Annotated in this window: 105 protein-coding genes, 2 tRNA genes and 1 pseudogene (2 of these 108 running past the window's edge); 44 read left to right on the forward strand and 64 right to left on the reverse strand. The window is 65.4% G+C overall.

What is annotated here, in order from left to right; genetic code table 11:
- Together AB0P23_RS12370 and AB0P23_RS12375 are read right to left on the reverse strand one after the other, a co-directional pair.
- Window positions 1–2,026, reverse strand: the 5' portion of a protein-coding gene (locus AB0P23_RS12370; protein WP_363797736.1) for an EAL domain-containing protein. 227 nt of this gene lie to the left of the window's left edge; only the first 2,026 of its 2,253 coding nucleotides appear in the window; its start codon is at window positions 2,024–2,026; its stop codon lies beyond the left edge, outside the window.
- Window positions 1,975–2,259 (reverse strand): hypothetical protein, encoded by a 285-nt coding sequence (locus tag AB0P23_RS12375; protein ID WP_155288593.1) that lies wholly within the window; start codon window positions 2,257–2,259, stop codon window positions 1,975–1,977. The genes AB0P23_RS12370 and AB0P23_RS12375 overlap by 52 nt, the downstream gene beginning before the upstream one ends.
- 303 nt (window positions 2,260–2,562) lie before the next feature.
- Here AB0P23_RS12375 and AB0P23_RS12380 point away from each other — a divergent pair, with 303 nt between their 5' ends.
- The 4 genes from AB0P23_RS12380 to AB0P23_RS12395 are packed head-to-tail and all read left to right on the forward strand — an operon-like array spanning window position 2,563 to window position 6,578.
- Window positions 2,563–3,660, forward strand: coding sequence for a DNA alkylation repair protein (locus AB0P23_RS12380; RefSeq protein WP_032399629.1), 1,098 nt, complete (start codon window positions 2,563–2,565; stop codon window positions 3,658–3,660).
- 58 nt (window positions 3,661–3,718) lie between these two features.
- A complete protein-coding gene (locus AB0P23_RS12385) occupies window positions 3,719–4,810 on the forward strand; it encodes a hypothetical protein (protein ID WP_283550647.1) in 1,092 nt (363 codons plus the stop codon).
- Window positions 4,807–5,769 (forward strand): ATP-binding cassette domain-containing protein, encoded by a 963-nt coding sequence (locus tag AB0P23_RS12390; RefSeq protein ID WP_032399631.1) that lies wholly within the window; start codon window positions 4,807–4,809, stop codon window positions 5,767–5,769. The genes AB0P23_RS12385 and AB0P23_RS12390 overlap by 4 nt, the downstream gene beginning before the upstream one ends.
- Window positions 5,766–6,578 (forward strand): ABC transporter permease, encoded by an 813-nt coding sequence (locus AB0P23_RS12395; RefSeq protein ID WP_032399632.1) that lies wholly within the window; start codon window positions 5,766–5,768, stop codon window positions 6,576–6,578. Before AB0P23_RS12390 ends, AB0P23_RS12395 begins: the two co-directional genes overlap by 4 nt.
- On the opposite strand, the gene AB0P23_RS12400 is transcribed toward AB0P23_RS12395, so the two are convergent.
- From AB0P23_RS12400 to AB0P23_RS12410, 3 genes are all read right to left on the reverse strand, one after another.
- Window positions 6,568–7,377: an alpha/beta fold hydrolase gene (locus AB0P23_RS12400; RefSeq protein WP_032399633.1), complete on the reverse strand. Its 810-nt coding sequence runs from the start codon at window positions 7,375–7,377 to the stop codon at window positions 6,568–6,570. The two genes, AB0P23_RS12395 and AB0P23_RS12400, sit on opposite strands and share 11 nt — an antisense overlap.
- A 396-nt stretch (window positions 7,378–7,773) precedes the next feature.
- Window positions 7,774–7,846: transfer RNA gene (locus AB0P23_RS12405), tRNA-Thr, on the reverse strand.
- Window positions 7,847–7,912: 66 nt separating this feature from the next.
- Window positions 7,913–8,608 (reverse strand): SDR family oxidoreductase, encoded by a 696-nt coding sequence (locus AB0P23_RS12410; protein WP_032399634.1) that lies wholly within the window; start codon window positions 8,606–8,608, stop codon window positions 7,913–7,915.
- Between the two features lie 87 nt (window positions 8,609–8,695).
- On the opposite strand from AB0P23_RS12410, the gene AB0P23_RS12415 reads away from it, so the two are divergent.
- A complete protein-coding gene (locus tag AB0P23_RS12415) occupies window positions 8,696–9,214 on the forward strand; it encodes a CGNR zinc finger domain-containing protein (RefSeq protein ID WP_032399635.1) in 519 nt (172 codons plus the stop codon).
- Here AB0P23_RS12415 and AB0P23_RS12420 read toward each other — a convergent pair.
- The 4 genes from AB0P23_RS12420 to AB0P23_RS12435 form a co-directional block, all read right to left on the reverse strand.
- Window positions 9,211–10,398 (reverse strand): DNA polymerase III subunit delta', encoded by a 1,188-nt coding sequence (locus AB0P23_RS12420; protein ID WP_032386020.1) that lies wholly within the window; start codon window positions 10,396–10,398, stop codon window positions 9,211–9,213. The two genes, AB0P23_RS12415 and AB0P23_RS12420, sit on opposite strands and share 4 nt — an antisense overlap.
- A 118-nt stretch (window positions 10,399–10,516) precedes the next feature.
- A complete protein-coding gene (gene topA, locus AB0P23_RS12425) occupies window positions 10,517–13,582 on the reverse strand; it encodes a type I DNA topoisomerase (protein ID WP_363797740.1) in 3,066 nt (1,021 codons plus the stop codon).
- A gap of 109 nt (window positions 13,583–13,691) precedes the next feature.
- On the reverse strand, window positions 13,692–14,279 hold the full coding sequence (locus AB0P23_RS12430) for a hypothetical protein (RefSeq protein WP_363797742.1): 588 nt from the start codon (window positions 14,277–14,279) through the stop codon (window positions 13,692–13,694).
- 151 nt (window positions 14,280–14,430) lie between these two features.
- The gene (locus AB0P23_RS12435; RefSeq protein ID WP_005248460.1) at window positions 14,431–14,634 is read right to left on the reverse strand and encodes a cold-shock protein; all 204 of its coding nucleotides are present in this window, start codon (window positions 14,632–14,634) and stop codon (window positions 14,431–14,433) included.
- A 402-nt stretch (window positions 14,635–15,036) separates the two neighbouring features.
- Here AB0P23_RS12435 and AB0P23_RS12440 point away from each other — a divergent pair, with 402 nt between their 5' ends.
- Window positions 15,037–17,406, forward strand: a complete 2,370-nt coding sequence (locus AB0P23_RS12440) for a DEAD/DEAH box helicase (protein ID WP_363797744.1) — start codon at window positions 15,037–15,039, stop codon at window positions 17,404–17,406.
- A gap of 158 nt (window positions 17,407–17,564) precedes the next feature.
- On the opposite strand, the gene AB0P23_RS12445 is transcribed toward AB0P23_RS12440, so the two are convergent.
- Window positions 17,565–18,341, reverse strand: a complete 777-nt coding sequence (locus AB0P23_RS12445; RefSeq protein ID WP_230593389.1) for an FCD domain-containing protein — start codon at window positions 18,339–18,341, stop codon at window positions 17,565–17,567.
- A gap of 88 nt (window positions 18,342–18,429) precedes the next feature.
- Here AB0P23_RS12445 and AB0P23_RS12450 point away from each other — a divergent pair, with 88 nt between their 5' ends.
- Window positions 18,430–20,154 (forward strand): L-lactate permease, encoded by a 1,725-nt coding sequence (locus AB0P23_RS12450; RefSeq protein ID WP_230593390.1) that lies wholly within the window; start codon window positions 18,430–18,432, stop codon window positions 20,152–20,154.
- Window positions 20,155–20,205: 51 nt separating this feature from the next.
- A complete protein-coding gene (locus AB0P23_RS12455; RefSeq protein WP_032373808.1) occupies window positions 20,206–21,468 on the forward strand; it encodes an alpha-hydroxy acid oxidase in 1,263 nt (420 codons plus the stop codon).
- A 167-nt stretch (window positions 21,469–21,635) separates the two neighbouring features.
- Here AB0P23_RS12455 and AB0P23_RS12460 read toward each other — a convergent pair whose 3' ends face one another.
- The 7 genes from AB0P23_RS12460 to ssd all read right to left on the reverse strand — a co-directional run bounded on the left by AB0P23_RS12460 (window position 21,636) and on the right by ssd (window position 26,229).
- Window positions 21,636–21,989 (reverse strand): Rv3654c family TadE-like protein, encoded by a 354-nt coding sequence (locus AB0P23_RS12460; RefSeq protein WP_032373807.1) that lies wholly within the window; start codon window positions 21,987–21,989, stop codon window positions 21,636–21,638.
- Window positions 21,986–22,297 carry a TadE family type IV pilus minor pilin gene (locus AB0P23_RS12465; RefSeq protein WP_032373806.1) on the reverse strand — a complete coding sequence of 104 codons (312 nt, stop codon included), beginning with the start codon at window positions 22,295–22,297 and terminating at the stop codon, window positions 21,986–21,988. The genes AB0P23_RS12460 and AB0P23_RS12465 overlap by 4 nt, the downstream gene beginning before the upstream one ends.
- Before the next feature lie 23 nt (window positions 22,298–22,320).
- Window positions 22,321–22,521, reverse strand: coding sequence for a DUF4244 domain-containing protein (locus AB0P23_RS12470; protein WP_032373805.1), 201 nt, complete (start codon window positions 22,519–22,521; stop codon window positions 22,321–22,323).
- Between the two features lie 66 nt (window positions 22,522–22,587).
- Window positions 22,588–23,160, reverse strand: coding sequence for a type II secretion system F family protein (locus tag AB0P23_RS12475; RefSeq protein WP_287454520.1), 573 nt, complete (start codon window positions 23,158–23,160; stop codon window positions 22,588–22,590).
- A complete protein-coding gene (locus AB0P23_RS12480) occupies window positions 23,157–23,936 on the reverse strand; it encodes a type II secretion system F family protein (RefSeq protein WP_032373803.1) in 780 nt (259 codons plus the stop codon). Before AB0P23_RS12480 ends, AB0P23_RS12475 begins: the two co-directional genes overlap by 4 nt.
- Entirely contained in the window at window positions 23,933–25,126 is a 1,194-nt protein-coding gene (locus tag AB0P23_RS12485; protein WP_032373802.1) for a TadA family conjugal transfer-associated ATPase, read from the reverse strand. The genes AB0P23_RS12480 and AB0P23_RS12485 overlap by 4 nt, the downstream gene beginning before the upstream one ends.
- The gene (ssd, locus tag AB0P23_RS12490; protein ID WP_080733267.1) at window positions 25,114–26,229 is read right to left on the reverse strand and encodes a septum site-determining protein Ssd; all 1,116 of its coding nucleotides are present in this window, start codon (window positions 26,227–26,229) and stop codon (window positions 25,114–25,116) included. The genes AB0P23_RS12485 and ssd overlap by 13 nt, the downstream gene beginning before the upstream one ends.
- 347 nt (window positions 26,230–26,576) lie before the next feature.
- Between ssd and AB0P23_RS12495 the strand changes: the two genes are divergently transcribed.
- A complete protein-coding gene (locus AB0P23_RS12495) occupies window positions 26,577–27,410 on the forward strand; it encodes an HAD-IB family hydrolase (RefSeq protein WP_032364739.1) in 834 nt (277 codons plus the stop codon).
- A 365-nt stretch (window positions 27,411–27,775) separates the two neighbouring features.
- On the opposite strand, the gene AB0P23_RS12500 is transcribed toward AB0P23_RS12495, so the two are convergent.
- The 5 genes from AB0P23_RS12500 to AB0P23_RS12520 all read right to left on the reverse strand — a co-directional run bounded on the left by AB0P23_RS12500 (window position 27,776) and on the right by AB0P23_RS12520 (window position 33,956).
- Window positions 27,776–28,522, reverse strand: coding sequence for a hypothetical protein (locus tag AB0P23_RS12500; RefSeq protein WP_032364740.1), 747 nt, complete (start codon window positions 28,520–28,522; stop codon window positions 27,776–27,778).
- Between the two features lie 32 nt (window positions 28,523–28,554).
- Window positions 28,555–30,276 carry an ABC transporter ATP-binding protein gene (locus AB0P23_RS12505; RefSeq protein ID WP_027494481.1) on the reverse strand — a complete coding sequence of 574 codons (1,722 nt, stop codon included), beginning with the start codon at window positions 30,274–30,276 and terminating at the stop codon, window positions 28,555–28,557.
- Window positions 30,273–31,244 (reverse strand): ABC transporter permease, encoded by a 972-nt coding sequence (locus tag AB0P23_RS12510; RefSeq protein WP_032386012.1) that lies wholly within the window; start codon window positions 31,242–31,244, stop codon window positions 30,273–30,275. The genes AB0P23_RS12505 and AB0P23_RS12510 overlap by 4 nt, the downstream gene beginning before the upstream one ends.
- Entirely contained in the window at window positions 31,237–32,163 is a 927-nt protein-coding gene (locus AB0P23_RS12515) for an ABC transporter permease (protein WP_027494483.1), read from the reverse strand. The genes AB0P23_RS12510 and AB0P23_RS12515 overlap by 8 nt, the downstream gene beginning before the upstream one ends.
- 164 nt (window positions 32,164–32,327) lie before the next feature.
- Window positions 32,328–33,956, reverse strand: coding sequence for an ABC transporter substrate-binding protein (locus AB0P23_RS12520; RefSeq protein WP_027494484.1), 1,629 nt, complete (start codon window positions 33,954–33,956; stop codon window positions 32,328–32,330).
- Between the two features lie 444 nt (window positions 33,957–34,400).
- On the opposite strand from AB0P23_RS12520, the gene acs reads away from it, so the two are divergent.
- Window positions 34,401–36,344, forward strand: coding sequence for an acetate--CoA ligase (gene acs / locus AB0P23_RS12525; protein WP_204847035.1), 1,944 nt, complete (start codon window positions 34,401–34,403; stop codon window positions 36,342–36,344).
- Window positions 36,345–36,408: 64 nt separating this feature from the next.
- Here the strand turns inward: acs and AB0P23_RS12530 are convergent, their stop codons facing one another.
- The gene (locus AB0P23_RS12530) at window positions 36,409–37,779 is read right to left on the reverse strand and encodes an MFS transporter (RefSeq protein WP_048316729.1); all 1,371 of its coding nucleotides are present in this window, start codon (window positions 37,777–37,779) and stop codon (window positions 36,409–36,411) included.
- Between the two features lie 267 nt (window positions 37,780–38,046).
- Here AB0P23_RS12530 and AB0P23_RS12535 point away from each other — a divergent pair, with 267 nt between their 5' ends.
- Together AB0P23_RS12535 and AB0P23_RS12540 are read left to right on the forward strand one after the other, a co-directional pair.
- Complete coding sequence (locus AB0P23_RS12535; RefSeq protein WP_032373800.1) at window positions 38,047–38,541, forward strand: phage holin family protein; 495 nt, start codon at window positions 38,047–38,049, stop codon at window positions 38,539–38,541.
- A 24-nt stretch (window positions 38,542–38,565) separates the two neighbouring features.
- Entirely contained in the window at window positions 38,566–39,498 is a 933-nt protein-coding gene (locus AB0P23_RS12540; RefSeq protein ID WP_032392775.1) for an alpha/beta hydrolase, read from the forward strand.
- 10 nt (window positions 39,499–39,508) lie between these two features.
- Here the strand turns inward: AB0P23_RS12540 and marP are convergent, their stop codons facing one another.
- The 4 genes from marP to nth are packed head-to-tail and all read right to left on the reverse strand — an operon-like array spanning window position 39,509 to window position 42,751.
- A complete protein-coding gene (gene marP / locus AB0P23_RS12545; RefSeq protein WP_032386009.1) occupies window positions 39,509–40,699 on the reverse strand; it encodes an acid resistance serine protease MarP in 1,191 nt (396 codons plus the stop codon).
- Window positions 40,696–41,382 carry a CoA pyrophosphatase gene (locus AB0P23_RS12550; RefSeq protein WP_032364742.1) on the reverse strand — a complete coding sequence of 229 codons (687 nt, stop codon included), beginning with the start codon at window positions 41,380–41,382 and terminating at the stop codon, window positions 40,696–40,698. Before AB0P23_RS12550 ends, marP begins: the two co-directional genes overlap by 4 nt.
- A gap of 23 nt (window positions 41,383–41,405) precedes the next feature.
- Window positions 41,406–42,014 (reverse strand): TlpA disulfide reductase family protein, encoded by a 609-nt coding sequence (locus AB0P23_RS12555; RefSeq protein WP_048317318.1) that lies wholly within the window; start codon window positions 42,012–42,014, stop codon window positions 41,406–41,408.
- A 50-nt stretch (window positions 42,015–42,064) separates the two neighbouring features.
- On the reverse strand, window positions 42,065–42,751 hold the full coding sequence (gene nth / locus AB0P23_RS12560) for an endonuclease III (protein WP_363797787.1): 687 nt from the start codon (window positions 42,749–42,751) through the stop codon (window positions 42,065–42,067).
- Between the two features lie 173 nt (window positions 42,752–42,924).
- On the opposite strand from nth, the gene AB0P23_RS12565 reads away from it, so the two are divergent.
- Together AB0P23_RS12565 and AB0P23_RS12570 are read left to right on the forward strand one after the other, a co-directional pair.
- Window positions 42,925–43,194 (forward strand): hypothetical protein, encoded by a 270-nt coding sequence (locus AB0P23_RS12565; protein ID WP_363797750.1) that lies wholly within the window; start codon window positions 42,925–42,927, stop codon window positions 43,192–43,194.
- A gap of 255 nt (window positions 43,195–43,449) precedes the next feature.
- Entirely contained in the window at window positions 43,450–44,124 is a 675-nt protein-coding gene (locus AB0P23_RS12570) for a Crp/Fnr family transcriptional regulator (protein WP_027494494.1), read from the forward strand.
- Window positions 44,125–44,151: 27 nt separating this feature from the next.
- Here the strand turns inward: AB0P23_RS12570 and AB0P23_RS12575 are convergent, their stop codons facing one another.
- Entirely contained in the window at window positions 44,152–44,943 is a 792-nt protein-coding gene (locus tag AB0P23_RS12575; protein ID WP_057472573.1) for an MBL fold metallo-hydrolase, read from the reverse strand.
- A 71-nt stretch (window positions 44,944–45,014) separates the two neighbouring features.
- On the opposite strand from AB0P23_RS12575, the gene AB0P23_RS12580 reads away from it, so the two are divergent.
- Together AB0P23_RS12580 and AB0P23_RS12585 are read left to right on the forward strand one after the other, a co-directional pair.
- The gene (locus AB0P23_RS12580) at window positions 45,015–45,875 is read left to right on the forward strand and encodes a Gfo/Idh/MocA family oxidoreductase (protein ID WP_363797752.1); all 861 of its coding nucleotides are present in this window, start codon (window positions 45,015–45,017) and stop codon (window positions 45,873–45,875) included.
- A gap of 13 nt (window positions 45,876–45,888) precedes the next feature.
- Window positions 45,889–47,277 carry a wax ester/triacylglycerol synthase domain-containing protein gene (locus AB0P23_RS12585; protein ID WP_230595225.1) on the forward strand — a complete coding sequence of 463 codons (1,389 nt, stop codon included), beginning with the start codon at window positions 45,889–45,891 and terminating at the stop codon, window positions 47,275–47,277.
- On the opposite strand, the gene AB0P23_RS12590 is transcribed toward AB0P23_RS12585, so the two are convergent.
- Window positions 47,258–47,716 carry a RidA family protein gene (locus AB0P23_RS12590; protein WP_027494498.1) on the reverse strand — a complete coding sequence of 153 codons (459 nt, stop codon included), beginning with the start codon at window positions 47,714–47,716 and terminating at the stop codon, window positions 47,258–47,260. The genes AB0P23_RS12585 and AB0P23_RS12590 overlap by 20 nt on opposite strands.
- 4 nt (window positions 47,717–47,720) lie before the next feature.
- On the reverse strand, window positions 47,721–47,888 hold the full coding sequence (locus AB0P23_RS12595) for a DUF4177 domain-containing protein (protein ID WP_072691993.1): 168 nt from the start codon (window positions 47,886–47,888) through the stop codon (window positions 47,721–47,723).
- Window positions 47,889–47,993: 105 nt separating this feature from the next.
- On the opposite strand from AB0P23_RS12595, the gene AB0P23_RS12600 reads away from it, so the two are divergent.
- Both AB0P23_RS12600 and AB0P23_RS12605 read left to right on the forward strand, forming a co-directional pair.
- Complete coding sequence (locus AB0P23_RS12600) at window positions 47,994–49,001, forward strand: ArsA-related P-loop ATPase (protein WP_027494499.1); 1,008 nt, start codon at window positions 47,994–47,996, stop codon at window positions 48,999–49,001.
- On the forward strand, window positions 48,998–50,128 hold the full coding sequence (locus tag AB0P23_RS12605) for an ArsA family ATPase (protein WP_027494500.1): 1,131 nt from the start codon (window positions 48,998–49,000) through the stop codon (window positions 50,126–50,128). Before AB0P23_RS12600 ends, AB0P23_RS12605 begins: the two co-directional genes overlap by 4 nt.
- 20 nt (window positions 50,129–50,148) lie before the next feature.
- On the opposite strand, the gene AB0P23_RS12610 is transcribed toward AB0P23_RS12605, so the two are convergent.
- Window positions 50,149–50,472 carry a WhiB family transcriptional regulator gene (locus AB0P23_RS12610; RefSeq protein ID WP_008712729.1) on the reverse strand — a complete coding sequence of 108 codons (324 nt, stop codon included), beginning with the start codon at window positions 50,470–50,472 and terminating at the stop codon, window positions 50,149–50,151.
- A gap of 293 nt (window positions 50,473–50,765) precedes the next feature.
- Here AB0P23_RS12610 and AB0P23_RS12615 point away from each other — a divergent pair, with 293 nt between their 5' ends.
- On the forward strand, window positions 50,766–53,117 hold the full coding sequence (locus tag AB0P23_RS12615) for a penicillin-binding protein (protein ID WP_283550695.1): 2,352 nt from the start codon (window positions 50,766–50,768) through the stop codon (window positions 53,115–53,117).
- Between the two features lie 63 nt (window positions 53,118–53,180).
- On the opposite strand, the gene AB0P23_RS12620 is transcribed toward AB0P23_RS12615, so the two are convergent.
- Window positions 53,181–53,645: a GatB/YqeY domain-containing protein gene (locus tag AB0P23_RS12620; RefSeq protein WP_027494503.1), complete on the reverse strand. Its 465-nt coding sequence runs from the start codon at window positions 53,643–53,645 to the stop codon at window positions 53,181–53,183.
- A 197-nt stretch (window positions 53,646–53,842) separates the two neighbouring features.
- On the opposite strand from AB0P23_RS12620, the gene AB0P23_RS12625 reads away from it, so the two are divergent.
- From AB0P23_RS12625 to AB0P23_RS12635, 3 genes are all read left to right on the forward strand, one after another.
- Window positions 53,843–54,769 (forward strand): metallophosphoesterase, encoded by a 927-nt coding sequence (locus tag AB0P23_RS12625; RefSeq protein WP_228139376.1) that lies wholly within the window; start codon window positions 53,843–53,845, stop codon window positions 54,767–54,769.
- 17 nt (window positions 54,770–54,786) lie between these two features.
- Window positions 54,787–54,860 (forward strand) — tRNA-Pro (locus AB0P23_RS12630).
- An 80-nt stretch (window positions 54,861–54,940) separates the two neighbouring features.
- Complete coding sequence (locus AB0P23_RS12635) at window positions 54,941–55,366, forward strand: SRPBCC family protein (protein WP_032400317.1); 426 nt, start codon at window positions 54,941–54,943, stop codon at window positions 55,364–55,366.
- A 61-nt stretch (window positions 55,367–55,427) separates the two neighbouring features.
- On the opposite strand, the gene AB0P23_RS12640 is transcribed toward AB0P23_RS12635, so the two are convergent.
- The 10 genes from AB0P23_RS12640 to AB0P23_RS12685 form a co-directional block, all read right to left on the reverse strand.
- Complete coding sequence (locus tag AB0P23_RS12640; protein WP_363797756.1) at window positions 55,428–56,399, reverse strand: LLM class F420-dependent oxidoreductase; 972 nt, start codon at window positions 56,397–56,399, stop codon at window positions 55,428–55,430.
- A gap of 9 nt (window positions 56,400–56,408) precedes the next feature.
- Window positions 56,409–57,209: an SDR family oxidoreductase gene (locus AB0P23_RS12645; RefSeq protein WP_032400318.1), complete on the reverse strand. Its 801-nt coding sequence runs from the start codon at window positions 57,207–57,209 to the stop codon at window positions 56,409–56,411.
- Between the two features lie 30 nt (window positions 57,210–57,239).
- Window positions 57,240–59,039, reverse strand: a complete 1,800-nt coding sequence (locus AB0P23_RS12650; protein WP_032400319.1) for a glycoside hydrolase family 15 protein — start codon at window positions 59,037–59,039, stop codon at window positions 57,240–57,242.
- Window positions 59,036–59,725: an HAD family hydrolase gene (locus AB0P23_RS12655; RefSeq protein ID WP_363797758.1), complete on the reverse strand. Its 690-nt coding sequence runs from the start codon at window positions 59,723–59,725 to the stop codon at window positions 59,036–59,038. The genes AB0P23_RS12650 and AB0P23_RS12655 overlap by 4 nt, the downstream gene beginning before the upstream one ends.
- An 83-nt stretch (window positions 59,726–59,808) precedes the next feature.
- Window positions 59,809–60,282 (reverse strand): DNA starvation/stationary phase protection protein, encoded by a 474-nt coding sequence (locus AB0P23_RS12660; RefSeq protein ID WP_027494510.1) that lies wholly within the window; start codon window positions 60,280–60,282, stop codon window positions 59,809–59,811.
- Between the two features lie 139 nt (window positions 60,283–60,421).
- On the reverse strand, window positions 60,422–61,954 hold the full coding sequence (locus AB0P23_RS12665) for a catalase (protein ID WP_027494511.1): 1,533 nt from the start codon (window positions 61,952–61,954) through the stop codon (window positions 60,422–60,424).
- 174 nt (window positions 61,955–62,128) lie between these two features.
- A complete protein-coding gene (locus AB0P23_RS12670; protein WP_032400321.1) occupies window positions 62,129–62,764 on the reverse strand; it encodes a hypothetical protein in 636 nt (211 codons plus the stop codon).
- Window positions 62,764–64,455 (reverse strand): GMC family oxidoreductase, encoded by a 1,692-nt coding sequence (locus AB0P23_RS12675; protein WP_032373786.1) that lies wholly within the window; start codon window positions 64,453–64,455, stop codon window positions 62,764–62,766. The genes AB0P23_RS12670 and AB0P23_RS12675 overlap by 1 nt, the downstream gene beginning before the upstream one ends.
- A complete protein-coding gene (locus AB0P23_RS12680) occupies window positions 64,452–65,960 on the reverse strand; it encodes an NAD(P)/FAD-dependent oxidoreductase (RefSeq protein ID WP_363797760.1) in 1,509 nt (502 codons plus the stop codon). The genes AB0P23_RS12675 and AB0P23_RS12680 overlap by 4 nt, the downstream gene beginning before the upstream one ends.
- A complete protein-coding gene (locus AB0P23_RS12685; protein WP_363797762.1) occupies window positions 65,957–66,553 on the reverse strand; it encodes a TetR/AcrR family transcriptional regulator in 597 nt (198 codons plus the stop codon). The genes AB0P23_RS12680 and AB0P23_RS12685 overlap by 4 nt, the downstream gene beginning before the upstream one ends.
- 198 nt (window positions 66,554–66,751) lie before the next feature.
- Between AB0P23_RS12685 and AB0P23_RS12690 the strand changes: the two genes are divergently transcribed.
- Both AB0P23_RS12690 and AB0P23_RS12695 read left to right on the forward strand, forming a co-directional pair.
- Window positions 66,752–67,030 carry a hypothetical protein gene (locus tag AB0P23_RS12690; protein ID WP_363797764.1) on the forward strand — a complete coding sequence of 93 codons (279 nt, stop codon included), beginning with the start codon at window positions 66,752–66,754 and terminating at the stop codon, window positions 67,028–67,030.
- Complete coding sequence (locus AB0P23_RS12695) at window positions 67,027–67,959, forward strand: polysaccharide deacetylase family protein (RefSeq protein WP_363797766.1); 933 nt, start codon at window positions 67,027–67,029, stop codon at window positions 67,957–67,959. Before AB0P23_RS12690 ends, AB0P23_RS12695 begins: the two co-directional genes overlap by 4 nt.
- 27 nt (window positions 67,960–67,986) lie before the next feature.
- Here the strand turns inward: AB0P23_RS12695 and AB0P23_RS12700 are convergent, their stop codons facing one another.
- The 3 genes and pseudogenes from AB0P23_RS12700 to AB0P23_RS12710 form a co-directional block, all read right to left on the reverse strand.
- Entirely contained in the window at window positions 67,987–69,798 is a 1,812-nt protein-coding gene (locus AB0P23_RS12700) for an HNH endonuclease signature motif containing protein (protein WP_230593451.1), read from the reverse strand.
- A 48-nt stretch (window positions 69,799–69,846) separates the two neighbouring features.
- Window positions 69,847–70,206, reverse strand: a pseudogene (locus AB0P23_RS12705) (DUF6855 family protein); the annotation flags it as partial.
- A 191-nt stretch (window positions 70,207–70,397) separates the two neighbouring features.
- On the reverse strand, window positions 70,398–72,230 hold the full coding sequence (locus tag AB0P23_RS12710) for a multicopper oxidase domain-containing protein (RefSeq protein WP_032373783.1): 1,833 nt from the start codon (window positions 72,228–72,230) through the stop codon (window positions 70,398–70,400).
- 117 nt (window positions 72,231–72,347) lie between these two features.
- Here AB0P23_RS12710 and ugpC point away from each other — a divergent pair, with 117 nt between their 5' ends.
- Window positions 72,348–73,418, forward strand: coding sequence for a sn-glycerol-3-phosphate ABC transporter ATP-binding protein UgpC (gene ugpC, locus AB0P23_RS12715; RefSeq protein WP_287453944.1), 1,071 nt, complete (start codon window positions 72,348–72,350; stop codon window positions 73,416–73,418).
- A 49-nt stretch (window positions 73,419–73,467) separates the two neighbouring features.
- On the opposite strand, the gene AB0P23_RS12720 is transcribed toward ugpC, so the two are convergent.
- Window positions 73,468–74,490, reverse strand: a complete 1,023-nt coding sequence (locus tag AB0P23_RS12720) for an aspartate-semialdehyde dehydrogenase (protein WP_027494522.1) — start codon at window positions 74,488–74,490, stop codon at window positions 73,468–73,470.
- A 2-nt stretch (window positions 74,491–74,492) separates the two neighbouring features.
- Window positions 74,493–75,758: an aspartate kinase gene (locus AB0P23_RS12725; RefSeq protein ID WP_027494523.1), complete on the reverse strand. Its 1,266-nt coding sequence runs from the start codon at window positions 75,756–75,758 to the stop codon at window positions 74,493–74,495.
- Window positions 75,759–75,894: 136 nt separating this feature from the next.
- Between AB0P23_RS12725 and AB0P23_RS12730 the strand changes: the two genes are divergently transcribed.
- The 3 genes from AB0P23_RS12730 (at window position 75,895) to AB0P23_RS12740 (ending at window position 80,133) form a co-directional block, all read left to right on the forward strand.
- Window positions 75,895–77,583 (forward strand): FUSC family protein, encoded by a 1,689-nt coding sequence (locus tag AB0P23_RS12730; protein ID WP_032400329.1) that lies wholly within the window; start codon window positions 75,895–75,897, stop codon window positions 77,581–77,583.
- A gap of 152 nt (window positions 77,584–77,735) precedes the next feature.
- Window positions 77,736–79,547: a 2-isopropylmalate synthase gene (leuA, locus tag AB0P23_RS12735; RefSeq protein WP_032400330.1), complete on the forward strand. Its 1,812-nt coding sequence runs from the start codon at window positions 77,736–77,738 to the stop codon at window positions 79,545–79,547.
- A gap of 208 nt (window positions 79,548–79,755) precedes the next feature.
- Complete coding sequence (locus AB0P23_RS12740) at window positions 79,756–80,133, forward strand: SHOCT domain-containing protein (RefSeq protein ID WP_057472559.1); 378 nt, start codon at window positions 79,756–79,758, stop codon at window positions 80,131–80,133.
- Here the strand turns inward: AB0P23_RS12740 and AB0P23_RS12745 are convergent.
- Window positions 80,102–81,013 carry a LysR family transcriptional regulator gene (locus AB0P23_RS12745; RefSeq protein WP_032384094.1) on the reverse strand — a complete coding sequence of 304 codons (912 nt, stop codon included), beginning with the start codon at window positions 81,011–81,013 and terminating at the stop codon, window positions 80,102–80,104. The genes AB0P23_RS12740 and AB0P23_RS12745 overlap by 32 nt on opposite strands.
- A 72-nt stretch (window positions 81,014–81,085) precedes the next feature.
- Here AB0P23_RS12745 and AB0P23_RS12750 point away from each other — a divergent pair, with 72 nt between their 5' ends.
- The 3 genes from AB0P23_RS12750 to AB0P23_RS12760 all read left to right on the forward strand — a co-directional run bounded on the left by AB0P23_RS12750 (window position 81,086) and on the right by AB0P23_RS12760 (window position 84,032).
- Window positions 81,086–81,982, forward strand: a complete 897-nt coding sequence (locus tag AB0P23_RS12750) for an EamA family transporter (protein WP_363797771.1) — start codon at window positions 81,086–81,088, stop codon at window positions 81,980–81,982.
- Window positions 81,983–82,066: 84 nt separating this feature from the next.
- Window positions 82,067–83,329, forward strand: coding sequence for a Mur ligase family protein (locus tag AB0P23_RS12755; RefSeq protein ID WP_287453939.1), 1,263 nt, complete (start codon window positions 82,067–82,069; stop codon window positions 83,327–83,329).
- Window positions 83,322–84,032 carry a glutamine amidotransferase gene (locus AB0P23_RS12760; RefSeq protein WP_287453937.1) on the forward strand — a complete coding sequence of 237 codons (711 nt, stop codon included), beginning with the start codon at window positions 83,322–83,324 and terminating at the stop codon, window positions 84,030–84,032. Before AB0P23_RS12755 ends, AB0P23_RS12760 begins: the two co-directional genes overlap by 8 nt.
- 32 nt (window positions 84,033–84,064) lie before the next feature.
- Here AB0P23_RS12760 and AB0P23_RS12765 read toward each other — a convergent pair whose 3' ends face one another.
- The 3 genes from AB0P23_RS12765 to AB0P23_RS12775 all read right to left on the reverse strand — a co-directional run bounded on the left by AB0P23_RS12765 (window position 84,065) and on the right by AB0P23_RS12775 (window position 86,155).
- Complete coding sequence (locus AB0P23_RS12765; protein WP_222058216.1) at window positions 84,065–85,072, reverse strand: type IV toxin-antitoxin system AbiEi family antitoxin domain-containing protein; 1,008 nt, start codon at window positions 85,070–85,072, stop codon at window positions 84,065–84,067.
- Window positions 85,073–85,198: 126 nt separating this feature from the next.
- Window positions 85,199–85,807 (reverse strand): recombination mediator RecR, encoded by a 609-nt coding sequence (gene recR, locus AB0P23_RS12770; RefSeq protein ID WP_027494532.1) that lies wholly within the window; start codon window positions 85,805–85,807, stop codon window positions 85,199–85,201.
- A gap of 9 nt (window positions 85,808–85,816) precedes the next feature.
- The gene (locus AB0P23_RS12775; RefSeq protein ID WP_027494533.1) at window positions 85,817–86,155 is read right to left on the reverse strand and encodes a YbaB/EbfC family nucleoid-associated protein; all 339 of its coding nucleotides are present in this window, start codon (window positions 86,153–86,155) and stop codon (window positions 85,817–85,819) included.
- 132 nt (window positions 86,156–86,287) lie between these two features.
- Between AB0P23_RS12775 and AB0P23_RS12780 the strand changes: the two genes are divergently transcribed.
- Window positions 86,288–86,938, forward strand: a complete 651-nt coding sequence (locus tag AB0P23_RS12780) for a hypothetical protein (protein WP_287453934.1) — start codon at window positions 86,288–86,290, stop codon at window positions 86,936–86,938.
- Here the strand turns inward: AB0P23_RS12780 and AB0P23_RS12785 are convergent.
- Window positions 86,935–87,369, reverse strand: coding sequence for an SRPBCC family protein (locus tag AB0P23_RS12785; RefSeq protein ID WP_287453932.1), 435 nt, complete (start codon window positions 87,367–87,369; stop codon window positions 86,935–86,937). The two genes, AB0P23_RS12780 and AB0P23_RS12785, sit on opposite strands and share 4 nt — an antisense overlap.
- A gap of 258 nt (window positions 87,370–87,627) precedes the next feature.
- Here AB0P23_RS12785 and AB0P23_RS12790 point away from each other — a divergent pair, with 258 nt between their 5' ends.
- Together AB0P23_RS12790 and AB0P23_RS12795 are read left to right on the forward strand one after the other, a co-directional pair.
- Entirely contained in the window at window positions 87,628–89,073 is a 1,446-nt protein-coding gene (locus tag AB0P23_RS12790; protein WP_052073580.1) for an FAD-binding oxidoreductase, read from the forward strand.
- Window positions 89,070–90,386 carry a class I SAM-dependent methyltransferase gene (locus AB0P23_RS12795; RefSeq protein ID WP_363797773.1) on the forward strand — a complete coding sequence of 439 codons (1,317 nt, stop codon included), beginning with the start codon at window positions 89,070–89,072 and terminating at the stop codon, window positions 90,384–90,386. Before AB0P23_RS12790 ends, AB0P23_RS12795 begins: the two co-directional genes overlap by 4 nt.
- A gap of 52 nt (window positions 90,387–90,438) precedes the next feature.
- Here the strand turns inward: AB0P23_RS12795 and AB0P23_RS12800 are convergent, their stop codons facing one another.
- Together AB0P23_RS12800 and AB0P23_RS12805 are read right to left on the reverse strand one after the other, a co-directional pair.
- Window positions 90,439–91,221, reverse strand: coding sequence for an alpha/beta fold hydrolase (locus AB0P23_RS12800; RefSeq protein ID WP_283541822.1), 783 nt, complete (start codon window positions 91,219–91,221; stop codon window positions 90,439–90,441).
- Between the two features lie 28 nt (window positions 91,222–91,249).
- Window positions 91,250–92,182, reverse strand: a complete 933-nt coding sequence (locus tag AB0P23_RS12805; protein WP_283541821.1) for an oxygenase MpaB family protein — start codon at window positions 92,180–92,182, stop codon at window positions 91,250–91,252.
- 23 nt (window positions 92,183–92,205) lie between these two features.
- On the opposite strand from AB0P23_RS12805, the gene AB0P23_RS12810 reads away from it, so the two are divergent.
- Genes AB0P23_RS12810 through AB0P23_RS12820 form a run of 3 tightly spaced genes read left to right on the forward strand, consistent with a single transcriptional unit; the run spans window position 92,206 to window position 95,479 of the window.
- Window positions 92,206–92,775 (forward strand): TetR family transcriptional regulator, encoded by a 570-nt coding sequence (locus AB0P23_RS12810; RefSeq protein WP_283541820.1) that lies wholly within the window; start codon window positions 92,206–92,208, stop codon window positions 92,773–92,775.
- 28 nt (window positions 92,776–92,803) lie between these two features.
- Window positions 92,804–93,064 (forward strand): acyl-CoA-binding protein, encoded by a 261-nt coding sequence (locus AB0P23_RS12815; RefSeq protein ID WP_032364582.1) that lies wholly within the window; start codon window positions 92,804–92,806, stop codon window positions 93,062–93,064.
- Between the two features lie 48 nt (window positions 93,065–93,112).
- Window positions 93,113–95,479 (forward strand): FdhF/YdeP family oxidoreductase, encoded by a 2,367-nt coding sequence (locus tag AB0P23_RS12820; protein ID WP_027494542.1) that lies wholly within the window; start codon window positions 93,113–93,115, stop codon window positions 95,477–95,479.
- Between the two features lie 6 nt (window positions 95,480–95,485).
- On the opposite strand, the gene AB0P23_RS12825 is transcribed toward AB0P23_RS12820, so the two are convergent.
- Window positions 95,486–96,160 (reverse strand): GntR family transcriptional regulator, encoded by a 675-nt coding sequence (locus AB0P23_RS12825; RefSeq protein ID WP_204859157.1) that lies wholly within the window; start codon window positions 96,158–96,160, stop codon window positions 95,486–95,488.
- A 123-nt stretch (window positions 96,161–96,283) separates the two neighbouring features.
- Between AB0P23_RS12825 and AB0P23_RS12830 the strand changes: the two genes are divergently transcribed.
- A complete protein-coding gene (locus tag AB0P23_RS12830) occupies window positions 96,284–97,780 on the forward strand; it encodes an aldehyde dehydrogenase family protein (protein WP_206498920.1) in 1,497 nt (498 codons plus the stop codon).
- A 2-nt stretch (window positions 97,781–97,782) separates the two neighbouring features.
- Entirely contained in the window at window positions 97,783–98,685 is a 903-nt protein-coding gene (locus tag AB0P23_RS12835) for an oxygenase MpaB family protein (protein ID WP_057472549.1), read from the forward strand.
- Window positions 98,686–98,701: 16 nt separating this feature from the next.
- Here AB0P23_RS12835 and AB0P23_RS12840 read toward each other — a convergent pair whose 3' ends face one another.
- Window positions 98,702–99,754: an alpha/beta hydrolase gene (locus AB0P23_RS12840; protein WP_094651671.1), complete on the reverse strand. Its 1,053-nt coding sequence runs from the start codon at window positions 99,752–99,754 to the stop codon at window positions 98,702–98,704.
- 344 nt (window positions 99,755–100,098) lie between these two features.
- Here AB0P23_RS12840 and mihF point away from each other — a divergent pair, with 344 nt between their 5' ends.
- From mihF to AB0P23_RS12860, 4 genes are all read left to right on the forward strand, one after another.
- Window positions 100,099–100,413, forward strand: a complete 315-nt coding sequence (gene mihF, locus AB0P23_RS12845) for an integration host factor, actinobacterial type (RefSeq protein ID WP_008712632.1) — start codon at window positions 100,099–100,101, stop codon at window positions 100,411–100,413.
- Between the two features lie 82 nt (window positions 100,414–100,495).
- Window positions 100,496–100,978 (forward strand): cation:proton antiporter regulatory subunit, encoded by a 483-nt coding sequence (locus AB0P23_RS12850; RefSeq protein WP_027494547.1) that lies wholly within the window; start codon window positions 100,496–100,498, stop codon window positions 100,976–100,978.
- A gap of 19 nt (window positions 100,979–100,997) precedes the next feature.
- The gene (locus AB0P23_RS12855) at window positions 100,998–102,170 is read left to right on the forward strand and encodes a cation:proton antiporter (RefSeq protein ID WP_027494548.1); all 1,173 of its coding nucleotides are present in this window, start codon (window positions 100,998–101,000) and stop codon (window positions 102,168–102,170) included.
- 13 nt (window positions 102,171–102,183) lie between these two features.
- Window positions 102,184–102,840: a GntR family transcriptional regulator gene (locus tag AB0P23_RS12860; protein WP_287454223.1), complete on the forward strand. Its 657-nt coding sequence runs from the start codon at window positions 102,184–102,186 to the stop codon at window positions 102,838–102,840.
- A gap of 61 nt (window positions 102,841–102,901) precedes the next feature.
- Here the strand turns inward: AB0P23_RS12860 and AB0P23_RS12865 are convergent, their stop codons facing one another.
- A complete protein-coding gene (locus tag AB0P23_RS12865; RefSeq protein WP_032399301.1) occupies window positions 102,902–105,037 on the reverse strand; it encodes a 3-hydroxyacyl-CoA dehydrogenase NAD-binding domain-containing protein in 2,136 nt (711 codons plus the stop codon).
- Window positions 105,038–105,046: 9 nt separating this feature from the next.
- Window positions 105,047–106,258: an acetyl-CoA C-acetyltransferase gene (locus tag AB0P23_RS12870; protein ID WP_027494551.1), complete on the reverse strand. Its 1,212-nt coding sequence runs from the start codon at window positions 106,256–106,258 to the stop codon at window positions 105,047–105,049.
- Window positions 106,259–106,492: 234 nt separating this feature from the next.
- On the opposite strand from AB0P23_RS12870, the gene AB0P23_RS12875 reads away from it, so the two are divergent.
- On the forward strand, window positions 106,493–106,735 hold the full coding sequence (locus AB0P23_RS12875) for a hypothetical protein (RefSeq protein ID WP_032384107.1): 243 nt from the start codon (window positions 106,493–106,495) through the stop codon (window positions 106,733–106,735).
- 3 nt (window positions 106,736–106,738) lie between these two features.
- Here AB0P23_RS12875 and AB0P23_RS12880 read toward each other — a convergent pair whose 3' ends face one another.
- The 6 genes from AB0P23_RS12880 to AB0P23_RS12905 form a co-directional block, all read right to left on the reverse strand.
- Window positions 106,739–109,120, reverse strand: a complete 2,382-nt coding sequence (locus AB0P23_RS12880; protein ID WP_032399349.1) for a DNA polymerase III subunit gamma and tau — start codon at window positions 109,118–109,120, stop codon at window positions 106,739–106,741.
- A 44-nt stretch (window positions 109,121–109,164) separates the two neighbouring features.
- Window positions 109,165–111,558 (reverse strand): helicase-associated domain-containing protein, encoded by a 2,394-nt coding sequence (locus AB0P23_RS12885; RefSeq protein ID WP_363797779.1) that lies wholly within the window; start codon window positions 111,556–111,558, stop codon window positions 109,165–109,167.
- Between the two features lie 54 nt (window positions 111,559–111,612).
- Window positions 111,613–112,188, reverse strand: coding sequence for an HhH-GPD-type base excision DNA repair protein (locus tag AB0P23_RS12890; RefSeq protein ID WP_287454726.1), 576 nt, complete (start codon window positions 112,186–112,188; stop codon window positions 111,613–111,615).
- Window positions 112,189–112,225: 37 nt separating this feature from the next.
- Window positions 112,226–113,029, reverse strand: a complete 804-nt coding sequence (locus AB0P23_RS12895; protein WP_045841454.1) for a transglutaminase family protein — start codon at window positions 113,027–113,029, stop codon at window positions 112,226–112,228.
- Window positions 113,030–113,066: 37 nt separating this feature from the next.
- Window positions 113,067–113,720, reverse strand: coding sequence for a phosphate signaling complex protein PhoU (phoU, locus tag AB0P23_RS12900; protein WP_027494559.1), 654 nt, complete (start codon window positions 113,718–113,720; stop codon window positions 113,067–113,069).
- Between the two features lie 220 nt (window positions 113,721–113,940).
- Window positions 113,941–114,738 carry the 3' portion of a lipase family protein gene (locus AB0P23_RS12905; RefSeq protein ID WP_045841657.1) on the reverse strand. The gene runs 459 nt beyond the window's last position, so only the last 798 of its 1,257 coding nucleotides appear in the window; its start codon lies off the right edge, out of view; the stop codon is at window positions 113,941–113,943.

The raw sequence follows: 114,738 nt of genomic DNA on the forward strand, positions 1-114,738 counted from the left end.
TCACCGGCAGCGTAGCGAGGTATCGCAGGCTCGCGAAGCCCGTTCCGAAGTCGTCGATGGCGATTCCCACACCCAGCGTGCGTAATTCGCCGAGCTGACGCAGGACCGACGAGCCGGAATCGAGCAACACGGACTCGGTGAGTTCGAGAACGAGGTCCCCCGGAGCCATTCGATGCCGCTCGAGGGCTGTTTCCACTGCCGCACAAATGTCTACGTGTTGCGCCTGTCGGGCACTGAGGTTCACGGCCATCGTGACGGGCTCGTCGGACGCGGAGGTAGGCGGGTTCTCGGATCTCCACCGCGCGAGGGTGCCGAGAGCGTCGTCGAGCACGCGCTCACCCAGATCGGAAATGAGCCCCGTATCCTCGGCCACCGGGATGAATCTGTCGGGTGAAATCGCTGTGCCCGTGCTGTCCCGCAGGCGAGCGAGCGCCTCGAAACTGACGAGTCGCCGACTGCCGAGATCGTAGACCGGTTGGTAGGCCACACCGAACGTCGCGGAACCGCCGCGATCAGGATCGAGCGCGTCCCTCAGGGTCTGTTCGATGTACGCACGCTCGATCGCGTGCACCCGCAGCGCGTCGTCGAACAGTTCGATTCGGTCCTTGCCCAATTGCTTCGCCCGGTACATCGCGGAGTCCGCATCGCGCAGCGCTTCCTGGGCACTGACGCCCCGGCGGACCAACACCATCCCGACGCTTGCCGACACCACGTACTCACGGCCTCCGTACGCGATGGGCGCTGCGAGTACCGTCCGGATTCGTTCGGCGACCTGTGCGGCAAGCGCGCCGCCCGCAGGCTTGCCTGTCCCGTTCTCCGCAGGCAACGCATCGAGGACCAGAACGAACTCGTCGCCGCCGACGCGGGCGATCGAGTCCTCGGCTCGCAGCACCGAGCGCAAGCGGCGAGCGACCTCGACCAGCACGGCGTCTCCGGCCGCATGGCCACCGGTGTCGTTGATTCGTTTGAACCCGTCCAGATCGCAGAACAGCACCGCCGCGGCAGCGCCGGTGCGCGCACCCCGCTCGATCGCCGATCCGATTCGCTCCAGCAGCTTCATACGGTTGGGCAGGCCCGTCAACGGATCTTGCAGGGCTGCACGCTCGAGAGCGCGCTCGGCTTCGACGACATCGGTCACCTCCCGCACCACCGAGAGCACCTCCGCCGCTGAACCCGCCGGTCCATGTCGGAACGGGGTCGTGCGCCGCGAAAGCCACCTCAGCGAGCCGTCCGCCGCACGCATCCGGTACCGGATGCTGACGCTCTCCCCATCCGGCAGGGAGGCAGCGTCCCGGTCCGCTGCCCGGACGACGTCGATGTCCTGGGACACCACCGACTCCAACCCGTCCTCGGGGGCTGCGGTGTCGCCGGGTGAGCCGTCCTGGTTCGGCCCGGTCAACAATGACCTGACGTTGCGCGAGGCCCACTTCACGGTCCCGGTCTCGACATCGGTGACGATGGTGACGTCAGGCGATGCCGTCAGCACCGCATCACGGAACGCGCGCGCCTGCTCGAGCTCGGCGCGCGCCTCACGCTCGGCAGTGACGTCCTCGGACAGCACCATCGCGCCGACGATTCGACCTGTGTCATCGCGCAGAGGTCTGGTCTTCACGGCGAAGATCGCACCCGTCCGGGAACCCACGGAGTCGAAGGACGATTCCTCCCCATCGATGGCCGCTGTGTAGAACGGCTTCAGCCGGGCATAGACCTCCGGCGGCACAGTGTCTTGCAGCAGCTGCCCCTCCATCCGCCGCGGGTCGTATCCTTCGGCCAGCAGTCCGGCACCTTCGACGAGAATGAATCGCAGGTCGCGATCGACGACCAGCACCGACGTGTGCGGGAGGTTCGCCGCCAGCTGCCGATACCGGGCCTCGCTCGCGTCGTCGAACATCGCAGGTGAGCGGAGCAACGGTCCGTAGAAGCGGCGCATCCCCAGGTAGACGACGCCGGCGAGTGCCGTCGAGGCCGTCACCATCACATCGACGGTCCCGCCCATCGACTCCCGCATCGCGTCCAGGGTTCCCATGCCGGAATCGGTACCGAGATGCGATGCGTGAGTCCGAGCCCGGCCGTCAGATGCCACGCATGGATCAGATGGTGGGCGGCACACGTCGTGAAGATCGCGGCGGTGGCGACCGCGAGCCGGTTGTTACGAAACTGCCCGGTTCGCAACAGCCCTCGGACGATGAACAGCACGATCCCCGAGTACGCAGCAGCGGTGATCCCGTTGAGGATCACCACCCAGTGCCACCCACTCACCGCGATCGCTCATCGGCTCGGTAGACCGGACTCACGAGTCGGTTCGAGTCGACGACCAGCACGATGCGACCCCCCAGGTTCGTAGCGCGTTGCACAGAATGATCGGACCGAGACCGGAATTCGATACTTCACCACCGGATACCCGCATTGACCAGCGTTTCAGCACATTGTGTTTCGCGAAGGTTATCGCAGTTCTTTTTACACTGCTGCCGTTCGGGCAGCCGAAGATCGGGCTTTGCGTCGGCTGATTCGGACTTACGGTCCGCCGTCGAACGAGCATGAAGCGTCGGGTATGAAGCTCTCATGCCCTTCGCCGATGAACTACTCGGTCCGGACGCAGCCCACACGCTGTTTCGGACCATTCGTACGGCTGCTCCGAACGCGGATCTGTCGTTGCTTCGAGAGTCGTCGGACGGGTTGGGTCCACTCGCACTCCGAGCCCGCGCCGACCTGCTGCGTGACGCGCTACTGACAGGGCTGCCGGGCGACTACGCCCAGTTCGCTCGGACCATCCGACTGGCCGCTGCGGATCCCGACTTTCGAGGCTGGTCGGTCTGGCCCGTGACGAGTGCTGTCGCATCGAAGGCCGTCGACGAGCGCACTGCGACCGCGTTCGACGACGGGATGTCCTTGCTCGCCGAGCTCACCGGCCGACTGACCTCCGAATTCGCCCTCCGGACCTTCCTCCGAACCGATCTGGATCGGGCTCTCGCCATCGCGGCCGAGTGGACGCAATCACCGGACGAACACGTACGCCGCCTCGCGTCGGAAGGCACCCGACCGTACTTGCCGTGGTCGGTGAGAGTGCCCGAAATACTTGCGCGCCCCGGCGTCACCGTGCCGATTCTGGACAGGCTGTACCGAGACGACAGCGACTACGTTCGGCGATCGGTTGCCAACCATCTCAACGACTTCAGCCGAGACATCCCGGATGTCGTCGTCGCGACCGCGGCGCGGTGGCTGGGCGAGCCGGACGCCAACACAGACCGGCTTGCGCGCCATGCGCTTCGGACGGTGATCAAGAAGGGGAACACCGACACGCTCGCGTTACTGGGTTTCGCCCCGGCCGACCTCGAGGTGACGGGCCCTGCCGTGGACGTGACCGAGTTGCAGATCGGCGAGAGCCTGGGATTCACCGCGAAAATTCGCAACGTCGGCGTCGAGCCCGCAAAGATCGCGATCGACTACGTCGTCCACCACACCAAAGCGAACGGCGGGGTGACAGGGAAAACGTTCAAGCTAACGACCAAATTGGTCGCGCCCGGAGAGAGCATCGAGGTAGCGCGCCGACACTCGTTCAGAACGTTGACCACACGCACGTACTACCCCGGCCCGCACTCGATCGAGCTCCAGATCAACGGTGTGAGTTACGGTCTCGCGGAGTTCGTGCTCGTCCGCTAGCCGCGAGTTCTGTACCACGCACATGCGGCACATCGGCTACGTCCGTACGGTCGATGAGGTGCGTGGACAGTGGCGGTGGCTGGCGGTGGTGCTCGGCATCGCCGTGCTCGTCGCCACGCCCTCGGTGATCGAGCGCCTGCCCGTCGCCGCGTCGGACATCGGTGCGGCGGAACTGCTGTCTCGGGTCCAGTCCTCCACCGCAACAACGTATTCGGGCTACGCCCAGGCCGTTGGCGGCGTCACCCTGCCGGTCACCGACGGACTCGGCGGCCTACCGGATCTGCTGGGCGACACCACGACCCTGCGCGCCTGGTACCGCGCCCCGGACAGCTTTCGAGTCGACACCGTCCGCCTGGCCGGTGAACGCGGTCTCTACCGGTCCCCGGCTCTGCTGTGGAGATGGGACTACGAACAGAACACGGCCGTGGAAACCCCGGTCCCCGAACCGAGCCTGCGTCTGCCGCGCGAGGCCGACCTGCTGCCGCCGGAGCTCGGGCAGCGGTTGCTCAGTGAGGCGACCACCGACGAGGTCACCCGGCTGCCGACCCGCCGAATCGCCGGCCGGGACGCCCCTGGCCTGCGGCTCGTCCCCGCCGAGCCGCAGAGCACCATCACCGAGGTCGACGTGTGGGCCGACCCCGACAGCGGGCTGCCACTGCAGGTCGACGTGCTCGCCGGCGGGGCCGCTCGGCCTGTTGTCAGCACTGCATTCCTGGACTTCTCATCCGAGATGCCCGATGCCGACACCGTCCGTTTCGTCCCGCCCCCGGGAACCGATGTGCAGCAGCAGGACGGCCTCGACATCGCCTCGTTCGCCGACGGGATCGACTCTCCCCGTCTTCCGTCGACTCTGTCCGGACTGGATCTGCGGGCCCGCGACGAACCGGGATCCGTCGGGATATACGGCCGCGGAGTGACCGAGCTGATCGCCGCTCCGCTGCCGCGTCGCGCCGCGCGCGGGCTCGTCGACCAGTTGCGGGCCGCTCCCGGCGCAGTCGTGACCGGCGACAGCGTCGCACTGTCGATCGGACCGCTGAACGTCCTGATCACCGAGCCCGCCGGAGACCGCCGCCGATATCTGCTCTCCGGCACCGTCACCGCAGAAACCTTGGCCACCGCCGCCCAGCAGCTCGAAGGAGCAGCCACATGATCCGCACGACCGGCCTCACCAAGCGTTACGGATCGGTGCGGGCCGTCGACGGCGTCGACCTCGACGTACGCGCCGGCGACATCTACGGCTTCGTGGGCGCGAACGGCTCCGGCAAGACGACGACCGTGCGGATGCTGCTCGGGCTGGTCCTGGCCACCTCCGGGCAGATGCAGGTGCTCGGCGAGGAGATGCCGCGACGACGCAGGAGCGTGCTGCCGCGGGTGGGTGCGCTGATCGAGAACCCCGCCGCCTACCCCAACCTCTCCGGACGCCGGAACCTCACGCTGCTCGACGCGGCCGGCCCCGGTGGTTCCCGACGTACCAGGACCGCCCGCGTCGGCGAGGCCCTCGAGCAGGTGGGCCTCGCCGGGGTCGGACGCAGGCCGGTCAAGCAGTACTCGCTCGGCATGCGGCAACGCCTCGGCTTGGCCGCGGCGCTCATGCGCACCCCCGAGCTGCTGATACTCGACGAGCCGACCAATGGCCTCGATCCACAGGGGATCCTTGAGATTCGAGAGTTGTTGCTGGACTTGCATTCCCGGGGCACAACCGTGTTCCTCTCGAGCCACCTGCTGGCCGAAGTGGAGCAATTGTGCGACCGCGTGGGAGTACTCGATCGAGGTCGCCTCGTTCTGCAGGATCAGCTCTCTGCATTCCAACAACCCACCGGCCGAGTGCTCGTGCGTACCCCCGACCCCGCCGACGCGGTGACGGTCCTGTCCGATGTGGAGGACGCCACCGTGCTCGAGCGCGACGGGCAACAGCTCGTGATCGAACACCCTGATCCGGCCCTGCTCAATCGACTGCTCGTCGAAGGCGGGGTCCGGGTGAGCGAGTTGAGCCCGCAGCAGATGAGCCTCGAGCAGTCGGTGCTGGCGGTCACCGGTGCCAGCTCGGACCGAGTCGACGGTCCCGCTGGCCCTCGCGACGGTTCCGTCCGATCGGAGGTGACCGCATGATCGGCGTCGAACTGCGCGCGATGCTTCGCCGACCCCGCACCTGGGTCGTCATTCTCCTGCTGAACCTGCTGCCCACCATCGTCGCGGGCCTGCTGGCCCTCACCGACGTCGGTCCGCGTCCCGGCGACGGCCCTGCCTTCCTGTCCGCGGTGACCACGAACGGCCAGCTCTTCCCACTCGCCGCTCTCGCCATCGTGCTCCCGCTGTTCCTGCCCGTCGCGGTGTCGGTCATCGCCGGCGATTCCGTCGCCGGGGAGGCCCAGGCCGGCACCCTGCGCTACCTGCTGGCCCGCCCGGTGGGACGAACGAAGCTGTTGGTCGCGAAGCTGATATCGGTGGCTGCGTTCGTGCTGCTGGCAGTGGTCATCGTGGCAGCCGTTGCATACTTCGTCGGCACGACGCTGTTCGACACCACGTCGTTGGCCGGAGTGTCGAGCGTGTCCGGCACGGTACTGACCGACGAACAGGTCGCCGTGCGGACAGTCATCGCCGTGCTCTACGTGACGCTGTCGATGCTCGGAGTTGCCGCCATGGGGCTGTTCCTGTCGACCCTGACCGACTCGCCACTCGCGGCGACGCTGGGCGCGTTGGCCTTCCTCATCGCCAGCTCGCTACTGCTGACGCTGGACGCCGCCGACGCCATCGCGCCGTACCTTCCGACGCGGTACTGGCTGGCCTTCGTCGATCTCTTCCGCGACCCGGTGCCGACGCGGGACCTGGTGCGCGGCGTCGGTCTGCAGGGCGTCTACGTCGTCGTGCTCCTGGGGGCCTCGTGGGCGAATTTCACGACCAAGGACATCACGAGCTGAGACGGCTGCAGTCGGCTGCGCCGAGCTCGACGGTAGAGCTGCCGTCCAACTGGGCCGAGACCATCGCGCCGACGAGAGGATCACGGGGCAGGTTTCCGTGGTCGACGGCCGAGTCCGCGCACACGCTCTGGACGGGGATGTCGATCGCGCCGTCGAGTTGGGCCGAGTTCGGCGGGGTCACCACCTGATCCAGTTCGGTCCAGATCGACACCCACTGCGGCCCGTCCGGCGTCTCGTCGCCCGAGTTCAAGCCGGCCAGCACGGAGCTGTTCGGGGCCAGCTGTTGGCAGGCGATCGGGCACCGGTCGGGCAGGACCTGGGCAGCCAGACCCGCCACCTGGGTGCCGTGGTGCGGGGAGCCGAGGGTCACGATGCGTCGAGCCTGCTCGGCACCGCCCAGATCGGCAGCCCAGATCCGGGCCACCACCCCGCCGGCGGAATAGCCGACGACGTCGACCGAGGTCGCTCCCGTCCGAGTCAGAGCCGCGTCGACGGCGTCGCGCAGCGTCTGCGCCTGTGCGGTCAGGTCGCCGACGCCACCATCGGGCAGGGCCACGACGGTGGCGTCGCGGCCGTTCTCCCGTAGTTCCGCCGCGAGCACCTCGAGAGCATCGGTGGATCCGCCGAACCCGGGGACCAGTAATACCGGGCCGGGAACCGACTGGTCGACGCTCGCGACGGGGTCGTTCGTGGACCGCGATTCGACGAAGGCCGCCACGGCCACGACGAGCCCGATCAGGACGAGAGCGAGTACGACGTACGCGAGGCGACGACGGGCCGGGGCGAGGGAGGCGAACACCTCGTCCAGTGTGCCCGTCGACGGTGGTGCGGAAGGTCAGGGTGTCTGCGGTTCAGCTTTCGATGGCGGTGATCGCGTCGACAGCGATGACGACGGTGACGTAGGGGAACCCTGTGGGGACTTCGGTGAGGGCGACGGTGATGAAGCCACCGTCCTCATCGTTGTTGTCCACGGCCCCGATCTTGCCGACATGCTGGTGTCCGTCGATGGTGCTGATTCGGACGGGGGTTTCGGTGTCGGACTAGTTGGTGAAGATGACGGCGTCGATCATGTGGGTGTTCCTGTTCGTTCGGTGATGGATGTCGCGGGGTCCGCGACGCTGACGAGTCCGACGCTCACCGGAGCGGAATACGAAAAAGCCCCTCACAGATTTGTATCGGTGAGGGGCTGAGTCTGAGCCGCCTAAGAGAATCGAACTCTTGACCTTTTCATTACGAGTGAAATGCTCTACCGACTGAGCTAAGGCGGCGTGCCTTTCGGCGTTGGTGAGTCTAACGGAGCATCGGGTCGAAACGAAAATCGCCCTCCCTGACGGTCAGCCCGCGAGGCCGAGTCCTTCCGCAGGCCCGCCGAGGATCGTCTTGACGTGCCTGGTCAGGTCGTCGGCGAGCACTTCGGTCTCCCCCGCCTCCAGGGCGTCGAGCACCTGGCGCACCACGTCGCGTGGATCGTTCTTCGGGACGTCGAGTTCGGCGATCATGTCGGTGTCGGTGTACCCGAAATGCACCCCGACAACGAGGGTTCCCTGCGGTGCGAGCTCGAGCCGGAGCGAGTTGGTGGCCGACCAGATCGCCGCCTTCGATGCCCCGTAGGCACCTGCACCGCCGAGCCACGACAGCACCGAGTGAATGTCGACCAACGCCCCGCCGCCGTTTGCCTTCAGTATCGGAGCGAACTCTTGCGCGATTCGCAGCGCGCCGAAGACATTGGTCTCGAACACCGCGCGAATGTCGTCGATCGACGTCGTCAGCAACGGTGTCGTTCCGGGAGCGCCGGCGTTGTTGAAGACGATCGACACATCGGACGCGATATCGGCAAGTGCGGCAACGGAATCCGCGTCGGTGACATCGAGAGCAACGGGAACCACCCGAGGATCCGAGTCCTCTCGCGGGCTCCTCGCAGTCGCGTACACCTTCGTTGCCCCACGCTCGAGCAATGCGTCGACTGTCGCCTTGCCCAGACCGCGCTGACCGCCGGTCACCAATACCGTTGCTCCCGAAACAGACACCATCGAACTCACCCTTACGACAGAGGTTAAATGCTTTTGACTCTGTCAGTAGTAATTGACCAGTTCGACATAGTCAAATACTGTTCACTTATGTCACAGTCGCCGACGGAGCGCTTTCACCTCGCACCGGCACCCGCCGGACTGCAGGTGGTTCAGAATCTGCTCAACACGCGAGCCATCGACGCGTACGGCCTCCCCGACCTCCTAGCGGACGGGAAGGCAGCATCGCTCGTGTGGGAGACCGCGCTGTCGGACGACGATGCGGCCACGCTGCGGGCTCTGCGCTCGGATGTCGAAGCGGCCATTGCCGGCGACCTGCCCACGCGTCCGGCCGTCCGAGCGGAACTTCTACCGGGCGGCGACGGCACCGTACGACTGATGCCGACCGGCACCGGGACCGACTACATCGCGTCGAGAATGTGGTCCGAAGTGCTTCTCGCCCAACAAGCGGACACGTGGCGTCGACTCAAGCGATGCAAGAACGAGGCATGTGGATCTGCCTTCTACGACCGCTCCCGCAACAACAGCGGCGTCTGGCACGACGTGAAGACGTGCGGCAATGTCGCCAATCTTCGCGCTTCGCGGGCGCGGAAAAAAGCGATGGACTAACGCAGGACATCCCCGAGCGTCGCGACCATCGCATAGATCGCAAATTTGGGTTTTGCGTTGACAGCCAACGACTCTCGGCATTCGAGGATCGCCTCGATACTTTTCAGCAGAGCCTCGGGCGGTACGGCCTTTGCCATTCGCTCGACCTGCTCGGCCATGTCGGGGTGCGTAGCCGTCGCGGTCGAGCCGTACGAACGCGCGAGCGCGTCGCGGTACAGGCCCACCAGGTCCATCAACGCCCGGTCCAGCGAGTCGCGGCCGGTTCTGGTGGCGCGAGACTTCTGCCGCTTCTCGAGGTCCTTGAGCACTCCGGCCGAGCCACGCAATGCTCCGGCAGCGCCCTTACCTGTACCTCCAGCTCCGAGGGCCGTGCGCAATTCCTCGGTCTCGGCCTCGTCACGAGTGGCACTCATTTCCTTGGCCTCGTCCTCGGCGGCCTTCACCAGTTCCTCGGCTGCGAGGTATGCCTGATTGGGACGGGCCGCGGCCGACGCCAGGGCAAGTGCCCGCTTGCGTCGCGCCCGCGCGTCCTCGTCGGTGGCGAGTCGGCGTGCTCTGCCCACGTGGCCGCCGCTGATCGACGCGGCCCACTCCGCGGTCTCGGCGTCGAGCTTGTCGCGGGTCTGCAGCACCTGCGCGATGGCAGGCACCGTGGGCGTCACCAACGAGACGTGCCGGCAGCGTGAGCGCAGCGTCACCGAGATGTCCTGCGGATCGACCGACGGAGCGCACAACAGGAACACCGTCCGAGCGGGCGGCTCCTCGACGACCTTGAGCAGTACGTTTCCGGCACCCTCGGTGAGTCGATCGGCATCCTCGACGACGACCACCTGCCACAGACCGGTGCTCGGCCGACGCGACGCGACCGAGACGATGTCTCGCATCTCCTTGGTACTGATGCTCAGACCCTCCGGGATGACGCGTCGCACATCGCCGTGAGTGCCTGCCATCGTCGTCGAACACGCCTGACAATGCCCACACCCCGGAATGCCCTCGGTGGTGCACTGCAACGCCGCAGCGAAGCACAGGGCGGCGATGGAACGCCCGGACCCGGGAGGGCCGGTGAAGAGCCACGAATGCGTCATCGCCGACGAGTCGACGCCCGTACGAGCAGCCACTGCTGCAGCCGTCAGATCGGCCTCGACATCTTCCTGACCGACCAAACGATCGAACACACCCGCCATGCTGGCAACCCTAACGGTTGGGACCGACTACTCCCGGCGCACTGTTCCCGGACACTGCCGAACTCGAAGCTGTGGACGTGATCGCTGCCGATTCCATCCACAACTTCGAGTTCGCGAGCTACTCGCCGTCGGTCTTCTTCGCCGGTGCCTTCTTGGCAGCAGCCTTCTTCGTCGTCGTCTTGGCCGCCGTCGTCTTCGTGGCGGTCTTCTTGGCTGCAGCCTTCTTGGCCGGAGCCTTCTTCGCAGCAGCCTTCTTGGCCGGAGCCTTCTTCGCAGCGGCCTTCTTCGCCGGAGCCTTCTTCGCAGCAGCCTTCTTGGCCGGAGCCTTCTTCGCAGCGGCCTTCTTCGCCGGAGCCTTCTTCTTCACCGGGCCACGAGCACGCCTGTCCGCCAACAACTCCGACGCGCGATCGTCGGTGATCGTCTCGACCTCGTCGTCCTTGCGCAGACTTGCGTTGGTCTCGCCATCGGTGACGTACGGCCCGAATCGACCGTCCTTGATCACCATCGGCTTCTCACTGATCGGGTCGACGCCCAGTTCCCGCAGCGGCGGCTTGGCCTCGCCCTGACGGCCCCGACGCTTGGGCTCGGCGTAGATCTTCAGAGCCTCTTCGAGACTGACCGTGAACATCTGATCCTCGTCGGCGAGCGAGCGAGAGTCGGTGCCCTTCTTCAGATACGGGCCGTAGCGGCCGTTCTGCGCGGTGATCTCTTCCTTGGACTCGGGATCGACACCGACGACGCGTGGCAACGACAGCAGCTTGAGCGCATCCTCGAGCGTGATCGTCGCCAGATCCATCGACTTGAGCAACGAACCGGTCCGCGGCTTGGGGCCGGTGGCCTTCTTCGCTGCAGCCTTCTTGGCCGGTGCCTTCTTGGCCGCGGCCTTCTTCACCGCAGTCTTGACGCCACCGCCGCCATCACCGTCGTTGCCGGACGGCACCGGGACGATGTCGGGCTCGGGGGGCGTGGGTTCAGGTTCCGGCTCGGGCAGGATCTCGGTGACGTAGGGCCCGAAACGGCCTTCCTTCGCCACGATGTCGTGGCCGGTCAGCGGATCCACACCGAGCTTGCGGCCCTCTTGTGGTGTGGCGAAGAGCTTTTCGGCGAAATCGATCGTCAGCTCGTCCGGCGGCAGATCGTCGGGCAGGTTGGCGCGCTGGCTGATCGGATCGCCGTCCGGATCGTCGTCGTTCTTGACCATGCGCTCGAGGTACGGACCGTAACGGCCCACGCGCACATGGATTTCGCGCCCCTCGGAGTCGTCGAACAGACGAATCGAGTTGATGGTGCGCGCATCGATGTCTTCGAGGTTCTGGCCCACCATCTTCTTCAGGCCACCCGAGCGCGCCACCGAACCTTCGGCACCGGTCTCGCCGCCGAAGTAGAAGCTCTGCAGCCAATCTCCGCGCCGCTCACGGCCTCCCGCGATCGCGTCGAGATCGTCTTCCATACCTGCGGTGAAGTCGAAGTCCACCAGACGCCCGAAGTGCGCTTCCAGCAACGCAATCACCGAGAACGCCACCCACGACGGCACGAGAGCGCTGCCACGCTTGTAGACGTAACCGCGGTCGAGGATCGTCTTGATGATCGACGAATACGTCGACGGCCGACCGATTCCCAACTCTTCGAGCGTCTTGATCAGCGACGCCTCGGTGAATCGAGCAGGCGGGTTGGTGGTGTGACCGTCGGGATCGAGCTTGGTGGCCGTCACCGCCTGGCCGGCCTTCAACGCGGGCAGACGCGACTCGGCGTCGTCGGTCTGACCGCCTGCCTCGTCGTCGACGCTCTCGACGTAGGCCTTGAGGAAGCCCGCGAACGTGATGGTGCGACCCGACGCGGAGAACGTGCACTCCTCGCCGGTACCGGCGGTTCCGGTGATGCGCAGCGTAAGCGTGGTGCCGCGTAGATCGGCCATCTGCGACGCGACCGTGCGCTGCCAGATCAGCTCGTAGAGCCGGAACTCGTCGGTCTGCAGCGCCGAATGCAGCTGCCCGGGAGTCTGGAACACGTCACCCGAGGGGCGGATGGCCTCGTGCGCCTCCTGCGCGTTCTTGACCTTGCGGGTGTACTGCCGCGGAGTGGGGTGCACGTACTCCGGGCCGTACAGCTCGGTCGCCTGCGCCCGTGCCGCGGAGACCGCAGACGCGGACAGCGACGTCGAGTCGGTACGCATGTAGGTGATGTAGCCGTTCTCGTACAGACGCTGCGCGACACGCATGGTCCGCTCGGAACTGAACCGCAGCTTGCGGCCGGCCTCCTGCTGCAGCGTCGACGTCATGAACGGCGGGTACGGCTTACGCGTGTACGGCTTGTCCTCGGCGGACGCGACGGTGAGGTCGACGCCTTCCAGCGCGTCGGCGAGGCGTCGGGCATGCGGTTCGTCGAGAACGGTGACCGACTCGGTCTTGAGCTTGCCGTCGGGACCGAAGTCGCGGCCGGCGGCGACGCGGTTGCCGTCGACGTTGACCAGCCGAGCTCCGAAACTGCGCGGGCTCGCCTCGGCCCCGGCGTCGAGGGTGGCAGAAATATCCCAGTACTCGGCGCTACGGAACGCCATCCGCTCGCGCTCACGCTGGACGATGATGCGGGTGGCCACGGACTGCACACGGCCTGCCGACAGCCTCGGCATGACCTTCTTCCACAGCACCGGGCTGACCTCGTAGCCGTAAAGACGGTCGAGGATGCGGCGGGTTTCCTGTGCGTCGACGAGGTCTTGGTCGAGGTCGCGAGTATCGGCGGCGGCCGCGAGGATCGCCGGCTTGGTGATCTCGTGGAAGACCATGCGCCGAACGGGGACTTTGGGGTTCAGGGTCTCGAGGAGATGCCAGGCGATGGCCTCACCCTCGCGGTCGGGGTCAGTGGCGAGATACAGCTCGTCGGCGTCCTTGAGCAGGCTCTTGAGCTCTGCGACCTTGCCCTTCTTCTCGGGCGAGACGACGTACAGGGCCTCGAAGTCGTGGTCGACGTCCACGCCCAGACGTGCCCACGGCTCGCCCTTGTACTTGGCGGGCACGTCGGCAGCACCACGCGGAAGGTCGCGAATATGGCCGACCGAGGCCTCGACGACATAGTTGCTCCCGAGGTAGGGAGCGATCTTTTTGGCCTTGGTCGGAGACTCGACGATGACCAGACGACGCGGCTCGGCGGAGCTGTCCCCCGAGCCGTTGTTACGTGCTGCCACCTTGCTGCCGAACCTTCCCTAGTGCGTTTTCACAAGCAGATTTGCCTGCCCCACTCCTAACAGACTGACATACGTCGAGCAAATACTCGCAGATCAGTCATTCATCCTCCTACTCAGCGTGGGGCCAATTGGTACGTGCGTCCACATTCGCAGGAGCCTCGCCGACGTTCTCGGTGAGGCGCAACAGCCGACGTCGGCCGGTGATTCGAAGGCCGGGATTGGACCCGCGGGTGCCGATCAGAGTCGGCGCGATGCCCGCGCGCATCAACGATTGAGCGAGGACCGCATGAGTCTCCGGCGCGTGCGGATCGAGGCCGAGTACGTAGCGTTCCCCCTGCGCCTCGGGACGCCCCGACGCGAGCACCCATGCCCGCAACTCCCGAGAACCGGGCACCCACCCGGGAGGCACGGCCTTCACCGCGCCCTTGGTCCACAACGACGCCAGCGCGGACAGTTCCGGAACCGACGCGGTGCGGACGAGAGGACGGTCTTCTTCGGACCGTCCCAGCTCTGCCGACAGACCACATTGTTCGATCAACTCAGCAATGGCATCGGCCCGCCACTGCGCGTCGACGACGACAGAGATGCGTGCCGATCCCGAGGACGTGACGACATGGCCGGTGGCAGCCAGCAGTCCGCTGAGATCGGTCACCGCGGGCGGCAACGACTCGGCAGAGAAGAAGGACAGCTGGTTCACAGCATGGACATTAGGACATCGACACCGGCAGAGACTGCTTTCGACTCTTCCTGGTGGTTCGCCACGAACGAAACATCCCCCTTTCTCGAACGGCTTTTGACGGCCGATCGAGAAAGGGGGATGAAGGTTCTCGTCTCCGAGGAGAAAAGAATCAGACTGCGCGAACGCCCGTTGCCTGAGGACCCTTGGTGCCCTGGCCGACCTCGAACTCGACGCGCTGGTTCTCCTCGAGGGTGCGGAAGCCGCTGCCCTGGATCTCGGAGTAGTGAACGAAAACGTCAGCGGAGCCGTCTTCTGGTGCGATGAATCCAAAGCCTTTTTCGGCGTTGAACCACTTCACAGTTCCCTGTGCCATGCTTTTCCTTCTCTTTCTAACACCGGATTCGATGGAGCGCACTTTCGATCCATCGGGCCGGTTCCGACCGCTGCACTTGTACGAATCCCCCTCAGGATTCCCCCTGATGGACGAGCTCTCCCAGTACCGCGCCCGCAACATAAGATCCTGCGAAGCGTAGAACGAACACAGAAGCTGCGACCGCGTCAAGTGAACCATGAACTCCGCGTTCGCAACAGTCGAAAACCGACCCTTTTCGAACAAATTGCCCGTCTTGTAACAACACACAACGCCGGACGGGTGGAATGCGGCTCTCACCAGGGGTCGAGCCGCTCGTTTCGGGTCCGCGATAGCATGAGGACTCCAGGTCGCGTGAGCCCGAAGGGCTGGCCAGTAGATCGAACGAATGCATGGAGAGCGGCAGTGAGCGAGAAGCATCCGCACGACGGTGCGGATGTCCGGAGTTACGGGCAGCGGCTGCTGGATCGAGTGTTGGCCGGTACCCCCGCCGACGACGGCCCCGTCACGCACGTCGCCGAGATGCCGGCTCGATCGTCCAGTTTTGCACCATGGCCGTCGTGGGTCGGCCCGGAAGTGGTGCAGGTGATCACCTCTCGGGGCATCGCACAACCGTGGACGCATCAGGCCCGGGCCGCGACGCTCGCCGCCGAGGGCAGCCATGTGGTGCTCTCGACGAGTACCGCGTCGGGCAAATCGTTGGCCTATCAGCTGCCCATTCTGACGACACTGGCCGCCGACGCCCGGGCGACGGCTCTGTATCTCGCACCGACCAAGGCCCTCGGAGCCGATCAGCTACGCACCACCATCTCGATCACCGACGAGTTACGTTCGCTGTCAGACGATCTCGCCGAGGTGTTTCCCAGCTCCTACGACGGCGATACCCCGATCGAGATTCGGCAGTGGGCCAGAACCAATGCGCGCTGGATCTTCACCAATCCCGACATGTTGCACCTGGGCATCCTCGGCGCGCACGAGCGATGGTCGCGTTTCCTGCGCAACCTGCGCTACGTCGTGGTCGACGAATGCCATTACTACCGAGGCGTTTTCGGCTCCAACGTCGCCCTGGTACTCCGTCGGTTGCGACGCCTCTGCGCGCGCTACGGAGCGTCTCCGGTGTTCGTTCTCGCCAGTGCCACCACCTCGGAGCCGGGACGCGCAGCCAGTCGACTCATCGGAGCGCCCTGCGAGGAGATCACCGAGGACGGCTCGCCCCACGGAGCGCGTACCGTCGCACTCTGGGAACCGCCGCTGCTCAAGGAGATCACCGGCGAGAACGGTGCGCCGGTACGCAAATCGGCGGGGGCCGAGGCGTCGCGCATCATGGCGGATCTGTTGATCGAGGGTGCGCGGACACTCGCGTTCGTACGGTCCAGGCGCGGAGCCGAGGTCACTGCGTTGGGGACCCAGAGAATTCTCGCCGACGTCGATCCGCAACTGGTCCGACGCGTCGCCGCTTATCGCGCAGGCTATTTGGCCGAGGATCGTCGCAAACTCGAACGCGACCTGTCCGACGGCACCCTGCTGGGAGTGGCCACCACCAACGCACTCGAACTCGGCGTCGACATCGCCGGTTTGGACGCCGTCATCGTCGCCGGCTTCCCGGGGACCGTCGCGTCGTTCTGGCAGCAGGGCGGGCGCGCCGGACGTCGCGGAGAGGGCTCACTGCTGGTGCTCGTCGCGCGCGACGATCCGTTGGATACCTACCTGGTGCATCACCCGGCTGCCCTGCTGGACAAGCCGGTCGAGGCAACCGTCACCGACCCGACCAATCCGTACATCCTCGCTCCCCAATTGCTCTGCGCTGCAGTCGAACTACCGATCACCCTGGCCGAGGCCGAGGCGTTGAGCGCGGAATCTGTGCTCGAAGAGCTCGAGCTGAAGGGCTACGTGCGTAAGCGTCCTCACGGGTGGTTCATCACCCCCGAGGGGCAGCAGCTGTCTCCGCACGGTGCGGTCAACATTCGCGGCGGCACGGGCGTGCAGGTCGCCATCGTCGACGGCGAGTCCGGCCGCATGCTCGGCACCGTCGACGGCGGACGTGCCCCTGCCACAGCACATCCCGGTGCGGTGCACATACATCAGGGCGAATCCTTCGTGGTCGACGAGCTCGATCTCGAGGCCGGCCTCGCGCTGGTGCATGCCGAACAACCCGAGTGGAACACCTCGGCGCGCGAGATCACCGACATCGCGATCACCGCGGTGCACGAATCCGTCGACTACGGCGAGGTCCGCGTCGCGCTGGTGCAGGTGAACGTCACCCATCAGGTGGTGGGATATCTCCGACGCCTCCCCTCGGGCGAGGTCCTCGATTCCATCGAACTCGACATGCCGGCCCAGACCCTCGACACCCGCGCCGTCATGTACACCATCACCCCGGAGTTGTTGGAGCACAGCGGTGTTCCGTTCGAGCGATTCCCCGGATCGCTGCACGCGGCCGAGCACGCCGCCATCGGGTTGCTGCCGTTGGTCGCGACCTGCGATCGATGGGACATCGGTGGAGTGTCGACGGCATTACACCCCGACACCGGGCTCCCGACAGTCTTCGTTTACGACGGTTACGACGGCGGAGCAGGCTTCGCAGACCGCGGACACGTGGCCATCGCCGACTGGCTCGCCGCCACCAAGGACGCCATCGTCTCCTGCGAGTGTCAGACCGGTTGCCCGTCCTGCGTGCAATCCCCGAAATGCGGAAACGGTAACGACCCCCTGGACAAAGAGGGTGCCGTTCGAGTGCTGACCGCAGTGTTGGCGGCGATTACTCGGGAGCCGTGAGCCTCGGGTTCGGCGCAAACGCGCGCGCATTTGTCATACGCGCGCAAATTGCCGGGGTTTGGCGGCGAATACGACCCATTTTCAGCAAAGGCGCGCGCGTTTGCGGTATGGGGACACACCACCGCCCTGGACACCCTGCCGCGTAGCCACATTCGGCGCTACGACGGCTCAGTCTTGTTGCGGATGGACAGTGCCGCGGCAGACGATCGGATGTGTTCTTCGGCCGACTGCATTGCACGCTCCGCATCACCGGCTTCGACTGCGGCCAGGATCTGTCGATGTTCGGCTTTCAGCGTGTCGGCCAACGAGTCCCAATCGTCGATCTCCAGCAACGCGGCGAGGATGGGCGCACGCATCGATTCCCGGATCGCTGCGGTGAGCGACGCAACGAAGTCGTTACCCGAGGCCTCGGCCAAGGCGATGTGAAAATTCGTGTCGGCGTCGTTGAATACCTCTCGGGTGACTCCCTGCGTTTCCATGATCTCGACGGCGTCTCGGGCCTGTGCGAGTTTGTCCTGATCGGGGGCCACCGCGGCGAGGTGAACACTTGCCCGCTCCAGAGCGACTCGTGTGCTGATCAAGTCGTCGATCCGAAAATTGGTCAGTGCAACGTGTAGGCGAAGCAGTCGCGTGAGCGCTTGACGCGGCAAGGCCGCGACGAATGTGCCGGCCCCCGGTCCTGATCCCGGTGACGACCGCAGAATTCCGCTGCTCTCGAGGACGCGAACCGCTTCACGAACCCCTGCGCGGCTGACGTCCAGTTGAGCCGCGAACTCGCGCTCGGGCGGTAGTGGATCTCCGACGCGGAGGTCACCGGCCATGATCCGTTCTTCGATCGCATCGATGACCAGTTCGTGTGCGCGGGCCCGCCTGACCGGCTTCCACTGCAGCGGTTCCTCCCGCCCCTGTCCTGCATCGATAGACATACTCGCCATCCAACCAGAATCTTCGCTGTGTGCTGAGCCTCTTGACCGCATCGAGTGTGATCCATACCATTCGTCGTAAGGTCAGACCTCACAAACAATGAGGGTCTACGAAGGAGCAGCTGTGTACACACCCGAACTCCAACCGCTCGCGGGCAGCATCGGATTGTCCGCAGCGGTGGCGTGCCTGCCGCTGCTGACGGTCTTCGTCGCGTTGGGCGTCCTGCGATGGAAAGCGCACTTCGCCGGATTGGCCGGACTCGCCGTCGCACTGGCGGTGGCGATCTTCGCGTACGACATGCCGGTGAACCTCGCCGGCCTGTCGGCCACACAGGGCTTCGTGTTCGGGTTGTTCCCGATCGTGTGGATCGTGATCTGCGCAATCTGGCTGTACGAGCTGACCGTGGCGAGCGGGCGATTCGACGACCTGCGGCGCATCATCGACGCCATTTCCGACGATCCGCGCATCCAGGCCATCATCATCGCGTTCGGCTTCGGCGGACTCCTGGAAGCCCTCGCGGGATTCGGTGCTCCCGTCGCCATCACCGGTGTCATGCTTCTGGCCATCGGCTTCGCGCCGATGCGCGCAGCCGTAGTCGTACTGCTGGCCAACACCGCGCCGGTTGCCTTCGGTGCCATCGGCATTCCGATCCTTACTGCCGGAAACCTGACGGGCATCGACTACCACGAGATCGGCGCCTACGTGGGCCACCAAACTCCGTTCATCGCCTTGTTCGTACCGCTGTTCATCGCGTTCCTCACCGATGGTCGACGCGGTGTCGCACAGACGTGGCCGGTCGCCGTGGCCGTCGGTGTCGTGTTCGCCATTGCCCAGTGGGTCAGCGCAACCTGGATCTCGGTCGAGTTGACCGACATCATCGCCTCGCTGGCGGGCATCGCGGCCGCAGTCGTCGTTCTGCGGTTCTGGAAGCCGACCGGATCCGACGAAGCCCGTGAGCGCATCCTCCTGGCCCGAGATGCCGACCTCGAACCTGGAAGCTCGGGCACTGCTCCGATCACGCCGGCCCCGATCACACCTGCACCCGTCGCCACCCGCACCCTCGAAGCCGCTCCCCTGACGGCGCAGCGCGTGTGGCTCGCACTGTTCCCCTATCTGCTGATCATTGCGGTGTTCTCCGTGGCCAAACTGTGGTCCCCGGTCACTCGATTCCTGGCATCGACCGACATCGCCGTACCGTGGCCCGGTCTCGACGGCAAGATCCTCACCGCCGCCGGTTCCCCGGCCACCACCACGATCTACAAGTTCACCTGGCTGTCCACTCCGGGGACGCTGCTCCTGATCTGCGGTGTCATCGTTGCCGCCGTCTATCGCGTCAGCGCTCCCGATGCCGCCCGTTTGTTCGGGACCACCCTGATCAAACTCCGATTCTCCGCACTCACCGTCGGCGCGGTCCTTGCCCTCGCCTACGTGATGAACCAGTCCGGCCAGACCATCACCATCGGGACGTGGATTGCCGGCACCGGGGCATTCTTCGCCTACCTCTCCCCGATACTGGGGTGGCTGGGAACCGCCGTCACCGGCTCGGACACCAGCGCCAACGCGTTGTTCGCGACGCTGCAGCAGACCGCGGCAATCAATGCCGGCATCGATCCCACCCTGCTGGTTGCCGCCAACACTTCGGGTGGTGTGGTGGGAAAGATGATCAGTCCTCAAAACCTCGCCATCGCCGCGACGGCGGTGGGTCTGGTGGGACGAGAGTCCGAGATATTCCGAAAAGTCATCTGGTGGAGTCTCGGCCTTTTGCTGGCCATCTGCCTACTGGTCGGACTGCAGAGTTCGGTACTGGCCTGGATGCTCCCCTGACCCGACATTGCCCACACTCACCGACACACTGCACAGAATCGAGACCATGACATGCCCATCACCCGGCAGATGCCCAAAGCCACCGACCTGCGCGAGGTCCTCTCGTTCAAGAAGCCCGATCTGAACCTGCGTCGGCGACGTCTGAACGCCGCGCTCACCATCGACGATCTCCGCACCATCGCCCGTCGACGCACCCCACGCGCGGCATTCGACTACACCGATGGTGCCGCCGACGCCGAGATCTCGCTCTCGCGGGCTCGTCAGGCCTTCCGCGACGTCGAATTCCATCCCTCGATCCTGCGGGACGTCTCCCACGTCGACACCTCGACGACGGTGTTCGGCGGGCCGTCCGCGCTCCCGTTCGGCATTGCACCGACGGGCTTCACTCGCCTGATGCAGACCGAGGGTGAATACGCCGGTTCTGCTGCCGCCGGCGCTGCGGGAATCCCGTTCTGCCTCTCGACTCTGGGCACCACGTCTATCGAGGACGTCAAGGCCACCAATCCGAACGGTCGAAACTGGTTCCAGCTCTACGTCATGCGAGACCGCGACATCTCGTTCGGTTTGGTCGAACGCGCCGCGAAGGCAGGCTTCGACACCCTCCTGTTCACGGTCGACACACCGGTTGCAGGCTCACGTCTGCGCGACAAGCGCAACGGATTTTCCATCCCGCCGCAGTTGACCGCGTCGACGATCGCCAACGCCATCCCGCGGCCCTGGTGGTGGTGGGACTTCCTCACCACGGCCAAGCTCGAGTTCGCATCGCTGTCCTCCACCGGTGGCACGGTCGGGGAGCTGCTCAATTCGGCGATGGATCCGTCGATCTCGTTCGAAGATCTCGACGTCATCCGTAGCATCTGGCCCGGCAAACTGGTCGTCAAAGGTGTTCAATCGGTGGCAGATTCGGCTCGCCTCGCCGAACTGGGAGTCGACGGAATCATCCTGTCGAACCACGGAGGCCGACAACTCGATCGCGCTCCTGTCCCCTTCCATCTGCTGCCGCAGGTCGTGAGCGAAGTGGGATCCGACTTCGAGGTAGCCGTCGACACGGGCATCATGCACGGTGCCGACATCGTCGCGTCCATCGCAATGGGAGCATCGTTCACGCTCGTCGGCCGGGCGTATCTCTACGGCCTGATGGCAGGCGGCCGCGAGGGCGTCGACCGGATGATCGAGATTCTGAGGGAGGAGATCATCCGCACCATGCAACTGCTGCAGGTCAATTCACTCGCGGAACTGACCCCGGAACACGTCACGCAACTCACTCGGTTGGCCCCTCTGCAGTCCGGTGCCGCCGCATTCACGCCGCGCTGACCGCTGCGGACGGACCGTCGAGGCCGGGTTTCACCGCAAACGCGCGCGCATTCGCTGAACGCGCGCGAATTCGCCGGCTCGAACGGGGCGATTCCGCTCGCACCTGACAAACGCGCGCGCGTTTGCGGATTCGGGCGGGCGGGCGGCCGGCGGGCGGGGGCCCGGACTCACTCCGGCCCCGCCCGCGCCGTCGCGGTGGCGTCGGACATTCCGAAGCGTCCGAGGAACACCGGCTGACCCACCGTCACGATCACATCCCACTCGTCGATCGTGCACTCTCGCAACTCCGTTCCCATTCGCATCGCCAACCCCCTCGCCGTCTCACACGCATCGGACACCCCACGATCGAGAGCCCCCGCCCCGCCCAATGCAGCGAGATCGGCAGCCGACTGCGCCTGATGACGAGCACCCACTGCCGAGCCGACGTGCATCACCATCACCACGACGGCGATCAACGCCGACATCGCCAGCGCAGCCAACACCGTCGCCCCGCCCTCGTCATCGCGCACACCTGATTTCATTCCGCTGCAACCGGTTCCGCAGCAGCAACGGCCTCCGCCGACAACGTCAGTCCAGGCAGCGGACTCTCCACCTCCACCCGCGCGACGAAGAATTCACCGTCTTCGCGCACCGTGATCCGAGCACCCTCCGGCGCAACCCGCTCCCCTACCGACACAGCCCGGGCCCCATCACCTCTGGCCGCCAATCGAACCGCCTCCCTCGCAGCATCGACACACCCGATGTGCATCGTCACCGACACGATCGCCCCGATACACACCACGATCACTGCGACGATGGACGCGACGGCAATCGCCGCCTCCACCGTCACAGCCCCGTCCTCACCGCCCGGAATCAGACGGTTGTGTTGAGCGCTCGATCGATGATCCCCGTCAGCGCGGTCACGATGCTGTCTCCGGTCACCACCGTGTAGAGGACCGCGCCGAATGCCGCGGCGGCGATGGTGCCGATCGCGTACTCCGCGGTCGACATACCGTCGTCCTCCACACCGAACAATGCGATTCGAGTCTTGATCTCCTGCAGTGCATTCCCCATAATGACGCTTCCCCTCCCAGTACTCCGGCGCGGAGTGTCCGCACCGGACGATTCGTTGTGCGGCGGTCACAGCACGCCGCCGCCCAGCACATTGCCCGCCAGTCCGATCACCACGGGGACGATGCCCAGGCAGATGAAGGCGGGCAGAAAGCACAGGCCCAGTGGTCCGCTGATCAGCACACCGGCCCGTTCGGCCGCTGCCGCCGACGCGTCCTCGGCCCGAGTTCGTTGGGTGACAGCCAGTTCCGTCATCGCCGACGCCATGGACGACCCGGCCCGGGCGGATCGTCTCGCCATCCGTGCCAGCGCCTCGGTCTCCGGATCCTTCGCCACTGCGTCCCACGCCGTCGCTGCATCGGCCCCCAGCTCGAGCAGATCGGCGGCCTTGCGCAGAGCGATACCGAATGCGGGCGGAGCGGAGCGGGCTGCGGCCGCCGCGGCAGTCGAGATCGGCAGTCCGGAACGCAGACACGCAGCGAGAAGGTCGAACGTCGTCGCCACGGCGAGCGGATCGGGTCCGGAGTCGTCGACGGCATCTGTCGTCGAAAGCCCTGCAACCTCCACCCGCGACAAACCACCACGGGCAGCGGGGACGACGACCAAAGCCGTTGCCAGACAAAGCGTGATCGCCCACGTCATGTCGTCACCTTGCCGGTGATCGCATCGGTCCACAGCAGACCTGCGCAGCCGAGAGCGGTTCCGATGAGGAGCAGGATTCCGCCCAGCCCGCCGCCCAGCAGTATGCGCAGCGGATCGGCCCCCATCAGTTGCCCGAGCGCGACCCCGAGGACGGGCAGTCCAGCCAACACCAATGCAGTAGCGCGGGCCCCTGCGAGCGAGGCCTCGGTTCGTTCCCGGAATCGCCTACGTCCGAGCAGGTCCTCGCGCACGGCGTCGAGCAACTCGGCGAGTGCGAGGCCGTGTTCGTCGGCCACCCGCCATGCCGCGGCCAAGCGGTCCAGTTCGGGATTCAACAGCGGATCCGACGCGGCTATCCCGTCGGCAGCGCGTCCACCGAGTCGCGATCTGGACGCAGCACCGCGCAGCGCCTCCGAGGCGATCCCGCCGCACTCGTCCGCAGCCACCTCGCCGGCCGTCGCCGGGTGCGCACCGACCCGCAATTCACCGATGACCACTTCGACTCCGGTTGCCAACCAATCCAATTCGGCCGTCCGTCGGGCGCGCACGGTGCGACGGCGATGTCGGTGCCATCCGGTACCGCCCGCCACGAACAGAGCCGCCGCGCCCCACGGACCGCCGATCCAGAACATGCCCACCGCCGACCCCGACGCAACAGCCACAGGGAACGCCCACCCAGGAACCCCGACGGCACCTCGACCGCGGCGCGATAGTCGGCGAGAGCGGCTGGGCCACAGCGTGAATGCAGCGGCCAGGACGCACAGTGCCGCCGTCATCGCATCTCGCCACATCGGCGAGCGAGCAGTTCGTGCAGTCCGCGCTGCCCGGGCACGGCGTCGGATTCAGCGGACCACGCCGGCACAATGTGGACACGGCCTGTCGAATCCACCTCCACCAGTCCGATCTCCCGCAATCTGCGCGTGCCGTCGGCGCTCCGGTGGACGTGCAGGACGACCTGGACGGCCGCCGCGAGTTGACTGTGCAGTGCGTCTCTGCCCATTCCGCCCAGTGCGGCAAGAGCTTCGAGCCGAGCGGGGACTTCCGAGGGCGAATTGGCATGGATGGTTCCGGCGCCGCCGTCGTGCCCGGTGTTGAGGGCCGTCATCAGGTCGATCACCTCGGCCCCGCGCACCTCACCGACGACGAGCCGATCGGGTCGCATCCGTAGTGCCTGGCGAACCAATTGCCGAACCGACACCTCGCCCACACCTTCGACGTTCGGAGCACGGGCCACCAGACGCACCACATGGGGATGCGCCGGAGCCAACTCGGCCGCATCCTCCACACAGACGATTCGTTCGGCTGGGTCGACCTCGCCCAGCAGAGCAGCCAGAAGGGTGGTCTTCCCGGCACCGGTACCTCCGACGACCAGAAACGCCAAGCGCGCGAGCACAATCCGCGCGAGCAGATCGTAGCCCTCCTCGGTCACCGCACCGGACGCCCGGAGCGCGGTGAGCCCCTGGGTGGCCGGGCGAAGCACTCGCAACGACAGGCAGGTTCCACCGCTCGCCACCGGTGCCAGCACCGCGTGCAGACGGACCCCGAACGCTCCCTGTCCGACGCCGGGTAATCGGCCGTCGACCCACGGCTGCGCATCGTCCAATCGCCGACCGGCCGAGAGCGCGAGCCGTTGCGCCAGCCGCCTGACCGCGGATTCGTCGGCGAACTGGACTCCGGTGCGTTCCAGGCCTCTACCGCGATCGATCCACACCTGATCCGGTGCCGTGACCAGAACATCGGTCACTCCTGGCTCGGACAGGAGCGGCTCCAACGGGCCTGCTCCGGTGAGCTCGGTCTGCAGAATACGCAGTGCCGCAAGCATATCGGTGTCACCGATGACTCCCCCTGCTTCGGTGCGGATTGCTGCGGCAACGGTGGCGGGCACCGGAGACTGTGCCGAAGCAGCGAGCCGATCTCGTACGCGGTCGAGCAATTCGGCGGTGACGACTGCGCTCATGCTGCCCACCGCTGACCACCGGGCTTGTGCGCGAACGTATCGAGGACCACGGTGGCCGCCGCCGCGAGCGGTGAGCGGCGGCCGAGAGCAAGCCCGCCCCGCTCGAGACGCTCGGCCAATCCAGGCTCGGCCCGCATGGACGTCAGCAGCGACAGGTCGAGGGCGGCGGCGATGTCCGCGGCCCGTAGTCCCCCGGGTGCGGGCCCACGAACGACCAATCCGACGTTCGCATTTCGACTCGAGATCTCGTCCGCTACTGCTTCTGCCGACGTCACGGCCCGCAATTCCGCAGGCAGCACCAGTACGACGAGGTCGGCTGCGGCGTAGAGGGCGTCCGAGAGGTCATCGGAGTGACGCGGGGCGTCGCACACCACGAGATCGCCTCCAGCGCGCCCCGCGTCGAGCACAGCCGCCGCGGCGACGGCCGAGAGTCCGGTTCGCCGGTCGTCGGTTCGCCCGAGTGCCAGCACCGACAATCCGTTCTTCGACGGCAGCGCGCCGTGGAGTGCGTCGCCGGATACTCGCCCGCCCTCGACGACGAGGCCGGACCATCGCAAACCTGGGGCGTTCTCCCAGCCGAGCAGCAGATCGAGGCCGCTGCCGTACCGGTCGGCTTCGACCACGAGCGTGCGTTGCCCCGTACGACTGCTGCACAGGCCCAGCGCCGCCGCGAACGTGGACGCACCCGCACCTCCGCGGGCACCGACGACCGCGATGACGCCACCGCCGCCCGGCGATGTGACGACGGGTTCACCCAGGATGCGAACGAGCGTGTCCTCGTCCGAGGGCAACGACACCACGTGTTCGGCACCGAGCGCTGTGGCCGTCCGCCAATCGTCGAGTGTCGGCGACGCGGCCGTGACCAGAACGACGCCGGGCCGTCGCGGAAATCCAGCTGCGAGCGCCGACTCGGCAGAAGAAAAATCGATCAAAATTATTCCTGGGTATTCCCAAATCGGACGTGCTGATCCGATACCGACCAGTAAGTTCTCCTCTTCCACAACACAATCCGCGGCTGCGGCGATTCGATACACGTCCTGACGCAGTCCGTGATGTTCGATCGACATCGACGCGTTCGCGTTCGTCCGCCGTGAAATCGAATCCGTTTTCATGGACCCAAGCGTGCGCGAGAATCCGCTCGCGCGGCGCGCGACTTGGGGAAATGTGGATAGATCGGCCCCTGTGGATGAATACCGGTACCGCGGTACCAGTTTTCGGCCTACCCCGGAAAAGAGGACGACCCTCGCCAGGGGGGGAGGAGGCGAGGGTCGTCTGGTTCAGCCCCGGGGGGTCGGGCTGAACACCGCCCGGAATGAACCGGGCTCGTGGAAAATACTACACCCGTGGACGTCCATGTTTGCAAGTTCAACCGTCTCAATTTGTGGACTTGCTCGGAGCGAGTCGAGAAGAGAAGTTGCGCGACATCCACCGGTCACCACCGGCCACTATGGTGACAATCGTGACCCTCAGCGCAGACACCGACGACGCCCCCGCCGGCCGACGCGCAGCGCGCGTCGCCGCCTTCTTCGACCTCGACAAAACGATCATCGCGAAGTCCAGCACTCTGGCCTTCAGCAAGCCGTTCTTCGACCAAGGTCTGATCAACCGGCGAGCGGTACTCAAGAGCAGCTATGCGCAGTTTCTGTTCCTGCTCTCCGGTGCCGATCACGACCAGATGGAACGCATGCGCGCACACATCGCGGGCATGACCGCCGGGTGGGACGTCGAACAGGTGCGAGCAGTGGTGGCCGAAACCCTGCACGACATCGTCGATCCCCTCGTCTTCGCCGAAGCGGCCGATCTGATCGCGGACCACAAGCTCCGCGGACACGACGTGGTGGTCGTCTCGGCGTCGGGCGACGAGATCGTGCACCCCATCGCCGAACTGCTGGGCGCCGACCACAGCATGGCCACGACCATGGTGACCGTCGACGGCAAGTACATCGGCGAGGTCGACTTCTACTGCTACGGCGAGGGCAAGGTCGACGCCATGAAGTCCCTGGCGGCACAACATGATTACGACCTCTCCAAGAGCTACGCCTACTCGGATTCGATCACCGACGTGCCGATGCTGCGGGCGGTCGGCCACCCCACCGCCGTCAATCCAGACCGCGCACTCCGCAAAGAGGCCTCGTCCCTCGGCTGGCCGATTCTGACATTCTCGAACCCCGTTTCGCTGCGCTCCCGCATTCCGAATCCGTCCGGGAAGACCGTAGTAGCCAGTGCTGCAGCAGGTTTCAGCGCAATAGCGGCCGGCGCGATCACCTACGGACTACTCCGCAGAAAACGATGAGCCCAAACCCTTGATGTGAGCGGCGTCACGGGGTACAAATGACGTACGGAAGAACGGAAGGCCAAGAACGAACCGGAAGAGAAGGTTCGCTTCTCCCGACCGCGATTCCCAGCACGGACACCGGCACCCACGCGGAGCTAGCCACCTAATGGCAGAAGCGCTGTGGGCCTGCGATATTCGTGGGTGATCAGCAAGAACCCTGCACCGGTTGCAGGGATGACCTCATCACCGTCGAGTTCTCGCCGAGGCCACGTGGTAGTCCATCACAGCCCACCTGTGCACGCTTGGTAACCAGGCGCTCCGTGCTAACGGGCGGCGACGTCGACGCAAGTCGGCATCGCCGCCCTTTTACGTGTGCACAACTCCTACTGTGCAGCTTCGGCAATCGAAGTCGCTTCTGCAGCACCAGCTTCGAATGCTCCGAGGCAGAGGATCACCCAACTACCGACGCCCGTTGCCGTGCCCTCGGCGAACCCGGCGGCTCCATCCCGGTACGCGTTCGCTCGACGCATCCAGCTCACCTCCGGCACGCCCAGGTTGTGCGGATCGAATCCCGACGATGCGGCCACCAACCTCGATGCAGCACGCGCCACGATGCCGTCGGCAGTTCCGAAAGGCCGCAGCGTCAACAGTTCACCGTGCACGACTGCCGCGATCACCGGAGCCGGCGCGGAGGTTCCACCCGTCACCAACTGCGCAAGGAGATCGAGCCGCTCGCCGATGCCCGCGTCCGTACGCGGTCGACCGAGCGAGGACGCGTCGTCGACGAGATCCGCGGCGGCCAACAGATGTAGGCGGGCCAGCGTCTGCAGTGGTGCGCGCTTCCACGTCGACAACGTGTTCTGCAGGGCGTCACCGTCGAGAGCAGCGGCCACTCGCAGCGCACCCGCCAGAATCGGGTCGCCCTCCTCGCCTTCGCGAGGGAAATCCATCGAACCGCCCTCGAGCGCGGAGGACGAACGAGCTGCCCGCACAGCGGCCTCGGCCGCGGTCGCCGGCCACCCACGACGATTGGCCTTGTGCCGATGCACGGCACCGAGGGCATCGCGTGCCCGTTCGGCGGAATCGACAACTCCGGGCAATTCCAGCAGCGGGGCGAGGGGGTCCGTCACGACAGACGACGGTACCCCCTCACCCACCGCGGCTATGCGCCCAGCTGCACCGAGCCACCCGGAATGGCTGCGAGCAGCTTCTGGGTGTACTCCTGCTGCGGGTTGTCGAAGACGGCATCGGTCGACGCCGCCTCGACGATCTCGCCGCTGCGCATCACGAGCACGTCGTCAGCAATCTGACGGACCACCGCGAGGTCGTGCGTGATGAACAGGTACGTCAACCCGAGCTCGGCCTGCAGGTCGTTGAGCAGGGACAGGATCTGCGCCTGCACCAACACGTCCAGAGCCGACACTGCCTCGTCGCAGATGACCATTTCGGGCTCGAGGGCCAACGCACGAGCGATTGCGACACGTTGCCGCTGGCCGCCGGACAGCTCGTTGGGGAACCTGCGCATCACCGACGACGGCAGTGCCACCTTGTCCAGCAGGTCACGGACTCTGGCTTCCCGCTCGGACTTCGACCCCACCTTGTGGGTGCGCAGAGGCTCCTCGATGGTGCTGAAGATCGAATACATCGGGTCCAGCGTCCCGTACGGATTCTGGAAGATCGGCTGCACTCGACGACGAAATGCGAACGCGTCCTTGTTGTTCAACCCCGCCACGTCGCGCCCGTCGAACTTCACCGAACCCGCAGTGGGCTCGAGAAGTCCCAGAACCATCTGTGCCACAGTCGACTTGCCAGAACCCGATTCGCCGACGATCGCAGTGGTGGTACCGCGTGCGACTCCGAACGACACATCCTTGACGGCCGTGAACACGGACGACTTGAACGGGTTGCCGCCCCGGAGCTTGAATTCCTTGGTCAGCCCCTCGACCACGAGCACAGTGTCCGCGGCCGGCTCGAATGCCGAGTCGGTCTCCTCGGTGACGGCCTCGACCGCCACCTGCTTGGCATGCTCGACGATGTCCTTGCGCACCACCGACGACTTCAGTCGCTGCGACGCCAGAGACGGCGCGGCGGAGACGAGCTTGCGCGTGTACGGATGCTGAGGGTCCTGCAGGATCTCCAGTGCCGGACCGGATTCCACGATCCGCCCCTTGCTCATGACGACGAGGTGCTCGGCTCGTTCGGCAGCCAGGCCGAGATCGTGGGTGATCAGCAGAACCGCGGTTCCGAGTTCCTTCGTCAAACCTTCGAGATGATCGAGAATCTGACGCTGCACGGTCACGTCGAGAGCGGACGTCGGCTCGTCGGCAATCAGTAGTTTCGGTCGTGCCGAAAGCCCGATCGCGATGAGCGCGCGCTGACGCATACCGCCCGAGAACTCGTGCGGGTACTGATTGACCCGCTTCTCCGAATCGCTGAGACCCGCTTCCTCGAGCAGCTCGGCTGCCCGAACCCGAGCCGCCTTGCCCTTGGCGATGCCGTTTGCAGCGAGGGCCTCCTCGATCTGGAAGCCGATCTTCCACACCGGGTTCAAGTTGGACATCGGGTCCTGAGGAACCAGGCCGATCTGGCTGCCGCGGATGTCGACGAAATCCTTCTCCTTGGCCTGCGCCAAGTCACGGCCCTCGAACAGGATGCGCCCCGCCGTCACCGTGCCGGTTCCGGGAAGCAGGTTGATGATCGAGTGCGCGGTGGTCGACTTACCGGAACCGGATTCGCCCACGATCGCAACGGTCTGCCCCGGGTAGACCGTCAGCGATACTCCGCGAACAGCCGGGACCGCACCGGAGTTGGACCGGAACGAGACCTCGAGATCTTGGATGTCGAGCAGGGGCTGCTCCACTGCGATGCGTGCTGGATCCGTCATCGCTTCCTCGCCTTCGGGTCGAGGGCGTCGCGCAGGGCGTCACCCATCATGATGAAGCCGAGCACCGTGATTGCCAGCGCTGCAGCAGGATAGAAGAGAATGGTCGAGCCCTGTCGCAGGGTGACCTGAGCGGCACTGATGTCGCCGCCCCAGGAGACCTCGGTGGGAGGCAGTCCGATGCCGAGGAACGACAGCGTCGCCTCGGCCACGATGAACGTACCGAGTGAAATCGTCGTGATGACGATGATCGGTGCCATCGCGTTCGGCAGTACGTGCCTCATCAGAGTTCGCAGTCGCGTCAAACCCAAAGCCTGCGAGGCCATTACGTAGTCGTTGCCCTTCGCCGACAGCACTGCACCGCGAGTGATGCGAGCCATCTGAGGCCAGCCGAACAACGCCAACACCAGAATCACCGTGAAGATCGTGCGATCGGTGAACAGCTGCATGAGGACGATGGCCGCCAGAATCAGCGGAACGCCGAAGAAGATGTCGGTGATCCGTGAGAGCAACGAGTCCGCGATGCCGCCGTAGAAGCCGGCCAGAGCACCGAACACGACGCCGATGACCAGCACGAGGAACGTGACCCCGACTCCGGTCAGCACGGACGCCCGAGCACCGAACAGCACCCGGGAGTAGATGTCGCAGCCCTGTCGGTCGTAACCGAACCAGTGTCCGGATCCCGGGCCCTGCATGCTGAACTGCAGATCGCAGAAGCGCGGATCGGTACTGGTGAACAGGCCAGGCACGGCTGCGACCACGATGACGGCCAGGATGATGATGGCCGAGACGATGAACATCGGACGCGTGCGCAGGTTCCGCCACGCATCCGACCAGATGCTGGCGGGTGCGTCGTCGATGACGACAGCGTCGGTCTGCGACACGTCGATGACCTCGTCGGCCTCGACGAAACGTGCTTGGCGAGTAGCGCGATCGGCGTCGACGCTCTTCGGGGTGATGGGATCAGACATAGCGAATCCTCGGGTCGAGCGCGGCATAGAGAAGGTCGACGATGAGATTGGCGACCAGATAGACGACGATCAGCACGGTCACGAAAGACACGACGGTCGGTGCCTCACCGCGGATGACGGCTTGGTAGATGGTGCCGCCGACTCCGTTGATGTTGAAAATTCCTTCGGTGATGATCGCGCCGCCCATGAGGCTGGCCAGATCTGCACCGAGGAACGTCACGACGGGAATCAGCGAGTTACGCAACACGTGCACGTTGACGACACGGTTACGCGAGAGCCCCTTGGCCGTCGCCGTCCGCACGAAGTCCGCACTGAGATTCTCGGCCACCGACGTGCGCGTCAACCGCACCACGTAGGCGAACGAGACGGCTCCGAGTACGAATGCCGGCAGCAACAGGTTGGTAAAGCTGGTGTTGCCTCCCACTGTCGGCGGCACCCAACCCCACTTGATACCGATGAAGAACTGCGCGAGAAAGCCGATGACGAAGATCGGCACGGCAATGATGACGAGGCTGACGACGAGGACCGTCGAGTCGAACAGCTTGCCCTTGCGCAGACCCGCGATGAGACCGAAGCCGATACCGAACACGGCCTCGATCACGAGGGCCATCGAGGCGAGCTTGGCGGTGATCGGAAACGCTTGTACGAGAACTTCACTGACCGGGCGGCCCGAGAAGGACATGCCGAAGTCGAACGTGAAAATGCCCTTGAGGTACAGCAGGTACTGCACGATGAACGGCTGGTCGAGGTTGTAGCGGGCGCGCAGTTGGTCGGCGACGGCGGGACTGATCGCCTTGTCTCCGGCCAATGCCGCGATGGGGTCTCCTGGCAGCAAGAAGACCATGGCATAGATCAAGAATGTCGCCCCGATGAACACGGGGATCATCTGAAGTAATCGGCGTCCGATGTACCAGAGCATCGGATCACCTCCTTTGGAGGAAGGTGGACGTCACCGCAGAGGCGCAAGGATCAGCTGCAGCGGGGCGTCGAACGTAGATACGGGAGTGAGCGAGCACACGAGAAGGGCGGTAGGTGGAAGACCTACCGCCCTTCTCGGTCTCTACAGCAGTGGAGCGAACGTGATCAGTTTTTCTCGATCTGGTTGTAGATGGGGATTCCGTCCCAACCGATCTTGACGTTGGTGACGTTCTCCGACCAACCACTCGCTGCGTTGCGGTACCAGGTCGGCACTGCGGGCAGGTCGTTGAGCAGGATTTCCTGAGCCTGGTTGGTCAGCTCCTGCGCCTTGGTCTTGTCGGTCTCACCTGCGGACTCGCGGAGCAGACGGTCGAACTCGGGGTTGGAGTACTCACCGTCGTTGGAGCTGCCACCGGTCTGGTAGTTCTGTGCCAGGAACCCGTACTGCTGCGGGTAGTCACCCTGCCAGCCCGACCGGAAGGCGGTCGCGATGGTGCGGTTGGTGGCTTCGGTGCGCAGCTGAGCGAACGTCGGGTACGGCGCACCCTGCGCCTCGATGCCGAGCGTGTTGCGGATGCTGTTGCTGACCGCATCCACCCATTCCTGGTGTCCACCGTCGGAGTTGTACGCAATGGAGAACGTTCCGGACCATGGCGCGATGGCGTCGGCCTGGGCCCACAGAGCCTTGGCACCCTCGGGGTCGTACTCGACGTTTCCGACGTCGGAGAGATCGCCGGTCCAGCCGTCGATGGCCGGGCTGGTGAAGTCCTTGGCCGGGGTACGGGTCTTGTTGAAGATCTGCTCGGTGATCTGGTCGCGGTTGATCGCCTTGGAGATCGCCTGACGACGCAGCACACCCTCTTCGCCACCGAAGTGCGCGAGGCGGCCCGGAATCGTGAACGTCTCGATCGACGCGGACGGCTGGTTCACCGTGCGGTCGGGAAGATCGGACTCGAAGGTGGTGACGGCCGAGGCCGGAACGTTGTCGAGAACGTCGACGTTGTTCGACAGCAGGTCCGTGTATGCGGTGTCGAGGTTGCTGTACAGAATGAAGCTCACGCCGCCGTTGGCGGGCTTGCGGTTACCGGCGTAGTCGGGGTTCGTGACCAGGTCGATCCGCACGTTGTGCTGCCAAGCGCCCTCCTGGGCGAACTTGTACGGGCCGTTGCCGATCGGGTTCTCGCCGAACGCGGCGATGTCCTGGTACGCAACCTCGGGCAGCGGGTAGTACGCGGCGAAGCCGAGACGATCGGGGAACGCTGCCTCGGGCTGCTTGAGCTCGATGGTGAACGTCTTGTCGTCGACGACCTTGAGACCGGACATGGTCTGCACCGTCGGGTTCTCGGCTGCGACCTCGTCGTAGCCCTGAATCGGATCGAAGAACGATCCCTGCAGCTGCGCATTGGTCGACAGTGCGCCGTAGTTCCAGGCATCGACGAACGACTTGGCCGTGACCGGCGTGCCGTCGGTGAACTGCCAGCCGTCCTTCAACGTGACGGTGTAGTTCTGGCCGTCGGTGGTATCGATCGAGTCCGCGACCTCGTTCTCTACACCGCCCTCGGGGGTGTAGGACACCAGGCCGGCGAAGATCGAGTCGACGACACGTCCGCCGGTGTTCTCGCTCGTATTGGTGGGCACCAAGGGGTTCTGCGGCTCACCGCTCCAGGCGTTGATGATGCCGGAGCCGTCTCCTGACCCTCCGCCGCCGGTCGAATCGCTCGAAGAGCACGCCGTCACCAGCGCCGCTCCGACGACAACTGCGATTGCAGCTGACGCGATGCGTGTTTTACGCAAGGAAATCCTCCATCCAGATGTGAACACGGGGTCGTCCGTGCTCAGTTCCTCGGGCGCGACGCCCGGGGATTCGTGGGCGACCGCAAGACACGGCCTGTGAGCCGTACCAACGATCTGATGGAACGAACTTTAGACACATCCTGAAACGAACATGTGAACTCCCCCGGGTTTTGTTGACCGGCGAGTAAGTCGGAAACATGATCGAAACGTTTCGGCAAGTCGATTTCTCACAGTGCGGGCATAGCCGCCGAGACAGCCTCCCGTCGACGACGGCGATGACCGTCCATCGTGCGGAAACAACCGATCACCGCAGATCAAGGGGTTGCAGCCGATTGCAACGGTGCGATCGCCATCACATGTGACTACCCTCACTAGGGGCTCGAGACCGGCCTGTAAGTGCCGTTTCATGGGCGAAAAGCATCGGACGAAAGAGAGCTATTCGAGATGACGACCAGTACCTCCGGCAGCGACGACACCGCGGTTGCCTCCTACGCGCCGTCGGCCGAGTTCGCGGCGCAGGCGAACGCTCAGGCAGATCTGTACGCCGCCGCGGAGAAGGATCGACTCGGGTTCTGGGCGGAGCAGGCTCGCCGGCTGCACTGGCACACCCCGTTCACCGAGGTACTCGACTGGTCCGACGCCCCCGTCGCGAAATGGTTCGCCGACGGCGAGCTCAACGTCGCCTACAACTGCGTCGACCGCCACGTCCTCGACGGCCACGGCGACCAGGTTGCCATCCACTGGGAAGGTGAACCCGGCGACAGCCGCGACATCACCTACTCCGATCTGCTCGCCGACGTCAGCCAGGCGGCCAACACCCTGACCGAACTCGGCCTCGTCTCCGGTGACCGCGTCGCGATCTACATGCCGATGATCCCCGAGGCCATCGTCTCGATCCTCGCCTGTGCACGCCTCGGCCTGACCCATTCGGTCGTCTTCGCCGGGTTCTCCGCCACCGCACTGCGCTCGCGCATCGACGACGCCGAAGCCAAACTCGTCATCACCACCGACGGCCAGTGGCGACGCGGCAAGCCCGCCCCCATCAAGGACACCGTCGACGAAGCCGTGGACGGAGCCGCCTCCATCCGGAACGTTCTGGTCGTCAAGCGCACCGACTCCGACGTCGCCTGGACCGAGGGACGCGACCTGTGGTGGCACGAGACCGTCGCGAAAGCGTCGAAAGAGCATGAGGCGCAGCCGTTCCCGGCCGAGCACCCCCTGTTCATCCTCTACACCTCCGGTACGACGGGTAAGCCCAAGGGCATCATCCACACCTCCGGCGGCTACCTGACACAGACCTCGTACACCCACCACAACGTCTTCGACCACAAGGCGGGCACGGACGTCTACTGGTGCACCGCCGACATCGGCTGGGTCACCGGGCACTCCTACATCGTCTATGGACCGCTCTCGAACCGCGCCACCCAGGTCGTCTACGAGGGAACCCCCAATTCGCCCGACGAGCATCGGCACTGGAACGTCATCGAGAAGTACAAGGTGTCGATCTACTACACCTCCCCCACCCTCGTTCGTACATTCATGAAGTGGGGCAAGGAGATTCCCGAGGCACACGATCTGTCCTCGATCCGCCTGCTCGGGTCCGTCGGCGAGCCCATCAACCCCGAGGCGTGGCGCTGGTTCCGCGACGTCGTCGGCGGCGGCAGCGCACCGATCGTCGACACGTGGTGGCAGACCGAGACCGGCGCGATCATGATCTCCCCGCTCCCCGGCGTCACATCCACCAAGCCCGGCTCGGCAATGACTCCGCTGCCCGGTATCTCGGCCAAGATCGTCGACGACGACGCCAAGCCACTGGGCAACGGCGGCAACGGATACCTCGTTCTCTCCGAGCCGTGGCCGGCGATGCTCCGCGGGATCTGGGGCGACATGGACCGCTACAAGGACACCTACTGGTCCCGCTACGCCGAGGAAGGCTGGTACTTCGCCGGTGACGGTGCCAAGTACGACGAGGACGGCGCCCTGTGGGTCCTCGGCCGCGTCGACGACGTCATGAACGTCTCGGGCCACCGCATCTCCACGTCGGAAGTGGAGTCGGCACTGGTCAGTCATCACAGTGTCGCCGAGGCTGCCGTCGTCGGTGCCGCCGACGAGACCACCGGTCAGGGCATCGTCGCGTTCGTCATTCTGCGCGGCGGCGAGGAGAACACCGGCGACGCATTGATCGCCGAGCTCAAAGCTCAGGTCTCCAAGGAGATTTCGCCGATCGCCCGGCCACGGGAAATCTCGATCGTGCCGGAGTTGCCGAAGACCCGCTCCGGCAAGATCATGCGCCGCCTGCTCCGTGACGTGGCCGAGGGCCGCGAACTCGGTGACGTCTCCACTCTCGTCGACCCGAAGGTGTTCGAGGCGATCAAGAAGGGCCGCTAGCGCTCCCATGTGAGTGGAACCTCGTAGCCCACTACGAGGTTCCACTCACATGGGGCGCAGCCGTTCAGACGCTGTCGAGCGACTGGTCTCGCGTTTCCTTCATGATGATCAGCGAGATCAGGGTCAGCGCAGCCGCGATGGCGAGATAGACGCCCACCCAGCCGACGCCGTAGGAACTCACCAGCCAGGTTGCGATGAACGGAGCCACTGCAGCTCCGAGGATCGACGCGGTGTTGTACGAGATTCCCGAGCCCGTGTAGCGCACGTTCGTCGGAAACAGTTCCGGCAGAACGGCACTCATGGGCCCGAACGTCAGACCCATCAGTCCCAGGCCGACGCACATGAACACCAGCATTTTGCCTGCCGACGCGGACGACGGGTCGGCGAACCAGTGGAACGACAGACCGAACAGCACGATCGCCGCGGTGATGACGATGAGCGTGGGGCGGCGACCGTACTTGTCGGCGAGCAGCCCGGCGACCGGGATCAGCGCTGCGAAGAACAGCACCGCGATGAGCTGGAGCTCCAGGAAGTCCGTGTACGGAATCGCGAGCTTGGGCCCGTTGACGTCGGCCACCTTGCCTGTTCCGTAACTGACCACCCACGTCGTCATGATGTAGAAGAGCGTGTACGTGGCGAGCATGACGAACGTGCCGATGATCAGCTGACGCCAGCTGGTCTTGAACACCTGGGCCAAAGGGGTCTTGACCTTCTGGCCGCGCTCGACTGCCAATTTGAACACCGGCGTCTCCTCGAGCTTGAGGCGGACGTACAGGCCGATGATCACCATGATCGCGCTGAGCAGGAACGGGATGCGCCAGCCCCACGTGAGGAACGCATGGTCGGTGCCGGAGTTCGCGGAGTCGTAGCCGGTCGCGATGACGATGAGCAGGAAGATGCCGTTGGCGAAGAAGAAGCCGATCGGCGCACCCAACTGCGGGTACATCGCCGCCCAGGCTCGCTTGCCCGGCTTCGCGGTTTCGGTGGCCAGCAACGCCGCACCACTCCATTCGCCGCCGAGGCCCACGCCCTGAGTGAAGCGCATCAGCGCCAACAGAGCCGGTGCCCACAGACCCGCCGCGGCGTAGGTCGGCAGGAGCCCGATCGCGAACGTCGCGACACCCATCGTCAGCAGGGACCCGACGAGGGTGGCCTTGCGTCCGATGCGATCACCGAAGTGCCCGAACAGAATCGAGCCGATGGGCCGCGCGACGAACGCCAAACCGAACGTCGCGAACGACGCCAGCAGCGCGGTCGTGTCGTTGCCTGCGGGGAAGAACAGGCGGGGGAAGACGAGCACTGCGGCCGTTGCATAGATATAGAAGTCGAAGAACTCGATGGACGTACCGACCATCGAGGCGATGACGATTCGGGACCGAGGCACCTGAGGTGCGGGAATTGCGCCGTCGTCCGTGACGGCGTGTGTTGAACTCACGAGTGCTCCTGAAGGGGAAAGTTCCCTGAAAATTACCTGATGAACACCTGAGAATTTCACGCCCCCGGGCCGTTCGTTGCCGATTCGTGCAACATTCCCGTGTTTGTCGCGACGGGCGGAGAGGTAACCGACGACGGGCCGAGCGTCGCTCGGCCGCCGCGGGACAGATAATCTGCTACTTAGGCACTACTGTCGATACGATCTTCCGCAACACCGAGCAGAGCGATCACCGCAATACCGAGCACAGCGATTACAAGGGGTCGAGAGTTGAGCGTCAGCAATGACAAGGGATACGGCAACGGCGTCCCGAACACGATTTCGTCGATACCTCTCACCGATGTCGATGCCCGCACACCCGGTAGCGCGAGCATCGGAAACCTCGTCAAGGACGCCACGACTCAGGTCTCGACCCTCGTGCGTGCCGAGGTGGCCCTCGCCAAGGCCGAGGTCACCGGCGAGGTCAAGAAGGGTCTGCAGGGCAGCGTCTTCTTCATCGTCGCGCTGACGGTGCTGCTGTTCAGCTCGTTCTTCTTCTTCTTCTTCGCCGCCGAACTCCTCGACGTGTGGCTCTACCGATGGGCCTCGTTCCTCATCGTCTTCGTGTTCATGGTGCTGGTTGCCGGCCTGTTCGGGTTCCTCGGCTACCGCAGGGTCAAGAAACTGCGCAAGCCCGAGAAGACCATCGACTCCCTCAAGCAGGCGTCGACCGTGCTGCCCAACCAGCACGAGAGCATTCCCGGAATCCCCGGCTACAAGAAGTAGACGACGCCCGGCGAGTCGAGCAGTATGAATCATCCCGATCCGTCCACGGTCCGTTACCCAGGACAGTGGATCCATCGCGACATCCATGCCAACGGCATCCGGTTCCACACCGTGGAGGTCGGCGAGCATGCTCCCGACGCCCCGCTGGTGGTGCTGCTGCACGGCTTCGCCGACTTCTGGTACTCCTGGCATCACCAGCTCGACGCGCTCGCGCGTTCCGGAGTGCGAGCGGTCGCAGTCGACCTCCGCGGCTACGGCGACTCCGACAAGCCCCCACGTGGTTACGACGGATGGACCCTGGCCGGCGACATCGTCGGTCTCGTTCGGGCGCTGGGGTACCCACACGCGACGTTCGTCGGTCATGCCGACGGTGGCCTGGTGTGCTGGGCAAGCTCGGCTCTGCATCCGCGAATGGTCCGCTCGATGGTCCTGATCAATGCACCGCACCCGATCTCGCTGCGCCGCGCCGTGCTGAAGGATTCCGAACAGCGCGGTGCTCTGCTGCCGCACTTCGTTCGGTATCAAGTTCCGCTGCGCCCCGAGAAGCTACTCACCCGGCGAGGGGGCGCGGCAGTCGAGGAGTTGATGCGCAGTCGCGCCGGGTCGCAGTGGCAGCGCACCGACGATTTCGCCGATACCGCAGGCAAGATGCGCTCGGCCATCCGAATTCCCGGGGCCGCGCACAGCGCACTCGAGTATCAGCGCTGGGCGTTCCGTAGCCAGTTCCGCGCCGAGGGCCGACGCTTCATGGACGCCGTCGACGTGAAGACCTCGATCCCCGTCGCGCAGATCAGCGGTGACCTCGACCCGTACGTGCTGCCCACTACCCTCGATCGGGATCGGCACTGGGCACCGGGGCTGACGCGTCGAACGGTGCGGGACGTGGGGCACTACGTGCACCAGGAAGCCCCCGACGTCGTGTCCGAGGAAATCCTGCGCGTCGCGCTCGAAAGCTGACGTCCCGCGGTCAGACGATGCAGTCGCCGGTACCCACACTGACCGGCGCATCGAAGCTTCGGGCGAGCTCGTCCGAGATCTCGGTTGCGGTCAGGACGAATCCGGTATCGGGGTCGTCGACGGCAGCACCGAACACCACACCGAGTACCTCACCGTTCGAATTGACCAGTGGCCCACCGGAATTGCCCTGCCGCACCGATCCGCGAACCGTATAGACCTCGCGTTGAACAGTTCCGGTGCGGTAGATGTCCGGTCCGCTCAGGTTGATGATCTCGCGAATGCGCGCTGGGCTCGCCGTGTACGGACCCCCGCCCGGGTAGCCCAGCACGATGGCGTCGGATCCGGATTCGGCCGGGTTCGGCGCGAACGGCAACACCGGAGCTTGCAGCTGCGAAACACGAAGCACTGCAACATCTTCTTCGGGATCGAACAGGACGACGTCGGCGTCGAGAGGGCCGTCCGGAGAATCGACGGTCACCTCGGAGGTACCGGCCACCACGTGGGCGTTGGTCATCACCAGATCCGGCCCGACGACGAAACCCGAACCCTCGAGCGCCTTCTGGCAGCTCGGGGCGATTCCGTTGATCTTGATGACGCTCGCCTGCAACGCCACCGGGACGGGGCCTGCGGCGATCCCGGAGTCGGGAACGGCGACGTCGGCAACCGGAGTGCGTCCGAACGGACCGATGACGTCCGGCAGCCCGGAGGTGTCGAGCAGCGCCGAGAATTCCTTGGGCACCTGACGCAGCCACTCGGGTGCCACCTCGTCGACCTTGCCCAGGACCGTCGAGCCACGCACGGCACTGGCCACCTCGGGCTGCGACGAGGACGTCAGCGGAATGGCGAGCAACCATGCGGCAGCGAGCACGGCCGCGGCCTGCAGACCTGCCCCGATCGTGCTGTCGACCGATCTTGCTGAGCGCGAATGTATTCCGCTGCGCAACGCACGACCCAGAACCATGCCGGCCACCTCACCGACGATCACCAACACCACGATCAACGCGATACCGACGAACACCCTCGTGCGTGATCCGTCGACGTGTTCGAGCACGTGCGGTGCCACCAGAATCCCGGCGACGGCACCCAGAACGACTCCCAGAAACGCCAGCGCCGACGCCACCGCCCCCTGTCGCCATCCCGACGTCGCCGCCAGCAGCGCGACGGCGAGCACCGCGATATCGACCCACCCCGAACCCGTCACCGATCGAGCCTCGCTCCTACCGCAGTCAAGCTGGCCTCCAGATCGCGTATATCCCCCGTGTCCCATTCGGACTCCCAGCCCGACACAGCGAGCAGGCCCGCCAGAATACCGCCCGTGAATCCCCACACCAGCATTCCCTGCACCGAGAAGGCCGGGCCCTGGTAGCCGGCGGGGTGACGCACCTGGAATCGGTTGGCCGGATCGAGCAACTCGCGCAGGGGAACTCGCACCACGCGCTCGGTTTCGCCGGCGTCGACGACGCGGACCGGGGTTGGACTCCGCCAGTACGAGAGCACGGGAACCACGTCGAATCGAGACGGCGGCACGTAGATGCCGGGCATCGTCGCGAGCGGTACGACGCCGGCCGGGTCGAGACCGGTCTCTTCCTGGGCCTCGCGCAGCGCCGTTCCGATGGGCCCGTCGTCACCCGGGTCGGTGGCACCGCCGGGGAAGGCGATCTGCCCACTGTGGTCGCGCAAGGTCGACGCCCGCTGGGTCAGCAGTACGTCGGCCTCGGCGGGTAGCCCACCGGGCGCGGTCGGATCGGCGGCAGCCGGACCGCCGAACAGCACCAACACTGCCGCCGATCGGGTTCGATCGGCCGGCTGCGCCTGTCGTTGCAGTACCGGGTTGATGCCGGTGGTGTCGGTCAGTCCGTTTTCGCTGCCGGCGACGTCGAGCATGCGCCCGAGCCACTCGGGTGCGCTCACGACGCGACTCCGAGGTTCTCGCGGACTGCGTCGGCTATGTCGTCGACGCTTGTGAAAGGTTCGGTCAGCACCTTGGCGACAGTGCCATCCGCAGATATCAAAACGGATACGGGCAACACGTTCGGCGCTTCCGCCGCCGCGGCGACACGTCCGGCACCGTCCTGAACGCCGGGCAGCGTGACGCCGTACTCGGCCAGACGGGTCAGCCCGTTGGACTCGTTGGCATCGTTGTGGACAGTCAACACAGTGACTGCATCACCCGCCCGCTGCGCGTATTGCTGCAGGTAAGGCAACTCCTTCGCGCACGGGCCGCACCAATAGGCCCAGATGTTGAGCAGTGCGGGTCGCCCGGCCAGAGCCTGGCCGAGGTCGACCGACGAGCCGTCGCCGATGCATTCGAGGGTGATGCCCGTCAACGGGCCTGCTGCAGCGCCCGACGGCGTCGGACATGCGTCGAGACCGGCGGTCTGCCGCAGCGGTGCCAGAGCCTCGGGAGTATCGGCGGCCCGACGCTCGGCCGTCGACGGTCCTTGCTGCCCCAGACCGGGACCATCGGCGCGCTGCGTTGCCGGAGATTCATTGCGTGGCCAGAGGGCATAGACCATCCCGACGACGAGAATGAGCGCGACCAGAGACCAGCGGAGTGCGGCCTTGTTCACGACACGATTCCGGCGAGAGCGAGCAGATGATCGGTCTCGGGACCTCTCACCAGGGCGGCAGCGGTCGCCGGATCGGTCGGGCCGAGGCCGAACGACGGGCAGTCCTTGGCGAGGACGCACACCCCGCACGCCGGCGTGCGGGAGTGGCAGACGCGTCGACCGTGGAAGATGACGCGATGGGAGAGCACGGTCCACTCTTTCCGCTCGATCAGCGCGCCGACCGCGTGCTCCACCTTGACGGGGTCCTCTTCTTCGGTCCACTGCCAGCGCCGTACCAACCGACCGAAGTGGGTGTCGACGGTGATGCCGGGAACGTCGAACGCATTGCCGAGCACGACGTTGGCCGTCTTGCGGCCGATGCCCGGCAACGTCACCAGATCCTTCAACGATGCGGGGACTTCGCCGTCGAAGTTCTCGAGTAACTTCCGCCTGAGCCCGATCAGCGAGTTGGCCTTGTTGCGGTAGAAGCCGGTGGTTCGGATGAACTCTTCGAGTTCGGTGCGGTCGGCCTCGGCGTGGTCGCGAGCTGTGCGGTATCTCACGAACAGGGCCGGAGTCACCATGTTGACGCGCTTGTCGGTGCACTGCGCGGACAGGATGGTCGCGACAGCGAGTTCGAGGGGCGTGGTGAAGTCGAGTTCGCAGTAGACGTGCGGAAACGCGACCCCGAGCGTTCGGTTCATCCGCCGAGCCCGCCGCACGAGGCCGAGTCGCGTCTCCTCGCGTTTGCGCACGTCGGGGCGTTTCGGGGCTGTCGATTCCACGCCACAACTGTACGGACAAGAATGCGTAACGAACTACGCGAGCGCGCCGAGCTGTGTTTGTATCGAGACCTTTTCGGTGTTAACTGGCCGGTATGCAAGGACTCGCCGTGGTGCTCTTTCCGGTACTACTCATGCTCTTCGCACTCGCGATGGAGCGCGTCGAGTTCCGGCTCAGCAAGCTCGGCGTCCGGGAGCACGAAGTAGAGGAATTCCTCGATCAGGCGAGCAAGTCCGAGGTCGCCACACTGGCGAACGAGGGCTTCCCCCACGCCCTGGCTCGGTTCAACACCCGCAAGCGTCACCAGACTCCTCCGCGCACGATCGACACGCGCGACGGCATGGTCGACCAACGGGCCGGTTGAGCACCCAATTGTCCGCATTCGGATGAATTTACGGTGAACGCGAACAGACGTACCGTTCCTCTGGCAACCTGTGGTGGCGTCGATCACTCGGTTTCGGCCGAGTCGAAGTAGACTCCCCTGAGGTAATTGTTGTGTTTGAACATTGCATCGGCATCGACGCCTGAATCGCAGCGCGATTCGGTGGTGAGACGAGTGTGTACAGACGCCTTCGGGGGTGCGGGTCACCGCATCGCCGATATCCCAAAAGGAGCGCAAGTGGACGACGTCCTGGCACGGGCCGGCATCTTCCAAGGAGTCGAACCCTCTGCGGTTGCGGCACTGACGAAGCAGCTGCAGCCTGTCGATTTCCCCCGGGGACACGTGGTGTTCAACGAGGGTGAGCCCGGAGACCGGCTCTACATCATCGTTTCCGGCAAGATCAAGCTCGGGCGACGCTCCCCCGACGGCCGCGAGAACTTGCTGACGATCATGGGACCGTCGGACATGTTCGGCGAGCTCTCCATCTTCGACCCCGGCCCTCGCACGTCCTCGGCCACCACGGTCACCGAGGTGCGCGCGGTCAGCATGGACCGCGCGGCTCTCAAGGACTGGATCGATCAGCGCCCCGAGATCGCCGAGCAGCTGCTGCGCGTCCTGGCTCGCCGATTGCGTCGCACCAACAACAACCTGGCCGACCTCATCTTCACCGACGTCCCCGGACGCGTGGCCAAGGCGCTGCTTCAGCTTGCCCAGCGCTTCGGCACCCAGGAAGCGGGATCGCTGCGCGTCACCCACGACCTGACGCAGGAAGAGATCGCTCAGCTCGTCGGAGCGTCGCGCGAGACCGTCAACAAGGCACTGGCCGACTTCGCGCACCGCGGATGGCTGCGCCTCGAGGGCAAGTCCGTACTGATCTCGGACTCCGAGCGCCTGGCCCGCCGAGCTCGCTAGGCCGAGTTCCTTCGAGACAGCAGCTCGCTAGTTCTCCCTGAGGTAGGCCAGCTGCGTCTTGACCGACATCCGCGCAGCCGGCCACAACTTCTTGTCCACGTCCGAATAGACGTGGCGCACCACCTGCATCGGTTTGGCGTCGTCTCCGATCTCGGCCAACGCCGCCCGCACCTGATCCAGCCGCTGCCGACGGTGAGCGCGATACAGTCGCGCCACCTCGGCGGTGTCCGGTAGATCGGCCCCGTGCCCCGGCAACACCGTCTTGCCCGCACCGGCGGCCTCGAGCCGATCGAGCGAATTCAGATAGTCCGCGAGCGAGCCGTCCTTCGGGTCGAGCACCGTGGTGCCGCGGCCGAGGATCGTATCTCCCGTCAGGACCGCGTCGTCGAGCACGAAGCTCACCGAATCCGCCGTGTGACCGGGCGTGTGGAGCACTCGGATCCGTAGACCCGCCGCATCGATGACCTCGCCGTCCGCCAACCGCTCGCCGCCGCCGTGCAGGAACTTCTCCCCCACCGCCCGCACCGGTGCCCCTGTCTTGCGGTGAAACCGTTTCAACCCTGCCGTGTGATCGGCATGGCGATGGGTCACCAGGGTCAGCACCACCGTGCCCGACGCGGCGACGGCGTCGAGATGGGCCTTGTCCTTCGGACCCGGGTCGACGACGATGCACTCGTCGGAACCCGGTGCCCGCAGGATCCACGTGTTCGTTCCGTCCAGCGTCATCTTGCCCGGGTTCTCCGCGAGCAGAACCGACGCCGTGGGCGTCACGTGCCGGACCAGTCCGTAGGCGGGATGCGTCAAGTTCGAGTCGGCCATTGAAACACTGTAGGACGCCCACTGTTCTCGAGGTGGAACAGGACCGGTGCCGACGACTAACGTCGACGCATATGAAGATCGGACTCGTCGGAGCCGGCCCCTGGGCCCGCAAGACTCAGGCCCCCTCGCTGCTCGCCCATCCGGGAGTGGACTTCACCGGAGTGTGGGCCCGCAGACCGGAAGCTGCGGGCGATTTGGGTGCACCCGTCTACGAGTCCTTCGACGCCCTGCTCGATGCCGTCGACACGGTGGCGTTCGCGGTACCACCGGCCGTGCAAGCCGGGTTCGCCCTCCGCGCCGCGCGAGCAGGAAAACATGTGTTGCTGGACAAGCCCACTGCCGCCACCGTGGCAGAGGCCGAGGAACTGGCCGAGGCCGTCACCACCGCCGGAGTTCGTTCGATGGTGACTCTGACACTCCGATTCGCCCCGGAGACAAGGCAATTCCTCACCTCGACAGCGGGCCGTCCCTGGGCCGCCGGCTCCGGAACCTGGTTCTCCGGTGCCACCCTCGGCGGGGCGTACTCGGAATCGCAGTGGCGACACGACGACGGGGCGATCCTCGACATCGGGCCCCACGTCTTCGATCTCCTCGACGCGGCACTGGGAACCATTGCGCGCGTTGCCTACTCGCACCGCGACGTGGCGTCGGACAGTTGGACCGTTCTACTCGAACACGAGGGCGGCGCGCGGAGCACCGTCCAATTGTCGCTGCGGACACCGGTCATGCCGTCGCTCATGCGGATCGAGCTGTCCGGACCCGCCGGAGTCGACACCTTCACCGACCGATCCACGTCGTCGACCGACTGTTACGCCGTACTGCTGGACGAGTTCCTCGAGTCGGTGGAATCGGGTGTCGACCACGAATGCTCGGTACACCGAGGACTGCACTTGCAGAGGGTGATTGATCGGGCGCGGGAGTGGGCACCCTGATCGTGTGACCACCATGGACGTCAAAGATGCGATGTTCCACTACACCTCGGCCCCGCATCGCTCGATGGACCAGTACACGACGTTCGTCTTCGACTCGGGGGACCACGAGCCACCGACGTTCGACGACGTCGTGGCCCACGTCGAGAGACGCGCTCGATTCGTTCCGAGACTGCAGATTCGCATCGGCGATGCGGTAGGTCTGTTGGAGTACCCCCGATGGATCAGGGACCCGACGCCGCCTCGTGACCACGTGGTCGACCACGATCTCTCCGACGGTCGTCACACACTGAATTCGTTTCTGGCCGAACGCGCGTGCGTTCCGGTCGATGCGACGACGCGGGCATGGACCGTGCACGTCGGCCGGGGCCTGTCGGGCGTCGACGGTATCCGCGGTGCGGCCACCGTCGTGATCGTTCAGGTCAGCCACGCATTGTCCGACGGGTCGGTCGGTACCCGCATCGTTCGAGCTCTCTTCGGACCGGACGAGCCGACCGACAACGTCACGTTCCCCGACGACCCTGCCGTCTCTCGTCCACGTCGCGTGCGAGATGCGGTCGTTGCGACGGCGCTCCTGCCCTACCGCTGGGCGCGGTCGCAGCGGCGGATGGGGCGAGCACAGCAGACGTATCTCGACGCCGTGCGGACCGGGGAGCTGGTTGCCCCCGCACCGGTCGAACCCACGCGCGTCAACGCCCATCCCGACGAAACGAGAGCGGTGCACGTCCTGCAGTTCCCGAAGTCGCAGTGGACAGGCGGGCCGGCCACCGTCACGGCTACCGCACTCACCGCCGTCGGAGCGGCGTTGTCGACGTATCTCGCGGCGCACGGAGAGAGGGTCGGCACCCGCATCCGCGCCACAGTGCCCACCGCGATCGAGACGTCGGCGGCCTGGCCTGCCGTCAACCGAACCGTCCCGGCTGCCGTCGATCTGCATCCCGAGCTCACCGACGTGCCCGACCGAGCATCGGCAGTGGCGCACGCGCTCAACCTGCAGCGTGAACGCGTGAACGATCGCCGCCACATCGACGCCACCCGGTCGGCCGAGCTCTACCCCGCCGCTCTACTGCTCGGCTTCGGTCGCCGCGCCCGGCTCGTCGCGCCTCGCAGCGGTACGCCCGAGCGTGTCACCAGCCATACCGTGGTGACGAGCGTCAATCGAACCGGTCTGGACCTCGAGTTGGGGTCGAGCCGGGCAACCCTGTGCGCGGGGGTCGCATCGCTGAGCCCGGGCTGCAGCATCACCCACGCCGTGTACGGATACGGGGACGTCGTCACCGTCTGTGTGACGGCCTGCCCGACGACGGTCCCCGATCACGCCGTGTACGCCGACCTGCTGCGTTCCGCAGTCGACGAGACCTGCGGTGCACTTCATGGGACGTCGACTACTGCAGTTCGACGATGAGCTCCACTTCCACCGATGCGCCGAGGGGCAGTTCGGCGACACCCACGGCCGAGCGGGCGTGCTTGCCTGCGTCACCGAAAATCTCGCCGATGACGTTCGAGGCTCCGTTGACGACACCGGGCTGACCGGTGAAGCCCTCCGCGGAAGCGACGAAGCCGACGGCCTTGATCACGCGTGCGACCGAATCGATACCGACCAGCGCATGCACCGCGGCCAGCGCGTTCAACGCACAGATCCGCGCAGCTGCCGTGGCGTCCTCGGCCGACACGTCGGCACCCACCTTGCCCACGGACGTCAGGTTTCCGTCCACGATCGGCAGTTGACCGGAGGTGTAGACGAGCGAACCCACCTGTACGGCGGGGACGTACGCGGCCAGCGGCGGAACGACGTCGGGCAGCTCGATGCCCAGCTCGGAGAGGCGTTCGCTCCAGTTCGCCACGGCGTCAGCCCTTCGGACGCTTGAAGTACGCGACCAGTGTGTCGCCGCCGTTCGGTCCCGCCATGATCGTCACGAGCTCCCAGCCCTCGGAGCCGTAGTTGTCGAGAATCTGCTTGGTGGCGTGAATCAGCACCGGTGCGGTGAAGTACTCCCAGATGATCTTTTCGCTCATGACTCGAAGCCTATCGCCCACCGGAGTACGAGGGGTGCGTCACTGCGATCGGGTGATTATCGGTTCTGTCGGACGACCGGCATCGCGTCTCTATATGGTCGAGGCGTGGGTACATCGAAGCAAGAGGGATGGCCGGCGAAGGCGGATGCCGCGCGGCTGCATTTCGTGTCCGGCAAGGGCGGTACCGGTAAGTCGACGGTCGCTGCCGCGCTGGCGTTGGCGCTGGCCGCGGGTGGCCGGCGAGTGTTGTTGGTGGAGGTCGAGGGCAGGCAGGGCATCGCGCAGCTGTTCGACGTGCCGCAGCTCCCGCCGGTGGAGACCCGCGTCGCCTCGGCGGACGGCGGCGGCGAGGTCTACGCGCTGGCGATCGACATCGAGACCGCGTTCCTCGAGTATCTCGACATGTTCTACAACCTCGGTTTCGCCGGCCGCGCGATGCGCAAGATCGGTGCCATCGAGTTCGCGACGACCATCGCGCCCGGCCTGCGTGACGTACTGCTGACCGGCAAGGTCAAGGAGTGCGTGGTGCGCACCGACAAGAAGGGCAACCGCGCGTACGACGAGGTGGTCGTCGACTCGCCGCCCACCGGCCGCATCGGAAACTTCCTCGACGTCACCAAGGCCATGGCCGACCTGGCCAAGGGCGGCCCGGTCCGCTCGCAGAGCGAGGGCGTGGTGCGGTTGCTGCATTCGTCGGACACCGTCGTGCACCTGGTCACCCTGCTCGAAGCATTGCCGGTGCAGGAGACGGCAGATGCGGTACGCGAGCTCGAAGCAGCCGACCTCCGCCTGGGCACGGTGATCGTCAACCGCACCGAGCCGACGTACCTGCCTGCCGACTCCCTCGAACCCATCGCCGAGGGCGAGATCGACGCCGTCGCAATTCAGGAGGGTCTGGCCAAGACCGGAATCACGTTGTCCGAGGCCGACTTCGCCGGTCTCCTGACCGAATCGATCGAGCACGCGTCGACGCTGTCCGCTCAGGTGGAGAGCGCAACACAACTCGACGAACTCGACGTCGCACGCATGACGCTGCCGATGTTGGCCGACGGCGTCGACCTCGGCGGCTTGTACGAGCTCGCCGCCACGCTCGCAGAACAGGGTGTCCGATGACTCGACCAGCAGCAACCGAACTCGACGTCGACCGCATCCTCACCGACCCCGCGTCACGAATCGTCGTGGTCTGCGGCGCAGGCGGTGTCGGGAAGACCACCACCGCAGCGGCGATGGCTCTGCGTGCCGCCGAACAGGGCAGGCGTGTCGTCGTGCTGACCATCGATCCGGCTCGCCGGCTGGCCCAGGCCCTCGGGCTCGGCGACCTCGACAACAGCCCGCAGCCGGTAAAATTGGGTGCCGACGCCAAGGGCGAACTGCACGCGATGATGCTGAACATGCGGCGCACGTTCGACGAGATGGTCATCGAACATTCGACGCCGGAAAAGGCGGCGCAGGTTCTGGCCAACCCGTTCTATCAGACTGTGGCGTCGTCCTTTTCGGGCACGCAGGAGTACATGGCGATGGAGAAGCTGGGCCAGCTGTCCCTCGACGCATCGTGGGATCTGATCGTGGTGGACACTCCGCCGTCGCGCAACGCGTTGGATTTCCTCGACGCTCCGCAACGGCTCGGGTCGTTTCTCGACGGGCGTTTCATCCGGCTGTTGACCGCTCCCGGACGAGGAATCACCCGCGTCGTCACCAGCGCGATGAGCCTGGCGATGCGCGGCGTCTCGACCGTCATCGGCAGCCAAATGCTGTCCGACGCTTCGGCTTTCGTGCAATCGCTGGATTCGATGTTCGGCGGGTTCCGCGAACGCGCCACGCGCACATACCAATTGCTCCGCGAGGACGGCACCAGTTTCCTCGTCGTCGCTGCCGCCGAGCCCGACGCGTTGCGTGAGGCCGCGTTCTTCGTCGAGCGACTCTCCGCCGAGAACATGCCGCTGGCCGGACTGGTGGTGAACCGGACGCATCCGACGTTGTCGTCGGTGCAGGCCGATCACGCCGCCACGGCCGCCGATCTCCTGGACCGAATCGACGACCCCGGTGCCGAACTGACTGCTGCGGTGCTGCGTATCCACGCTCAACGCGCAGTGACCGCGGCGCGCGAGGTGCGGTTGCTCAAACGCTTCACCGGCGCGCACCCCCGCGTGCCCATCGTCGGTGTTCCGTCCCTGCCGTTCGAGGTCTCCGACCTCGCCGCACTACGCGCGGTGGCCGACCAGCTGACCCGCAGAGGCTGATCGGCCGTACCGGCAGGCGGTCAGATCGCCGCCTGCTGCTGACGCTGGGTCTCGAAGAATTCGGACCAGGAGTCGACCTCGGGGTGCTGCTTGAGCAGTGCCCTGCGCTGACGCTCCGTCATGCCACCCCACACACCGAACTCGACGCGATTGTCGAGCGCATCCGCGCCGCACTGCATCAGAACCGGGCAGTGCCGGCAGATGGTAGCGGCCTTGCGCTGCGCTGCACCCCGGACGAACAGCTGGTCCGGATCCGTGCCCTTGCACCGAGCGTGTGACACCCAAGCGATACGTGCTTCTGCTTCCTCTACATCGAGTCGCGTCGGCGCGGTTGTCGTGTGCATGGCGGATCCCCTTTACGTCTCGGTCGCCCTCACTGGGCGTCCTGGAGGCTCCGAGCAGTTTGTACCTCGGTGTCGAAGCACAAATTCTAGGAGCTGCCCCACATTCATTATCAAGTGTTATGCGAATCACACTGTGCTCATAATTTAGGTAAACCCGGCCCCGAATGCAAGACGGTGAGGTCACATTTCTGGTACGGGCGTCCCGAGCAGGGGCGCAGCGCACAACGCATGCGGGGCACTGCCGATCCGAACGAGGCACACGTACGCTGTGCTCTGTGTCAGTTGGAAAAACCGTGGCGAAGCTCGCCGGATGTTCAGCACTCGCCGGTGCATTGCTCGCCGGCGTGATGTTCCCCTTGGCCGGTGGGTTCGGGTTCGCGTCCAACCGCGCCGCCGATACCGTCGACAACGTCTCGGCCGAGTTGGTCGAGGGTGCCGTACCTGCTGTTTCGACGATGACCGACGTCAACGGCAACCCGATCGCGTGGCTGTACGAGCAGCGCCGCTTCGAGGTACCGAGCGACAAGATCTCTAACGAGATGAAGCTGGCCATCGTCTCCATCGAGGACCGGCGCTTCGCGGAGCACCAGGGCGTCGACTGGCAGGGCACGCTGCGCGCGTTCCTGACCAACACCACCAGCGGCCAGGTCCAGCAGGGTGCATCGACCATCGACCAGCAGTACGTGAAGAACTACCAGCTGCTGGTCGTGGCGAAGACCGACGCCGAGCGACGCGCCGCCATCGAGACGACGCCCGCCCGCAAGATCCGTGAGATCCGGATGGCGTTGACGCTCGACAAGGAACTGACCAAGGACGAGATCCTCACCCGCTACCTCAACCTGGTGCCGTTCGGTAATGCCTCCTTCGGCATTCAGGACGCGGCTCAGACGTACTTCGGCATCGATGCCAGCCAGCTCAGCGCCGTCCAGGCCGCGATGCTCGCCGGCATGGTCCAGTCCAGCTCGGCCCTCAACCCGTACACCAACGAAGAGGGTGTGATCGAGCGCAGGAACACCGTGCTCGACACGATGATCCAGAACCTCCCCGAGCGTGCGGCCGAGCTCACCGCACTCAAGGCCGAGCCCCTCGGCGTGCTGCCCGTCCCCCAGACCCTGCCCCGCGGCTGCATCGCGGCAGGCGACCGAGGATTCTTCTGCGACTACGCGTTGCAGTACCTCGCACAGGCCGGAATCAGCCAAGAGCAGATCGACAAGGGCGGATACCTCATCCGCACGACGCTCGACCCCGCGGTCCAGAACTCCACCAAGGCCGCCCTGGTCAGCAACACCAGCCCCTCGCTCGACGGCGTGGCGACGGTGATGAACGTCGTCGCCCCGGGCCAGGACCAGCACCGCGTCCTGGCCATGGGCAGCAGCCGCACCTACGGCCTCAACGCCGACGCCGACGAGACCGTGCAGCCCCAACCGCACTCCCTCGTGGGTAACGGAGCCGGCTCCATTTTCAAGATCTTCACCACGGCCGCCGCCATGGAACGCGGACTGGGCACCAGCGCAACGCTGCAGGTCCCCAAGCGCGTGGAGGTCAAGGGCGTCGGCGACGGTGGTGCTCGTAACTGCCCGGCCTCCACCTACTGCGTGGAGAACGCGGGCAACTACCCACCCGCGCTGTCCATCACCGACGCGCTGGCTCAGTCCCCCAACACGGCCTTCGTCAAGCTGATCGAGTCCGTCGGCGTCACGCCGACGGTCGACATGGCCGTCCGTCTCGGCCTGCGCTCGTACACGGACCCGGGTTCCTCGGGTGCCGAGCAGTCGATGGCCGATTTCCAGAAGAGTCAGAACCTCGGCTCGTTCACCCTCGGACCCACCTGGGTGAACCCGCTGGAGCTGTCCAACGTGGCCGCGACCTTGGCTTCCGGTGGCAAATGGTGCCCGCCGACCCCGATCGACTCGATCTTCGACCGCGACGGCAAGCCCGTTCCCGTCGCTCACCAGGCCTGCGAGCAGGTCGTCGAACCCGGTCTGGCGAACACCCTCGCCAACGCTATGAGCAAGGACGACCAGGCAGGTGGCACGTCCGCGTCCGCCGCTGCCTCGGCCGGCTGGAACCTGCCGATGTCCGGCAAGACCGGTACCACCGAGTCGAACCGATCCTCGGGCTTCCTCGGGTTCACCAACAATTACGCCGCCGCCGTGTACACCTACGGCGACTCACCGACGCCCAGCGAGATCTGCTCGTTCCCGCTGCGGCCCTGCGGTTCGGGAAACCTGTACGGCGGTAACGAACCCGCGAGAACCTGGTTCGACGCGATGAGCCCGATCGCCACCAACTACGGGCCCGTCCAACTTCCACCCGTCGACCAGAAGTACGTCCGCGGCTCGGCCAACGGACAGGTACCCGACGTCACCGGCCAGAGCCAGTCGTCTGCGACGTCCACGCTGCAGGGTGCGGGCTTCCAGGTGACAGCGGTGACGACGGCCGATCAGGCTGCGCGCGGAACCGTCGTGTCGACGTCACCGTCGGGCAGCGCGGTTCCCGGATCGAACATCACGATCTACGTCAGTGACGGATCGGTTCGCCAGGCACCGGCTCCGGCCCCTGCCCTGCCGCCGGGTATCCGGATACCGGACCTGCCGCCGGGTATCCAGATACCGGCGATCCCCGGGCTCACCGCTCCTCGCTGAGCGGCTTCGCCGCATGTGAGTGGAACTTCGTAGTGGACTACGAGGTTCCACTCACATGGGTGGTCACAAACGGTCTTTGACGGCCTTCGACAGGCGGGATCCATCGGCCTTACCGGCAGCGAGGCCCGACGCGATCTTCATGACCTGACCCATCTGCTTCATGGCCGGTCGCTCACCCAACTCCTCGGCGACCTGGGCGATGGCGGTATCGACGATCGTGGCCAGTTCCTCGTCCGTCAGCGGAGTGGGCAGATACTCGTTGATGATCTGCGCCTCGGCGTGCTCGTTGGCTGCGAGTTCGCCGCGGCCGTTCTGCGTGTAGATCTCGGCCGATTCGCCGCGCTTCTTCGATTCCTTCGCCAGCACCTTCAGGACGTCGTCGTCGGTCAGTTCGTGGGCCTCCTTGCCGGAGACCTCCTCGGTCTGAATGGCGGCGAGGATCATGCGCAGCGTTGCCAGCCGGAGCTTGTCCTTCGCTTTCATCGCTGTGGTCAGGTCGGTTCGGATACGGGCCTTGAGTTCGGACATGGCAGAAACGCTACGCGGCCCAGCCGTCGGCTCGCGCGTCCATATCGGCTTGCTGCCGTATCGTGGATTGGGTGGCCGTTCACTTCAGTTCCTCGTTACTGCCAACCTCGGCGCAACTGCGCAGCGCTTCCACGCAGCTGCGGTCGGTTGCCGAGCACACGCGCGACGTCGTCAGAGCGGCACCGCTCAAGAGCTCGGTGATCGGGACGGCGGGTGCTGCGGCCCTGGGCATCGGCTACGCCACCCTCGTCGAGCGCAACGCGTTCACGCTCCGTGAGACGTCGATGGCGGTGCTCGAACCCGGCTCCGCGACGCTGCGAGTACTGCACATCAGCGACCTGCACATGATGCCGGGCCAGCGGATGAAGCAGAACTGGCTCCGCGAACTGGACCGCCTCGAACCCGACCTCGTGGTCAACACCGGCGACAATCTGTCGCACCAACGCGCCGTTCCCAGCGTCGTGCAGGCTCTCGGGCCGCTGCTGTCGCGTCCAGGGCTGTTCGTGTTCGGCAGCAACGACTACTTCGCGCCCAAGCCGAAGAACCCCTTCAAGTACTTCGACAAGAACCACAAGCGCACGACGGGCGAGTCGCTGCCGTGGCGTGACCTGCGGGCTGCGTTCTCCGAACGCGGTTGGCTCGACGTGACGCATGTCCGCCGCGAACTCGAGGTCGCCGGAGTCCGGATCGCATCGGCGGGCGTCGACGATCCGCACCTGAAGCGCGATCGCTACGACACCATCGCCGGCCAGCCGAACCCGTTGGCAGATTTGCGCCTCGGCATCACCCACTCCCCCGAGCCCCGGGTGTTGGACAAGTTCGCACAGGACGGTTACGACCTCGTCCTCGCCGGGCACACCCACGGCGGCCAGCTGTGCCTGCCGTTCTACGGTGCGCTGGTGACGAACTGCGAGATCGACCGCTCCAGGGTCAAGGGTCCGTCCAAGTGGGGCGCGCACACGCAGCTCCACGTGTCCGCCGGTCTCGGGACCTCGCCGTACGCGCCTGCCCGCTTCTGCTGCCGCCCCGAAGCGACCCTGATCACGCTCACTCCTGCCCCCAGAAAGGGCCCGAAGGACGTCTCCGACGAGGGCGTTTCGCGTTCTGAGGCAGTCGTGAGTTAGACTTCTCCAGCGGTACACGGGGTGTGGCGCAGCTTGGTAGCGCGCTTCGTTCGGGACGAAGAGGTCGTGGGTTCGAATCCCGCCACCCCGACAGTTGGACCACGAAAAGGGACCCACTCGATTCAGTCGAGCGGGTCCCTTTTCTTTGCCTGATCGGCGCTACTGTGAGGCATGCCGACCCCCACCCGCGTTCATGTCACCCATCGGTTCGCTTCGTCTCCCGACGTCGTCTTCGCAGCGCTGTCCGAACACGAGAACCTCGGCCCGTTGTTCCTGGCCAAGATCCGCCGGGTGCGCGACGGAGACACCTCCCGCAACGGCGTCGGATCGGCTCGTAGCCTGAAGCTGGGGCCACTCCCCGCGTTCGAGGAGACCACAACCGTCTCCGAGCCGAACACCCTCATCGAGTACCGCATCACCAAAGGTGGCCCGCTACGCGGTCATTGGGGTGTGCAGAAGCTGACCCCCACCACTGACGGCGGTACCGAACTCGACTACACAATTGGATTCGACGCCCCGATCCCCGGTCTCGCCGCGATCGTCGGCAAGGCACTGACGTCGAGCATCTCGAAGAACCTGTCGCGCTTGGCTCGGTAGCACTGCCGCACAACGACAAGACCCCGATCGATGGTCTCGATCGGGGTCTTCTCGCGCATGCTCAGCTGGACGCAGCGCGCAGCTTCTCCAACAGTGGGCCGGCCGCCTCGGCGAGGAAGCGCTCCTGGGTCTCGTCGCCCACCTGCACGAGGGCGATGTCGGTGTACCCGGCCTCCCAGTACGGCTTCACGGCCTCGACGATGGCGTCCAGGTCCGGTCCGCACGGGATCGTGTCGGCCACATCCTCTTTCCGGACGAACTTCGTCGCACCGGCGAAACCGGCCGTCGTCGGCAGATCCGCGTTGACGGCCCAGCCGCCGGCGAACCAGCGGAATCGGTCGTGCGCGCGATCGATGGCAGCGTCCTTGTCCGGATCCCACGAAATGGGGATCTGGCCGATGGAGCGCGCCGGGCCCTCGTGGTTGTCCGACCACGCCTTGACGAGATCCGCATCCGGCTCGGTGGCGATGAGGTGATCGCCGTACTCGGCGAACCTCGCCACGGCCTTCTCGCCGCCGGCGGCGATGCCGATCGGGACGCCGCCCTCGGACAGGTCCCAGATCCGAGCGGAGTCGACGCGAAAGTGCTTGCCCTCGTAGGTGACCAGGCCACCGGCGTGCAGTGCGCGGATGATCTCGAGTGCCTCGACGAACATGTCCTGACGCTTGTCGATGGAGGGCCAGCCTTCACCCACGACGTGCTCGTTGAGGTTCTCACCGCTGCCCAGGCCCAGAGTGAAACGTCCGTCGGCCAGAATCTGTAACGTCGCCGCCTTCTGGGCGACGACGGCCGGGTGGTACCGGATGATCGGGCACGTCACGTACGTCATCAGCTCGACGCGCTCGGTGGCCTGCGCGACCGCACCCAAAGTGGTCCACGCGTAAGGAGAGTGGCCCATGGACGAGAGCCACGGCGAGTAGTGGTCACTGCTGACCTCGAAGTCGAAGCCGACCTTCTCGGCTCCGACGGCGTACTTCACCAGCTCTTTGGGACCGCTCTGCTCGGTCATCAACGTGTATCCGAAATTGGTCATGCTGTTCTCCTAAATTGTTGCGACGGAACCGGCGTCGACTCGGTAGTTGGATCCGTTGACGAAGGACGCGCGATCCGAGCACAGGAACGTGATCACCGAGGCCACTTCCTCGGGTTCGCCGCGGCGTCCCAGTTCCATGTACGGGCGCTCCTCGTCGAGGAAGGTCTCGATGGCACCGTCTCTGTCGGTGCCCTTCTCCTCGGCTCGCTTGTCCATCATCGCGTCGGTCATCGGGGTGTGAATGAATGCCGGGGAGACCGCGTTGACCAGCAGGCCCTCCGACGCGTAGCTGCGCGAAAGCCCCTTGGCCAGGGCCAGAACTCCGGCTTTGGCCGAGCAGTAGGGCAATTCGTCGTCGTACGGCTGCACGGCGTCCTCGGACGTCAACAGCACGATGCGCCCCCATCCACCGCGCCGGAGGGCGGGGAGAAACGCGCGCAGTAGGCGGACCGGGCCCATGAGGTCGATGTCAAGGGTGGAGCGCCACCCTTCTTCGTCGATCTCGTGGAACAGCCCCTGCGCGCCGGTGACGCCGGAGGACTGCACCAGAATGTCGATGTCGCCGACGGCCTGCTGCGTGCGCACTGCCAGGTTCTCGACGGCCTCGGTGTCGGTCACGTCCGCGGCGAACGCGAACAGCTGTCCTTCCGCTGCACCGAGTTTCGCGGCGGCTTCGTCCAGCGAACTCTGGTCCTTGTCGCTGACGACCACACGGACGCCCTCGGCCAGCAGCAACTTCGCAGTGTGCCACCCGATGCCGGAGTCGGCTCCGGTCACCAGTGCGGCTCTACCGTCGATTCCCAAATCCATTCGATCCCACTTTGCGCTAGAGGTCGGTTGTCAGGCTGTGGCGTCGTGCGAACGCGCGATTGTCAACGCCGCATTCACCAGGGCCAGGTGGCTCAAGCCCTGCGGGAAGTTACCCAGAAACGACCCATCCGAAGCATCGATCATCTCGCTGTACAGCCCGACGTCGTTGGACATTTCCACCAACTGGTCCATCAGGGCCGTGGCCTCGTCGTCTCGGCCGACGCACGACAGCGCCGATACTCGCCAGAACGCGCAGGCCACGAACGTGACCTCTTCCTCGGCCACTCCGCTGTAGCGGTACATCAACGGCCCGGCACCGAGCTCCTCGCCGAGCGCATCGATCGTGGACGAAATGCGTTCTCCGCGATCGAAGTTCATTTCGGCTGCCAGCAGCACCGACGCGTCGAGCCCGTCGGCACCCGGGTACGCGAGGTAGGTCTGCCGCTCCTCGGACCAGCACTCGGTTTCGATGTACCGCCGTATGCACTCCTTCTCGGCCTTCCACCGATCCGGTATGCCCGGGATCTCCCCGGCTTCGGCCAGGTGCACCGCGCAGTCCAGTGCCTGCCAGCACCCGAGCTTGGAGCTCGTGTAGTGCTGCTCCACCTCGAGCTCCCAGATACCGGCATCCTTGCGCTGCCACGAGTCGCAGGCCTCGTCCGCGATGGTCGCCAACAGCCGACCGGTCTGTGCGTCGAGGATGTTGCCCGCGTCCACGTACTGCCGAATGATCGAGAACAGGTCTCCGAAGATCATGAGCTGGAGCTGGTCCGCCGCGGCGTTGCCGTTGACCACCGGTCCGATGCCGCGCCAGCCGGGCACGTCGGGCTGCTCTGTGCCGCCCGGCAATTCGCCGCCGAGGGTGTAGAACACGTTCACCAACGGATCGTTGACTCGAATGACCTTCAGCAGCCACGCGACCGCCGCATGGATTTCCTCACGCAGACCGAACCGTTGCAGCGCCCGAATGGTGTACGCGGCGTCCCGAACCCAGGCGTACCGGTAGTCCCAGTTCTTGCCACCGGTGCGATTCTCGGGCAGTGACGTGGTCGCTGCCGCCGCGATAGCACCGGATGGACTGTGCAGCAACAGCTTCAATGCCAACGCGCTACGAGCGACGTGCTTCGCCCACGGGCCCTCGTACGAGAACTCGTCCGACCAGACGCGCCAATTGTCGATGGTCCGGTCGATGCCCTCGTCGAGGTGTCGAGGATCCGGCAGCGGCAGTGGCTCGTTCTCGGTTCCGACCACACCGATGACGTGACGCGAACCCGAGCGCGTGGTGAAGACGCCGCTGATGTCGCGATCCGCGAGCTGCACGTCTTCGATCCCCAAAGTCCGGACTGCCAGCGTCAATCCGTCGACGCGCAGGACGGTTCCGTGCTCGGTGTCGTACGCCCACGGCGACGCGATACCGAGCATCGTGCCCGGTGCGACGGACCACGTCATGTCCACTGTTCCGTCCAGTCCGTCGATGCGGCGCGCCAACTCCACCCACGGCAATCGCCCGGCCACACCTGTGTTGAGCGAGTCGGTGATTCGGACCGTACCGCTGTCGGTGCGAAACGTGGTGGTCAGAACGTTTGTGCCGGGCACGAATTCGCGCTCGACGGTGAACTCGTCTCTGGGCGTCAGTTCGATGTACCCACCGTGCGGGGCGTCGAGCAGCGAGGCGAACGGCGGTGGCGAATCGAGGTTGGGTACCGGGAACCAATCGATGCGGCCGTCGTCGGCGATCATCGCGACGGTCCGGCCGTCACCGATCGCGCCGTAACTTTCGATGGGGACGTACCCGTCGACCCTCGGACAAGGCTTTCGGAAGTTGCTCAAGCACTTGCCTTGTCGGCAAGGATCGGGCTCTCGGCGAGGTGTTCCAGCAGATCGGCCGGGTCGTCGAACACTGCCACCGCACCCGCGTCGAGCAGCTCTGCGCGTGAGATACCGCCGCTCAGCACGCCGATGGCCCGCACCCCTGCCCGGCCCGCGGATTCGATGTCCCACACGCTGTCTCCCACCATGATCGCGTGTTCGGCGTCGACGCCGGCGCGCTCGAGCGCAACACCGATGATGTCGGGCTCCGGCTTTGCCACCTCGGCGTCCTCGCCGGATGTCACCACCGCTACCGAATCCTCGACCTCGAGCAGATCACGCAACGTCGACAGCTCGGACTCCGGAGCGGACGTCGCGAGCACCACGGTGACCTCGCGAGTGTTCAGCTCTGCCAACAGCTCCCGTGCACCCGGCAGAATTTCCAAGGTCTTCGACGCGGCCGCGTAGTACTCCCTGTGCAGGGTTTTCGCTTCCTGCGCGAGCGCGCTGTAGGACGAACCGACCAACGCCTCCAGCAACTTCGACCCGTCCATCCCGATACTGCGATGAATGCGCCACGACGACACCTCGTGCCCGGCATCGCGGAACGCGCGGGACCACGCGTCGACATGGACGTAATTGGAATCGACGAGCGTGCCGTCGATATCGAACAACACCGCGTCGACCTTCGGAGCACTTTCAGACATGGGCGTACGAATACCCATGGGCTGTACACGCAAACAAATCGGGCCCCTCACCACCGGTGAGGGGCCCGCATCGAATTCAGGTTTCAGCTGGCCTGGGCCTGCCACATCCAGTGCAGCTGCTCGAGCCGAGCAGTGATGGCAATGAGCAGGTCCTGCGTCACCGGGTCGGCTTCCGCGGTATCGGCGACGCGTCCACGCAGCCGGTCGACGACGGCAGCGATGTTGTCGACGATGGCCGGCACCACTTCGCTGTCCTGGGTCCACCCGGCACCGAAGCCTTTGGTTCCTGCCGTCGAGGAGACGGTGGCTGCCCGGCCGTCCGGGCTGACACCGATCGCGGTGGCGCGCTCGGCCGCCTGATCGGTGAATTCACGTGCAGCAGTGACCAATTCGTCGAGCTCGAGGTGCACGGACCGGAAGTTCTTGCCGATCACGTTCCAGTGCGCCTGCTTCGCGATGAGCGAGAGATCGATCAGGTCGACGACGGTGCCCTGCAGAGCGTCGCCCGCGATCTTCTGCTGACCTGCGTCGAGGGTGCTGGTGATGGGGTTCGTCATGATGTGGCCTCCCTGCCGTTGTGCGACGGTGTGCATCGCACGCCATTATTGTGCTTCCGTCTGTATTGCACAACGGCGGCGCCGCGCCGGTTGTTCCGGGATCGGCGTCGTTGTGACGCCGATCCCAGGAACGTCCGGATCAGACCTTGGCGGCCTCGTCGGCAGGATCGTCGATCGCGCCGGCACCGGTGGTGGGAGCGGTCTCGTTCTGCTGCGACCGAACACCTTCCTCGACCTTCTTGCCGAGCTCGGGGTCGACGTTGGTCCAATACTCGAACACCCGGCTCAGAACCGGCTCGCTGACGCCGTTGAGGACGTGTCCGACGATGTTTCCGACCAGACGCTCGCGCTGCGCGTCGTCCATGACCTCACGGACCAGGGCTCCCGCTTGCACGAAGTCGCCGTCCTCGGGGTGCTCGATGTAGCCGGTGCGGACGAAGCGAGGCTCGAAGTCCCACGCTCCGTCGTCGCCGTACTTGTTCGTGTCCGCCGACGGACCGCCGAAGGAGTTCGGCGCGTAGACGGGCGTCTCCGGAGAGTTGAACGAGTACCGCATGTTGCCGTCCTTGGAGTACGAGTTGACCTCGGACTTCGGGGCGTTGACCGGCAGCTGCGCGTAGTTCGCTCCGATGCGGTACCGATGCGCGTCCGCGTAGGAGAACACACGGCCGAGCAGCATCTTGTCGGGGCTGAAGCCGATGCCGGGCACGGTGTTGGACGGCTCGAACGAGCTCTGCTCGATCTGCGCGAAGAAGTTCTCCGGGTTGCGGTTCAAGGTCATCTTGCCGACCTCGATGAGCGGGTAATCCTTCTGCGACCAGACCTTCGTGAGGTCGAACGGGTTGTACTTGTAGTTCTCCGCCTCGTCGTACGGCATGAGCTGGACCTTGAGGGTCCAACTGGGGAAGTCGCCGTTCTTGATGGACCCGAACAGATCCTGACGGTGGTGGTCGGGTGACGTACCCGCAACCTCGTCGGCCTTGTCCTGCGTCAGGAAGTCGATGCCCTGATCGGTCTTGAAGTGGAACTTCACCCAGGTCTTCGTGCCGTCCTCGGCGATGAGCTGGTAGGTGTGCGAACCGAAACCGTCCATGTGGCGGAACGACTTCGGGATGCCGCGGTCACCCATGAGCCACGTGACCTGGTGCGCCGACTCGGGCGAGAGGGTCCAGAAGTCCCATTGCATGTTGTTGTCACGCAGACCGGAGTCGGGCATGCGCTTCTGGCTGCGAATGAAGTCCTGGAACTTGATCGGATCCTTGACGAAGAAGATCGGCGTGTTGTTGCCGACGAGGTCCCAGTTGCCTTCCTCGGTGTAGAACTTCAGCGAGAAGCCGCGCGGATCACGCCAGGTGTCGGGGCTACCCTGCTCGCCGGCGACGGTGGAGAACCGTGCCAGCATCTCGGTCTTCGCGCCGGGCTGCAACGCCTTCGCCTTTGTGTACTTGCTGATGTCACCGGTGATCTCGAGCTCGCCGAACGCGCCCGCGCCCTTGGCATGCACGACGCGCTCCGGGACCCGCTCGCGGTTGAACTGCGCCATCTTCTCGATCAGGTAGTGATCGTGCAACAGGATCGGGCCCTGTGCGCCGGCGGTGAGCGACTGATCGTCGCTGGCTACGGGGATTCCCGAATTGCTGGTGGTGGGCTTGCTGGTGGTCGGCTTGGTCATACGAAGCCTCCTGATGGCTGTATCGAGTCCGAGAGGGCTGTCCCGGACGAAATCTGTGCGGCCGAGGGCGCGGCCGGATTCTCACGGGGAATGCCCGTACTCACGCGGCATAAACCCTCGAGCTCGACCACCAGCATGCCATCAATCTGTACTAAGTCAAGAAAAGGGTTGCCGTCAGGGCACCAGCCGCGCCTCACCCGTCCGCATCGAACCCGACACGATCTGCAACCCGAAATACGTGCCCGACGGCATCCAGCGATCGAGCGTCGGCCCCGACGCATCCACCTCCACCCGGGCCAACCTGGCTTTCCCCTTCAAGCTCGCGACGCCCAGAGCCGATCCGCCGGGCACCGGCTGCGCGAACCCGATCGATCCGCGCATCGGAAATATGGGCCCGAAGCCGCGGGAGCCGGTCCGCACCGACCAGTCCCCACCGCTGACCCCGGCCTTGTTCAGCACGTCGCCGTCGAACTCGGCCAGCACCTTGGGCAGATGCCAGTTGGTCCTGCCGCCGTGCACCGACGTCGCGGAATCGACGGCGATGAACGGCACCGACATCCGCGGAATCTTTCCGACGTCCCGGCGCAACACCGGGCTCGCCAGTATCTCGCGGTAGGGACCGACGGGTGACGTCATGTAGTCGACGACCATGCACATCGTGATCGGCAACGTCTTCGCGCCGGCGGGAGCGAAATCCGACGACCGGGCGCGATGCCACCAGATCGTGGCCCGGACGTTCGCCGGCCACGGCGCAGCGGGGCTGACCGGCCAATCGGTGCGCTCGGTCTCCGACTCGGCGACGCTCCACATCAGGAGTCCCTCCCCACGACGGTCAGCGGCAGGCGCAGCGCGCCCGGCGCGGTCACCGGCACCACCGGGTTGGACGGCTGAACCGGCGCCACCTCGACATAACCCGAGCCGACGGCAGGCCTACGGTCCGGCTCACCCTTGTTGGGCCACAACGCCATTGCCCGCTCGGCCTGCGCGGTGATGGTCAGAGACGGATTGACACCGAGGTTGGCGCTGACGGCAGAACCGTCGAGCACGTGCAAGCCCTCGTACCCGTACACCCGCTGGTAGCCGTCGATCACACCGGTGTTCGGTGAATCACCGATGGCGCAGCCGCCGAGGAAGTGCGCGGTCATCGGAATGTTGACGATCTCGGCGATCGACCCGCCCGGGTCGCCGCCGATCTTGTCGGCGAGCAACCTGATGGCCGTGTGCCCCTGCGGAATCCACTGCGGCGGCGGATCGCCCGCCCCGGGCCGACTCGTCAGACGACGCCCGAACGGCCCCTTCTTCGAGCCGAGTTCGAGGGAGTTGTCGTCGGTCTGCATCACCAGAGCGATGACGGTGCGTTCGGACCACCGATGGACCGACAGACTGCGGGCCGCCGCGCCGGGGTGACGCAGCGCCACTCCGAGCGTCTTGAGAATCCGCGGCACCTTGCCGCCGCCGTCGCTGAGAACGGTCTGCAGCAGCCCGATTGCGTTGCTGCCCTTGCCGTATCGCACGGGTTCGATGTGCGTGTGATCGTCCGGATGGAACGACGAGGTGATCGCCACTCCCTCGTGGTAGTCGACCTCGCGTCCGCGCGCCGTTGCGGCCAGCACGGCCTCGGAGTTGGTACGTACCAACGAACCGATCTTGTTCGACAGCCGCGGCAACGAACCCTTCTCCTTGGCGGCGAGCATGAGCTTCTGCGTTCCATAGGTGCCCGCCGAGAAGACCACCTGATCGGCGGTGATCGTCTTCTCCTTGCGGCGCAGCTTGCCGCCGGTGCGGCGCGTCACCACGTCGTAGCCGCTGCCGTTCGGGCGGACGTCCACGACGGTCGTCAGCGGAAGGATGTGTGCGCCTGCACGTTCGGCGAGATACAGGTAATTCTTGACGAGGGTGTTCTTCGCGCCGACGCGGCAACCCGTCATGCACGAACCACACTCGGTGCACCCGGTCCGCTCGGGGCCGGCACCACCGAAGAACGGGTCGGGTGCGGTCTTGCCACGGTCACCGAAGTAGACGCCCACCGGAGTCGAGGTGAACGTGTCGCCCACGCCCATGTCCTCGGCGACCTCCTTCATGACCTTGTCCGAGGCAGTGATCGTCGGGTTCGTCTCGACCCCGAGCATCCGACGCGCCTGGTCGTAGTACGGATTCAGCTCACGCTTCCAGTCCGTGATGGCACCCCACTGCGGGTCCTCGAAGAACTTCGTCGGCGGCTGGTACAGCGTGTTGGCGTAGTTGAGCGAGCCTCCGCCGACGCCTGCCCCCGCCATCACCAGCACGTCGGGCAACAGATGGATACGTTGGACGCCGTAGCAGCCGAGCGCCGGAGCCCACAGGTACTTACGCAAACGCCAACTGGTCTTGGGCAATTCGTGATCGGCGAACCGTCGGCCGGATTCCAGCACCGCCACCCGGTAGCCCTTCTCGACGGCCCGCAGCGCGGCAACGCTGCCGCCGAACCCGGAGCCGATGATCAGTACGTCGTAGTCGCTCATGCGGAAACCGCCTTCTTGTCTGATTCACGGGTGTCGGAGACGAGTCGGTAATTCGAGGTGTCGAACGTTCGCGTCTTGTTGCGGAACCGGAACGTGTACGTGGGCCACATCGTCGAGTTACGTCCGTTGGCGTCGAGGTACCAACTCGAGCAACCGCCGGCATTCCAGACGGTCCCGTCGAGAGACGAGTCGACCCACGAGTTGTGCTGCTGCTGAGCGGATTCGGACACCTCGACGGCAGTTGCCCGGTGGTCCCGCATCTCACTGAGCGCCGAGACGACGTAATTGGCCTGCGACTCGAGCATGTAGACGATCGAACTGTGCCCGAGGTTGGTGTTGGGGCCGTACATCAGGAAGAGGTTCGGGAAGCCGGCGACGGTGGTACCCAGGTGCGCCTGCGGGCTACCGCCCCAGTGCTGCGCGAGAGTCCGGCCGTCGCTGCCGTGCAACAGATGTGACACCGGCGGTTCGGTGGGGGTGAACCCCGTCGCGAAGATGATGGTGTCCACCTCGTGGTTGCGACCCGATGCGTCGACGACGCCGTTCTCGGTCACCGACGTCAGGCCCGATGTCACCAGGTCGACGTCGGGTCGATCCAGAGTTCGCAGCCAATCGTTGGACAGCAGAAGACGTTTGCAGCCGGGTGCGTAGTCGGGGGTCAGAGCCGCCCGCTTCGTCGGGTTCTTGACCTGACGCTTCAGGTTCGCTTTGGCGAACACCTTCACCGCGGGCAGCATCCACGGGTTGTCGGCCAGCACGGTCAAGTACGCCTCGCGGTACCCGTAGATGATGCCGCGAACCGCGCGGTGGGCCGCGGGAACCTTCTCGTACAGAGCCCGCTCGACCCGGCCGATGGTGCGGTCCAGACGCGGGATGACCCACGCCGGTGTGCGCTGAAAGACGGTGAGCCGCTGAGCTTTGTCCACTATCTCTGGCACGAACTGCACCGCCGACGCACCGGTGCCGATCACGGCGACGCGCTCTCCGGTCAGATCGTGCTCGTGGTTCCACGTCGCGGAGTGGAACACAGTTCCCTGGAATGTGTCGATGCCCGGGACGTCCGGGATCTTGGGCGTCGACAGTGCGCCGGTCGCCGCTACGAGAACTCTGGCGCTCGTCGCACCCTGGGAGGTCTGCACGGTCCACCGCTGGTCCGTGTCGCTCCAATCGGCCGACAGGAGTTCACAATCGGTGACGATGCGGTCCCGCAGGTTCAGGCGGTCGACTACGGAGCGGAGGTAGTCGAACAGCTCCGGTTGGCGCGCGAAGGTGTGGCTCCACTTGGGGCTCGGCGCGAACGAGAACGAGTACAGCGACGTCGGGACATCGCACGCACACCCGGGGTAGGTGTTGTCCCGCCACGTGCCGCCCACCTCCGACGCTCGCTCGATGACGGTCACGTCGGCACTCGGATCGGCGGCGATGATCTTCGCCACCGCGGCGAGGCCGGCGAAACCGGCCCCGACGACGAGCACGTCCAGTTGTTGGGGCAGTGCAGAATTCACGAGTCCATCACCTTTTCGGACCAGACAGGGAGGAGCCGTCCGCGCAGCTGCGCGTCGGCTTCGGGGGTACGGAACAGAGCAGAGACAGCGAGCCCGCGTGCCAGCTCGACGCTGAGCTCGATGGACTCCGTGGACATGCGGCTACCCATGACGATCTGAACGCCGCTCTGAATCGCCTCGGCGACGCGTCGTTCGAGCGGAACCATTGCCTCGTGCAGAGCCGGATCGGTACGGGCCGCGACCCACAGCTCGAGTGCGGCATAGAACAGCGGGCCCGAGAACGCGTCGACGAGGATCTCCGGTCCGCGTTCCGGGTCGGGCTCGGCTTCCAGAATCTCGGAGAGGCGGCGGTCCACGAGATGCTCGACGGCAGCGGTCACCAACGTCTCCTTGGTCGGGAAGTGGTGCAGCTGCGCTCCGCGGGACACACCGGCACGCCGCGCGATCTCCTGCGTGCTGGTCTTCGCGAAACCCAACTCGACGAGGCACTCGATGGCTGCATCGAGCAACTTCGCGCGAGTCCCCGCGGTGCGTTCCGCCTGCGTGCGGCGCGGAGTCGGTGCGCCGTCGCTGAGCTCTGTGTCGGTAGTCACACTTTGCACAGTAGCGTCAAAACAACAAACAGTCCAGCCTGACTTTAAGTTTTGTCACAACCCCGCTCATCCGCCTTCGAGACCGCCGACAGGCGTTTGCTCAGCCCGACCGCCGACCGTCGCACCACCCTGTCGCGCCGTCGTGGGCACACTGGCCTTCGCGCGCAGAAAGCGCGTTGTTCGACGGAAAGGATCAACATGACGAGCCATTCGGTACGTCCCGAGGACGTACTTCCCGACGGAGCCGAGAGAGCCACGTTCGACGGTCACCCGATACGGAAAGGCACGGTGGCGGCGTTCATCGCGAATGCGCACGCGCTCCGCGACGTGGAACCTGGAACCGCGGCCCACGACGAACTGATCGCGACGCTGAAAGAGCTGGCACCGCAGCTGGCAGCCATCGGAGTGTTCGAGGTGTTCGAGCCACGGGACCCGCAGATCGCCCACCTGGTGGACGCCGCGACTCAGACCGATTGACCGACAGTTTGTGCCGACTCGCCGCGGGCAATACCCCGGCCATGGCTCTCCCCTCGCACGGCCGCTTCGAGTACTCCCCCATCGTCGATCGGCCTCAGTTCGAGTGGCCGGGCGGGGCGCGGCTCGCGGTGTACGTCGCGGTCAACTGCGAGCACTTTCCGTACGACGACGGGCAGCCCGGGTTGGGTTACACACCCGCGATGGACCAGCCCAACACGTACAACTGGGGCTGGCGTGAATACGGCAATCGCGTCGGTGGCTTCCGGATCGCAGAGACACTGCAGCAGTCCGGGATTCGGCCGACATTGCTGGTCAACACCGAGGTGTACGAGCACGCCCCGCAGCTGACCGCGGCGTTCCGAGCCCTCGACGCCGAGGTCGTCGCGCACGGCCGAACGAACGCGGTGCAACCGAACGATCAAGACGAAGACACCGAACGCCGCTCCATCGAGGATGTCACCGCCACGATCGAACGACACGAGGGAACACCGCCCCGAGGATGGATGAGCCCCGGCGCGAATCCGAGCCGCGTCACCGAGGACCTCCTCGCGGAGCGCGGTTACCAGTACACCTTGGACTGGCCCGTCGACGACCAACCGGTGTGGCTACAAACCCGCGGCGGCCCGCTGCTCAGCGTCCCGTATCCCCACGAGATCAACGATCTGCCGATGTTCGTCCATCACCATCAGACCGCAGAAGCGTTCGAGCACAACATCATCGGCAGCTTCGACGAACTGAAGGAGAACTCGGCGAGGCAACCGGTGGTGCTCGCCGTCTCCGTGCACACCTTCCTGACGGGTCAGCCCTACCGGCTGCGACGGTTCCGCGCAGCGCTGCAGCACCTGACCGACAACAGCGACGGCGTCTGGTTCACCACCCCCGGCGACATCGCGGCGCATTACCGCACGGTTGCACCTCCCGTCCGATAGATCGGCAGGATCACAACCGACCTGGAGTCAGGCGGCTCGCTGTTTTCGTCGGTGGTAGCTCGGGAGGGGGTGCTGTCTGGGGTCGACGGATTCGGGTGGGATGGCGTACGGGTGTCCGTCGTCGCCCATGATCAGTTGCCAGTCGCCGTGGTGGACGAGGCGGTGGCATTCTCCGCAGACGAGCGCGAGGTTGTTCAGGTCGGTGTGGCCGCCGTGTTCCCAGAATTCGATGTGGTGGGCTTGGCACCACTGGGCTGGGCGGCCGCACATGACGCAGCAGGTGTCGCGGATGGTCAGGGCGATGCGTTGGTCGTCGCTGGCGAGTCTGGTGGTTCGTCCGAGCGCGAGGGGTACGCCGTGGTGGTCGACGATGACGGGGGTCAGGTCGGCGTCGCAGGTGACGAGCTCGGCGAGGGATCGGCTGATGGGGCCGGTCCAGTCGAGGTGGAACGGCCAGTCGGCGTCGCCCGGCTTGGGCACAGATTTCTGCCCGGCACCAGCACCACCGGCTGCTGCTTTGTTGCGAGCAGCAGCGCCTCCCCTCTCGGGAACAGACTTCCGCCCGGCACGGTCGACATCGCCACCATCACCACCGGACGCTGCTGCGCCGCGAGCAGCCATACTCCCTGGGCTGGAGGCAGACCTATGCCCGGCGCTACTACCACCGCCACCATCACCACCCGTCGCTGTTTTGTTGCGAGGACCAGTGTCGCCCGGCTCGGGGAAAAGCTTGTTCCCGGCACCATTACATCCAGCTGCTCGGCCGCCGCGAGCAGCGATATCCCCTCGAGCCACTCCATCCGGACGCGAGCCGTTGCTGTCGCCGCCGTTCGAGGCGCTCTTCGCGACCGAATCGGTGTCGCCCGAATCCGTTGCACCGCTATCGGATTGCTTGTCACCGTCGTGGGCGAGCAAGTCCCGCAGGGGAACGATCAGGTGCACCGACGCCCGCGACCCGCCCGCCGACCCGTGGGTGCCGCCGCGGAGGTGTCGGTCGAGGATCTGATCGAGTGCATCGGCCCGGCGCTTCGACGGGCTGCGTGGATCGCGTTCACCGCCGGGACCGGGTCGCGGTGCCGTCAACGGCGACAGAGCGGTGAGAAGCTTCTCGGCGAGGAGTCGGTCGATGTTGCCGCCGACCTGGAAGCGGCCGTTGGCCAGAGCTTGCAGGTCGAATCGGTTCAGGTCTAGGTTCTCCGACACCGGTCGCGGTGCAGGCGTCGGTGGAACAGGCTCGGGCGCAGGTGGTTCCGGATCGGGAGGCGTGCCGCTAGTGGTCGCTGTATCGTCTTTTCGCCGCTCCTGATCGTGGCGTTCCTGTTCCTGCTGTTCCTGCTCTCGTCGTTGTTTCTCGGCTTTCGCGTGTCGTGCTCGGGCGTCGTCGGCGGCAGCATGCGCCAAAGCCTGCGCGCGGGAGGTCACTTGGCCGGCGGTGTTGCGCATCGCGGTGTCGAGCAATTCGGCGACTATTCCGTTGCGCCGGTCCTGATTTAACGTCGGGTCGGCCACCAGAACGACGTCGTATCCCTCGGCGATGGCGGCGGCGTGAGCGGTGTGGACCCGGCCGTCGGCGAGGGCGTCGAGCACGGTGGGGTGATCGAACAGCCAGTACCCCAGTGCGTTCTGGCGGGCTGCTGACCCGTCCGTGATGCGCACCGACCTCGCGTACCAGCGGGTGACGGACGAGTGCCCGAGTTTCATCGCCAAGCCGCGGCGGTCGATGTCGGCGAGCAACGTCAATCTGGTTGCGGCGAGGGCATTTTCGAGAGAGGTCACGTCGGCGAGCTCGGAGACCAATTCCTGGTCCCCGAGCTCGAACACATCCCCCCATGTCTTCACACCACGAAAGCTATACCCACCCACCGACAGACTTTTTCGACGAGCCCCTTACAACGTACGCACGCTGTTGTTGCGCGCATTGTGGGTCAGCTCGGCCAGGCCGAGCTCTTCGAGCAACGGCGGCAAGTACATTCCGAAGCGGCCGCGGTATCCGTTCCTGAGTCCGTACCAACCGCCGACCGGATTGTCGGGCGAACGCCCCCACGCTTCGACCGTGTCCGGCGCAGCCGGCTTCTTTTCGTCCGCAGCACCGAGTAATACCCAGTCGGCGCGTTCGGTGAGCCAACCGTACAGGTCTTCGATTGCCTCGATGCGGTATCGCAAGGTCGTCGACCCCACCTGGCACACGAGGGCAGGTGGCTCGTGGTCGGGATCGCGGTACATGGTATGCCGAGGTGCCGGGGGCGGTGGTGAGAGCCCACGGGCCGGATCTGGTTCCGCTGCTGGTCATGGACGGTGTCCGTTCCGTTGACGCAGTCAGCCGACAGGCAGGAATGTCGGCCGCCTACGGGGATTGCCGTACAGGCTCGGTCAGTGTGGACCGGCCGGACCATGAGCGCAACCCCGCTCCCGACCCCGCAGGGGTCCGGGTATGTGCGTCACGGAGCGACGGTGCGGTACCGCAGCATCATTTCGTGGTCCTCGTGGTCGAGCATGTGGCAGTGCCACATGTACCCCTGCAGTTCGGTCGGCCCCGGAGCCGGCATGTCGTGACCACTCATGTCGTGACCGCTCATATCGTGACCGCCGTGGTGGGCGGCCGGTCCCGCGAAGGTGGCGTCGGGATCGAAGCCGAGTTCGTCGGCCGTCGGGAATCGGACGAGGATCTGGGTGACGGTGCCCGGGTACGTGTTGACGGTGTCCTTCCACCCGGCTTCCCAGGTGGCCGGCGGCACCGAGGGTCCGGTGAGGAACTTCTCCACCGGCGGAGCCCATTTGGTGCCGAACGTCGGCCGCGGGAAGTCGCGTTGGTACGCGGCGAGGTCGATCGGAATACGGCCAAGCGTGCGAAAGTGTGCTAGGTGCAGGTGAATCGGGTGTGGCTCGACCGTCGTGTTGACGATGTTCCACATCTCCACGGTGCCCTGCTTGGGCATCTCGATGTCCGGGTCGGAGTACCGCAGGTTGTTCAGGTTCATCAGCGTCATGTCGAGGTTCAACCCGCCGGAGGGCTGGTTCACGGTGACGGTGCGGGTGAAGGTGGGGGTCGGCAACGCGGGCAACAGATCCGGCTGCCCCTTTCCCCCGCGCAGCAACGACGGCATGCCGCCCCGGAACCCCGCCGCGGACGCGACGCGGAACTGACAGAACATCGGCATCGGGACGGCTCCGAGCGATGCGGCTTGCGCCGGCGGCGGCTCGTCGTTGAGGAGCTCGACGAGAGCACCCGACTCGACTGCGGCGAAGTCGACGAGAATGTCGGCGCGTTCGGCGGGTGCGAGTCGAATACTGGTGGTTTCCACCGGCGCATCGAGCAGTCCGCCGTCGTTTCCGATGACCCAGAATCGTAACTTGTTGGTGAAGAACAGGTTCCACACGCTGTACGACCCGGCGTTGACGAGCCGCAGCCGGTACATACCCCGTGCGACTTCCATCGTCGGCCAGATCTTGCCGTTGACGACACCGACGTCTCCGGTGCCGCCGCCTTCCCATTTACCCTGCGGCACGGTGATATTGGAGCGGATACTCATGCTGCCGTCGGGGTTCATGATCTTTTCCTGGAGTACCAGCGGCAACTCGAATTCGCCCGAGGGTAGACCCAGGGCGTTGTCGGATGTGCCGGTGTCCCACCGATCACGGACGAGGTTCATCCCGAGCAGGCCCGCGTAGACGTTGATGCGCGTCATCGACATGGCGTGGTCGTGGTACCAGAGTCCGGCGGCGTCGTTCAGACCCGAGAAGTTGTGCGTCATCGACTCACCCGGGCGCACCAGCATCTCGGAGTGCCCGTCGCTCGCCGGCTCGGTGATGGCACCGTGCAGGTGCAGTGCCGTCGGCGTCATCGTGCGATCCATCTCGCTCATGCCGTGCAGCGAGGTGTCGATGTCGGCGGCGAGCGGATTCCCCGCGGTGGTGTTGGAGTACTTCAGCGTCCACGGCTGGCCCTGCTGCGATTCGATGGTGGGCCCGAGGTAGTCGCACTGTCCGTAGCCGAACGTAGGCGCGGGCCTGAGATCGGCGTGGAATGCGTGGGTGGCGCTGTGCGCGTCCAGGCTCACCTCGGTTCCGCTGATCAGCGGCAAGCGCGGTAGCTCGTCGCGGAACGGCGTCAGCGGCGGCGAATGGAACAGCAATGGACTCTGCCCGCGGAAGAAGTCGTCGGCCAGCGCTCGACGAGTCGTCGACGCCACGGGTATCGCCGCTGCTCCGGCTGCCACTGCGGCCGCCGCCAGCCCACGTAGGGCGGTGCGTCTGGACACGGAGCCGCTCACCCGGCCACCTTCCTCCTGGTTGTGATGGGGCCCATACTATGTGCTGGTCGGCTCCCGCCGTCACCCCACACTCGGATCGTCCGGCACGTTCCTGCCGGTGGAGGGATCTATTTCGTCATGGCAACAATTTCTTTCGAGCGCACGACCAGGCTTTTTCCCGGCTCCGACACCCCCGCGGTGGATGAGCTCGACCTGCACATCGAGGACGGTGAGTTCCTCGTTCTGGTCGGCCCCTCCGGGTGCGGCAAGTCGACGTCGCTCCGGATGCTCGCCGGGCTCGAGGAGGTCAACTCGGGACGCATCCTCATCGGCGGCAAGGACGTCACCAATTCCGAACCCAAGGATCGCGATATCGCGATGGTGTTCCAGAACTACGCGCTGTACCCCCACATGACCGTCGCCGAGAATATGGGGTTCGCGCTCAAGCTGGCGAAGGCGAACAAGGAGGACATTCGCACTCGCGTCGAGGAGGCCGCCAAGCTACTCGACCTCGAGCCGTACCTCGACCGCAAGCCCAAGGCGCTCTCCGGCGGCCAGCGGCAGCGAGTTGCCATGGGGCGCGCCATCGTTCGGCAGCCCCAGGTGTTCTTGATGGACGAGCCGCTGTCCAATCTCGACGCCAAACTGAGGGTTCAGACGCGGACGCAGATCGCTCAGTTGCAGCGTCGACTCGGCACGACGACGGTCTACGTCACGCACGATCAGGTCGAGGCCATGACGATGGGTGATCGCGTCGCCGTCCTGAAAGGTGGTGTGCTGCAACAGTGCGCCACCCCGCGTGAGCTCTACCGAACCCCGGTCAACGCATTCGTCGCCGGGTTCATGGGCTCACCGTCGATGAATCTGTTCCGCGCTCCGGTCACCGACGGCGGCGTCCGCCTGGCCGATCAGGTAGTCCCGGTCCCACGTCAGACGCTCGGTTCCGCCACCGAGGTGATGTTCGGCATTCGTCCCGAGCACATCGAGATCGCGAGCAGCGGAATAGCTCTCGAGATCGACGTCGTCGAAGAGCTCGGTTCCGAGGCCTTCGTGTTCGGCCGCGCGGACATCAACGGCCGGACCGAAACCATTGTCGCTCGGGCCGATTGGCGCAGCCCGCCCGAGAAGGGCGATCGCGTTCACGTCCGCATCGACGAAGCCCATGCGCACATCTTCGACGCCTCCGCCGAAGGTCACCGCCTGAACTGACCGTCGTGCGCGTTGTGCGTACCCCTGGGGACACACAACGCGCACGACCTCAGACCAGGAGCTCGGCGATCTGAATAGTGTTGAGCGCGGCACCCTTACGCAGGTTGTCGCCCGAGACGAACAGCGCGAGTCCGCGGCCCTCGGGGACGCCCGGATCCTGGCGGATGCGGCCGACGAGGGAGTCGTCCTTGCCTGCGGCTTCCAGCGGCGTCGGTACGTCGACCAGCGAGACACCCGGTGCGGAGGCCAGCAGTTCACGAGCGCGTTCCACTGACAGCGGTGAAGCGAACTCGGCGTTGATCGACAGCGAGTGCCCGGTGAAGACCGGAACGCGCACGCAGGTGCCACTGACCAGCAGGTCGGGCAGTCCGAGGATCTTGCGCGATTCGTTGCGTAGCTTCTGGTCCTCGTCCGTCTCGCCGGATCCGTCGTCGACCAACGCGCCGGCCAGCGGCAGGACGTTGAAAGCGATGGGCGCGACGTACTTGTTCGGGGCCGGGAAATCGACCGACGAACCGTCGTGCACCAGTTTTTCGACGTCGTCGATGACGGCGCGTGCCTGAGTGGCGAGCTCGTCGACGCCGGCGAGGCCGCTACCGGACACCGCCTGGTAACTCGAAACGATCAACCGCTGCAAGCCGGCTTCGTCGTGCAGCACCTTGAGCACCGGCATGGCGGCCATGGTGGTGCAGTTGGGGTTGGCGATGATGCCGCGGGGCGGGTTCTTCGCCGCCTCGGGGTTGACCTCGCTGACCACCAGCGGCACATCGGAGTCCTTGCGGAACGCCGACGAGTTGTCGATGACGGTGGCACCTGCGGCGGCGAATCGCGGTGCCTGCTCACGCGAAAGCGTGGCACCGGCCGAGAACAGAGCGATGTCGATACCGGTGAGGTCCGCGGTGGACGCGTCCTCGACGATGATCTCCTCGCCGCGGAACGGCAGCTTCTTGCCCGCCGAGCGTGCGGAGGCGAAGAATCGAACGGTGTCGGCGGGGAAGTTGCGCTCCTCCAACAGGGTTCGCATGACGGCACCGACCTGGCCGGTGGCTCCTACGACTGCAACTGTGGTCATGGCTATCGTCCTGTTCCTGCGTGCACGACGGCTTCTTCGTCGCCGCCGAGATCGAAGGCGGCGTGCAGTGCGCGCACGGCGTCGTCGAGCTGAGTGTCGCTGCACAGCACCGAGATACGGATTTCGGAGGTGCTGATGAGATCGATGTTGATGCCGGCGTCGGCGAGGGCCTCACAGAACGTCGCGGTGACGCCGGGGTGGCTCTTCATACCGGCACCGACGAGCGAGACCTTGCCGATGTGGTCGTCGTAGAGCACCTGCGCGAAGCCGATATCGGCCTGCAGCTTGGTGAGCTTCTCCACTGCCGTCGGGCCGTCGGCCTTGGGGCAGGTGAAGGTGATGTCGGTCTTGCCGGTGTCGATCTTGGAGACGTTCTGCAACACCATGTCGATGTTGATCTCGGAGTCGGCCACGGCGCGAAAGACCTTGGCGGCGTAGCCCGGTGTGTCGGGCAGACCGACGACGGTGACCTTCGCCTCGCTGCGATCGTGTGCGACGCCGGTGAGAATTGCTTCTTCCACTGGAATGTCCTCCATAGATCCGGAGACGATCGTTCCGGGTTTGGTGGTGTACGACGAGCGCACGTGAACGGGAACGTTGTAGCGACGGGCATATTCGACGCAGCGCAGCATGAGCACCTTCGCGCCGCAGGCTGCCATTTCGAGCATCTCCTCGAACGAGACGGTCTCGAGGTGGCGTGCGTTGGGAACGATGCGCGGGTCTGCGGTGAAGATGCCGTCGACGTCGGTGTAGATCTCGCAGACGTCGGCGTTCAATGCCGCGGCGAGCGCGACGGCGGTGGTGTCGGACCCACCACGACCGAGCGTCGTGACGTCCTTGCTGTCCTGGCTGACGCCCTGGAAGCCGGCGACGAGCACGATCGAGCCCTCGTCGAGTGCGCTGCGGACGCGGCCGGGGGTGACGTCGATGATCTTGGCGTTGCCGTGCACGCTGGTGGTGACGACGCCTGCCTGGGAACCGGTGAACGACCGTGCCTCGGCACCGAGCGAGTGGATGGCCATCGCGACCAGTGCGTTGGAGATGCGTTCACCCGAGGTGAGCAGCATGTCCATCTCGCGAGCGGGCGGGGCCGGGCACACCTGCTGTGCCAGGTCGAGCAGTTCGTCGGTGGTGTCGCCCATCGCCGATACGACGACGACAACGTCGTTGCCCGCCTTCTTGGTCTCGACGATTCGTTCAGCGACGCGTCGGATACGTTCGGCGGTCCCCACCGACGATCCACCGTACTTCTGGACGATGAGAGCCACGCGTTTTACCTCCGCTGGATAGCCGACAATCGTTCGATTGTCCGCGGGTCACCTTACCGAGCGAATGCCCCGAGCAGTGGGCCGGGTAGCTCCGAGCTGGGACTTTAGGGCCTCTCGCCTGCCTTAACATGTTCAAGTGACCGTTCCCGAACATCTCCCACCACCGCCGGCACGAGGTCTGAAGGTGCTCTTCGGGCTCCCCGCCGTCGGCCGGCGTTGGCCCGGTGGACTGCGTTCGGCGCTGGCGTTCGGTGTTCCGGCGATCCTGGCGTGGCTGCTCGGCTTCCACACCGAGGCACTGCTGGTGGTCTCGGGCAGTTTCGCGGTGATCTACGGCGAGGGCCGTCCCTACCGATCGCGGTGGTGGGTGGTGCTGACCGCAGGGGCCGCCCTGGTGGCCTCGGTGTGGCTGGGCGCGACGGCCGGTCGGCTCGCCCTCGACTTCGGCGAGACCGGGTGGGCGCAGATGATCCCGGTGACCGTGTTGTCGGTTCTCGCTCTCGTCGCGGTCTACGTCGTGGCAGCGCTGCGACTCGGCCCGCCCGGAGCCTTCTTCTTCGTGCTGGTGTGCGCGGTGGCGTCGTACCTCCCTGCCGCCGATATCAGCGCGACCCGCGGTGCCGTGTGCGCGGCGATCGGGGTGGCGTCGGCGCTGGTGGTCGCGATGTCCGGGGTGGTGCGTGACCCGAGGGGTCCCGAACGGGCGGCCGTCGGTGCGGCCGTGGCGGCGATCGAGAAGTACACGACATCGCCGACGGCGTCCGTCGTCGATCGACATACCGCCGCCTCACGTCTGCACGCGGCGTGGGCCGCGGTGTACGAGGCCGGGTCGACGCGCGCGACCTCGCGCCCCGCGCTGGTACAGACCCTGTTCGATGCCCATCTCGCGTTTGCGGCCGCCACGAGGGCGCGCGCCGGCACCCTTCCGGATCCGGAAAGCGCGGTGGAATCGCCACGAGATCAGCTGCCGCTGGCTCGTCCGGGCATCGGGTATCGGTTGAAGCGGTCGTTGCATCGAGATTCGCACGCGGCGTCGACGGCGATCCGGGTGTTCTGCGCGGCGGCAGGTGCCGGCGGGATCAGTGTGGCGATGGGTTTGAGCAGGCCGGATTGGGCGATCCTCGGTGCCGTCCTGGTTCTCCAGCAGGGGCCGGATCGTGTGCACGGGACGTATCGCGGCATGCAGCGGCTCGGCGGAACGCTGGCCGGAGTGGTGCTGTTCTCGGCGATCTATCTTTCGCCGCTGACCGGTCTCGCGGTGATCGTGGTGTTGATGGTGTTGCAGTTCGCGATCGAGATCAGTGTGGCGCGCAATTACGGTCTCGCCGTCACGTTCATCACCCCACTCGCGTTACTGATGGGGACCATCTCGCATCCGGGCGCTCCACTCGGCGGCATCGTCGTCGATCGGGTGGTGGAGACCGCGGTGGGTGTCGCCCTTGCCTTCGCGGCGCTGTGGTTGTTGTTACCGGGCGCCTTTCGGCGCGCGCTGCTGTGGTCCGATCGGCGGGTTCTGGAGTTGACCGACCGATTGTTGACGGCCCTCCGAAGCGAAAACGTTTCGGCGGCAGCCACTATGGAGCTACGACGAGATGTCCAGTTCGAACTGGTCGGTGCCGCGCTCGCGGGAGCCGAAGCGGCGCACAACGATCGCCGCTGGGCGCATCGAATGTGGGAGAGGCATGCAGAGGTCGACCACCTCGGATACGAACTGCTCGCACGGTGTTGGACCGCGGACGATGTCGGACGACTGAACGACATCGATCAGTGGCAACGCAGGCACGACACCGTGACCGGAAAATTCGACTCCCGAACCCTGGGGTAGGCGGTCGGTCTGCGGTAGTACACTCACCCCATGCTGCGAGCTCTCCTTCTTAACAGCCGCGACGGGGTCTGAGACCAGACTGGCTTCCCGTCGCGGGGTTCGTTGCGCCGGTCGAACACCATTGCTCTGATCTGTACGGAGAGACGAAGACCATGTCACCAGCCGACGCATTCACCTCGGGATCTCGCACCATCACCCCGCCCTCGCGGCCCGCTCCCAGCGACCAGCCAGCGTGGAACACTCAGAAGAACTCCTCGATGCCCACGTTCCGTTATCGGCCGTTCGCCGAGGAAGTGGAGCCCGTCACCCTCCCCGACCGCACGTGGCCGGACAAGATCATCGACCGGACGCCACAGTGGTGTGCAGTCGATCTGCGCGACGGCAACCAGGCGCTGATCGATCCGATGAGTCCCGCGCGCAAGCGCCGCATGTTCGACCTGCTGGTCCGCATGGGCTACAAGCAGATCGAGGTCGGCTTCCCGTCCGCCAGCCAGACCGACTTCGACTTCGTCCGCGAGATCATCGAGGACGGCGCGATTCCCGACGACGTCACCATCCAGGTTCTGACGCAGTGTCGTCCGGAGCTGATCGAGCGCACGTTCGTCGCGTGCGAGGGCGCTCGCAGCGTCATCGTGCACTTCTACAACTCGACGTCGATCCTGCAGCGCAAAGTGGTGTTCCGGGCCGATCGTGATGTGATCAAGAAGATCGCGACCGACGGTGCTCGCAAGGTACTCGAAGAAGCAGCCAAGTTCCCCGATACCGACTGGCGCTACGAGTACTCCCCCGAGTCCTACACCGGCACCGAACTCAGCTACGCAAAAGAGGTGTGCGACGCAGTCACCGCCGTCATCGATCCGACGCCCGAGAAGCCTCTGATCCTGAACCTGCCGGCCACCGTCGAGATGGCGACGCCGAACGTCTACGCCGACTCGATCGAGTGGATGAGCCGCAACCTCGATCGCCGCGACAGCATCGTGCTGTCTCTGCACCCGCACAACGACCGCGGAACCGGTGTTGCCGCAGCCGAACTGGGCTACCAGGCCGGTGCCGATCGCATCGAGGGATGCCTGTTCGGCAACGGTGAGCGCACCGGCAACGTCTGCCTCGTCACGCTCGGCCTCAATCTGTTCACCCGCGGCGTCGATCCGCAGATCGACTTCTCCAACATCGACGAGATTCGCCGCACGGTCGAGTACTGCAACCAGTTGCCCGTCGCCGAACGCCACCCCTACGGCGGAGATCTGGTGTACACCGCGTTCTCCGGCAGCCATCAGGACGCCATCAACAAGGGCCTCGATGCCATGAAAGTCACGGCAGACGAACAGGGTTCGGACATCGGTGACATCACCTGGCAGGTGCCGTACCTGCCCATCGACCCCAAGGACGTCGGACGCACCTACGAGGCCGTCATCCGCGTCAACTCGCAGTCCGGCAAGGGCGGCGTCGCGTACATCATGAAGTCCGATCACGGACTGAACCTGCCGCGTCGCCTGCAGATCGAGTTCTCCCAGGCCGTCCAACGCATCACCGACGGTGAGGGCGGCGAGGTCTCGCCCAAGGAGATGTGGGACGTCTTCGCCGAGGAGTACCTGACGCCGATCCGTCCGCTCGAGCGCATCAAGCAGTCGGTACAGGCCGCCGAGGTCGACGGCGGAACCGACACCATCACCGCCACGGTCAAGGTCGACGGCGTCGAGCAGGAAATCTCCGGCTCCGGCAACGGACCACTCGCCTCGTTCGTCGACGCGCTGTCGACAATCGGTTACGACGTCAGCGTCCTCGACTACTCCGAGCACGCACTGTCCGCAGGCGACGACGCCCAGGCCGCGGCCTACGTCGAAGCCTCGGTCACCTCGCCTACGGGGGTCGCCACCACGGTCTGGGGCGTCGGTATCGCGACGTCGATCACCACCGCGTCACTGCGTGCTGTGGTTTCTGCCGTGAACCGCGCGCTGAAATAGTTTTCTCTGCACGACGACACGCCGCTCACCTTTCGGGGTGGGCGGCGTGTTGCGTTGTGGAGCCCTCACGAAACGAAGCGGGCGCGGTCGACGTGTGGCTCACGCGGATTTCCGGTCGACGAAAGGGACCAAAGACCCGTGTGCACGGGGTGCCGCAAATGCCACACTGAATCAGCCGTCGGGGCACCTTGGAGAATGGAAGTTCGCCATGGATTCTTTCTGGGATTTTCTTTGGCTTCTCATCGTCGGGTTCGCCTTCGTGGCCTACCTCATGGTGATGTTCTCGATCATCGGAGATCTTTTTCGGGACCACAAGACATCCGGGTTCGTCAAAGCCCTGTGGGTGCTCTTCCTCATCGTTGCGCCGTTCCTCACCGCGCTGGTCTACCTCATCGTGAACGGCAGCAACATCGCCAAGCGTCAGGTTGCCGCCCTGCAGCACGCACAGGACCAGCAGGAGGAGTACATCAAGCACGTCGCCGGTCGATCTGCGTCCGAAGAGATCGCACACGCAAAGGCGTTGCTGGACAACGGAACCATCGATCAGGACGAGTTCACGACGCTGAAGGCCAAAGCGCTGTCCTGAACGTCGCTTCCGCTCCGAACGCATCGAGCACAGCGGCGATCGCGGGTAGTCGCCGCGCATCCGTCCTCGTCGCGAGTTCGTAGATTCGCCCGGCTCGAACGCCGGCGAGCTCTCGACGTACCAGGCCCGGATGCACAACGGCGTAGCGCGGCATCAACGCCACTCCGTGCCCGGCCGCGACGAGTGTTTCGGTCACTCGAAAGTCGTTGATGCGTTGGACAACTCGCGGCTGAACTCCGGTCACCGAGGCCACGGAGAGCAACACGTCGTCGACCGGAAAACCGCCGCGAACGCTGATCCACCGCTCGTCGATCAAGTCTCGCAGATCGATCGAGCCTTGCTGCGCCAGTGCGTGATCGAGAGGCAACACCAGATCGATGGGCTCGCGCATCAGGGTCGTCACCTCGATCCGTGGACCCGCCGTCGACGGAGCTCGGTCGTCTCGGTGGGTGAGCACCACGTCGTAATCGGCGAGTAGCTCGGGCACCGAGGATGCGGGCAGGTCCTCGTCGCGCGCATCGATGTCGACGTCCGAGTCCGCCAACCGCGTCAGGACCCCGGGCAGCAGCAGTGCCGCGCCCGACGGGAACAGCGCAACTCGGACGCGTCCCCGCGGAGACGCTCGATACCGATCCATTTCTGCTGTGGCGCGGGCGAGGGCAGCGAGGACCTCGTCGGTTCTGAGTACCAGTGCCCGCCCGGCGTCGGTGAGGCGCAGCCGACGCCCGTCCGGTTCGAGCAATGTCACGCCGGCCTCGCGCGCCAGCAACTTGAGCTGTTGAGACACCGCCGACGGAGTCATCGACATCGCCTCGGCGACCGATGCAACGGTTCCGCGGTCGGCAAGCTCAGCGAGGATCCGGAGCCGCTCCACATTCATACAGAAAATCTTAACTGTTGGTGCGGATATATTCGATTGTGCTGATTGTTTGCACCCGTCACGATAATGGGCATGACCACTCGCGACCGCCTCCTCGGACTGACTGTCGCCGTTCTGTGGGGACTGAACTTCCTCGCCATCCGCGTCGGGCTCGACCACTTTCCGCCCTTCTTCTTCGCGGCACTGCGCTTTCTGGTCATCGCAGTTCCGGTCGTGATGTTCGTTCCGCGACCGAAGGTGCCCCTGAAATGGTTGTTGCTCTACGGCTTCGGCTTCGGTTTCCTGCAGTTCGCCTTCCTGTTCGCGGCGATGGCGGCAGGCATGCCGACGGGATTGGCGTCGCTCGTGCTGCAGTCGTCGGCTCCGTTCACCGTCGTTCTCGGCGCGCTGCTGTTACGCGAACACGTGAGCCGCAGGCAGGCAATCGGCATCGGTGTGGCCGTCCTCGGCATGGTTCTCATCGGGTGGGATCGCGCCCAGAACGCCACCCTGATTCCTGTCGTCCTCACCCTGCTCGCCGGTCTGGGCTGGGCCTTCGGCAATCTCGGGAACCGACTCGCCAAGTCCGACTCCCCGATGACACTGATGCTCTGGATGACCGTCGTACCGCCGGTGCCGATGTTGGCGCTGTCGGCGGTCGTCGAGGGCCCGAGCACGGGCTGGCACGCGCTGGCCGACTCGTTCGGTTCGCAGGGCTGGCCCGGTCTGGTCGCGTTGGCGTACATCGTGATTCCCGCCACGATCGTGGGTAGCGGCCTGTGGAGCATCCTGATGAGCCGCAACCCGGCCGGTCTCGTCGCACCGTTCTCGCTGCTGGTTCCCGTCGTCGGTATCGCGGGTGCCTGGGCGTTTCTCGACGAAACCCCGTCGCTGTTGGCCCTGCTCGGCGGAGCGATCGTCATCGGCGGCTGCCTGGGCGGAATGGCTGCCAGGAAGCCGACCCCAGTTCTGGAGAAAGTACCGGTATGAGGGCGGGAGTGGAGCCTGCGGAATGAGCGAGGGGTAGCAAGCGTCGACGTGAAACTGCACGCTCTTCTGTGCCAGACTCGGCGGATGGCTGAACTGGGTGAGCGCAGACGTATCGGCGCCCGTGGCCGCGTGGCATTACGCGCGGCGGAGCTGGCGACGTGGGCGTCCCGCAAGGCGGGCCGAGGCAAGGGCTCGATGATCGGTGGTCTGGTCGCGCTCAAGATCGATCCGACCATTCTGGGCGGCCTGGGCCGAGGGCGACGCACCGTCATCGTCACCGGCACCAACGGCAAATCGACTACGACGCGGATGACGGCGGCAGCACTGGCCACTCTCGGCGACGTCGCCACCCAGGCCGACGGAGCCAACATGGATGCCGGCATCGTCGCGGCACTGCACGCTCATTTCGACGCCGAGCTGGCCGCCCTGGAGGTCGACGAGCTCCACGTCCCCCACGTATCCGACGCGGTCGATCCCGCGGCGATCGTGCTGCTGAATCTCAGTCGCGACCAGCTCGACCGCGTCGGCGAGATCAACATGATCGAGCGAGCCCTGCGCGCCGGGTTGGCCCGTCATCCCGACACCGTCGTCATTGCGAACTGCGACGACGTCCTCGTCACCTCGGCGGCATTCGATGCTCCGAACGTCGTGTGGGTCGCCGCGGGCGGCGGCTGGGCCGGCGACTCCGTCAGCTGCCCGCGTACCGGCGAACCCATAGTCTGGGACGGCGAGCACTGGTACAGCACCGGCAGCGATTTCGAGCGTCCGACGCCGGATTGGTGGTTCGACGACGAGAATCTCTACGGCCCCGATGGGCTCGTTATACCGATGACATTGGCGCTGCCCGGAAAGGCCAACCGCGGCAACGCAGCTCAGGCCGTGGCCGCAGCCGTCACTCTCGGCGCAACACCTGCCGACGCCGTCGCAGCCGCATCGGGAGTCGACGAGGTGGCCGGACGCTATTCCACCATCCAGTACGGATCGCATTCCGTCCGAATGCTTCTGGCCAAGAATCCGGCCGGATGGCAGGAAGCACTGTCGATGATCGATCCCACGTGCGACGGTCTCGTCATCGCCGTCAACGGACAAGTACCCGACGGTGAAGACCTGTCGTGGCTGTGGGACGTGCGTTTCGAGCACTTCGAGGACGTCGCCGTCGTCGCGGCCGGTGAACGCGCGACCGACCTGGGCGTCCGCCTGCTGTATGCCGGTTCGCAGCACACGACCATCGCAGATCCGTTGCAGGCCATCGCATCCTGCCCGCCGGGACGCGTCGAAGTGCTGGCGAACTACACCGCGTTCCGCGATCTCGGTCGCGCACTGGCACGGGAGACCAAGGATGTCTGAGTCCACCGTTCGCATCGGCCTCGTTCTGCCCGACGTCATGGGCACCTACGGCGACAACGGCAACGCCCTCGTTCTCCGCCAGCGACTGCGGATGCGAGACATCGACGCCGAGGTCGTGCACATCACCCTCAACGATCCGGTCCCGGATTCGCTGGACGTGTACACCCTTGGTGGAGCAGAGGATTCGGCTCAGCGCCTCGCGACGCGTCACCTCACCCGATACCCGGGCCTGCAGAACGCAGCTGGTCGCGGTGTGCCGGTACTCGCTATCTGCGCCGCGATCCAGGTGCTCGGGCACTGGTACGAGACCTCCGCAGGCGAACGCGTCGACGGCATCTCCCTCTTCGACGTGACCACCGCGCCCCAGGCCACCCGATCCATCGGTGAAGTCGTCACCGAACCCACGCTCGGCGGTCTCACCCAGAAGCTCAGCGGATTCGAGAACCACCGCGGCGGAACGACACTCGGGCCTGATGCCGCACCGCTCGCCAAGGTCACCCACGGGGTGGGCAACGGTGTCGGCGACGGGCGTGAAGGCGTCGTGCAGGGTTCGGTGTTGGGCACCTACATGCACGGGCCGGTACTCGCCCGAAACCCGGAGTTGGCGGACTACCTACTCGAACGGGCTTTGGGCACCACTCTCGCTCCCCTCGACCTCCCCGAGGTTGCGCGACTCCGCAGGGAGCGGCTCCGCCGCACGTGAGTGAAACTTCGTAGCCCACTACGATTTTCCACTCACGACGTGCACCGTTCACAGGGGTACGACGAGTCGTTCCATCCCTCTCTGACCAGCACCTCGCGGACTTCGCGGTACACACCGCACGGGTCTTCGGCCACTTCGTGCCAGCCGTACATCAGCCGCGGCAGGTTTCGTAGCTCCGCGGCATTGTCGCGTCGTCGATCGCGAAAACGCCGCTGCTTGGCGGAGTGGAAAGCCTGGCCGTCCAGCCTGACGATGAGGTCGCATATTTCGTAACGAATGTCCTCGAAGAGCTGACGGCCGTCGACGAAGACCGGTGCCTGTCGCTTCCCGGCCGGAAGTCCGTGCGCCTGTTCGACATCGAGCACGTAGCGGTGCTCCAGCGCAGAATGGACCCCGTCGCGCATGAGAGCCAACGTGTGCAGAATCGCCTTCAGGTAGCGCATCGGCCGTCGGACCTCGATCTTGCGCGTCATTGCCGCGACGTTCACGCCGCCCGATGACATCGCTGAAACCAGCGTGATCACCGCCTGCCTCGACGACGGTTCTGCGACTGTCAGATCCAGCACCGTGTCGGCAGCGCTCGTTCGCGCCGGATTCGTCTCGACGCCGATGTGGCTCATGGCTCGGGAACGGTGCACGATCACGCCGGGATGAATTTGTTCATTGCTCTCCGACGTGAAGTTCTGCTTGGCGTGTCGCATTGTCGGCGGCCTGCTGATTGCCGAGCACCCGTAGGGAACGGTGAGATGAACCGGCCCAGAACCGACCCGACGCCACCCCCACTCCTCAGCGGCGGTGGTGTGGCTGAGCAACGCTCCCCGGCCCGCGAACAACAATGCCGCCGACAGCTGCATCTCACGAGTCAGCGGCCCGTTGGTCACCGATATGACTCCGCGAAACACCCTGAGCCACTGCCCAGTTTCCACACAGTGGTCGATGGAGTCCTTGTTGACCCCGTTCTCGTGCATTTGCTTCGTGGTGATGATTCCGTGCTGATCGTCCAGTAGTCGCTGCCAGGCACCCGCCGGTCTCGTCCTCATGTACCTCAGGATGGCCGGTTTACGGTGACCGCGTCAGAATCTATCCACAGGCTGTGGATAGACCGGGTCGTGAGTGGAAACTCGACCCCTGCTACGAACTTCCACGCACGTGCGGCGAAGCCGCTCTCACATGCGACGCCTACCGGTGAGAGCTCGGCCGAGTGTCAGTTCGTCGGCGAATTCGAGGTCTCCGCCCATCGGCAGGCCGGAGGCGAGACGGGTGATGGCGAGACCGGGGAAATCGCGCATCATCCGCACGAGGTACGTAGCAGTTGCTTCGCCCTCGGTGTTGGGGTCGGTGGCGATGATGACCTCGGTGACGTCGACGCCGTCGTCCTGAGTTCCCACGCGGGTCAACAACTCTCGGATGCGCAGCTGGTCGGGGCCCACTCCGTTGAGTGGGTCGAGCGCTCCGCCGAGTACGTGGTACCGGCCTTTGAATTCGCGCGTACGTTCCACGGCCTGAACGTCTTTGGGCTCTTCGACGACGCAGATCATGGACCTGTCACGTCGGGAGTCGGCGCAGATTCGGCACAGTTCCTTGTCCGATACGGTCCCGCAGACGATGCAGAACTGCACGCCGTCGCGGATGCGCTGCAACGCGCGCATGAGGCGATCGACCTCGGGTGGCTCGACGGCCAGGAGGTGAAACGCTATGCGCTGAGCGCTCTTCGGACCGACTCCGGGGAACTTTCCCAGCTCGTCGATCAGATCCTGTACGGGACCTTCGTACACTCGTCTCGCCTAGAAGCCGGGTAGTCCGAGGGAGCCGCCGCCGAGACCGCCTGCGAGGGGGCCGAGCTTCTCGCTCGCTACGTTCTGCGCTGCCTTCGACGCGTCGGCGATGGCACCGATCACCAGGTCCTGCAGTGTCTCGACGTCGTCGGGATCGACGATCTTGGGGTCGATGGTCAGTCCGACCACTTCGCCCGTTCCCTTGACGGTCGCGACGACGAGTCCGCCGCCGGCCTGGCCGGTGACCTCGGTTTCGGCGATCTCCGCCTGTGCCGCCATCAGTTGCTGCTGCATCTGCTGAGCCTGCTGCAGAATCGAGGCCATGTCGGGCTGTTCACCGGGTTGCACTGTGCCGTCCTCTCGCGTGGGTCGAAGCGAGCTCCAGCGTAGTCGCACGGTGTCGGACGACGTTCGGCCGCACGATCGGATTCGACGCTCGGCTGACGTTCCGTCAGTTCTGAGCCCACGTAGCCTGAGGGCATGAACGCGCCGGCGAGCTCGACCCCTCGCAAGCGTCGAGTGACTCCCGAAACCATGGCAGAGGCAGGCATCGCCCTGACGCTGCCCAAGGTGACGGTGAAGTCGGTCGCCGACGCGCTGGGCGTATCGATCGTCGCGATATACAACAACATCGACGGCCCGACCGCGCTCAAGGCCCTGGTCGCCGAGGAGATCCTGCGACGGTGGTCGCCGCCGCTCCCCGGAGACGACGAGTCGATGCACGACGCTCTACTGGAACTTGCCTCCGCGATTCGCGAACTGGTTCACCGCAACCCGGGCATAGCCGAGTATCTGATCGGTCTGACTCCCAGTTCCATCGACGCCCTTCGGATGGCCGACGCCGTGCAGACCCGATATCGAGTGCGGTACGAACTGACTTCCAAGCAGGCGACGTGGGCGGTCATCACCGTCGTCGAACACGCCATTGCATTGGCGGAGATCGTCTACAACGAGGCTCGCCGCGACCGTGAGTACGACGACGCGATCGCGGCGCGCACCGACCTCGACACCCTGCCGGGGGCCTACGACACGACCGACCGTGGACCCGACGGGATGTTTCTGTGGTCGATGCGCACCGTGGTGGTCGGCACGTTGGCGTTGATCGAAGAGCCGGATTTCGAGCGGGTCTAGATCAACTCGCGGCGCAGGTTGTCGAGGGTCGCGGCCTGGATCTTCTTCAATCCGAGGGGCGCGAACGTCTTCTCGAAGAATCCGCCGATTCCTCCGGCACCCGTCCACTCGGTCGTCGTGGTGACGACGGTGCCGTTGCCTTCGGGGACAACGGTCCAGGTGGTGACCATGGAGGAGTTGGCGTCGCGTTCGGTGATGGTCGAGCCGGAGACCGTGACGGAGGCGCTCACGTTGCGCACTCGCTTCTCGGTGGCCTGCAGGGTCCATTCGGCCACGGTGCCGTCGCCTTGTCCGCCCTGCACCACCCGGTAGTCGCGATACTGCTCGGGAAGGATGCGGGGCCGCACGGTTTCGTAGTCGGCGAGCGCGGCGAGCACCTGATCGGGTGTGGTGGCGATGGTGGCGGAACTGGATGCGCTGACCTGAGCCACGAGAACGTTCTCCTTCGAGTCGATTGGGGTTGCGTTCTCCATCCTGCCTCGCGTCGCTCCCGATGTCGGCACTGCCGCCGAGGGTGTGTGAGGTGGTTCACATCCGATAAGTTATCATCGGAAAACACATGCATGATGCAACCATTTGTCCGAATAGTTCCGTTTGAGCCGTCCGATTCGACAACAGTTGCGTGAAGTTTCACCGGACCGTCGGCAGCTTCGGTGGATACCGAGCAGTACGAGATATAGCGTCTACTCGTGGCTTCAGTGAATGCTCTTCTCGGACGACGGCCAGAACCGAGGGAGAGCGGTTACGCAGCGCATCGGTCGGGTGTCGAGAAGTTGCTTCGCAGCTATCGCGCAATACCGACCGACGCGACGGTGCGTCTGGCTAAGAAGACGTCCAACCTGTTTCGGGCCAGGACGACCTCGAAGACGCCCGGACTCGACGTCTCGGGATTGAGCAAGGTCGTCACCGTCGATGCCGCGGCTCGCACCGCCGACGTGGCGGGGATGTGCACGTACGAGGATCTGGTCGACGCGACGCTGCCCTACGGCCTCGCCCCTCTCGTCGTTCCGCAGCTCAAAACGATCACCCTCGGCGGCGCGGTCACCGGACTCGGCATCGAGTCGACGTCGTTCCGCAGCGGGCTTCCGCACGAGTCGGTACTCGAGATCGACGTCCTCACCGGTAGCGGCGAAATCCTCACGGCAACCCCCGAGGGCGAGCACGCGGACCTGTACTGGGGCTTTCCCAACTCGTACGGCACTCTCGGCTACTCGACGCGGCTGAAGATCGAACTCGAGCCGGTACTTCCGTTCGTTGCCCTGCGCCACTTGCGATTCCACGATCTGGACACGCTTCAAACGACGATGGACACCATCGTCGCTCGGCGTGAGTACGACGGCATCGAAGTTCAGTACCTGGACGGCGTCGTCTTCAGCGCCGACGAAAGCTATCTCACTCTCGGGGTTCAGACCGACGAGCCCGGACCCGTCAGCGACTACACCGGTGCCGACATCTTCTACCGTTCGATCCAGCATTCGTCGGACACTCCGAAGACCGATCGGCTCACCATCCACGATTACCTGTGGCGCTGGGACACCGACTGGTTCTGGTGCTCGCGTGCGTTCGGAACCCAGAACCCGCGGATCCGACGCTTCTGGCCGCGCAAGTACCGGCGCAGCAGCTTCTATTGGAAGTTGATCGGCCTCGATCGCAAGTACGACATCGCCGATCGACTCGAGAAGCGCAAGGGAAATCCGCCGCGCGAACGCGTCGTGCAGGACGTCGAGGTTCCGATCGAACACACCGCCGGCTTCGTACGCTGGTTTCTCGACGAGATTCCGATCGAGCCGTTGTGGTTGTGCCCCTTGCGCCTTCGCGAACCGGCCGCCCCCGGAGCCGATCCGTCCAGGCCGTGGCCGCTGTACCCGCTCGAGCCCAAGCGCACCTACGTCAACATCGGCTTCTGGTCGTCGGTGCCGATCGTGCCCGGTCGACCCGAGGGTGCCGCGAACCGCGCCATCGAGAAGAAGGTCACCGAGTTCGAGGGGCATAAATCGCTGTACTCGGATGCTTACTACACCGAGGATGAGTTCGCCGTTCTCTACGGCGGCGAGAAATACAGAGAACTGAAGAAGAAATACGATCCCGAATCCCGATTGCTGGATTTGTACTCGAAGGCGGTGCAGCGCAAATGACGACGTTCAAGGACTCCGGCAATCGCACGGTGAACGGGCCACAGAAACTCAAGATCTCCGAGATCCTCGAGCTGATCTCCGACGGCAACATTCCCCTGCGTTTCACCGCGTACGACGGCAGCGTGGCCGGCCCCGAGGATGCCAAGATCGGCCTCAACCTCAAGAGCCCACGCGGAACCACCTATCTCGCAACAGCTCCCCGTGATCTCGGCATGGCCCGCGCCTATGTCTCCGGCGACCTGGAGGCCACCGGTGTTCATCCCGGTGATCCCTACGAACTGCTCGCGCTGATGGGCGACGAGCTCCATTTCCGCCGCCCGTCGGCCATGACCTTGACCTCGATCGCTCGGTCGCTCGGCTGGGACGTGCTGCGTCCCATCGCTCCTCCGCCCCAGGAGGCGATTCCGCGGTGGCGTCGCATCGCCGAAGGTCTGCGGCATTCCAAGACACGCGATGCCGAAGCGATCCACCACCACTACGACGTGTCCAACAGGTTCTACGAGATGGTCCTCGGTCCCTCGATGACGTACACCTGTGCGGCATTCGAGAACATCGAGCAGTCTCTGGAGGCCGCGCAGGAGAACAAGTATCGGTTGGTGTTCGACAAACTGGGTCTGCAGCCCGGTGATCGGCTGCTCGACATCGGGTGCGGCTGGGGTTCGATGGTGCGCTACGCAGCGCGACGCGGAGTTCAGGTCATCGGTGTGACTCTCTCGCAGGAGCAGGCCTCGTGGGCGCAGAAGGCCATCGAAGACGAGGGTCTTGCGGACCTCGCCGAGGTTCGCTTCTCCGATTACCGCGATGTGCCCGAGACGAATTTCGACGCGATCTCGTCGATCGGGCTGACCGAGCACATCGGTGTCGGCAACTACCCGGCGTACTTCACGTTCATCCAGTCCAAGCTGCGCGACGGTGGTCGGCTGCTCAACCACTCGATCACCCGACCCGACAACCGCGCGCACGCCAAGGCGGGCAGCTTCATCGACCGGTATGTCTTTCCCGACGGGGAGCTCACCGGATCGGGTCGCATCATCACCGAGATCCAGGACGTCGGACTCGAGGTCCGGCACGAGGAGAACCTGCGCGAGCACTACGCGCTGACCCTCGCCGGGTGGTGTCAGAACCTGGTGGACAACTGGGATGCGTGCGTCGCCGAGGCCGGCGAGGGCACCGCCCGTGTCTGGGGCCTGTACATGGCCGGGTCCCGTCTGGGATTCGAGCGCAATGTCGTTCAGCTGCACCAGGTTCTGGCGGTCAAGCTGGGACCGAAAGGTCAGGCCGACGTACCTCTGCGTCCGTGGTGGAACGGCTGAGCCTTGTGAGTGGAACTTCGTAGCAGGGGTCGAAGTTCCACTCACATGGGAGCTAGCGACCGGTCGCCCGCAGGATGACTCGGGCGGTTTCGGTCGGCTGGTCCCAGTGCGGGAAGTGTCCGCATTTGTCGAACCAATGCAGGGTGGCGTCGGGGAAACGCTGCATCGCCACCTCTGCCTGGCTGGGCGTCGTCACCTTGTCCTGACGGCCCCAGCCGATGAGCAGCGACCCCTGCAGGGAACCTTTCGGGGCACCCTGCTGCTTCGGCCCGTGGATCAGCGCCTTGCGAGCGGCATCGAGCGAGGGTGAAGTCTTGGCGGAGAAGCCTTTCAGCTCCCGTTCGACCAGTCCGCTCGGCAATTTCCACGGCGCGGCCGAGAATTGCGCCAGCGCTGCGGTTCTGGTGATCGGGTTCCCGGCCAGGAAGGGCACCAGCGGTTGCGCCCGCTTCATCAACGCCAGCGATGCCGTGATGGTCGCCCCGAATACCTTGACCTGGCGGTCGTTCCAGAAGCCGCCCGGATCGAGGGCCACCATCGACCCACGGTGACCCCGACGGGCCAGTTCGACGACCATCCGTGCGCCCATGGAGCTGCCGACGAGGTCGGCGTCGGACAATCCCTCGTTGTCGAGGTACGCGCGCAGGGCGTCGGTCAACGACGCGATGGAGACGTCGGCCAACGGCGGTGTCTGTCCGAACCCGGGGAGATCGAGGGCGATGACCTCGCGGTGCTCCGCGAGGGCCGGGACGATCGGATCCCAGTTGCGGTGCGAGGACCCGAGCCCGTGGACGAGGACCAGCGGCGACCCGTTGCCAGTTCTGACGTTGTACATACCCGCGTCGTACCCGGAGACCGGAAACCTACACTTTCGGGCTGTAGTGCGACGGGTGCGAGCGACGCTGTACCGGCGGCAGATTGCGGGTGGGCGTGTGCACCGGAGGAGCCGTTGCCGGCCTCCGGCCCGCGACGCGATCCCATCCGGCTCGGGCGCGCGGATGGAGTCGGCGACGACGCGGCACCAGCCCGAACGCCAGGTTCACCGCCCTGCCGAACACCGCGAACCGTCGCGCGTCCCGCTCCGACCAGGTGTACCCCAGTAGCTCCCGGACGGGCGGGTCGTAGAGCCCGACGGTGATCCAGACGAACAACGATGCCACCGGTCTGCGCAGCACGGCCCACACACGTTCCGGCAGCCAGGAGGCGTACGGAGGTGGTCCGAGCGCGGACAGATCCAGTACTCCACGTGCGGCCATGTTGTCTTCCAGCACGTGTGTGCACATGCGCTCCCAGTACTTCTGGAATTCGACCCAGGTCTCGGGCACCGATCGCATGCTCATGCCGTAGAGCCGGTACCACTGCACATGCTCGTCGAACAGTTGCAGTTTCTGCGCTTCGGTCAGTCCGCCCATGAATCGGTCGGCGGTGAGCACTGTGCCCATGAAGAACGTCGCGTGTGCCCAGTAGAAAGTGTCGGGATCGAGGGCGTGGTACGTGCGCCCTTTCGAGTCGATTCCCTTGATGTCGTTGTGGTAGCCGCGCACCTGGTGAGCTGTCTCCTCGGCGCGGTCGCCGTCGAACACCACTCCCCCGATCGGATACAGGGAGCGGTAGAGCCGCTGCCATCGCTCGTCGAAGAACGTCGAATGCTGCTCGACGCCCGCTCCGAGGCCCGGGTGCATGTTCTGCATCGACCCCGCCCACACGCCCTGCAGCATCCCGCGCCAGTCACCGAAGTACTTCCAGGTGAGCGAGTCGGGACCGAGTGGGACGGGCCGATCGAACTGACTACGCATGTTGTCAAAGTAGCCTCGACAACATGCGTAGTCAACAGATGGAAGAGCGCAGATCCAAGCGATACGACGCGCTGCTCGACGCCGGGATCGAACTCCTCGGCGCGCAGGAGGGACCCGCGGTCAACGTCCGCGCCGTCTGCCGCGCAGCCGGACTCACCGAGCGCTACTTCTACGAGAGCTTCACCGATCGCGACACGTTCGTTCGCGCGGTCTACGCCTGGGTAGGGGCCCGAGCGCAGGAGGCCCTGGAGAACGCCGTCGCCGGAGCATCACCGAAGGACGCCGTGGCCGCGCCCGTCCGGGCGTTCGTCGAAATCGTCGTCGACGAGCCTCGGATGGGACGAGTGCTGCTGATCGCTCCGTTGGCCGAACCTGCGCTGAGCCGACGCGGACTCGACCTGCTGCCCGGGTTCGTCGAACTGGTTCGTGCCCGGCTACCCGAGTCCGCCGACCGGCAGCTCGTCGCCGTCGGAACCGTCGGCGCGTTGACGGCGCTGTTCATCGGTTTTCTGGACGGCACCCTCGACGCCACTCGCGACGCTCTCGTCGCGCACTGTATTCGCATCCTCGAGCAGGCCGCCGTGCAAGGATGATTGCACCTACAGCCGAAGGAGCTCGTTCATGTCCGATCTCGACCAGTCGTTCGCCGATGCGCAGGTTGACGTCAAAAAGCTCACGTCCAAGCCGAGCAACGACGATCTGCTGCGCCTGTACTCGCTCTTCAAGCAAGGTTCGATCGGAGACGTGACGGGTAAGCGTCCCGGACGGCTGGACATGGTGAACCGCGCAAAGTTCGATGCCTGGGCGAAGCTCGAAGGCACGAGCCAGGATTCGGCGAAACAGCAGTACGTGGATTTGGTGACCGCACTCCTCGCCGGCTGAGCCTACGGCTATGGTCGAGGGCGGGGGTAACGCAACGAAGGGACCCGCATGAGACGCACCGACAGCGACGTCGACGAGGCCGAGCTCGACATCGAGAAGCCGAAAACCCATGCGGCAGGTGCCACCGCCGTTGCGGTGTCGATGAAGCGCGCGCTGGGACACATGGGTCCCAAGCGCACCGCGCAGACGCTCCTCAAGCTGAACCAAGCCGAGGGCTTCGACTGCATGAGCTGCGCGTGGCCCGATCCCGATCCGGGTCATCGGCACGCCGCCGAGTTCTGCGAGAACGGTGCCAAGGCCGTCGCCGAGGAGGCGACGACCACGCGGGCCACTCCGGAGTTCTTCGCGCAGCACAGCATTGCCGAGCTCGATGCGCACACCGAACACTGGTTGGGTCAGCAAGGCCGCATCACGCATCCGATGATCAAGCTCCCCGGCGGCAGCCACTACGAGCCCATCGAATGGGACGATGCGTTCCGTCTGATCGGCGACGAGTTGAAGAGCCTGGCCAGCCCGGACGAGGCCATCTTCTACACCTCGGGTCGTGCGTCCAACGAGTCCGCGTTCATCTACCAGTTGTTCGCTCGGTCGTTCGGCACCAACAACATGCCCGACTGCTCCAACATGTGTCACGAGTCGACGTCCATCGCGCTGCAGGAATCCATCGGCATCGGCAAGGCCAGCGTCACGCTCGACGACGTTCACAACGCCGAACTGATCATCCTGGCCGGCCAGAATCCCGGCACGAATCACCCGCGTATGCTCTCCGCCCTCGAGCTGGCGAAGCAGAACGGCGCAAAGATTCTGTCCATCAATCCCCTTCGCGAAGCGGGACTGCTGAACTTCAAGAACCCCCAGACCCCGCGCGGCATGGTCGGTCCCGGTACCGATCTGTCGGATCTGCACCTGCCGATCAAGCTCAACGGCGACCTCGCTCTGTTCCAGGCCCTCGGGGCGCTGTTGGTGAAGTGGGACGCCCTCGATCACGAATTCCTCGGCGAATACACCGTCGGATTCGACGAGTGGAAGGCACACGTTGCCGAGGTCGATTTCGATCTCGTCACCGAGGTCACCGGTCTGTCGATGCAGCAGATCACCGAGGCCGCCGAAATGCTGCGCGACTCCAAGGCCACCGTCTTCTGCTGGGCGATGGGTCTGACGCAGCATCGCAATGCCGTCGCCACCATCAAGGAAGTCACCAATCTCGCGTTCGCGCAAGGAAACATCGGTAAGGCCGGTGCCGGTTTGCTTCCGGTTCGTGGCCATTCGAACGTGCAGGGCGACCGAACGATGGGCATCTGGGAGCGCCCTCCGGTGGCCTTCCTCGACGCCATGGCGGCAGAGTTCGACTTCGAGCCGCCCCGTGAGCACGGCTTGGACACCGTCGACTCGATCCGCGCCATGCGCGACGGCAAGGCCCATTTCTTCCTCGGCCTCGGCGGCAACTTCGTACAGGCGACGCCCGACAGCGACGTCACGTTCGAGGCGCTGCGCAAGATGCGCATGACCGTGCAGATCTCCACGAAGATCAACCGTTCGCATCTCGTCTGCGGCGAGACCGCTCTCATTCTGCCGACCCTCGGACGCACCGAGAAGGACGTGCAAGCCAGTGGTGAGCAATGGATTTCGGTGGAGGACTCCACCTGCTCGGTGCACTCGTCACGAGGACCGCTGAAGCCCGCGAGCCCGTACCTGCGCTCGGAGGTCGCGATCGTCAGCGGAATCGCCGAGGCGACACTCGGCGACCGATACGGTCTCGACTGGAAGGGTTTCCGCGACGACTACCGCAACATTCGCACGCACATCTCGCGCGTCGTCGCCGGTTGCGAAGGGTACGAGGTCAATGTTCGACGCCCCGGCGGCTTCGTCCTACCGCATCCCCCTCGCGACAGCAGGACGTTCGAAACCAAGAGCGGGAAGGGCGAATTCGCCGTCTCGCCGATCGACGTGCTGCAGGTTCCGCCCGGCCATCTGATTCTGCAGACGTTGCGCAGCCACGATCAGTTCAACACGACGATCTACGGCCTCAGCGATCGGTACCGCGGCATCGAGAACGGCCGACGCGTCATCTTCGTGCACCGAGAAGACATCTCGACGCTCGGCTTCCGCGACGGCGACATGGTCGATCTCGTCACCAAGTGGGACGACGACGACGTGGAACGGTGCGCGCCGTCGTTCCGCATCGTCGAGTACGACACCCCGCGTGGGTCGGCTGCTGCGTACTACCCCGAGACCAATCCGCTGATCCCGTTGGATTCGACTGCGCTGCAGAGCAACTGCCCTACCTCGAAGTCGGTGATCATCTCGATGGTTCCGGCGGGAACAGGAGCGCAGGGCACATCCAATGGTCATCAGGACAACGAGGGCTCGGACGAGGGGCACAAGTCGCACCCCCAGCCGCATCACCTCAGCTGATCGAACTCAGCTGAACGATCGAACCAGGGTCGCTGCGTCGGTGAACTGATGTCGCATCAGTTCACCGGCGGCCCGGTGATCGGCTCGACGCATCGCCTCGATCAATTCCTCGTGGCCGCGTACCGCCCGCCGTCCCCAGTCGGTGTCGGACGCATGGAGATGCGTCGGGGTGTACTTGACGGCACCGAGCAGAAACCACGCCAATGTGGTGCCGCCTGCGATCTTGTTGATGGCGCGGTGAAACTCGAACTCGCACCGTTCGACGGCATCGGCGTCGGCGCGTGTCACGGCGTCGCGTAGGTCGTCGTTGAGGGTGGTCAACTGCTGGAGATGCTCCGCCGTCACCCGCCGGGATGCGCGCTCGGCCAGGGCCGCGGCGATCGTGCCCTGCAACCAGAAGATGTCGTCGATGTCCTGCTGTGTCAGTTCGACGACGCGGTAGCCCCGATGCGGGACCGATTCGAGCAGCCCTTCGCCGCGCAGCGACACCAGCGCCTCGCGTACCGGGGTGGCACTGACTCCCAACTCTGCTGCGGTCTCGTCGATGCGGACGAACGTCCCCGGCTTCAGCGCACCGGCGACGATCCTGCGACGAATGTTCACGGCGACATCCTCGGACAACTGCGGACGTCGCGGAATCGGCTGTTTCGATGATGCCGTGCGCGTGAGATCGAGGCTCATTCCACATCTCCTGCACAGCGGGGCGGCGGGGGTTGTTGCAACGGTGACGGACGCATAGTGTGTCCTGGAGAACATTGAATCACATCAAATATATGTGATGCGATCTGCTGGAGGATAGAGCCCGTGACGGACCAGATCGAACGAACGAACGAGAGCACCTTCGAAAGCCTCGATCCCAGAACGGGTCTCGCACTCGCCACGTACCCGATCGCCGACGCCGCCGAGGTCGAGATCGCCGTGGCCCGCGCCCGCTCGGCCGCCCGGTGGTGGGACGCGCAGGGATTCGAGGGCCGCAAGCGGTGGCTCCTCGAATTCAAGACCTCGATCGCCCGCGACGCCGCGAGCCTCGCCGCCGTCATCGCCGCCGAAACCGGCAAGCCGGACGAGGACTCCCTGCTGGAAGTCATGTTGGGCGTCGAACACATCGATTGGGCGGCGCGTCACGCCGGCAAGACCCTGAAACAGCGCCGGGTCGGATCGGGTCTGCTCGCCATCAACCAGAAGGCCTACGTCAGCTACCGCCCGTTCGGCGTCGTCGGCGTCATCGGGCCGTGGAACTACCCGCTGTACACGCCGATGGGGTCGATCGCGTACGCCCTCGCCGCAGGCAACACCGTCGTCTTCAAGCCCAGCGAACTCACCCCGGGTGTCGGGGTCTGGTTGGCCGAGAAGTGGCAGTCGCTCGCCGCTCCCCACCCGGTGTTCCAGACGATCACCGGCGACGGTTCCACCGGCACTGCCCTGGTCGAAGCCGGCGTCGACAAGATTGCATTCACCGGCTCGACCGCGACGGCCAAGAAAGTCATGGCCACGTGCGCGAAATCGTTGACGCCGTTGATCGCCGAGTGCGGCGGTAAGGACGCGATGCTCATCGACGCCGACGCCGATATCTCTGCGGCCGTGGAGTTCGCGACGTTCGGCGCGATGGGCAATGCCGGGCAGACCTGCGCCGGAGTCGAACGTATCTACGTCGCCGCCCCGGTTTACGACCGGTTCGTCGCCGAATTCACCAGGGCGGTCAAGGAATTGAAGCCCGGTGGATCGAAGACCTCGTCCTACGGCCCGATGACGCTGGGCAAGCAGAGCGACATCGTCCGCGCCCAGATCGAGGATGCGTTGGCCAAGGGCGGCACCGCAGTGGTGGGAGGTCTCGACTCACTGCACGGGCCGTACATCGACCCCGTCGTCCTCACCGACGTTCCCGAGGATTCGACCGCGATCACCGAGGAGACGTTCGGGCCCACCGTCGTCGTCAACAAGGTCCGCGACCTGGACGAGGCCATCGCCCGCGCCAACGCGTCCTCCTACGGTCTGGGTGCATCGGTGTTCACCAAGGACACCGCGGTCGGGCGACGCGCCGCCGAGAAGCTCGATTGTGGTGTTGTGACGGTCAATTCGGTGCTGGGCTTCGCCGGCGTGCCGGCGTTGCCGTTCGGCGGAACGGGCGACTCGGGCTTCGGCCGCATTCACGGCGACGACGGCCTTCGCGAATTCAGCACCGTCAAATCACTGACCGTGCAGGGCTTCGCGGCACCGATCGATCTGTTGACGATGAAGCGCAAAGCCCGGAACATGAAGCTCTCGGTGCTGGCGCTCAAACTCCGCCACGGACGAGGCTGACCATGGACATCGCGCCGGGTCGGGGTCGATACGGGTGGTTGCGCCGCGTCGAGGAACTCGACCCGGTCCGCGACTGTCACACCATTCACCGGATCACCGCGGGGTACGAGTTCCCCTGGGATTATCAGCGGGCCCTCGAATTCGCCTTGTTCCGAACCTATTGCGTGCCGACGATCTCCGCTCTGCTGGCCCGGACCGGCGAGTTCGAGAAGCGACCGCAGAAGCGGTACGACGACACCTCGCTGCTGATGTCGGAAATGGTCGAACACGGATACGACTCCGAACGAGGTCGCGAATCGTTGCGGACGGTCAATCGAATGCACGCGCAGTACGACATCTGCAACGACGACATGCTGTACGTGCTCACGACGTTCATCTACGAGCCCATCGAATGGATCGACACCTACGGGTGGCGTCGCCTGCATCCCCACGAGCGGCTCGCGACCTTCCACTTCTACAGCGAAGTGGGTAAACGCATGGGCATCAAGGACATTCCGGAGTCGTACACCGAGTTCGCACAGTTCAAGCTCGATTACGAAGAACGCACGTTCCGCTTCGGCGAGGACAACCGTCGCATCGGCACCTACACACTCGATCTCTACTGCTCGTGGTTTCCCGCCGCGCTCACCCCGGCCGTCCGGCAGGGCGTGTTCGCGTTGCTCGACGATCGGATGGCGAACGCATTCGGCTTTCCCGCGGGCTCACCCACGCTGGAACGGGCCGCGGTGCGGGCGCTGCGGACCAAGGCCCGCGTGGAGCGATTCCTGCCCACGAGAAAACACTCACGCACGACAGCCGACGCAGGCAACAAGACCTACCCCGGCTATCCCGTCGGGTACAGCCCGCGCGATCTGGGCACCCAGGCCGCATCACCGATTCGCGGTTGTCCGGTAGCGACGACGTAACTGCCAACTCGACGGGTCAGAGTCCGTCCACCCACCGGCCGAACGCATCGCGAAACTCCCCCGAGAGCGGCAGCGGTGCCAAGGCGGTGTTCGGATCGGCGGGCAGCGGGCCGAGCTCGCCCAGCATGTGCGAGCTGTTGGCGAAGTGCGCGAAGTGGAGATCGGTGTGGCCCAGGGCCACTCGCACGTTCTCGACCTGGCCGCAGGAGACGTTCAGGTCCTTGTCCGAGCAGGTCAGGAACGAGGAGTACGAGTCCGGTAGCGCGGCAGCCAGATCCGCCGGGTCCGTAGCATCCGCTTCACGCAGGAAGGTGGCGCTCTGCCGCAGTCCCAGACCGTCGACGATCGGGTCGGGCTCCGCGGACAGCGGTTGTCCCGCGCGAATATCGGTGACGGCCTGGGCGAAGCGATCCCTCGACGACGCGGCCTGCTCCTCGGTGAACTGGCCGACCGCCACGGCCTCGCCGATGTTGCGATCGACCTGTGCGGTCAGCAGATCCAGGTAGCGGATCGACAACGGCTCGAGCAGGCCGACATGGGTGAACGCCGCGCTGTCTGCATCAGCAAGGCGCAGCGCCGTCAGTGCGCCCTCGCTGTGCCCGATCACCGTCGTGCGATCCGCCCCGACACCGGTGCGCTGCTGCAGGAACGCCAGTGCGTCCGCAGCATTGTCGACCTGCGCATCGAAGCCGGGCGGATTGTTCGGATCCACCCCGGCCAGGCCGGTGCGGCCGCTCCCGAGCTTGTCGAAACGCAGGCTCGCAATACCGCGTCGCGACAGCTCGTCGGCGACGTATGCGGTCGTATTCAGCTGCAGATCACCCGAGTTCCCGTTGCGGTCGGTCGGCCCGCTGCCCGGCAGCACCAATGCCACGCCGCGGGTGTCGCCGACCGGCATGCGAAGGCTGCCGTAGAAGGTGATGCCACCGGACTCGAAGCTGACCTCCGAATCGAGCGCGTCGTCGGGTGACCACGGAACGTTGATCGGAGCAGCGGCCGCGGTACCCGCGCCGACGAGCAGGAGCATCGACGCGGCCAGTCCGGCCAGCAGTCCTCGGGTGCGCATCATGCCGCCAGAATAACAATCCGACCGACCGTTCGGATACGGCGTCACTGGCCGTAGCGCCCACGGCACGACGCTCGCGTCGCCCATCGAAAAACGCATGCGACCGCTCCCGACCGAGCCGGCTCGAGGCGTCGAACACCCAGCACACACCGGCTCCAGAAGGCCGAAGTGCTGGTCGGGGCACACCCCGAATCGGATAGGACGTAGCCTGGCGAGGGAGGTTCGGTGGTTCGACCGTGAATGACACCCGTGTTGTTCGGTTAGATTGGAAGAGCCACCAGGCACGATGCAAGAGGGTCGAGACCTGTCAACGAGCGACGGGTCACCACAATCGAGGAGAACAGGCCATGGCTTTACCAGTATTGACACCGGAACAGCGCACCGCGGCGCTGGCCAAGGCGGCCGAGGCACGCACTGCGCGGTCGAAGCTGCTCGCATCCGTCAAGTCCGGCGAACTGAGCGTCGCTGACGTCCTCGCCAAGGCGGAGAACGACGAGATCGTCAAGAAGACCAAGGTGTCCGCGCTGATCAAGGCCCTGCCGGGCGTTGGATCCGTGCGCGCCGCACAGCTGCTCGAGCAGCTGTCGATCGCAGATACGCGCCGCATCGGCGGCCTCGGCGCAAACCAGCGCGAAGCGCTGCTCGCTGCCGTCGCATCCTGATTCACATTTTCACGGGTCGTTCCTGCAGGCTCCACTCCTGATCCTGCGATAACGCGTTGCCTGCAGGGCTAGCATTTCGACCATGAACGTCGAAGTGACCCTGCTGCCCGGAATCGGGGTGCGGAAAGATTTTGCCCTCGCTTCCGGGCGCCGCATCGGCGTCATCACCCGCAAGGACGGCGCGAACGAGTTGATCGTTTCGCGCAAGGACGACCCCGATGCGACGCAAGCGTCCATCACCCTGAGCAATGAGGAAGCGGCGGCCCTGGGCAATCTGCTCGGGTCGCCGCAACTCATTGCTCAGCTCGGGGAAGAGCATCGCGACCTCCCCGGAATCAACACTCGTCAACTCCCCATTCGCGCGAATTCACGGTTCGTCAGCCGCACACTCGGCGACACCGCCATGCGCACCAAGACCGGAGTATCCGTCGTCGCTGTCATGCGCGCCGGCCAGGTACAACCGTCACCCACCCCCGACTTCACGCTCGCCGCAGGTGACCTGCTGGTCGCCGTCGGCACCGCGGACGGACTGGACGCAGCAGCCAAGTTGCTCGGCAATGCCTGAGATCAGTCGGGGCTGACCCGTGGCCGAGAGCGCGCTCGCCCTCACCGAGCTGGGTGCCGTGTTCTTCGTTCTCGGACTTCTCGCTCGTCTCGCCGGCCGGATCGGCGTCTCCCCCATCCCGTTCTACCTGCTCGGCGGACTGGCCTTCGGCAACGGCGGATTCGTCAACCTCGGCGGCATCGACGAGTTCAGCGAGATCGCCAGCGAAATCGGCGTCATCCTGCTGTTGCTGCTGCTCGGCCTCGAATACACCGCAACCGAGCTCGTCACCGGCCTGCGTCGATCGTGGATGGCCGGTCTGGTCGACATCGTCCTCAACTTCGCGCCCGGTGCCGTCGTCGCGCTGCTGCTCGGCTGGGGCGGAGTCGGCGCGCTCGTGATGGGCGGCGTCACGTACATCTCGTCGTCGGGCATCATCGCCAAAGTTCTCACCGACCTGGGCCGACTGGGAAACCGTGAAACTCCCGTCGTGTTGTCGATCCTGGTTTTCGAAGACCTCGCGATGGCCATCTACCTCCCGATCCTCACCGCAGTGCTGAGCGGAGTCAGCTTCCTCGGCGGACTCGAAGCCCTCGGCATCTCACTGTTCGTCATCACCTTCGTGTTGGTCGTCGCGCTGAAATACGGCAGATTCGTCTCGGCGATCGTCGACAGTCCCGACCGCGAAATCGTCCTGCTCAAAGTCCTCGGATCCGCCCTGCTGGTGGCCGGCATCGCGTCGGAACTGCAAGTCTCGGCGGCCGTCGGCGCGTTCCTGTTGGGAATCGCGATCTCGGGCTCGACGGCCGACAACGCGACCCGCGTCCTCGAACCCCTACGCGACCTGTTCGCTGCGATGTTCTTCGTCGTGTTCGGTCTGGGCACCGACCCGTCGACCATCCCGCCAGTGTTGGGCTGGGCCGTCGTCCTCGCCGTCACCACCGCCGCGACCAAGATCGCGACGGGCTGGTGGGCGGCAGGTCGGCAGGGAATCGGCAGGCCGGGACGACTACGCGCCGGTGCGGCGTTGGTGGCGCGCGGAGAGTTCTCCATCGTCATCGCCGGACTGGCCGTCGCCGCGGGGGCTGTCGAAGGCGAACTGGCAGCCCTGGCGACCGCGTACGTGCTGCTGATGGCCATCCTGGGGCCGATTGCTGCCCGCGTCGTCGAACCCGTCGCGAAGGTTGTGCTCCGGACCAAGCCCGCGGTGTGATTGGCTTTTCGACATGGCAGACAAGCGGACGGCTCTGAGGCGACGGCCGCAGTTGTCCGAGGAAGTCGCCAGCCACGTCCGGCACCTGGTGATGTCCGGAGAGGTGAGTCCGGGAGACTTCATCCGGCTCGACGAGACCGCAGCCCAGCTGGGCGTCAGCGTCACCCCGGTGCGTGAGGCGCTACTGACCTTGCGTGGTGAGGGCATCGTCGAGCTCGTCCCCCACCGCGGCTATGTGGTGTCTGCGCTGACGCCGAGCGACATAGTCGACATCTTCTGGCTGCAGGGGCAGATCGCGGTCGAACTGGTACGCCGGGCGGCACCGAAGATCACCGAGATTGAACTCGACAGGCTCGCCGAGCTCACCGCTGCCCTGTCGGTCGCCGTCGAGAACGGCCGGGCCGAGGATGTCGAGAACATCGAGTTCGAGTTCCATCGTGTGCTGAACCGTCTGGCCGAGTCGTCCAAGTTGGCGTGGTTTCTCAACAACGCCACCCGCTACACCCCGACCCGTCTCTACGCCACCGACCGCGACTGGGGCCGAGCAGCCGTGCGCAATCACGAGGAGCTGATCGCGGCCCTGATTCGAAACGACGTCGACGCCGCCTGCGAATTGATGAAGCAACAATTCACAGACGGCGCCGAGAGGTTGATCGCGCATCGCGGTTGAGTGCGCTACGCGCACGTGAGTGGAAACTCGTAGCCTGCTACGCGTTTCCACTCACATGGGGTCAGCGCAGCGAGGCAGGAACCTGGAAGCGCTCGCCGTACTTCTTGGCCAATTCGTCCGCGCGAGCGACGAATCCGGCCTGACCACCCGGGTAGCCGACGACGTACTGGTGCACGCCACCCGTCCACGCCGGGAAGCCGATGCCGAAGATCGAACCGATGTTGGCGTCGGCGGTGGTGTTCAGGACACCCTCGTCGAAGCACTTCTGCGTCTCGATGGCCTCGATGAACAGCATGCGTTCCTTGAGGTCCTCGAACGGGATGTCCGCCGAACCCGACTTGAACGCATCACGCAGTCCAGGCCACAGGCCGGCGCGCTTACCGTCTTCGTACTCGTAGAAGCCAGCGCCCTTGGCCTTCGACGGACGCTCGAACTCGTCGACCATCTTGTCGATGACCTCGCCGGCCGGATCCTCGGGAGGGGTTCCACCGGCAGCCTTGATGGCGTCGTAGGTTTCCTTGCGGATTTTCTGCATCAGGTTGAGCGTGAGCTCGTCCGAAAGCTGCAGTGGCGCAGCCGGGTAACCGGCCTGCAGACCGGCCTGCTCGATGGTCGACGGCTCGACGCCCTCGCCCAGCATCGCGATGGCCTCGTTGATGAACGTACCGATCACGCGAGAGGTGAAGAATCCACGACTGTCGTTGACGACGATCGGGGTCTTCTTGATGAGCTGCACGAGGTCGAATGCCTTGGCCAAGGCCGCATCCGACGTCTTCTCACCGCGAATGATCTCCACCAGCGGCATCTTGTCGACGGGTGAGAAGAAGTGGATGCCGATGAAGTCTTCCTGACGCTTGATGCCCTGAGCGAGGCTCGTGATGGGCAGCGTCGAGGTGTTGGAACCGAGCAGCGCCGTCGGATCGACGAGGTCCTCGATCTCCTGGAACACCTTCTGCTTCAACTCTTCCGACTCGAAGACGGCCTCGATGACGAGGTCGGCACCTTCGACGTCCTTGGCATCGGCGGTCGGGTGGATGCGTGCGAGCAGAGCGTCCGACTTCTCCTGGGTGGTCTTGCCACGCGAGAGCGCCTTGGCCTCGATGGCCTCGGAGTACGCCTTGCCCTTCTGCGCCGACTCGATCGCAACGTCCTTGAGCACCACGTCGATTCCGGCCTTGGCACACACGTACGCGATGCCCGCGCCCATCATGCCTGCGCCGAGAACCGCGACCTTGGTGAAGGTGGTCTTCTCGATGCCGTCGGGACGAGACTTGCCGGCGTTGATCGCCTGCAGGTCGAAGAAGAACGCCTGAATCATGTTCTTGGACACCAGACCGGTGACCAACTCGGTGAAGTACCGCGACTCGATGGTGCACGCATTGTCGAAGTCGACCTGCGCACCCTCCACTGCCGCAGCGAGAATCGCGCGCGGAGCCGGCATCGGTGCGCCCTTGATCTGCTTGCGCAGGTTGGACGGGAAAGCAGGCAGGATCTGCGCGAGCTTCGGGTTCGACGGCGTGCCGCCGGGGATCTTGTAACCCTTGACATCCCACGGTGCGACGCCACCCTCGGGGTTGGCCTTGATCCATGCCTTGGCGGTGGGCACCAATTCGTCGATGCTGCCGACCAATTCGTGAACCAGACCGATTTCGAGAGCCTTGGCCGGACGGAACCGAGTGCCCTGAGCGAGGACCGTCATGAAGCCGGTCTGAATGCCGAGCAGCCGGGTGATGCGGGCAACGCCGCCGCCGCCGGGCAGGAGACCGAGCGAGACCTCGGGCAGACCGATCTGCACGCCGGGAACATCGGCCGCGATGCGGTGATGCGTGGCGAGCGCGATCTCGAGTCCGCCGCCGAGTGCCGCGCCGTTGATGGCGGACACGACCGGCTTACCGAGCTTCTCGAGCCGACGCAGCTGTCCCTTGACTTCCTGGACCTCGTCGAACACCCGCTGGGCGTCCTCGGGCTTGGCTTCGATGAGGGTGTGCAGATCGCCGCCGGCGAAAAACGTCTTCTTGGCGGAGGTCAGCACGACTCCGGTGATGCTGTCCTTCTCGGCCTCGAGGCGGTCGACCGTCGCGCCCATCGAGTCCTTGTACAGCTGGTTCATCGTGTTGGCGCCCTGGTTGGGGTCGTCCATCGTCAGAACGACGATGCCGTCGGCGTCCTGGTCCCACTGAATCATGTTGTCAGACATCGTTCTACCTCAGACTCGCTCGATGATGGTGGCAACGCCCATGCCGCCGCCGATGCACAGGGTGATCAAGGCGTACCGGCCGCCGCGGCGCTCGAGCTCGTCGAGCACGGTGCCGGTGATCATGGCTCCGGTGGCACCGAGCGGGTGGCCCATGGCGATGGCACCGCCGTTGACGTTGAGCTTCTCGTTCGGGATCTTCAGATCCTTCTGGAAACGCAGCACCACGGAAGCGAACGCCTCGTTGAGCTCGAACAGATCGATGTCGTCGACGGTCAGGCCGGCGGTGGCGAGAACCTTCTTCGACGCCGGGGTCGGTCCGGTCAGCATGATCGTCGTATCGGCACCACTGGTGGCCGTCGCGACGATGCGGGCGCGCGGGACCATGTTCAGGTCCTTGCCCGCCTGCTCGCTGCCGACGAGGACGAGGGCTGCGCCGTCGACGATGCCGGAGCTGTTTCCGCCGGTGTGGACGTGATCGATCTTCTCGATCCAGTGGTACTTCTGCAGCGCCACGTCGTCGAATCCGCCCATGGCCGCGATACCGGTGAATGCCGGGTTCAGCTTGCCGAGCGACTCGACGGTGCTGCCCGGACGCATGTGCTCGTCCTGATCGAGGATCAGCAGACCGTTCTGGTCGGTGACCGGAACGACGGACTTGGCGAAGTAACCACCGGACCACGCCGCTGCGGCGCGCTCCTGGGACTGGACGGCATACGCGTCGACGTCCTCGCGGGTGAATCCTTCGATGGTGGCGATCAGGTCGGCACCGATGCCCTGCGGGGCGAAGTAGGTGTCGTAGTTGGTGGCCGGGTCCATGGCCCATGCGCCGCCGTCACTGCCCATCGGCACGCGAGACATCGACTCGACGCCGCCCGCGACAACCAGTTCGTCCCAGCCCGAGCGCACCTTCTGCGCGGCCAGGTTGACGGCCTCGAGGCCCGACGCGCAGAAGCGGTTGAGCTGGAAGCCGCCGACGGTGTCGGGCATCTTGGCTGCGAGCACGGCCGTGCGGGCGATGTCGGCACCCTGATCTCCGACGGGCGAGACCACACCCAGGATGAGGTCGGAGATTCGGTTCTCGTCCATGTCGGGGAAACGTCGACGAAGCTCGTCGATCAGCCCGGTCACCAAGGAAATCGGCTTCACCGAATGCAGGGAGCCGTTCTTTCCTTTACCTCGGGGAGTCCTGATGGCCTCGTAAATGAATGCCTCTGTAGTCACAGCGCGCAGTTCCTTCCACATACTCGATCTTGTCGCGATCGCCGTGCCGGCCGATCGCGTCGGTGCGAGGCCATGACAGACCTCAGCTCATGCCACAGTAAGTTGGCATACCGATCCGACATAAGGACCGAAACGAGCGTTTCGCATGACCCACGATGCGGTTCAGGTTTGAACGACCCCGTCATGGGAAATTACGATGCGTCAGATCGACCCGAAGGCGAAAGAAGACCGACCATGGAAACCGACAACGAACCGACCGTGGGCGCTCGCGTCAAAGTACGCACTCGCAGCGACGACAAGTCCGGAGCCGACAGTTCTGGATCCGACGCCTACGAGACCGGCGCGATCGTCGACGACTTCGGAGTCCAAGCGACCGACAGCACCTCGCGGGACTGGGCCGTCGCCAAGCGATGGGCCGTCGCCCTCGACAGCGGCCGATTGGTGTTCGTCGACACCGACGATCTCACGCTCGCCTGAGCCTCAGATCTCCTTGAGCGGTACCGCTCCGAGTTCGCTCACCAGCAGTTCCATGGCGACCGTTTCCGGGTCCCGACGAACCGACGGGTCCGCGGGTTCGGCCGCGGCCTTGAGCAGTTCTTCCTCGTCCTCCGGCGTCTCCGGAGGCGGCGGACCTACCGGCTCGGGATCATCGGGATAGTCCGGGGCCTCGGGCATCGGAATATCTGCGTCCGATCCATCGCCCGCTGAACCGAAACCGTCCGACGTCGGACGGGGAGCCCCTGCCTGGCTCGGCCTCGAGAACTTCGGCAGCGACGCGGGTTTCGCTGCCGGTTCATCTTTTTTTGCTGATGACGGTTCCGGTGGTGCCGCTGCACCCACCAGACAGACCACCGACCATTCGACGCCGAACACGTCACGCAACGCGTCCCGAATGACGTCGGCGTTGCGGGGTTCTTCGAGACGCTTCGCGAGCGGTGCCGAATCGTGGCCGAGAGTGATGGTGCCGTTCTCGACGGTGCGTACCGACGCACCGGACAACATCACCTCGACGGTCCTGCTTCGCTCTCGTACCTTGGTTCGCACCTCGGACCACACTGCGCGGACGGCCGCCGCATCGGGCTCGTTGGAGGCAGCCGCGGGTGCCGCGACAGGCTCGGGTTCGGATTCGTACACCGGCTCGGGTTCCGGGCCGTACTCGTCCTCGGGCTCCGGCGGAAAATCCTCGTGAGAGAGCGATGGTTCCGAATGCTGTTGCGCTGCAGCGGAAGTCGTGACCGGTGCGGGCGCGGGTTCCGGTTCGGGGGTTGGAGCTGGCTCGGGTGTCGGGACCGGCTCGGGTGTCGGAGCCGGTTCGGGCTCGGGTGTCGGGACCGGTTCGGGTGTTGGAGCCGGTTCGGGGGTCGGAGCCGATTCGGGTGTGGGAGCCGGTTCGGGTGCGGGAGCCGGTTCGGGGGCTGCAGGCTCGGGTGTGGGAGCGGGCTCGGGGGCTGCAGGCTCTGGCACCGGAGACGGTTCCGGGACCGCCATGGGTTCGGGTGCCGCGACAGGCGCAGGCGCTGGTGTCGGAGCGGGGGTTGGCGCCGGAGCGGGGGCGGCCTCGGCAGCCGGCTGTCGCTGGGACGGTCGCTGGAATTTGTTCACCGGGGGCGGGCCGGAGGGTGCAGGCTCTTCGGTCGCGGGCAGCTGTGGTCGTGTCGGGTCTGCGGCTGCCTGTGCCACTGCGGCCTGTTCGCCGGCAGGAAGGGTGACGTCCAGGCGACGTTCGACGCGTTCGAGCCTCTGCAACACAGCCGATTCCGCATCGGAGGCCGACGGCAGCAGCATCCGTGCGCACATCACTTCGAGCAGCAGACGCGGCGCGGTGGCCCCTCGCATTTCGCCGAGGCCCGAGTGGACGATCTCGGCGTAGCGAGTCAGGGTCGCCGAGCCGAGCAGGTCCGCCTCGTCGCGGAGTCGTTCGAGGACGTCGCCCGGCACGTCGACCAGGCCACGTTCACCGGCGTCGGGTACGGCCTTCATGAGGATCAGGTCTCGCATGCGATCGAGGAGGTCGATGGCGAAGCGACGTGGGTCGTGGCCGGCGTCCATCACCTTGTCGACGGTGCCGAACAGTGCGCCGCCGTCTCCCGCGGCCAGGGCGTCGACGGCCTCGTCGATCAGCGCGACGTCGGTGACGCCGAGCAGCGACAGAGCTCGCGGGTAGGTAACGCCTTCCGGTCCGGCTCCGGCCAGCAACTGGTCCATGACCGACAGCGAGTCACGCGGAGAACCGCCACCCGCCCGGATGACGAGTGGATAGACCGCGTCCTCGACCGGTACCTGTTCCTGACCACAGATCTTCTCGAGCAGAACGCGCATCGTCGACGGCGCGAGCAGTCGGAACGGGTAGTGGTGGGTTCGCGAGCGGATGGTGGGGAGCACCTTCTCCGGCTCGGTGGTCGCGAAGATGAAGACCAGATGCTCCGGCGGTTCCTCGACGACCTTGAGCAGCGCGTTGAAGCCGGCCGGGGTGACCATGTGTGCCTCGTCGATGATGAAGATGACGTAGCGCGACTCGGCCGGGGCGTACACGGCTTTGTCTCGAAGATCGCGGGCATCGTCGACGCCACCGTGGCTGGCTGCGTCCATCTCGACGACGTCGAAGTTGCCGGGCCCGCCCGGTGCCAGTGCGACGCAGGAGTTGCACACACCGCAGGGGGTGGAGGTCGGTCCTTCGGCGCAGTTCAGCGATCGGGCGAGGATGCGCGCCGAGGACGTCTTTCCGCAGCCACGAGGGCCTGAGAAGAGATAGGCGTGGTTGATTCTGTTGGAATCGAGCGCCACGCTGATCGGTTCGGTGACGTGCTCCTGACCGACGACTTCGGCGAACGTCGCGGGACGGTACTTCCGGTAGAGGGCCACGCCCGAAAGGGTACCGGCGACCGACGACAGAGTTGCATCGTGCATCAGTGCGGACCGGCGGACACCGCTCTGATGTTCATGATCGCGAAGCTTTCCCGGCTGCCGGTGGACGTCGACAGCGCGAGTAGCCAGTTGCCGTCCTGCAGCGCGTCCGAGATCGCGTGCCGCACGATTGCGCCTTTCGAGTTCTGATAGTCGATCGAGACGGGTGCGCCGCGCGCTGCGGCGTCGGTCAGCGCATCGAGCTCCCGTGGCAACAGTCTGCTGTGCCTGCTGAGTGCGGAGCGCACCCGCGCGTCGTCGACGGTGTCGGGGTCGCCTGTCTGCAGCAGCTGTGCCAGCTCGCGTGATTCGCGTCGAGCCGGTGCTGCGGGTGCGCTCGGGTGCGGGGTGCGGGTGGTGTTGGCGCGGACCTTGGTCGCGCTGTCCAGCTCGAGCCGGCCGGTGTCGGAATGTCGCACCGGGGAGTATCCGTGCCTGCGCAGCACCGCGAGAGTGTCGGTGGGTGTGGCAGAACTGATCAGGACTGTCGGCGCGAGCCGCTGGAACTTCAGCACCGCCAATGCCTCGTCCGTCTCGATGTTCGTCAGCAGTACGACGTCCTCGGAGACGATGGCGCACGGGATCTTGCGCACGGCCAGTGCGCCGTAGGTGCGCCAACAGTCTCGGATCGTGTAGGCCAGGGCTTGGGGAACGTCGGTGTCGGCCATCTCGGCGAGGGCGTCGATCAACTCCTCCCCGGTACCACCGGTGTCGAAGAAGCGGCGGATCGTCGCCGGGGTGAACCGCCAGACCGACGCCACTTCCCTCGACTCGGGTTGCGCGGCCGCACCGAGTATCGACGCCACCTCTGTGCTCGGCGGCCCGGTGACCACTGCGGTCGAATCGGGCAGCAGGCGCACCGAGAACGGCACCCAGTCGGCCAGATCCTGTAGCTGCGTTGCCAGCGCGGTGGCGATCTGGCGCGGATCGCCGTCTCGGCCCACCCGGAAGTCCGTCAGGGTGGCGCACAGATCGGTCGGTGCGCCGTCGACCAGAACTCCGAGGCGGGTGGCCTCGACCCAGAGTGCGCGCACGTGGCCAGGCCCGGCGCTCGTCGAGACGACCGGGATATGCCACTCGAGGTAGCGGGCGAATTCGTCGGAATCGGACAACACCGGCGTCGGGCTGTCGGATCCACCGAGGCGCAGAAGAGCCGCCAAGGCAGTCGAACGCACGTCTGCGGCCGCGGGATCGTCGAGCATCTTCTTGAGTACCGGCGAGGTCTTCTGGGAGGATCTCGGCACCCGATGGGTCGGCGTGAAGGGCGAGCACCACCACGCGGCCAGCAATGCTGCCGCCTGCTCGTATCGCGAGCTCGTCGACCATGTTTCGTAGGTCGAGGTCAATGCGACGCCGGTCTTTCCCCGGTCGGCGAGCAACCCGGCTTCGCGCGCCAGCATCAGTATCAACGCGGTGTGATGCTCGTCGGCGAATCCCAGACGAGCAGTCAGCGCACGGAGCTCTTTGGCGCTGAGGCCACCGGTCTTCATCATTGCCAGGCCATCGGTGTCGATTGCCGTCAACAACGCCTGCGTGTGCTCACAGAACTGCAGCAAGGCTATGGAGCGGGCGCGCTGCGAGTCATCCTGCGAGAGAGCATGATTGGCGAATTCCGGCGGCCTGAGCTCGATGGGCAATCGCCACCCGTCTCCTCGCAGCGCGATGCTCACTTCCAACGGCATCTCGACGCGATGCCCGTCCAATCGATACAGCAGCCCGCGCTCGAAGGCGGCGGCACCTGCGGTCGGCGGCACATCGAAGATCAACGACGCCGGTTGTCCATCGACGAAGCGAGACAACATCTCTCGCATTTCGGGCGGGCCGTCGTCGAACAAGGCTCGGATACGTTCGGGGGTCATCGCGGCCGCGACGGCGTCGGCGCGTTCGGCTCGATCGAGCGAGGAGTCGACGCCGAGGCGAGCCAGCAAAGCAAGTCGATCCTGCTCGACGGCGCAGTGCAGGAACAACTTTCGCTGCCTACGGGCAAGTCCGAACGGATGCGAGAACACGCCGGACAGATCGACGGGGCGGTACTCGACCGCGTCCGAGCCCCCTGTTGTGTGCGGCCAGATCAGGCCGTAGGCCATCAGAGTGTTCAGGGCTGCATCGATATGCGGCGTCTCGTTCGAGATTCCCTCGCCCGTCCAGTGGCCGATCTCGGCGCGGCTGAGATCTTCCATGAGCGCGAACAACTCGAGCAGGTCGAGCGCACCTCTGTCGAGTTTCCGCGGTAAGGCCGCCACCCGCCAGGGCGAGCCGAGGAGTTGCGCGAGCAACCCGAACGAGCGGGGTGGCGGGTCGGTTGCCACGTCCGGTCGACGTCGCAACAGATCCGTCAGTGCGTCCTCGTCGAGCGAGGCCAGCCACCCCTCGTACGTCCCGATCTTCTCGGTCATCTCGTCCCCCCCGGCGCAAGTTCTGCCACAACGTACCGACGGGCACCGACAGACTTATTTGTTCTTGGCTGCCGCTTTCGCTGCCTTCTTGAATTCGCGTACCTCGAGCAGGGACTTCTCGTCGACGACATCGGCGATGGATCGACGCGCACCCTCGTCGCCGTACGCTCCGGCGGCCTTTCGCCACCCGTCGGGCGTCACGCCCATCTGCTTGCCGAGCAGCGCGAGGAAGATGCGCGCCTTCTGATCGCCGTAGCCGGGAAGTGCTTTGAGACGCTTCAGAACCTCGGCACCGTCGGGGTCGTCGCGGATCCAGATTTCCTGCGGCTTGCCGTCGTAGTTCTCGACCAGAAATGCGGCGAGTCCCTGGATGCGCTTGGCCATCGAGCCGGGAAAACGATGCACGGCCGGGGTCTGCGCGCACAATGCGGCGAAGTCGTCCGGATCGGCGTCGGCGACGGTGTCGACCTTCAGATCACCGAGACGGTCGACGAGCTTCTTCGGGCCGGCGAAAGCGGATTCCATCGGTACCTGCTGATCGAGCAGCATGCCGATCAGCAGCGCGAACGGATCCTCGGCGAGCAGTGCATCGGCCTCCGGATCGCCGACGAGGTTCAGAGTGCGAGACATGGCCCCGATCCTGCCATGTCCGGCAGAAGCGACCGGGTCAGGTGATGGACACCAATTGCGTGATGTCGTCGAAGGGCAGCGGCCCATCCACGACGGCTCCGACGACGGCGCTGTTGAGGATGATCGATCCGCCGTGATTGTCGAGGAATGCGGTGTCGGCTGCGTCGCGTCCGGTTGCGATGCGCACCAGGGTCGATCGCGGCGCGAGGCAGGTGGCGTCGACCACTCGCCATTGTCCTTCGACGAAGGCTTCGGCGACAGCGTGGAAGTCCATCGGATCGCAGCCCGGCGCGTACACGGCCACGAGTCGAGCGGGCACGTTCACTGCGCGGAGCAGTGCGACGACGAGGTGGGTGTAGTCGCGGCACACCCCGGCACCGGCGAGGAGGGTGTCGACGGCGCCGTCGATGGGGTCGCTGCTTCCGGGAACGTAGCTCAGCCGGGCTCCGACCCAGGACGACACCTCGGCGAGCAGCTTCTCCGACGGCGGGTACGAGCCGAATTCCGTTGCCGCGAAACCGAAGAACTTGTCTGCCTCGGCGTAGCGGCTCGGCCGCAGATACAGCGACAGGTCGTAATCGGACACCGGTGCCGGGTCGGTGTTGCCGTAGATCGTCGCCGAGTACGACGCTTCGAGCTTGCCGACGTCGGCGTGCAGCTTGTGGATGCGAGTGCCGTGTGCGCCGCTGATCTCCTGCGCTTCGACGGGCTGGCCGTCGAGTGTGAACGAGAGTGCCTCCCACACTTCGGTTCCTGGGTGCGGCGCGATCGCGATCTGGAACTCGAGGGTGCTGGCCTCGGTCACATCGACATCGAGGTACGCGGAGACGTCACGTTTCATCGTGCCGATCCTGCCATCTCCGAGCGGTTCTCGCAGACTAAGACTCGTCGGTGGGGCGCGCTCCGGTCACCAGGAAGATGACCCGTTTCGCGACCTCGACGGTGTGGTCGGAATAACGCTCGTAGAAGCGGCCGAGCAACGTGATGTCGACGGCGGCCGGTACACCGTGCGGCCAGTCGGGCGCGGAGGTCAACATGAACAGGCTGCGGTGAAGAGCGTCCATCTCCTCGTCCTGCGTTCGCAGACTCGCGGCGAGTTCGGCGTCCCGCGTCTCGAGCACCCGTTGGGTCGCCTCCGCTTGAGCGATGGCTACCCGACCCATCTCGGTGAACACGCCCTCGACCTCGGGCGGCAGCACATGCGCGGGGTGACGGCGGCGGGCCAGCTCGGCGATGTGCACCGCGAGTCCACCCATGCGCTGGAGGTCGGCCACGATGTTGATCCCGGATACGACACGGCGCAGATCGTGAGCAACCGGCGACTGTCGAGCGAGGAAAGCGAAGGCCTCGTGTTCCCATTCGACGGCGAGAGTGTCGATCTCTTCGCGGTACTCGATCGTCTGCTCGGCGAGCACGATGTCGGCGGTGAGCAGCGCGCGCGTGGCGTCAGCCATCGCTCGTTCCGCGATTCTCGACATTTCGGACAGCTCCGACGCCAACGTGTCGAGCGCCTCCGTGTAACTGTCCCGCATGTTCACTCACCCCAACCGCTCGACAGCCCAACCTCAGGGCATTGCAGGGCAGTACCCTGCTGCGCATCCTTCTACACCCTCACACCGCTGTGGGCTCGTTGGAGAACTCGACGGTGTGACGTCGGTCATTCCTGCTGACACGAATCGATGGTCGACATGGGAGGGAACGCCGAACGGCCCGCGCTCGGTGAGCGCGGGCCGTTCGATCATCGGTTGCCGATCAGCAATTCGACGGGGCGGGCACTCCGTAGAAGCGATCCTTGATCCAGCTCTGAGCTTCGCCGAGACCGAGGATGTCCGGGATCAGATGCCCGGCACCGGAACCCGGCACGATAGCCGGGACCTGCGCGGAACTGAGCTGCACTGTTGCACCCTTGCCGCACCAGTCGCCGGCCAGTTCGACGGCCTGACCGTGGGGCACGATGTCGTCGGAGGTACCGGACTGGATCAGTACCGGGGCATTCGGCGTACGCTCACCGATCTTGTTCTTGGCCAGGATTTCCTGCGCGACGGGCAACCTGTCCAGCACGACCGACAACGGCTCGCCGGTCTTGGTGTACTCGTTGGTGCGGTGCAGCCCGACGTTCAGAATCGTCTCTCCGACACACTGATTCGCGACCAGGTTCAGCATGGCCTTTCCTGCGTCGTTGATGTTCTCGTCGACGATCGGCTGCAGACCGGGGTCGGAATTGAGCAGGCCGTTGAGGGTGTAGCCGATCACGCCCGTGAGGATGGTGCCGTCGACCTGTTCGAGGGTCGCCTTCAGATCCGCGGGAGGTGCTCCTGCGTAGGTGCCGACCAGGTCGAGTTCCGGGGCGTATTCATCGGCGATCTCGGCCGCCGCTGCGGCAGCTCCGCCACCCTGCGAGTAGCCGTAGGCCGCGACCGGGCCGTCGCCGGAGATCTTGGTGCCCTGCAACTGCCGAGCTGCGCGGGCCGCGTCGAGCACGGCATGGGCCTCGGACGCGCGGTTCACATAGGTGTGCGCGCCCGGCGTGCCGAGACCCTCGTAATCGGT

This window comes from Rhodococcus sp. NPDC077669 (assembly GCF_040686915.1).
GTDB lineage: Bacteria > Actinomycetota > Actinomycetes > Mycobacteriales > Mycobacteriaceae > Rhodococcoides > Rhodococcoides fascians.

Bases quoted from the DNA above. Each gene is read 5' to 3' on its own strand.
- AB0P23_RS12380 (WP_032399629.1), top strand. From the start codon at position 2,563: ATGCCCTTCGCCGATGAACTACTCGGTCCGGACGCAGCCCACACGCTG.
- AB0P23_RS12390 (WP_032399631.1), top strand. From the start codon at position 4,807: ATGATCCGCACGACCGGCCTCACCAAGCGTTACGGATCGGTGCGGGCC.
- AB0P23_RS12395 (WP_032399632.1), top strand. From the start codon at position 5,766: ATGATCGGCGTCGAACTGCGCGCGATGCTTCGCCGACCCCGCACCTGG.
- AB0P23_RS12410 (WP_032399634.1), bottom strand. From the start codon at position 8,608: ATGGTGTCTGTTTCGGGAGCAACGGTATTGGTGACCGGCGGTCAGCGC.
- AB0P23_RS12415 (WP_032399635.1), top strand. From the start codon at position 8,696: ATGTCACAGTCGCCGACGGAGCGCTTTCACCTCGCACCGGCACCCGCC.
- AB0P23_RS12420 (WP_032386020.1), bottom strand. From the start codon at position 10,398: ATGGCGGGTGTGTTCGATCGTTTGGTCGGTCAGGAAGATGTCGAGGCC.
- AB0P23_RS12435 (WP_005248460.1), bottom strand. From the start codon at position 14,634: ATGGCACAGGGAACTGTGAAGTGGTTCAACGCCGAAAAAGGCTTTGGA.
- AB0P23_RS12445 (WP_230593389.1), bottom strand. From the start codon at position 18,341: ATGGCGAGTATGTCTATCGATGCAGGACAGGGGCGGGAGGAACCGCTG.
- AB0P23_RS12450 (WP_230593390.1), top strand. From the start codon at position 18,430: ATGAGGGTCTACGAAGGAGCAGCTGTGTACACACCCGAACTCCAACCG.
- AB0P23_RS12455 (WP_032373808.1), top strand. From the start codon at position 20,206: ATGCCCATCACCCGGCAGATGCCCAAAGCCACCGACCTGCGCGAGGTC.
- AB0P23_RS12460 (WP_032373807.1), bottom strand. From the start codon at position 21,989: ATGAAATCAGGTGTGCGCGATGACGAGGGCGGGGCGACGGTGTTGGCT.
- AB0P23_RS12470 (WP_032373805.1), bottom strand. From the start codon at position 22,521: ATGGGGAATGCACTGCAGGAGATCAAGACTCGAATCGCATTGTTCGGT.
- AB0P23_RS12475 (WP_287454520.1), bottom strand. From the start codon at position 23,160: ATGACGTGGGCGATCACGCTTTGTCTGGCAACGGCTTTGGTCGTCGTC.
- AB0P23_RS12480 (WP_032373803.1), bottom strand. From the start codon at position 23,936: ATGACGGCGGCACTGTGCGTCCTGGCCGCTGCATTCACGCTGTGGCCC.
- ssd (WP_080733267.1), bottom strand. From the start codon at position 26,229: ATGAAAACGGATTCGATTTCACGGCGGACGAACGCGAACGCGTCGATG.
- AB0P23_RS12505 (WP_027494481.1), bottom strand. From the start codon at position 30,276: ATGACGGATCCAGCACGCATCGCAGTGGAGCAGCCCCTGCTCGACATC.
- AB0P23_RS12510 (WP_032386012.1), bottom strand. From the start codon at position 31,244: ATGTCTGATCCCATCACCCCGAAGAGCGTCGACGCCGATCGCGCTACT.
- AB0P23_RS12515 (WP_027494483.1), bottom strand. From the start codon at position 32,163: ATGCTCTGGTACATCGGACGCCGATTACTTCAGATGATCCCCGTGTTC.
- acs (WP_204847035.1), top strand. From the start codon at position 34,401: ATGACGACCAGTACCTCCGGCAGCGACGACACCGCGGTTGCCTCCTAC.
- AB0P23_RS12540 (WP_032392775.1), top strand. From the start codon at position 38,566: ATGAATCATCCCGATCCGTCCACGGTCCGTTACCCAGGACAGTGGATC.
- AB0P23_RS12550 (WP_032364742.1), bottom strand. From the start codon at position 41,382: ATGCTCGACGTCGCCGGCAGCGAAAACGGACTGACCGACACCACCGGC.
- AB0P23_RS12555 (WP_048317318.1), bottom strand. From the start codon at position 42,014: ATGGTCTATGCCCTCTGGCCACGCAATGAATCTCCGGCAACGCAGCGC.
- nth (WP_363797787.1), bottom strand. From the start codon at position 42,751: ATGAACCGAACGCTCGGGGTCGCGTTTCCGCACGTCTACTGCGAACTC.
- AB0P23_RS12565 (WP_363797750.1), top strand. From the start codon at position 42,925: ATGCAAGGACTCGCCGTGGTGCTCTTTCCGGTACTACTCATGCTCTTC.
- AB0P23_RS12575 (WP_057472573.1), bottom strand. From the start codon at position 44,943: ATGGCCGACTCGAACTTGACGCATCCCGCCTACGGACTGGTCCGGCAC.
- AB0P23_RS12580 (WP_363797752.1), top strand. From the start codon at position 45,015: ATGAAGATCGGACTCGTCGGAGCCGGCCCCTGGGCCCGCAAGACTCAG.
- AB0P23_RS12585 (WP_230595225.1), top strand. From the start codon at position 45,889: ATGGACGTCAAAGATGCGATGTTCCACTACACCTCGGCCCCGCATCGC.
- AB0P23_RS12595 (WP_072691993.1), bottom strand. From the start codon at position 47,888: ATGAGCGAAAAGATCATCTGGGAGTACTTCACCGCACCGGTGCTGATT.
- AB0P23_RS12605 (WP_027494500.1), top strand. From the start codon at position 48,998: ATGACTCGACCAGCAGCAACCGAACTCGACGTCGACCGCATCCTCACC.
- AB0P23_RS12610 (WP_008712729.1), bottom strand. From the start codon at position 50,472: ATGCACACGACAACCGCGCCGACGCGACTCGATGTAGAGGAAGCAGAA.
- AB0P23_RS12620 (WP_027494503.1), bottom strand. From the start codon at position 53,645: ATGTCCGAACTCAAGGCCCGTATCCGAACCGACCTGACCACAGCGATG.
- AB0P23_RS12635 (WP_032400317.1), top strand. From the start codon at position 54,941: ATGCCGACCCCCACCCGCGTTCATGTCACCCATCGGTTCGCTTCGTCT.
- AB0P23_RS12640 (WP_363797756.1), bottom strand. From the start codon at position 56,399: ATGACCAATTTCGGATACACGTTGATGACCGAGCAGAGCGGTCCCAAA.
- AB0P23_RS12645 (WP_032400318.1), bottom strand. From the start codon at position 57,209: ATGGATTTGGGAATCGACGGTAGAGCCGCACTGGTGACCGGAGCCGAC.
- AB0P23_RS12655 (WP_363797758.1), bottom strand. From the start codon at position 59,725: ATGTCTGAAAGTGCTCCGAAGGTCGACGCGGTGTTGTTCGATATCGAC.
- AB0P23_RS12660 (WP_027494510.1), bottom strand. From the start codon at position 60,282: ATGACGAACCCCATCACCAGCACCCTCGACGCAGGTCAGCAGAAGATC.
- AB0P23_RS12665 (WP_027494511.1), bottom strand. From the start codon at position 61,954: ATGACCAAGCCGACCACCAGCAAGCCCACCACCAGCAATTCGGGAATC.
- AB0P23_RS12670 (WP_032400321.1), bottom strand. From the start codon at position 62,764: ATGTGGAGCGTCGCCGAGTCGGAGACCGAGCGCACCGATTGGCCGGTC.
- AB0P23_RS12675 (WP_032373786.1), bottom strand. From the start codon at position 64,455: ATGAGCGACTACGACGTACTGATCATCGGCTCCGGGTTCGGCGGCAGC.
- AB0P23_RS12690 (WP_363797764.1), top strand. From the start codon at position 66,752: ATGACGAGCCATTCGGTACGTCCCGAGGACGTACTTCCCGACGGAGCC.
- ugpC (WP_287453944.1), top strand. From the start codon at position 72,348: ATGGCAACAATTTCTTTCGAGCGCACGACCAGGCTTTTTCCCGGCTCC.
- AB0P23_RS12720 (WP_027494522.1), bottom strand. From the start codon at position 74,490: ATGACCACAGTTGCAGTCGTAGGAGCCACCGGCCAGGTCGGTGCCGTC.
- leuA (WP_032400330.1), top strand. From the start codon at position 77,736: ATGTCACCAGCCGACGCATTCACCTCGGGATCTCGCACCATCACCCCG.
- AB0P23_RS12740 (WP_057472559.1), top strand. From the start codon at position 79,756: ATGGATTCTTTCTGGGATTTTCTTTGGCTTCTCATCGTCGGGTTCGCC.
- AB0P23_RS12745 (WP_032384094.1), bottom strand. From the start codon at position 81,013: ATGAATGTGGAGCGGCTCCGGATCCTCGCTGAGCTTGCCGACCGCGGA.
- AB0P23_RS12750 (WP_363797771.1), top strand. From the start codon at position 81,086: ATGACCACTCGCGACCGCCTCCTCGGACTGACTGTCGCCGTTCTGTGG.
- AB0P23_RS12755 (WP_287453939.1), top strand. From the start codon at position 82,067: ATGGCTGAACTGGGTGAGCGCAGACGTATCGGCGCCCGTGGCCGCGTG.
- AB0P23_RS12760 (WP_287453937.1), top strand. From the start codon at position 83,322: ATGTCTGAGTCCACCGTTCGCATCGGCCTCGTTCTGCCCGACGTCATG.
- AB0P23_RS12765 (WP_222058216.1), bottom strand. From the start codon at position 85,072: ATGAGGACGAGACCGGCGGGTGCCTGGCAGCGACTACTGGACGATCAG.
- AB0P23_RS12780 (WP_287453934.1), top strand. From the start codon at position 86,288: ATGAACGCGCCGGCGAGCTCGACCCCTCGCAAGCGTCGAGTGACTCCC.
- AB0P23_RS12795 (WP_363797773.1), top strand. From the start codon at position 89,070: ATGACGACGTTCAAGGACTCCGGCAATCGCACGGTGAACGGGCCACAG.
- AB0P23_RS12800 (WP_283541822.1), bottom strand. From the start codon at position 91,221: ATGTACAACGTCAGAACTGGCAACGGGTCGCCGCTGGTCCTCGTCCAC.
- AB0P23_RS12805 (WP_283541821.1), bottom strand. From the start codon at position 92,182: ATGCGTAGTCAGTTCGATCGGCCCGTCCCACTCGGTCCCGACTCGCTC.
- AB0P23_RS12810 (WP_283541820.1), top strand. From the start codon at position 92,206: ATGCGTAGTCAACAGATGGAAGAGCGCAGATCCAAGCGATACGACGCG.
- AB0P23_RS12815 (WP_032364582.1), top strand. From the start codon at position 92,804: ATGTCCGATCTCGACCAGTCGTTCGCCGATGCGCAGGTTGACGTCAAA.
- AB0P23_RS12820 (WP_027494542.1), top strand. From the start codon at position 93,113: ATGAGACGCACCGACAGCGACGTCGACGAGGCCGAGCTCGACATCGAG.
- AB0P23_RS12825 (WP_204859157.1), bottom strand. From the start codon at position 96,160: ATGAGCCTCGATCTCACGCGCACGGCATCATCGAAACAGCCGATTCCG.
- AB0P23_RS12835 (WP_057472549.1), top strand. From the start codon at position 97,783: ATGGACATCGCGCCGGGTCGGGGTCGATACGGGTGGTTGCGCCGCGTC.
- AB0P23_RS12840 (WP_094651671.1), bottom strand. From the start codon at position 99,754: ATGATGCGCACCCGAGGACTGCTGGCCGGACTGGCCGCGTCGATGCTC.
- mihF (WP_008712632.1), top strand. From the start codon at position 100,099: ATGGCTTTACCAGTATTGACACCGGAACAGCGCACCGCGGCGCTGGCC.
- AB0P23_RS12850 (WP_027494547.1), top strand. From the start codon at position 100,496: ATGAACGTCGAAGTGACCCTGCTGCCCGGAATCGGGGTGCGGAAAGAT.
- AB0P23_RS12860 (WP_287454223.1), top strand. From the start codon at position 102,184: ATGGCAGACAAGCGGACGGCTCTGAGGCGACGGCCGCAGTTGTCCGAG.
- AB0P23_RS12865 (WP_032399301.1), bottom strand. From the start codon at position 105,037: ATGTCTGACAACATGATTCAGTGGGACCAGGACGCCGACGGCATCGTC.
- AB0P23_RS12875 (WP_032384107.1), top strand. From the start codon at position 106,493: ATGGAAACCGACAACGAACCGACCGTGGGCGCTCGCGTCAAAGTACGC.
- AB0P23_RS12885 (WP_363797779.1), bottom strand. From the start codon at position 111,558: ATGACCGAGAAGATCGGGACGTACGAGGGGTGGCTGGCCTCGCTCGAC.
- AB0P23_RS12890 (WP_287454726.1), bottom strand. From the start codon at position 112,188: ATGTCTCGCACTCTGAACCTCGTCGGCGATCCGGAGGCCGATGCACTG.
- AB0P23_RS12895 (WP_045841454.1), bottom strand. From the start codon at position 113,029: ATGAAACGTGACGTCTCCGCGTACCTCGATGTCGATGTGACCGAGGCC.
- phoU (WP_027494559.1), bottom strand. From the start codon at position 113,720: ATGCGGGACAGTTACACGGAGGCGCTCGACACGTTGGCGTCGGAGCTG.